The organism is Fibrobacter sp. UWB16 (assembly GCF_900215325.1).
Lineage (GTDB): Bacteria > Fibrobacterota > Fibrobacteria > Fibrobacterales > Fibrobacteraceae > Fibrobacter.
On record NZ_OCMS01000002.1, the window covers coordinates 287,512 to 402,854 of the forward strand.

Here is a 115,343-nt window from a genome sequence, read left to right on the forward strand (position 1 = left end):
CCACGACACCGCCCTGGAATTCGGTCGGGGTCTGGATTTCGACCTTCATGATCGGTTCGAGGATCTGAGCGCCAGCCTTAGCGAAAGCTTCGCGGAAGGCCATACGGGCAGCAACCTGGAACGCCATATCAGAGGAGTCGACCGGGTGGAATGCACCATCCTGGACTTCCATTTCGATACCGACAACCGGGAAGCCGATCAAAGAACCTGCTTCCATGCAGCTCTGGAAACCCTTATCGCAAGACGGGATGTATTCCTTCGGAATACGGCCACCGACGACGGAGTTGACGAAGTTGTAGACCTTTTCCTGGTCGCCTTCGACAGCCATCGGACGCATTTCGCCGACGACCTTAGCGTACTGACCAGAACCACCAGTCTGCTTCTTGTGGGTGTAGTCGAACTTGGCCGGGCGGGTGATGGTTTCGCGGTAAGCAACCTGCGGAGCACCAGTCGTCACGTCGCACTTGTATTCACGGCGCATACGTTCGATATAAACGTCAAGGTGGAGTTCGCCCATACCCTTGATGATGGTCTGACCAGATTCCTTGTCAACTTCGACCTGGAACGTTGGGTCTTCCTTCGTGAAGCGGTTGAGGGCCTTGGACATGTTGTCGAGGTCGTCACGGTTCTTGGCTTCAATAACAAGTTCGATAACCGGGTTAGGAACGTGCATAGAAGTCATGTTGTAGTGGTTCTTGCCATCCGTGAATGTCGTACCGGATGCGCAGTCGATACCGAACAGAGCAACGATGTCGCCTGCACCGGCTTCGGTGATATCCACCATTTCGTCAGCGTGCATACGGACGAGACGGCCAACGGAAACCTTCTTGCCGGTTGCCATGTTGGTGATCATGTCGCCCTTCTTGAGGGTACCCTGGTAAACGCGGACGTAGGTGAGCTGGCCATAGCGGTCGTTCACGAGCTTGAATGCGTAGCAGACGAGCGGTGCGTTGTCTTCGGACTTGAGGATAACTTCAGCTTCGTTGTTGTCGAGGTCGAGAGCCTTGTTTTCAACGTCGGTCGGGCACGGGAGGAAGTCGATAACACCGTCGAGGAGCTTCTGGACACCAATGTTCTTGTGAGCAGAACCCATGAACACCGGAGTGATGTCGAGACGGATGGTAGCTTCGCGGATGACCTTCTTGAGGAGGTTCTTGTCGATCTGGTCGACACCGTATTCGCCTTCCATAGCCTTTTCCATGACTTCGTCGCTGTAGTCAGCGCAGCAGTCAACGAGCTTTTCACGGTATTCGTTAGCCTGGTCGACGAGTTCTGCCGGGATTTCCTTTTCGATCATGTCGTCGCCATTGTCGCCTTCGAAGTAGTATGCCTTCATTTCGAGAAGGTCGACCACGCCCTTAAGATTGGATTCCAAACCTATAGGAATCTGCATGACGCACGGCTTGTGGTTGAGCTTTTCCTTGAGCATGACTGCAACGCGGAGCGGATTTGCACCAGAGCGGTCGCACTTGTTCACGAACACGACGCGCGGCACATGGTAACGGCGCATTTGGCGGTCAACGGTAATAGACTGGGACTGGACGCCTTCAACGCCAGTGAGGACGAGGATAGCACCGTCCAACACGCGGAGAGAACGTTCCACTTCGATCGTGAAGTCCACGTGCCCCGGAGTATCGATGATGTTGATGGAGTCCTTTTCTCCGGTCTTGGTGTGAGTCCAGTTTGCAAACGTAGCAGCAGACTGAATCGTGATGCCGCGTTCGCGTTCAAGTTCCATGGAGTCCATCGTGGCACCGACGCCGTCTTTACCACGAACTTCGTGGATAGCGTGGATACGCTTTGTGAAGTAGAGGATACGTTCGGTAAGGGTAGTCTTACCGGAGTCGATGTGAGCAGAAATACCGATATTTCTGTGCAGCTGAATGTCTTTCATATTTTTATTCCACTAATGGAGTTGATGTTATTGAATGTTGCGCCCAAAAATAGAAAATTTTGGGGGGAACTCAAGGGCGGTTTTTCATTTGATAGTATAAAAGGGGGGTAAAATGGCTAAAATTTGCGTTTTTGCACAATCTGGTAGATTAAAAATCCCGTTACAAGAGATATTCCTGCCCATATGGCAAGGGAGTGGATTGACATCCACGGACCAAAATTCATGAAATAGCGCTGGGATATTCCATAATAATCGTTCTTAACAAGGGAATCTGCAAATCCCTCGACGTTTAGCGGTATGTAAAAATGGCTGAGGGCGATTTGCAAGGCGAGTAACGCTGCGACAGTCTTTGCGCTCAGGTTCGTTTTGTCGAGAGCGTCGCCGAGTGGGACGAGTATCAACGGGAGGAGCGGGATGACATGCCGAGCTTCGCTGTCGATGGCAAAGAAGATGAAGGCGAGGAATGCAAGCGCGTAGCCGGGGCTCCGATTGAAAATGTTTTTTGAAAAATCGCGGAACAAAAAGATCACAAGTAGCGGCAAAATGCCGAAATAGCAGATGTGCGCGACCGGAGTGATGAATGGGTATTTGAGTGGGCGCAAGAAGACTTGGAGGACAAATGCGACTTCGCTGAAATAGAATTCGTCATTCGCGTGTGCACGGAGGTAAAGGTTGATTGCAATGAAGGGGATGGCGATCAACGCCAGTTTTTTCCATGCGGATTGGCGGACAAATTCGTGGGCGTATGTGAACGGGGTGTAGATGTGGCAGTCGCAGTTCCGAAAGATTATGTATAGAAATGCGCTCCAGGCTATGGCACTTACGAAAAGTAGTGGCTTGGATGCAGGGATGAACAGCATGCTTTCGAGAAGCGGTTGCTTGTGTAGCAGGTAGAGTGTGGCGACCGCTCCGATGGATAGTAACGGAAGCGCTACGGTGAGGATTTTCCCGGTGTGGAATTTTACGTAGCGTGCGTTTTCAGAAAAGGGATCCTTGAAAATGTAAAGGAGCCAAATAATGTAGGTGACTGTCGGCCATGTGAGGATGCCCAAAAATGAAATGGCTATCGCCTGCAAAAATTTTTGCCGCTGTAAATAGTAATAGGATACAAGGAAAATGGTATTTGCGAAGGCGTCCGTCTGGAATATTTCGTAGCCGCAGTTCTTGAGTACGAAATGATTGAAGAAGAAACACCCGAAGACTAAAGCCGAGGTCGTCTGTTTCCAGGCATATAGCTTGATTAGCTTGAAAAAGAAAAATAGCTGGATAGCGAGATTGCCAAAATGGAGCACGTACATCGAGTGCATCAGGTTCGCGTGCGAGGGCTCGATGTTAAAGAGGTTGAAAAACAGGTTTATCAGGAAAAACGGGAAAATACGAAAAACACGGAACCGGTCGTAGCCTGTAGTCCAGAAGTCCTCGGTAAAATTTTGCGCGACCTGGTAGTAGAAAGCTCCGTCATAACCGGCACCGTTGTTCAGGGGCGTCTTTTCGCCAACAAAAGATAGTGTAAAAAGAAACAGTAAAACGAGAACAAGGAGCACTAAGGCTCCTTGCGTTTTAGTTGTTTTCGTCAGAGTGCTGTTCGGTCGATTCTGCATTGTTTTCGCCGTTTGCGCTTTGATCTGCACCGGCATCGCTGGATTCAGGCTCCTTGTCGATGGCGTTTTCGACGAGTTCCGGCTTTTCTACACCTTCGAGAGCCTTGAAGTAAGACTTAGCCGTCTTGCCGACTTCGTTCGTGTCGAAGTATGTGTAAGCGCCGTTACCGACGGCACCGATGGCCGGGATAGCTCGGAGAGCAATGCGGCCGAGGAAGTTCGTTGAAATCTTGACGCCGATTCTCTGGAGCAGTTTTTGGAGGGCGGCGAGCGAAAGCTTTTGCATGACAATGCGGCTGCCCGTACGGACGGCGACATCGCGGAGAAGCGAGGCTGCACTGTGGCGGAACAAGCACCAGACCATGGCTTCACGGGAAAGCATGGAGAATTTACCGTAGGTGCAAGCGATATCGGAAACAAGCTGAGCCTGGATGCGCCAGACTGCGGCGATATCCGGGATAGATGTCAAGACGCCGGTGAACCCTGCCGGGATAGAAAGCGAGGTGCTAACGGCTGCTGCCTTGAAGGCTGCCTGCTTAATCAAGATATCGGCACGCGCATCAGGATCCCTGTTGGGGCAGAGGAGCGAGTCCGGAATATCCGTAATCAGGTTGAAGACGACGGAGTTGAACATTTCCTGAATGGAATTGGAATCGTCTTTTTTGAATTCGTTAAAGTTTAACATAGCGGCCTCCTTTTCTCCTATTTCAAGAACATTTTAATAATTCCTGCAAAGTTTTGGGGAATTCTATATTGAAAATTACTCTTTTCTAACCACAATTTCACAATTTCATCGATCCAAAGTCGATCTGAAGCGATTTTTGTGATAAAAATATCGGTATTTTCGCCATTTTCGACAATTTTGTAGTTCAAATGGAACGAAATGGGGGTTGTTTCGCCATGTGGAATGACCGTGAGGTCCATCGTCTGTTTTTCGGCGTTGACGCTGAAGGAGACGTTGTTCAATGCTTTTTGAAGTTGTTCTTCCATGATTACTCCATCTGTGGCGGTTAGAACAAAATTTTTGCGAATAAGCCCGTGCCCTTAGGGAGTGCTTTTTTGATAGAATGGTCTTTGAACCACCAGGCGGCGATTTCATTAATCAACGGACGTGGGCTATCTACTTTGTTTATGACAATCATCGTCCCCTGTTCCGTATCTTCGAAACAGTAGTGCGCACAAAGTGTGGTCGGTGTAAATTCACCATGCAGAAGGATGGTCACATTTGCTTGGTTTTCTAGCGAGTCGATATCGACGTTCTGAATTTCACCAAATCTGTTGATGAAATCGTTGCGCCGGAAGAACATCTCGATGGCTTTGTCTCGTGCGTTAGAAAGGAAGGACATGGTTTTATTATTAGTTGGTAGTTACTAGTTATTGGTTACTAGTTAATTCGTGTACCTGTTTTTTCGGTTGTAATATATATTCTTTTGCGAAAAATGCAAAAAATAACACCTCGTGCTTTGGATGGCGCGAGGCGTTTTATATTGCGTTAAATGCGGCGGGTTAGCGCGGAAGCGTAAGGATGTCGATGCCATCCTTGGTCTTCACGACGGTGTGTTCCCACTGGGCGCTGAGAGAGCCATCGCGGGTGACAGCAGTCCAACCGTCGCTGAGAGTCTTGGTACCCGGGCGGCCGACGTTGAGCATCGGTTCGACCGTGAACACGTTACCGACTTCAATGAACGGGCAACGTTCGTAGTTGCGGAAGTGGTAGACTGTCGGTTCTTCGTGGAAGCCGCGACCGATGCCGTGACCGCAGTAGTCTTCGACAACGCTGAAGCCGTGTTCGTCGGCGATGTCCTGGATGGCGCAGCCGATGTCGTTCCAGTGTGCGCCTCTTTCGCCTGCAGTGCGGATGCCTTCTTCCATGCAGAACTTGGCGGTATCGACAAGTTCGCGAGCGATGTCGGAGACCTTACCAACGCAGAACATGGCGGAGGTATCGCCGTGGTAGCCGGAGAGGATTGTGGTGATGTCGATGTTTACGATGTCGCCATCCTTGAGAATGGTCTGGGCGTTCGGGATGCCGTGGCAGACAACTTCGTTGATGCTGATGCAGGCGTAGCGCGGATAACCGTGATAGCCCATGCAGGCGGAGATGCCCTTGTGCTGGCGTGTGTAGTCGCCGATGAATTCATCGATTTCGAGCGTGGAGACGCCGGGCTTGCACATTTCTCCAGCACGGATCAGCGTTTCGGCAGCGAGAGCGCCGGCGTCGCGGATCAGTTCGATTTCTTTTGCGGATTTTACTTTGATTTTTGCCATTTTTAGGCCTTCTTGTTTTTATTTAAGTTCTTTTATGCGCCTACTTTTTCCATGCGTATCTGTCGAGCAGGTAGGCGAGGAGCATCTGGTCGTCGGTCGTGCCGTTCGCAAGGTCTTTGACGAGCGGGAGCATGCGGCTGATGCGTTCAGTTGCTTTTTGACCGCCGAAGTGCTTGCGGACTTCTTCGAGGCGGACTTTGGTACGTTCGCTCACCTTCTTCGCGATTTCTTCGTTCGTGAGCGGATCCATCTTGATGAAGTTTATGCCGAAGTCAACTGCTGTCTGGCGGAGGTCGATTTCTTCGACCGGCGTGATGAGAGAAATGCAGAGACCACTGCGGCCTGCACGGGCGGTTCGTCCGCTGCGGTGCACATAGACTTCGTGGTCGGCGGGGTGGTCATAGACAATCACGTGCGTCACGTGGTCCACGTCGATACCGCGGGCGGCCACGTCTGTGCAGATGAGAATTTTGAGCTTCTTGTCGCGGAAGGCGTTGAGCGTCTTTTCGCGGAGGCTCTGGGCGACATCGCCACTGAGTGCACCGACTTCAAAGCCGTAACCGGAGAGCACCTGTTCGAGGTAGCTCACGTCGCGCTTGTAGTTGCAGAAAATCATGCAGCTTTCAGGATTGTAGTATTCCAGAACCTTGATGGTCATGGAATCCTTTTCCATCACGTCGCAAGTGTAGTAGCGGTGTTCGAGGTTGTTTGCGATGACTTTGTCGTAGCTGAGCGAAAGGAAATCGGCACCCGGACGCTGGAATTCGCGGGCAAGGCTCTTGACCGTCTGCGGAATTGTGGCGCTGTACATTGTGCAGGAGATGGCCTTCGGCAAGTACTTGCGGATCTTCTGCATGTCGGGGTAGAAACCCATCGAGAGCATTTCGTCGGCTTCGTCGAGGACGAGGTCGCGGATAGAAAGTAAGTCTACATTACCGCGCTGGATGTGGTCCATGAGGCGGCCCGGAGTAGCGACAATGACATGTACGCCGGAACGGAGTGCCTTGATTTGCGGTTCGTAGCTTACGCCACCAAAAATAGCGACAGACTTGATACCCGTACCCTTCGAGAGCTTTTCAAATTCTTCTTGCACCTGGATGCAGAGTTCACGCGTCGGCACGAGGATAAGAGCCTGCGGATACGGATGGTCACGGACAATGACCTGCAAAAGCGGGAGGGCGTATGCGCCCGTCTTGCCCGAACCCGTCTTCGATTGCACGAGCATATCGCGGGCGGCGAGCATGTAAGGGATGGACTTGCGCTGGACTGGCATCAGTTCGGTCCAGCCGTGTTCCCGGAGAATAGCCTTCTGTTCTTCGGGGAGCATATCAAACGTATAATCGGGGAGCTTGTTCTTGGGCTCGATAATTTTGACAGGCGTTAAAAACGGATTTACTCTTTCTTTCGTTTCTTCTTTAATTTCGTCACTCATAGTGAGCGCAAATTTAGCAAAAGGCGAGCGCCGCGGCAAAACAACTTGTTGTTTTGACATGGTCGAGCCGAGCTAAATGCGCCCAAGGGGCGCAAATTTAGAAAATAGACGAGAGACGTGAGACGAAAGATGAGAAAAAGCAGGGGTTATAGAGTCCAGTGGTATTCAAACCCGAGGCTTACAAAGCAATCGATGGTAGATTTTCCGATGGTTGTGGGGGCGGCGCCAGCATCGGGTGACGGTGCCACGTAAAGATCCCTGCCACGGCTCGAAACACCAGTACGCAAATCGATACCGTAATGCTTCTTAAATACGAATTGTCCGCCTATGCCAATTAAAGCCCCTTTATAAAGGTCTTCGAATTTAATGCGATACTTGTAGGCTCTGGAGGGTTCTTGTTTTTCGTTCTTTAGTCCGATATCTTCGACGTAGAAGGTGTATTGGAACCCAAGGAAAAATAGCGGAGTAATGTCTAGCCATGGCGTGATGGGGTATGTCATGGAAAGGAGTGCGTTGAGCCCGATATCATGTTGCCCGAAATTCCAATGGTCGAGTTCACGATAGACCGTATCGGACTTGTCTGTTTTCATGTCCCGGTTGGAATAGCGGTACATGAATTCAACACCGATGAACCCGTGCCAAGTCAGGCCCGCATAAAGGCTCAGGAAAGCATCGCTGTCTTCGATAAAGTTCCAAAGGCTAACGGAGTCCTTGGTGACGCGGTAATTTTTGACACGGCTTTTGGTGTGGCTGCTTGTCCAGTTGTCCGGAGTGAGCGGGAAATGGGCCTGGGAATAACCGATGCCTACGCCTGCCCAGACTTTGAGATTCGGGACTTCTTTATAGAGGTCGTCGGGCTCGGTCTGTTTTTTGAGACGTTCTTCCTTGGTGAGGCGGCGCTTGGTGCGCTTGTCAAAAAATGTGGCTGCAATGTCGTCGCTGAGGGCGACTTTGTCATTGTTTGCCTTGACGATGCCTGCGGCTTTGGGTTCCTGGGCTGTTTCGTCAAAAATGGCGACCTGGATGAACTTTCCTTGCGGAATGAGCAAAAGAACGATGTTGTCTTCGAGGGCCTGAATTTTGGCGGCCATGCCGGGGTGTCTTGCGCGCAGGTAACTTGAGGGTAATCCTTTTTCAAGGTTGTTCGAGAGCCAGGAACCGTAACGTGTGGCGACGGTGTCTCGTTCCCATTCACCGAGTTCGCGACACTTGGGTTCTCCAATACCCGTGTTGTTTCGGCGGAGCGAAAGGCAAAATTCATTGGCGTTGACCGGAGAATTGCCATCAAGCGTCCAAATGTAAACGGCTGCGTCTTTCCAGAGCGTAAAACGGGAATCGAAATACACCTCAGATGCGCTTGCCCAGGCGACCAAAATCATCAAGATAACGAGGAGCTTTTTCATTTGACGACTCCTTCGTAAAGGTTCTTGCGAATCTTTTGGATGGCAATTTGAATGAGGTTTGTCAGGTCTTTTAACTTATACGTCGTGATGGGCTGCTGGATTTCGTCAACGGCGCTGAATAGCGGGCGCTGCTTCAGGTTGTCCCAGAGCGTGTAAGAGAATATGGCGCTGACGTTATCTGGCTTGCGGATGCTGCCGCTTTCGTTATGGATAAGAGCGTAGTCAAAGAAATTTTCGCGCTTCAGGTCTGTGCCGATGATGAATTCGTGCAGAATGAGGACTATGGGAGGGACGTTTCCTGCCGAGTCCTTGAGCGTGACGCCTTGTTCCGGAATGTGCCCCTTGATGAATATGCGTTCATCAAGTTTTAGGCTTTCTTCGGGAAATTTGCTGTTGGCCGTATCGGCGAGGACGATGAGGTTCCCATAGGCCTTGCGCAATTCAGTTTCGAATGTTTTGCGGCAGTGCTCGGTTCCTTTGATCTGGATGCTGTCGGTACTGATTTCGAGACGCTTGGCAAACCAATTGGAACGCGTAATGACAAAAGCGTTTTCGATACCTGTTACCGCAATACCGCCATAAGGAGCCTTATGGTACGAGGGGTGGCTTGCGGTCCAATGATAAGAATCTGCACACCCCATGAGCATGCAGATTGCAAATCCGATGGAAAGTATCGACTTCTTGAACGCCATTAGCTTTTAGACGGCGCCCCACTTTTCGCGGTAAGCGTAAACGCGGTCAAGGATTCCTTCGGGAGCATTAATTGCCTTGCGGTTTTCTTCGCTTTCGAGGAATGCAATGATGTCGTTGATGTCTACGATGGAGTGGGCTTCAATGCCGTACTGTTCCTGAACAGTCTGCAATGCGGACTTGCCGTTTTCGAGCTTTTCCTTGCGGTCCACAGAGATGAGAAGGCCGATGACGTTGGCGTTTTCGATCTGGGAAAGTGCCTGCATGGTTTCGTTGACAGAAGTACCTGCGGTAATCACGTCTTCGATAATGACGACGTTTGTCTTTTCGGCGTACTTGTAACCGACGAGGGAACCGCCTTCACCGTGATCCTTGACTTCTTTTCTGTTGTACGTGAACGTAAGGTTCTGGGCGTACAAGTCAGAGAGCTTCATGGCTGTAGCAGCGCAGAGTGGAATGCCCTTGTAGGCCGGTCCGTAAAGGTTCTGAGCCTTGCCGTCGAAATGAACCATAAATGCAGCTGCATAGAATTCAGCGAGCTTCGAAAGGGAGGCGCCCGTACGGAACTCTCCAGTATTGATAAAGTAAGGCGTCTCGCGACCGCTCTTGGTGACGAAGTTGCCGAACTTGAGGGCTCCAGATTCTACGAGGAAGTGTACAAAGTTGTCTTTATTCATTGCTAATTCCTAGGCTTTAGCTCCGACGAGGAGCGCAATAACTTCAGAGATGATGTTGTAGTCGGTAATAAACTGGATCGCGAACATGGCGACCAAGCATATGACGCAAAGTACTAAATAGCTGTGGAAGGATTTTTCAAAACCCTTGATTTTCATCTTGAAAATGAGCCAGACGCCAAAACTCAAGATGGAACTGAAGACCCAAGCTGCAGAAGTGTTCAGGTCAACGAGACGGCTTACAGCAAACGTGATGGTAATGCCCGGCAAAAAGAAGAATGCAAAGCTCAAAACCACGAGAAGGGCAAAGCCGACGTAGTAGGCGAGTCCGCGGTCTTTCTTGACGATGACCTGGGAGCCAATCGATGTCTGTTCTTCTTCGCCCGTCATCGGATTCACGAATGTTTCCGGCTTGAACTGCTTGTACGGAGAGTTCGATGACTTTTCCTTGGGCTTCTTCGGAGAGATGACTTCGCCTGTCAGCGGATTGACGAGTTCTTCTGTGGAAGAAGTTTCGATACGAGTCTGGTTGACTTCGGTTGTAGCTTCGGTCTTGACTTCGTTGTCTGCGGAAGTAATCGGCTCTTGAGCGGGGGCTTCATTCTTGATTTCTTCGGACATGAGTAACTCCTAGAGAATAAATGTTCTGCCGGCGTGAACGAACACGCGATGTTCAAGCCACAGCTTAAGCGCCTGTGAAAGCGTGCGCTTTTCGATGTCCTTGCCTAGTTCGACGAGTTCATCGATGCTTGCGGTTTCAGGAACGCGCTGGATGTCTTGGCAAATAATCGGCCCCTGGTCGAGGTCTTCAGTGGCAAAATGCGCTGTTGCACCGATAATCTTTACACCCTTGTGCCATGCCTGGTGGTAGGGCTTTGCTCCCTTGAATGCCGGGAGGAACCCATGGTGGATGTTGATGATGCGGTACTTGAATTCTTCTGTGAACTGCGCAGTCAAAATCTGCATGTAGCGGGCAAGAACGATGGTATCCGTCTTGGTTTCTTCGATAATTTCGCGGAAACGGTTTTCGGGAATCGACTTGTCCGGGTTGGACGGCACATAGTAGAACGGCACGCCAAAGGAACCGCCCACGGGGCCTAAATCCGGGTGGTTACCCACGATGCAGCTGAATTCGCAGGGAAGGTCGCCATCGCGGCGCTTGAGGAGCAAGTCGTAAAGGCAGTGGTCCGTCTTGGAAACAAAAATGGCAACGCGTTCGGTCTTGGAGGTGTCGAACAATTTCCAGTTCAACTGGAGGTGCGGGGCAATTGTTTCGAGGTGTCTTTTGACTTCGGGAATGCCATCCGCTTCAATGTCGAAAACGGCGCGCAAGAAAAAGGTTTCGATATCCTTGGCTGTGTGTTGCTGGAGGTCGATAATGTTTGCTCCGGCTTTAGCAAGGACTTGCGTGGTGCCGGCGATAAGCCCTTTTTGGTCAGGGCAAAGGATCTGGAGAATATAACGAGTCATAGACATACTATAATATTAAAAAATTTAGGCCATGTTACCAAATATTTTATTTCCAAGTAGATGAAAAATAACTAACATTACACCAAGAAATAAAAAGTATTGAAAAATGGAGAGAATTAAATTGTTCAGACTGGGAATTTACTCCGTGCTCGCTTTGTCTGTCGCTCAGGTGTTTGCAGCACCTCCTAAGACATGGGATGCCATTTTTAACGCTGAAGGTCAGGGCGAATATGCCGCGGCCAAGATTGATGGAAATATCCGTTTTGGCGAATACACCCATTATAAGAATATCCAGCCGGTTTCCTTCCGCGTTTTGGATGACAAGTTTGACTTTTCTGTTGCTGGTAACATGACTGTTCCGGCAAAGTTGGTCGAAGATCCGAACTTCTACGAGAATTGCCGCAATACCATGGAAGCGTGGATTTCTTATTTCGATAAGCCGCGCCATTTTGGTAGCGAAGACCTTATCATCAACATTGCCGGTGTGGACTTTGCTTGCGGTAACGACTTGTTCAACGTCCATGACTTGCGTATAAAGTTTACCAATCCGCAGGCTCAGAAAGCTTGGGTGAACGAACTTGAAGGACGTCAGAAGTACAAGCGCGAACAGCTCTCTGAATTCCGCATTGCCGAACAGGAACACCGCGCTGAAATTCGCGACAAGTCCACTTCGTTTACGGACCCGCGCGATGGTCAAGTTTATCGAATCATCAAGGTCGAAGGCCGTGAATGGTTTGCCCAGAACGTGAACTACAATGTCGAAGGCCACTCCTGGTGCTACGAAGACAAGGACTCTTACTGCGCACGTAGCGGTCGTCTGTACGACCTCGAAGGTGCTCGCAAGGCTTGCCCGGAAGGTTGGCACTTGCCGCGTGACCGCGAATGGTCCGACATGCTCAAGGGCCTCACGGGCTGCTACGATGGCGTTGACAAGTGCGGTAACTTTGCTACAAAGATGAAGGCTACGACTGGCTGGCAGGGCGGTGGCGGTACCGACGAATACGGTTTCACCATCTTCTCTTCGGGCTATCGCAAGCTTCTCGGCAAGTCTACGGTTCGCTATGAAGACATGGGCGAATACGCTGGCTTCTGGTCTGCACAGAATGGCCGTAACGAAACGATTTGGCTTTGGGCTATGGGCCGCATGAGCGACCAGATGGTTCGCCAGCTCGTGCCTGCAACGGCTAGGAATAACGGTTATTCTGTGAGATGCATTAACGGTAACTAAGGATTGGCGCTGAGCGCAAAAAAAGAGAGCTTAAAAAGCTCTCTTTTTTTATATGCATAAAAAATGCGTCGCGCCGAGGGCGCGGCGTATTTTACATCTGGCGGATTGGGAAGAGGCCGAGCAAGTCGAGGACGTTTTCGAGCACAATCTGTGTAGACTGCACGAGGAAGAGTCTGGACTTTTCTTCGGCGGATCCGAGCACGCGGTCTTCGTGGATGAACTTGTGTGCGGCTTCGGCAATTTCGAGTGCATATTGTGCGAGCACGCTCGGTTCATCGTCCTTGACTGCGGCGAGAATCTTTTCACCCTTCTTGGCGAGAATGTTGATGAGGCTGTAGGCGGCGTCATCGGTAAGCTGAGCGTAATCCACGTCAGCCACCGGAACGGTGTAGCCGGCCTTGCGCATAATGCTGCAAAGACGGACGTGTGCGTTCTGCACGTACGGACCCGTGTCGCCTTCGAAACTCATGACGGCATCCCAGTCAAAGCGGACATCCTTCAAGCGGCTGTTCTTGAGGTCGTTGAAGGTAAGAGCGCTGATACCGATCTGGCGTGCAATGAGTTCCTTGTTTTCGAGGCCCGGATTCTTTTCGTCGATGAATTCGAGAATCTTCTTTTGGGCGGCTTCAATCACATCGCGGAGGAGGCTTGCCGTACCGGTACGTGTCTTGCCCTTTTCCCACTTGCCGTCGACCATCTGGAGGATCACGCCGAACGGAATGTGGTACATGTCCTTGTACCATTCGCGGCCCATCTTCTTGAGCACGTGGAACACCTGCTTGAAGTGGAGAGCTTGTCCCAAGTCCACCACATAAAGGCACTTGTCGAAGTTGTATTCCTTTTTGCGGTAAATTGCGGCAGCGAGGTCGCGGGTTGCGTACAACGTGGAACCATCACTCTTGCGGATAAGGCACGGGTTCAGGTCGAATTCATCGAGCATCACCACGTCGCGTTCCTGGCTGTTCACCAACAAGTTCTTTTCGCGGAGTTCGTCGAGCACGGCCGGAATCTTGTCTTCAAAGAAGGATTCACCGGTGTAGTGGTCAAAGCCAACGCCCATCATGTCGTAAATGCGCATGAGTTCCTTGAGCGTTGCGGCGCGGAATGCGGTCCAAAGCTTGCGGTAGAATTCGTCGCCCTGTTCGAGCTTTGTGAATGCGGCGCGAGCTTCGTCTTCGAGGCCGGGTTCTTCCTTGGAGGCCTTGGAGAAGCTAGCGTAAAGGATGTTGAGTTCCTTCACGGTGAGTGCGTTCAAAGTTGCTTCGTCGGTCGGGAGCTTTTCGCGGAGGTACATCACGATGAGCTTACCGAATGCAGTGCCCCAGTCACCGAGGTGGTTGATGCGTTCGACCTTGTAACCGGCAGCCTTGTAGATGCGGGCAAGCGAGTTACCGATCATTGTAGAACGCAAGTGGTGGAAGGCGAGTTCCTTACCGATGTTCGGGGAGCTGTAGTCGATGCAGACAACCTTGCCATTCGATGCGGCATGGCCGTATTCCAAACCCTTGGCGGCGATTTCGTCGAGCGTAGACTTGGCGAGGAATCCGCGGTCGATGAAGAAGTTGAGGTAACCGTTCACGGCTTCAACTTTAGAAAGCCCAGCCGGGAGCTGAACCTTTGCTGCTAAATCTTCGGCAATGAGCTTCGGTGCCTTGCGGAGGGTCTTTGCAAGAGAAAAGCAAGGAATGGTGTAGTTGCCGTGACTTGTATCAGGCGGTACGGAAATAAGTTTCAATGCGGCTTCTTCGTCAAAAGCTCCAGTTGCTGCAAGTGCCTTTGCGATTTCTGCATTAAATGAGTTCATTATCGTCTCCAGACTTCTTAGCGTCTTCGCGGATGAAGTCATGTTCATCGAGGTTCATGAGTTTGCCGTCTGCATAGAGGCGGTCGAAGGAAATTTCGTTTCTCTTTTCTTCTTCGAAGAGGTGAACCATCAGGTCAAGACCAGCATCGAAGATGGCCCAGCGTACGCCTTCCTTGTATTCAACGCCGACATAGTGGAGCTTGCGAGCCTTAAATTCCTTGGTAAGTTCATTCAGAATGGCCTGCATCTGGGCTTCACTTTCGCAAGTGGCGATGAGGAAATAATCCGCTTCGTTTTTGACGCCGCGGAGGTCGATGAGCTGCACGTTTTGGGCGCGGAGTTCAAAAAGGATACCTGCACCAAGCTTAACGGTTTCAGAAAAATCTTGGTTATTTGTTGCTGTCATGTTGTTCTCCCTGATCGGGTTCTATTATTTGTTGAAAATCTCTACCAGTGTGTACGACGGCATCGACTGTGGCGTTTTTGTCGAGTAGCACAAGAACGTTCTTTGTTTTTAGGGTGGCGGCGAGAGCCTGTGCGCCTTCCCATTCCGGGTTCCTAAGCACGATGACTGTTTCTTCGTAGTTCTGGAGGCGTTCGTTGTCAATGTAGACTACGTCAAATCCTTTTTTGCGCAAGAAAGCACGCATCTTAGTTGCGGCTCCCTTCATGCTGCAGCTGTTCAGAACTTCCACATCACCTTTGATGGGACGGACTTTGCGAACGACGGCAGGGGCAGGCTTTTCTTCTTTACAGCCTGTAAAGAGGCATGCGGCAAAAACAGCCGAAGAAACTCCTACGGCAAATTTTAGGCGGAGCGCTTTAGAATAGTTGTAGAACATTCTTTGATACAAATCTAGCAAAAATAAAAAAGCCCTCGGAATAAATCCGGGGGGACTATATAGAATAGAAGAGCTTACTGGCAGAGGATGGAACTGCGACTAAGACATTCGTTGTGGAAGAAACTGCGTGGACCGTAGGCCTTCAGTGCGTCGCGTTCATTGACGTAGGAAATTCTTATTAATGTGTTTTCGCTAGGTTTGTATTCCAGCGAAACATCTGGAATCAACACATTGACATTGCCCTGGCGTAGGTCCTCTCTTGCAATGCGGGAACCATTGCTAATGTTTGCGTAGATTGGCATCCAGAGACCGACATTTGCGTACAAGTGAAGATTCGGTGTGAACTCGTAGGCGAAATGCCCCATAAAGCTTTGGTTTGCGAACGACCCGAAACTACCTGCAACGAAATTGAGTGAATAGGAGTATGCGACTTTTAAGGCCGGGTCGAATGTCTGATGACGGACCATACGGTCTGAATCAAATTCGCGGTTCCAGGGAATTCCATCGTTTCTAAATTCGTAATTGGCTTCGGCCTCATTGCTTTTGGATACTGACGTTTTGGTAATGACTTGAGAGGCCATTTCGGATGATTCGATGTTTGTTGTTACGTTTGCAAATGCAAACGTTGATATGCAAAGAGCAGATAAAATAATTTGTTTCATGAAACCGAATATACAAAAGTGTGCAAGGCGAGAGTAGTAAAATTGAACTTGTTCAATTTTATTACCGAGCCGCCGCCACGGACGCCGTCGATTACCAGCAATAATGCGGGTTTCGCCAAGGACAATCGTCGTAGAAGTAACGATGCGGTCCATAGGCTCTGAATGCGTCTCTTTCGTTGATGTACATGACCCTCAAAGTCATCTTGTCACTTGGCTTGTATTCGAGCGTAATATCTGGAATCAATACGCCTACGTTCCCTTGTTTCACATCTTCTCTTGCAATACGGTTCCCGAAATGGATGCTCGAATAGAGTGGCATCCATAAGCCTACATTGGCATACAAGTGAAGGTCTGGGGTGAACTCGTAAGCGAAATGAGCCATAAAGCTTTGTTGTGCAAAAGACCCCAAAGAGCCGCCGATAAAGCTTACAGAGTAGGTGTAGGCCACCTTGAGCGCCGGGTCAAAAGTGTCGTGGCGAATGAGGCGTTCTGGGTCAAAGTGCTCGCGGTTCCACGGGATTCCGCTTTCCTGGATGACGTAAATAGTATCGACAACTGTGTCTTGGGCTGCGACCAATGTTTCCGAGAGCGCGCTAGAATCTTCCTTCGCGGGGGAGGCCGCAAAGGCAAGCGCTGCTAGGAATAACACTGTAAGACTCATGAATCGCATATAATGAATATATAAAAAAAGAAGGCTTCATGATAAAATGAAGCCTCCCGGTCGAGATGAATTTCTCAGGAATTATTTGTTATTGTTGTCGTTTTTTGGATCGTCGCTTTTGGTGACTCCGGCGAGTTTTGCCCCGAACATGGAGCCAAGAACTGTACGGAGGTCAATGCCGAGCGAGTCCGTAAGGCCGTTCGTGACCTGCGTGAGCGTCTTGGTGATGTCTCCAGTGAGCTTTGCTGTATTGCCTTCGCCGTACATCGTGATGTTTCCGATCTTTTCCATCGGCTTTGCAATGGCGGCTGCAATTTGCGGCATCTGTTCGAAGTACTTTTCAATCGTCTTGAGCTGCATTTCCTGACGGGCGGCGTCTCCATAAAGCTTCATGGCTTCGGCCTTCTTGTTGAGTGCTTCGGCTTCGGCAAGGCCTTGGGCCTTGATGGCTTCTGCTTCTGCTAAACCCTTTGCCTTGGTCGCTTCGGCTTCGGCGAGGGCTTTGGCTTTCGTAGCTTCGGCTTCTGCGAACGCCTTTTCCTTTTCGGCTTCTGCAATCTGCTTGATGGCCTTGGCGCGCTGTTCTTCCTTGTAGCGGACGGCTTCTGCGTCTTTCTGCTGTTGGAAAAGCTCGGCTTCGGAACGCTGGATTTGTGCCTGGCGTTCGGCTTCGGCTTTCTTTTCGATTTCCGCTTTAAGTTCCTTTTCGGTCACCATGACCATGCGTTCGCGAATTTCAATTTCCTTTTCTTGCTTGGCGACTTCGGCTTCAGCCTGGGCAACGTTGATTTCCTTTTGCTGAGTCTGCTTCTGGATTTCGTAAGCGGCGTCTGCGATTGCCTTTTCTGTATCGGAAATCTTCTGCAAGTTGGCCTTTTTCACGGCGAGGTCGTTTTGCTTCTGGGCGATTTCGAGTTCTGCGGCAACGGCTGCATCGTTAGCTTCTTTCTTGGCCTGCGATTGGGCAACGCTGATATCGCGTTCGGCGTTGGCCTTGGAAATGGCCGCTGCCTTGCGGATGGCGGAAGTCTTATCGACACCGAGGTTTTCAATCACGCCGTTGGCATCTTCAAAGTTCTGGATGTTGAACGTCTGCACCACGATACCGAGTTTTTCAAGGTCCGGGATGGCGTTTTCGAGCACGAGTTCAGAGACCTGCTTGCGGTCGCCCACGAGGTCCACGAGCTGCATACGGCCGACAATTTCACGCATGTTACCTTCGAGAATGTCGACGATCATGGCGCGAATGTCTTCGGGTTTCTTGTTCAAGAAGTTCTGTGCAGAAGATTTAAGACGGTCCGGATTGTCCGAAATCTTGGCGGTCACGACGGCGTCGACGGATACGTTGATGTAGTCTTTGGTGGGGACCGGGCTTCCTGTCTTCACGTCAATCTGAATCAATTGCAGGGAAAGGTGGTCAGCGCGTTCGAAGAACGGGATGCGCAACCCTGCGCGACCGATGATGACTCTTGGAACCTTACGGATACCGGAAACGATAATCGCTTCGTCCGGAGCTGCCTTGATGTAGGACATCACGAAAACGATAATCAGTAAAAGTATAGCCGCTGCAATAGCGATGTAGTGGATGTTTTCTGGCATTAAAAACCTCATTATTTTAGTTTACATTTAATATACAACATTTACATTGTCATAAACCGCCAAATCGTAAAAAAATTGGTGTTACGTACAAAAAAAAGCCCGGCAAATGCCGGGACCATTAAACGCGAGTTGTTTGCGCTTTTAGATTTTTTCGATGATTTCGTTTTTGCCGTTGACGCGGATGACGGTCGGTTTCCAGGTCTTGGCTTCTTCCGGGGACATCGTTGCATAAGCTACGATAATTACGAGGTCACCAGGCTGTACCAAGCGGGCTGCTGCACCGTTCAGGCAGATGACACCAGATTTTGCCGGGCCTTCGATGACATACGTATCAAGGCGGGAACCATTATTGACGTCAAGAACGCCGACTTTTTCGAAGGGGAGGATGCCTGCTGCATCCATTAAATCGCGTGCGATAGTGATGGAACCTTCATAGTTGAGATTCGCATCGGTAACTGTAGCACGATGAATTTTGGCTTTAAGTAATTCTAGCTGCATTTTTGCTGCTTAGAACTTGACATTAAGGAAGCTTGCTACGCCCTGGTCTGGTGTCGGAATAATACCGAAGCTAAAGCGGTTTGCATCCGGATTGCTATCCCACTGGGTGCTGATGAATGCATCTGCAAAAGACCAAAGGTGTGCGGCGGCGATTCCAAGGAATCCGTACCACCAATAGCTCTTATCCTGAACGGCAAGTACTACGGTGACTGTGATACTACCAATTTCAAGGACATCCATGAAGGTTGCCTTGGCGGTTTGTTTTGTCTTCCACTGATAATAGGATGGAATCAAAAGAGAAATATAAGCGCTGGATTGATCACCATTGCGATAGCGGTAAGAACGGTCGATGTCTGCATCTTCCATACCTTCGGCACGCTGGCTAAGCCAATCTTCTTCGCTCACGCCGAGTCTGTTCCAGGGCTTTTGGAGATATTCTGTCGGGCGAATGCCAAGCTCAACAAGCTTTGTCAATTTTTCGCGAGAAACGCCTTGTTCTTTAGCCTGCTGATATTCCCACTGGGTAAGGCCCATATCTTCGTACTTGAAACCTTCCCACTGGCCACCAACAGCCTGAGCGTTACCAATGTTTGCTTGAGTCGTTGCTTCGGCGTTTGCCTGAGCGATAGAGTCTGCAGTTGCAGCATCCTGGAAATCGTCAGAGAAGAGGTCATCAGACTGAGCAAACGCTAGTGAGCCCGCGAAAAGAACAGCAGAAAGCACTTTGAACATGTTACTCATTTTGATCTCTTTCTTAAACGTTTAATGCCGGGGGAGGGAATCGAACCCTCACACTCTCGCGAGTACTGGATTTTGAGTCCAGCGCGTCTACCAATTTCACCACCCCGGCGGGGGAGCACAACAAATATAGCACTATTTTTGCTTTTTTTGTAGGTATAATGCAAAAAAACGCATGTTTTAGGCGTTAAAATCTGTAAAAAATTTTTTCGAGTATAATTTTATTTGCTTAAAGGGCTTGTTTTACAAGCATTGGCCTGAATTCCACATTGAGCGGGGCGAGTTTTTTAGCTCCGTAATCCACAGCACTTTCCTTTGTATCAAATGGACCTGTGCGTACGATATAGAGGACTTTCCCGCTTTCAAGCGTGTTCTGGCTGATGGTGCAGGCGATGTTGCGCTTTTTAAGATTGTCTACGAGCAAGTCGGCGTTGGACTTGACTCCAAATGCCCCTAGTTGTAGCTGCCATGCGGATTTGTCTTCGGCTGGCTTTGTTTCGGGCGCCTTTGTTGGCGCGGGTTCGGCCTTGGTGTCTGCTACTTTGGCAACGTCATTGTTTGCAGCTGGGGTGCTGCTTGCGGGCTGATTGGTGCTGGCGAGTTGTTCCGCTTTTGCTTGTTCCCTCTTGGCGACGGCTTGCTTGATGGCTTCGGGATTGCCGAGGTTTTTGCAGGCTTCGTTCAAATCTTCGCTATGGGCGCGGTCTTGGACGGCGACGCAGACTTTCTGCAGCACGGTCATTTGATGCGGTTGCGAAGTTTCGATTGCGTGTACGAGGGATTCGGCGGCCTTGTTGTAGCGGCCAAGGTACATCTGGAACTGGGCCTTGGTCATCATAAGGTCCGCATAAATGGCTTGTTGCGGGTTCGTCTTGTCGATGAGACTGTCGAGACGCTTGCCAGCCTTGCTGAAATCAGCGGCAATGCCCGTTTGAGAAAGGGCAAGTACATTCCATAAATAGCATTCAGTACGAGTTGCTTCGGGCTCGTTCGGGCAAACCTGCTCATATGCGGCTGCGGCGACTTTCCAGTTGCCGTTTACGTAAGCTTTTTGGGCGGTGGCGAGAGTTGGTGCGGCCTCAGCGAAGGATGCTGTGGTGGCAAACGCGCACAGTGCGCCTGTAATAACCAAATTGTGAATAAAATATTTAGCCATATTACCCTCTAGTTACCCTCAAGAGTAAAGATATAAATATTTTTACAAAATGGCTTGCGCAGAACGCGTAACTCGTTGATATTCCGTAAGTTACGTAAACTCGACTAGGGAGTGCGGTCTGTGTTTTTGAGGTGCGTTACACTAGGGTGCCGCGGAGCGTCCAGCCTCGGATGTCGTCAATTTTCACCTTGACGTAATCGCCCGGCTTGATGATGCGGCCTTCCTCCGGCTTGAAAATGACCTTCTTGAAGTTGTCCGTCTTGCCGACGAGTTCCGTCTTGTCGCGGGTGGAGCCGTGTTCGACGAGGATTTCTTCGGTGCGGCCAATCATCATCTGGTTGCGCTTGAGCGTGATGGCGTTCTGGAGTTCCACGAGGCGCGAATGGCGGGCCGACTTTTCTTCGGGCGTGAGAATTTCGGCTTCGTTGAACGATTCGGTGCCTTTGCGCGGGCTGTAGATGAACATGTATGCCGTGTCGAACTGGCAGGCTTCAAATGCCTTGATCGTCTGTTCAAAATCTTCGTCAGTTTCGCCCACGAATCCGCAGATGACGTCTGTCGAAATGGCGTAGTACGGATCCTTGCTGCGCAACTGCTCAATGACGGTCATGTACTGTTCCATGTTGTGCTGGCGGCGCATTTTCTTGAGGATTGCGTCGGAGCCGCTCTGGAGCGGAATGTGCGCGTAATGGCAGACCTTCGGGTTGTTTAAGAGAACGTCAATGAGTTCGTTCGTATAATGGCGCGGGTGCGGGCTTGTAAAGCGGATGCGCTTGATACCACCGATTTCGGAAACTTTTGTCAGTAATGTCGTGAAGTCTGCGTTTGGCGTCTTGTATGCATTCACCGTCTGGCCGAGCAACATCACTTCGGTGATGCCCTTGTCGGCGGCTCGCTTGACTTCCGTCAGCACGTCGTCCATGTCGCGGTATTTCTCGGGACCGCGGAGGTACGGCACGATGCAGTAGCTGCAGCGCTTGTTGCAACCGCGCTGGATTGCGACGAATGCGCTCACGTCATTCTGGAGTTTGGCGTATTCGCCGAGGTAGTTCTCGTCGCGGTCTTCGTCGATGAACATCTTGTGGTGCGTCTTGTGCAGCGGGCTCTGGGCTTCTCCGAACAGAAGTTCTGGAATTTTGCGGTACTGGTCCGGGCCTACGATGTAGTTCACGTTCTTGAGGCGCTTGAGCAGTTCCGGCCCGCGATTCTTGGCCATGCAACCGCACACGACGACTTTCACGTCGGGATTCTTCTTGCGCAAGTACTTGAGCTTGCTGATGTTGACGATGGCTGTTTCCTCGGCCTTTTCACGCACGCTGCAGGTGTTCACGATGATGATGTCGGCGTCTTCCTGGTTGTTCGTCTCGACGCAACCGCACATGTCCAGCTCCTGCGCAATCATCGCGGAGTCGTATTCGTTCATCTGGCAGCCGTATGTGGCCAAGTGGTATTTTTTCATGCGGCCAAAGATAGTTTTTTAGACGAGAGATGAGTGACGAGAGACGAGGATAAATGGCGCAAATGGCGGATGTTGCTGCTCGAATATGCGGAAAATGCGAAAATGTGCTACAAAATTGCCAAAATACCTGATTTAGTAGCATGAAATTTGAATAAAATAACTAAAATTAATGCATGATTTCATGATTGAGCTCTTTTGTATGCTACAGGATTGCGTAAATGCCCGTTTTAGTAGCATAATTGCGGCTGCCTAGTCTTTAAATGTTGAATATAAAGTAAAATTTGTGCTACTAAATTGTTAAAAAGTTCATTTTCGTAGCATGTTTTTTCAAAAATTTCTCATTGAATGTGAAATATGCTTCTCCACTTGTTTTTTCGCGACTATTTTTGCATATTTCAAATGTCGGGTTATGCAACCTGACCTATCTTATTATATGTAGGATGCGTTCGCTCCTCGGTTTGCTATATCGTTTATTATATGAACTATTACAAGAGGGTGCGATGCAATCATTTGAATGTTTGTCTCCCGACATTTTATTGCTATCGTTACAAAATCGTGCGGAGGAACTTCTCCGTGCTGTTGAAAGAACGAAAAAATCTTTGAAGCGTGCTCCGCAGGGGCATTTGAGGCTCGCAAAACGCGGAAATCAATTTTACGGTTATCATTTGACTGATGCCAAATCGCTAAAGGGCGAATATATTCCCAAAGACAATGTTTCGCAAATGTCAAAACTTGCGCAGAAGGATTATGACGAAAAAGCACTTCGGGAAATGGAACATGAACTTTCGTTAATTGATGGTTTTATTGCAAAATACAGTCCCGAAGAATTGACAAACATTTACAATCGGATGAATGAAGTCCGCAAGTCTTTGGTTGAACCAATCCTGCTTTCGGATGAAGAATATGCGAGGCGATGGTTTGCTGTGCCGTATAAGGGGAAAGGTTTTGAAGCTGGAGCTCCAGATTTGCGGACAGCAAAGGGCGAACGAGTCCGTTCAAAGTCCGAAGTGATTATTGCTGATTCGCTTGGACGATTGGGAATCCCTTATAAATACGAATGTCCTTTGAAACTCGTTGATGGAGGTAAAATGGTTTATCCTGATTTTACTTGCCTTGATTTGCGTACACGTAAAGAACTATTATGGGAACATTTGGGAATGATGGATGATCCTGAATATGCTTCGCTAGCTGTCAAAAAGTTATCATCTTATCTCAAAAGTGGCTATGTCTTTGGAAAAAATCTTATAATTTCAATGGAAAGTTCTGAAAAACCATTGAATCAAACAGAAGTAAGATTAATTATACAAGGTGTTTTTAGGGTGAATGAAACGTAGCTCTGAAATATTGCATGTCGATGAAAATTTGTATTATTCCTACCATGAATAATATTACAAAATCTCATTTGTTCTTGCTTGGCTTAGTTCTCCTGACAACGCTTTGGTCTGTTGTCGGAGTTGAGGATACTTACCTCACGTGGATTCTTGAAGCGGCTCCCGCGATTGTCGGGCTGTTGGTCCTTGTATTTACCTACAAAAAGTTCAGGATGCCCACGTATCTTTACGTGGTAATGGCGCTCCACATGGCGGTGCTTTTGGTGGGGGCGCATTATTCGTATGCGAAGGTTCCTCTTGGATTCTGGATGCAGGATTGGTTCGGCTTTGCGCGCAACAACTACGATAAAATTGGGCACTTAATGCAGGGCGTTACACCTGCACTTGTGATGATTGAACTTTTGCGCCGCACGACTCCTATCAAGACGGCTGGCTGGACGGGATTTTTGTCGGTGTGCGTGGCCGAGGCAATTTCTGCGCTTTATGAAATTATTGAGTGGCTGGCATCACTCAGCAATCCGACGGATACGGAAGCCTTCTTGGGAACTCAGGGCTACATTTGGGATACGCAGACAGATATGTTCATGTGCCTTATCGGGGCGACAATTTCTGTTTTAATTTGTTTAAATGTTAAAAAGTTCCGCAAATTAGAAACTTAAGAAATATATTTAAGTCATGGTTGGATTTTGGGTTAAAGCTTTAGATAAAAAAATGTTGGCGTTTTGGGCGCTGGCTTTTGCGCTGCTTTTTGCTGCTTGTAGCAACGACGATAATGGTACGATCTTAGTGAATCCTATAGGTGGCGAAAGTTGCGCTGCCATTGAAGAATCAAGTTCTTCGGATTACGCGTTGTCCTCGTCTGTTGTTGCATCGAGCTCTTCCGCAGATGGGTTAGTTTCGATTTCAACGACTGTTATGGAGGATACGCTTGAAATATTTGCATTCGGGGGTGTGAAACTTGACGTTGTTGCGGATTCGTTCCTGACAAAGTTTGATTATGGCGATGTCGTGATGGTGATGATTGCGGGGTACGATACGGTGGATGTTCCTGTAGTTGCGGGTTACGGATATGTTTTCCCCGGTGAATTCTTTTTGTATGTCTCTGAGGGATTGAATTATATCAAGCTTGAGGCTCGTTACGGCCAAATGGCTGAGGTCGTTGGTCTCGGGCGCGATTTGAAATTCCCGATAGATGTTGTTGTGCAGATGAAGGAAAAGGGTGGCTATGTGGACCATCTTGAAAATTTGAAGTCGCTTTCAATTGCGAATTATCCGGGGGCTTATCCTGATTTGTCTATTGAGGAGTTTGCGAATTTTAGAATGGTGCATACAACCGGAATGGGCGAGGGTGTGCTTTATCGATCTTCAAGTCCGATTGATCCAGCGATTTATCGCAATGCAATTGCGGATTCATTGGCGGCGGTGGCTGGCGTTAGGACTTTTGTGAACCTTGCAGATGAATTACAATATGCCGAAGAATACAAAGGCTTTGCAGATTCTTATTATGCAACGCAGAATGTGGTCTATCTTAATGTGGAACCTGCTTTTGCGAATACGCCGTTCAAGGAAGGGCTTGTCAAAGGCTTGCGCTATATGATAGAGCATGAAGGCCCGTATCTAGTGCATTGCACGTATGGCATGGACCGAACCGGATTTACGATTGCCGTGCTCGAAGCGCTGATGGGGGCGACCGCTGGTGAAATCAAGGCGGATTACGCCACGACTCACAAGAATTTTTACAACGTGGTTAATGGCCAACATGTTGCTTTGACAGCAAAGCAAGTGGCGTTGCTACAGGCGATTATTGTAAGACTTATGCAGAATTCGTTCAAAACGGCTGGTGTTGATATCTCTGATTTCGAAAATGCAGATTTAGCGTCCGCTACAGAAAAGTATTTGCTGGCGCTTGGCATGGAACAATCAGAAATCGAAGCGCTGAAATCGCGACTGAAGTAGATAATTTTGTTATTTATGATGTATGGCAAAAACTTTAGCAAATTTCTTGGCAAAATCGCTTTGATGACCGCAGCTGCGTTGTGGGCGGCTTGTAACAATTCTGATAAAAAGGAATCCTCTAAATTTGATACACCTAAAGCGGAGAAGGCCAATGAACAGCAGTCTGATACTCTCAAAGAAAGGGCTATAGTTTATCCGTTAAAATAAAAAAAGGTTGATGTTCCTAAAGTTAATATCGATACTTTCTCGGAACGGATTTCAAAGGGATTGGACGGTCTTTTGCAGAATGTAGCTCTTTATGGTGTCCTTCCGGATGTTGTTCACAAAGGGGGTGATGGCAAGGTGGTCCCTAGATGCCGTATTAAGCCTTTGTCTGCAAAACATGTTGTCATTGAAGGTCGTGATATTGATGTTCAGACTTTTTTAAAGGTTTATCGCCAACGAGTTCATGGTTTACGCTTTATCTGCGATAAGAATGTAAGGCGAAGTGAATTTGAAGGAAGAGTAGTTTTGACTTTGAAAATTGCTTCAAGCGGCGAAGTTGAAAATGTTCAAATTAAATCGACTACAATTGCCGAAAATAGCCCCTTTAGCGCTATTAATGAAGATGTCAAGGAATCTGTCAGCCATTGGAAATTCCCGAAAACGAAAAACGGGGCGACATTCTCGTTCCCGATTTCATTTTACGGGGAGCTTCCGCAACCATCGATGTTTGATGATTCGTCTTCAATAAAGAACAAGTAGCTTGTCGCTATGTTCTATCCTTTTTGCGGTTCGCGATTTTCGTAGTCTTCCAAGAACGAATGCAGCTCGCCGCCGGCCTTGAATCCGGGGAAAGTCTCGATGCAGACGGAGTGCAGGCTGTTGAAAATGCTCTTTTCGATGTTCGGGTTTTCGCGTTTGAGGCGTTTGATGAGCGCCTTGATTTCTTGGCGCTTGCTGCCGCCACCGCCGTTGTCGCAGACGGTGCAGCTTTCGGTAAAGCGGCAGGCGCACTGGATAAACTGCAGCCCGTTGTAATTTTTCCAGTTGATGATGTCCTGCTCGTTGATGCAATACATGGGGCGGATGAGTTCCATGCCGCCGAAATTCAGGCTGTGGAGCTTGGGCATCATGCCTTGCAGTTGCGAGCCGTAGAACATCGCCATGACGGTGGTCTCGATGACGTCGGAGAGGTGGTGACCCAGCGCAATCTTGTTGCAGCCTAGGTCTTTTGCCTTGTGGTAGAGGTGGCCGCGGCGCATCTTGGCGCAAACGTAGCAGGGGGAACGTTCGGTGTTGTTTGCCACGTCGAAAATGTTCGTCTCGAAAACGGTGATGGGAATTTCAAGGAGCTTCGCGTTGCTTTCGATTTTCTGACGGTTGATTTCGTTGTAACCGGGGTCCATCACCAGGTATTCCACGTCGAATTTCACGTCGCTGTGGCGGTGAAGCATCTGGATGAGCTTCGCCATGAGCATGGAATCCTTGCCGCCAGAGATGCAGACGGCGATTTTGTCGCCTTCTTCGATGAGCTTGTAGTTCTTTATGGCGGTAATGAACGGCGTCCAGAGCCTTTCGCGGTATGTTTTCGAAATGCTCCGTTCTACGCTTTGGACAAATGAAAGTTCTCTTGCCATTTTCATTACCTTTTTTGCGTTTATTTGCAAAGTTCCTTGTAGCAGCTGTCGAATGCGGCCATGAATTCGTCGATTTCTTTTTCGGTGGTGAGGTGCGAAAGGCTTATGCGCCAGGAGTTCAAAGCATTTTTGCGGTCGCGGCTGACGGCAAAAACGGCGCGGGAGGGGAGCGCATCCACGCTGCAGGCGGACTTGACCGACACGTAAATTCCTTTGTCCGAAAGTGCCTTTTGGAAAACGCTTCCGCGGACTCCCGCGACACTCAGGTTCAAAATGTGCGGAACAGCGTCTGCGGGCGAATTGATGCGGACTTTCGGATAGCCGCAGAGTTTTTCTTGCAAAATTGTTCGCAGTTCCTTGACGCGGGCAAATCGCTCTTCGAAATGTTCCATGGCAAGCGACAGCGCTGTTTCAAGGGATGCGTCCAGCGCGAGCGTCGGGGTTCCGCTGCGGTAAATGGTGGTACTGGCACCGCCGTAAATGAGCGGCTCCATGGCGATTCCGCTTTTTTTGTACAAAAGCCCGCTGCCCGAAAGTCCGTAGAACTTGTGCGCGCCGATGCTTGCCGTGTCTGCCAAATTCAGGTTTATGGGCGTTTTCCCGATGGCCTGCGTCGCATCCACGTGAAGGCTGCAGTTCGGGAATTCGTGGACAATCTTGCTGATGGATTCTAGCGGCTGCACGGTCCCGAGTTCGCTATCCACCGCGTTTACCGTCACAAGCACCGTATCTTTGCGTAGCAGGCCGCGCAAGTCTTCCAGGTCAATTTTCCCGTCGGTGCCGATCTTTACCATCTCAATTTCGTAGCCCGCTTCTTGCAGGGCCGTGAGCGTGGCGCTTACCGAAGAATGTTCCAGCGGGTTCGTGATGATGTGCTTGCCCACATGGCGCTTGGCCTGGACGATGCCGCGGATGGCGGTGTTGTTGCTTTCGCTTGCGCCCGAGGTGTAAATGATTTCGTCGGGGTTTACGCCCAAAAGTTTCGCGATGGAATCGGTCACTTGGGCGAGGAAAGCTTTTGCTGCATGCCCTGCTTCGTGATTCGAATTGGCGTTGCCGATAAACCTGCGTTCAACTTCGCAGAATCGTTGCAAGGCTTCTTCGCATGCCGGGGTGTTTGCCGTGTAGTCGAAATAGGACATAACTATCAAAAAGATAGAAAATTGGGAGGTGCCTTCTGCGGTTAAATGAACTCGGCAAAGTCCTTGATGTGGCCGGCAGTGTAACGCGGCTCTAGTGGGAGCAAGTTTTCCGCTTTGCCGAAGCCTTCAAAAAGCGTGATACAGTCAATGCCTGCGTTCTTTGCGGCTAGAACATCGGGCGTGTCATCTCCAATCATGATTGCTTTTTCGGGGGCGATTCCTGTCTGGCGGAGAATCTCGTTAATGCCGGCGGGGCTTGGCTTGCGTTCGGGGGTGGTGTCGCCGCAGAGGTATGTGGCGAAAGAATTTTCAAGACCGAATTTTTTGAGAATCTTTTGTGCGGGGGCGACCGGCTTGTTCGTAAGCATCGCCGCGCATCTCGTCCCGGCGTGGTTCTCGTCACGATTGAAGACCGCGCGGTTCCCATTACTTGTCGCGCAATCCCCATCACGGTTTTCATCGGCGATTCGTTGCACGAGTTCTATAATGCCTTCGTACGGTTCCGTGTTTTCGGTGCAATGTTCCCAGTAGTATTCCGAATAAACTTTATGGATTTCCTTGATTTTCTCTTCACTGTAGTTTTCGCGGGCGAGCGTTTCGGCGACTTTTGCCATGTCGCGGGTGCTTACGACGGGAATGAAATTGGCAGCGACAGCTCGGCGGATCAAGTTCATGGAACCGTTTCCGATGAATGTGCGCACGTCGTCGTTTGAATGCGTGTGCAGGCCGAATTGCGTCATCGCGTAGTTTACGGCTGGCGCTAAATCGCCGAGAGTATTGAAGAGCGTGCCGTCCAGGTCGAAAATGAACAGTTCTTTTTGCGCGATGAGAGCCTTGATTTCGTCGAGTGGAGTCATGGCGCCAAAGCTAGAAATTTTGTATATTCACACCATGATGTCTAAAATTTTTAAATCTGTTTTTGCGACGGCACTCGCTTTTTCGGCGACGGTCATGGCTGAAGATATTATCCGTTTTGTGCCGGACCCGTACCCGATTGGCTATGCGGACCAGGGCGATGTGCGCCATATCGTCATCAAGGGTGCCAATATTACGAATAAAGAAATTGTTCTTGAAACTGTGATGGGCCAGGGCATTGGCATGTCGAACTTCAAGTATCCGACGAAAATTGCGCCGAATGCTCCGGTGACGATTGAATTCGATATGGATTTTGCAGGCATGGACGGCCAAATCAACCCGGTCGTGGTGATGGTCGATAATCAGGGCAAGTCGTATGCAGCACAGCTCGACGGTTATGTGAAAAATCCGATTTTCTTTGGCGAAAAGCTTTTTGATACGGGCTATTATGCCGCCAATGAAAAGCGTGAATGGACGTTCTACGTCTGGGGAACGGACAAGAAGACGCGCCCGGATTTGGCGCTTGACGAAAATGCCCAGAAGGAATTTAAGCTCAAGACTAAGAACGTGATGCTCAATGTTGATGACATGGGCAAGATCAAGGAAGGCGGCAAGGTGCCTGGCATCAAGGTCACGCTTTCGACTTCTGGGCTTACGCGCACGGGCTGGGAACTCAAGCAGAAGAGCATCCGCAAGATTGTGGGCTTCAAGAGTAAAAAATTCCCGAAGGCAACGCCCGAAGTGCTGATTGTTGGTTACTGGAAGGACTAGCGCTATTCTAGAAAGGACTGGAACTGCCGGAATGGGCTAATTAATGCTTTTTTCGGGAGCTTGCCTTGAAAAAATACCGTGGTTTAACTAACTTTGGCATACTCTTGTAAGAGACCTCGGGATGTAGCTCAGCCTGGTAGAGCGCTTGAATGGGGTTCAAGAGGTCGCTGATTCGAATTCAGTCATCCCGACTAAAAAGACTCGTCATTGACGAGTCTTTTTTGCGTTAAGGTCTGCGGGCTTGGGGTGCGCATCTTGCAAAACATTTGCCGTTTGAATTGCGCGCGCCTTGTGCGCGGGCATTTCGTGGATTATAGCCCGTGTTCGAGCGAGTAATCCGAAATCTTGATGAGCGTGTCGAGCAGGTTCAGATTCTCAAGCTTGATGGCTTCATCGCTTTTGTTTTCGGCAAGATTGTTTTTTTGGTGTGTATCCCCTTCGTCGAATAGTCCCTGGATTTCTCCTGTAATAGGATATTTGGCGATGAGTCGCTTGCCCTTGTAGCCGATGTCGGCATAGCCGGTGTAGGTCCCGAGGGAGAGGCCTTCTCCGTAACCCCTCAGAAGATTGTGCCCCATGAAAATGTTTGGTGCTGCAATCCCGGCGAGTTCCAAAATCGTTGGTGCGACATCGATTTGTGCTGCGGTCGTTGTGTCGCTAAAGGCGTCAATGCCTTTGCCATGTATGAGGAACGGAATCCAGGTGGCGTTGGAGTAGGCTCCGCCGTTCATTGTGGAAACCCCGTTTTCGCCGAGGGGGAAGCCGTGGTCTGCAATGACAATCAAATAAGTGTTCTTGTACCAGTCTTTATCTTCGAATGTTCGTATAAAGCGTGCAAGTTGCCTGTCGGCGTAGCGCATGGTAATATTGATGCGTTCGGTGAGCGGTTTTTGCTTGTCTTCATCGGACATGCCGGCGGCAAAGTTAAACGGATAATGGTTAGAGCGCGTTGCGAACGTGGCGAGGAACGGCTTGCCTGTTTTCGCGAGCGTGTCGTTGACGTAAATTGCTGCATGGTCAAAGAAGGTGGAGTCGTCTTCGCGATTGCGGTCGTAATGGACTCCGTTGTACCATTTGGACATCCAGACACCGAGATTATCCCAGGCTGGGTCTGCAGCCGAGAAGTAGTGTGTCACATAGCCGGAGTCTGTCATGATGGATGCAAAACTCGGGAGGGTGACATGTGTGAGTTCTGTTGCCTGCGCCAGTCTGGAGTGGTGTGGAATACCGATAAGTGTTGAAAGAACGCCGCCAGTTGTGGGGACGCTGCTGGCATGCATTCGGGTCCATGTTCTGGAGTGCGCTGCGAGAGAATCGAGGAATGGTGTGGGCGAAGGCTGAATTTGCGGATTCATGTAGCCCGTGTTGAGCCCGCGGTGGGATTCCATGAACACGAAAATGAAGTTTGGCTGTTCAGCGCGTTTGGCTTTCAAGGTTTCATTTTGGCGGAGCTGTTCAGTCGGAATGCGGTAGAAGGGTATCTTGGATTCTGGACTTGCCTTAACAAATTCCCAAAGACTATCACCTTCGATTTTCTGCCATAAAGCTTGGTAGGCCTTCCCGTATTTTTCCGCATCCTCATCGGATAAGCTTGCGTTCTGGCTTGCATTGAAGAGCTCGTTATACACATTGGAAACGAACGGTCGTAGCTTTTTCATTCGTCCGTTACCGGTCCATATGAAGTTGATGAACAGGTACGAGGCTACGTAGAAAATCGCCATAGCAATAATTGTTTTGGTCACAGGTGCATTTGCATTAGCGTAAGTCCGCTTGCGCATGAAAAGCTTAAATACAAAGTATGTCAAAGGCAGGATAAGGACGAGTACAAAGAACTGCAAATAGGGAACGGAAAGGTCATTTGCCACGTAGTCATAGAACATGGCAATGGACGATACGTCTTTGTATGTATTTGTAAGTCCTAGCGTGAGGTGGCTTCCGAGGAATCGCTGGACCTCGTTATCTAGGAGCGTAAATAGCAAAACAACGGAATGGAATGCGACATAGAATTTGCTAATAAAGGATTTGAATGAAGCCTTGGTGGAAATGAGCGAAATGAGCGCAAATACGATAAGTGCATTGCAAATCCACAGAAAGTCGATACAAACGGCATGGAAAATGTACCAGTCCGGTTTCGAAACAAATGGGAATCCGTAAGGGTTGTTACGGAATAGCAAAAGAATTCGCAAAACAATATGCGAAACCCAGAAGGCAAGAGAAATAAAGATTAAGTTTTTAGAAGGTTCTAATCGTGAGACGATTTTCCGTATAAAATCTTTCATTTTTTTAGTCCAGAAATTTCTTTGTACAAAGCTAGCTGGCGCTTGAAACAATCGTTCCAGCTGAATTTTTCGGCGTACTTTCGTGCTTTAATCTTCTTGTCGGTGAGGTCGGAATGGTAGAGCTCGACAATGGCTTCTGCCAAGGCTTCGGGCGTGCGTTCTTTGAGAATCGTGCCTGCGCCAGAGGTCGTGACATGCTCGAATGCAGCTCCGGCGGCAGCTCCGACGAGTGCGTTTCCGCTTGCCATGCTTTCCAGAATCGAAAGACCAAAAGTTTCCCAGCCAGAAAGTGCAAGTCCCATGTCGACGCTAGCGTAATAGCGAGCCATCTCGTCGATGGAATTCACAAAGCCGATATAGCTGACGTGCTTGTATTTTGCGGCTGCTTCTTGCACGAGCGGGAGGCTTGGGCCAGTGCCAGCAAAGACAATGGCGGGTTCGTGCCCGAGCTTTTGCGTCAAGATGTCGTAAGCGCCGAGAACGAGGTCAATGCCTTTTTCATTGCAATGCCTGTGCGGGAAAAATATCGTGAGGCGGTTTGGGTCGCCATCCTTGAGCTCGTTGACGAGCGCTTCGTCGCGGCGGCTTGGCGAGAACGTGTCGATGTCGCAACCGAGCGGTATCCAACGCGGGTCGGGGAGTCCGTTTTTCTTGAGGCGAGCCATCGCTTCTTTCGATGACGCTTGTACGCAATCGTAACCTTTGAATTCTTGTTTCGCGTACCAGAATGCAATTTTTCGGGTGAATACGCCTGCGTTTGCACCGAATTTTTTGGCAACGGGGCGGCCCACGTATGTCACGGGGAAGTCTGCATGCCAAAAGCTGAACAGTGCGGCTTTGGGGACAACCTTTTTTGCAATGCGGCGTACGGCCGAGGGCAAAATGTAGGGAGAGCCCACTTCGATCACGTCCGGTTTGTACTTCTCGAGAATCGGGCGAATTTGTTTGGACTTCCACATAAAGCGGTATTCCCAGTTGCCGGGGAATCGGAATGCTTCCACGTGCTCGATAATCAAACCGTCGCTTCGCGTTTCTGTATAAGTGCTTGCTGATGGCATCACGAAGACGGAACGGACTTCATTTTGACGTTCGTAAAACGCCATCTTTTGCAAATGATAACGGCGGACTCCGCCGCCTGACGGACTCCAGAAGTTGTTAAAATCGACAATGGTAAACATTAAGCTTCTTTCATGCGGCTAGATTGTGAGTCAATCAAAATCTTGTCTTCATAGACGCGGCTTGTGCCCATGCGCTTGGAATCCACTGAGAGGTTTAGGGCGCCTTCCTTTTCGGTAAGCCAGTAGATGGCGTCAGAGTCGCGGAGGTATGCGCGCGGTCCCAAAAGTCCCATGTTCGAATCAATGAGTTCGCCACCGAGGAATATCGGAATATCGAGCGCCTTGTACAAGTCAAGCATGATGGACGAACGCTTCTCGTGGATGTCCGGGAGTTCCGGGCGGTCGGTGATCTTCATGTGGTCGATACCGTCAATCACGAGAATCAAGTCCGGATGGTCCTTGAGTTCTTGGCTAAACGTCTTGAGCAAGTCGTTAAAGTCAAGCGAAGGCATGTCGTCCCAAATTTCAAGACGGTTGTTGCGAACATAAGCCATTAGGTCGCGTGTAGCGTCTGTAATTTTCTTGTTGATTTGGTTGTCTGCATTCTGTTTGCGGACGTTCAAAATCGATTCGCCGATGAGCATGGAAACGAAGCGGTCAAAGATTTGACGGCGCGGCGTTTCGTAAGCCACGTAAATGACCTTGAGGTTCGGGTTGCTCTCGATAAGGTCGAGTGTGAAACTCGAAAGCAAGAACGTCTTGAGGCCGAATGGCTGAGACGATACAAAGAAGCATCCCGACTGAACGCCGTCGATTTCCTTGGTGAGCTTGGGGAATGTGCTGAGCTTGTAGCCCACGCTCTGGTCTGGCGGACAAGCCATCGCGGTATCGAAGTTTTCCTTGATGTCCTGCAACAGCATGGAGCGGCGGTGCGAATGAATGGTATCGACTTCGGTATTGGCAATGAGGTCGATGAGCTGGTCGGCGCCGTTCTTGCGGACAAAAGTATCGACAGTTTCGTCCTTCGGCAGTACAATGGACTTGAGGCTCATGTGCATCTGTTCGGCGAGCTTCAAGTACTTCTGGATCTTGAGTTCCTGATTGCGGCGGTCTTCTTCGCGGCGTAAAATGACTGTGAATGATTCGGCTCCGCAGGCCTTGAGTTTGTACAGGTGGTTGACGTTCAGTTCCTGGAACATCGTGGAAACGACGCCCGGGATGCCGGCGAGGTCCGCCGTGAGCGCATCAAAGAAACCTTGTACGATAATGGGATTCTCGCTATCCGCCTGGATGTTGAACGGAATAACGGTCGGGCCTGAAGCATACGTGATGTAGGTATGGCTCTTTTCGTTGTCGTCGATGAGTCTACCGTAAACGGAATGGATAAATCCCTTGGAATTGCGGGCCGGAATGGTAATTCGCGGTTCGTGGTATGCTTCGAGGTTGTCGAGGTAAAAACTGATCTGGTGGCGTTCGATGCCGGAGAGCATGCAGTAGCTGATGAACGGTTCGGGGTCGCCGCTGTAGTAGCCGAGACCGTAAAGTTGGGCTTGGCCAATGCTCCAGCCGCGGGCTTCGAGAAACTTTGCCGAAGATGGGCTCTTGCAGGCGGCCCAGTGGCAGTAACGCACAAAGCATTCGAGCACTTTGGATTTTTCGCCACCGACTTCCTTGACCCACGGGTGTTCGCTATCCTGATTGTTTGCGAGGTCCTTGTCGAGTGCGCCGAGGAATTCAAAGGCTTCGGAACGGGCACTCTGTTCATCCATGCCGTTAAAGCGGCTCTTCATCAAAAAATCGACCAGGTCGCCTTCGGCTCCGCATTGGAGACAGCGGTAGCGCCAATAACCTAGCGCATCGTAGAAAAACAGCGATGTTTCTTCTGGAGCGTGGAACGGACAGCAGGCGATAAGGTTACGCCCCCAACGGCTCAGGGGAATTCCCAGTTGCCTCGGATGAGCTTTAGTTCTCATATACTCTGCATGTTCTTGATCAATCAGCATTGCGGCCTCCTATAAGAGAAATCTAATAAAGTACGCTCCCGTAAATGCGTTTTTTTTGAAAAAAAGGCAATTTTATCTATTTTTTGAAATATGGTTATTCTTGGTATTGACCCGGGCTCGATTACGACCGGATATGCGTTCTTGAAAAAGACTGGCAACCAGATTCAGGTGCTGGAATATGGCACGTTCCATGCGAATGCGACTAAAAATCTCGAAGACAGGCTTGTGCATATCGTGACGGAGCTCGAAAAGCGCCTGGACCATTACCACCCGGATGCGCTTGCGATGGAAGGCGTGTTCTTTGCGAAGAACGTGAAAAGTGCCTTGGTGCTCGGGCATATCCGCGGGGCGATACTTGTGGCGTGCCACCGTCGAGGATTGACGTACGAGGAATACCCGCCGAAAGTTGTAAAGCAGGCTGTAACGGGCAATGGTGCTGCCTCGAAGGAACATGTGGCGAACATGATTTTTGCACATTTGGGAATCGCTGGCGGGGATCTCCCGCTCGATGCTTCGGATGCGCTTGCTATTGCATGGACTCATGCGAACCCAGCCCCGTTGGCGCAGTCGCTTTTGGGTAAAAAGTCGAAGCCCAAAAAGAAAACGACGGTGCAGCAATGGAAAGACTTGATTGAAAAAATGGGAGGGACGATTCAATGACGGACTTGTCTCAGGATTTGTTGCCCTACGGCCTTGGAACGCCAGACTTGGTGGAATTCCAGCCAGGATACTTTGTAGACCGCGAGATTGTGGATGATTTGTGCGCGTTGTCAAACGAAGCCAAGGCGAACGGTTTTGAACTGCGCATTGAATCGGCGTACCGCTCGTTTGAAAAGCAACTCTCGATTTGGAACCGCAAGGCTCGTGGCGAACTCAAGCTTTTGAATGAAAAGGGCGAGCCGATGGAACGCGCGAAAGACGAAGAAGAGCTGATGTATGCGATTCTCACATGGTCGGCATTGCCGGGGGCGAGCCGTCACCATTTGGGGACGGACATCGACGTGGTCGATGGAGCTGCATGCCCGGAGGGCTACGAGGTGCAGCTTACGCCCGCGGAGTGCAGTGGCATGTTTGCGAAGTTCCATGCTTTTTTGACGTCTCGGATGGAAGCTGATACATCGTTTGGCTTTAGCCGTGTGTTTATTCCCGGGCGCGGGAAAATCAAGCCTGAAGGCTGGCACATTGCGCACTTGCCGACATCGCGTAAGCGCTTGGAACATTTCTCACTAGACACGCTGCGAAGCATTTATGAATGCTCGGATATGGAATGCAAACGTGTTGTGCTTGCCCGCTTGCCCAAGCTCGCGGAGGATTACATTTATCCTTACTTTATTTGAAACTTAGATGGCGGCGGCATTCCGCTACGTCATACTGAGAAATGCACTACGTCATACTGAGCCCAAAGGGCGAAGTATCCAGTTAAACTTTACAGTCTTCTAGTCCTATGAATTTTTCTCCAGATTCTCGCGGTATTATCCAGTTGCCTTCTCTTGAATATGGGCGCTCTGTGCTGGGCGCTCCGCTGTTGTACTACCCGTGCAAGAGCGAATGCAAGTTGCTTGTAATGGCGGGAATTCACGGCGAAGAGCCGGAGACAACGTTCCTCCTGAGTCGTGTGCTCCGTGCTTTTGACGAGCCTTTTGAATCTATCGCATTTATTCTGTGCGCCAATCCGGACGGAGTCTCTCTTGGAACACGCGGGAACGCAGGTGGCGTGGACTTGAACCGCAATTTCAAGACGCAGAACTTTTCGACGGAAAAGGTCGGCTCGCGCTCGATTCTCGAAGCGACACGCGATACGCTTTTATCGCCGGGAGCATTTGCGGGGAGCGAACCGGAAACGCAAGCGCTTGTTGCGTTAATTGAAAAACTGAAGCCTGCGAGCGTGCTTGCGATGCACGCCCCGATGGGCTGTGTCGATGCACCGCAAAAGACAACGCTTGTCGAAGGCGTGATGGAGACGTTCAATTTGCCTTGGCTGCCGGACATTGGGTACAAGACGCCGGGGAGCTTCGGAACGTGGTGCGGTGATCGCGGCCTCGAATGCGTGACGCTTGAACTCCCGCGCATGTCGCTTGAACATTTGTTCGACCGTTATGGCCGTGTGTTTGCGGAATTCTTGGAACGCATGTCGTTGCGCTAGAACGCAAAAAGAAATGCCCGCTCGCGGCGGGCATTTCTCATAAAATTTACTGGATCCTTCGACTTCGTGCTGCGCACTTCGCTCAGGATGACGTGGCACTACTTTTTGGCTGCTTTAGCTTCTTCGATAATCTGCTTGCGATAGGCGAGACCCACACCGAAACCGATCAGCATATAGCTTGCTCCGAGAATGAGCAGGTATTCAAGAATGAACGGCACCTTCGGGTTGTAGAAGAGGAGACCGGCAACGTAGGTGAGCAAAATCAGGACAATCTGGAAAATGTTGAAAGCCTTGTTCTTGCGCGGCTGGAGCTTCGGGAGGAACAGCGGGCTCACCATCAAGAAACCCGTGGCGACAAACACGATGATCGGGAGCCAGAAGAGGAACGTGCTCGAGTCTGCGAAAACGCCCTTGGTCATGAGGAATACGATGAGTGTTGCATTGACCATGCCTGCGAAAGTAGAGGGGAGGCCGGAGAAATGGTGATGATACGTGTCTGAATCGCAAGCATTATACTTGGCGAGACGCATAGCGGCGCAGAGCACATAAACGGTAAGTGCAACCGTCATCAGAAGCCCGTGGTTCTGGAACCATTCCGGTGCGTAAATCTTGTAGGTGAAGAAAAAGCAGAATGCCGGTGCGAGACCGAAAGCAACCAAGTCGGCGAGGCTGTCGAACTGGGCGCCGAATTCGGAGCTGGCGTTTACGAGGCGTGCGGCAAAGCCGTCAAGCTTGTCGAAAAGAGCGCTCAGCATTACAAAGTATGCACCCATGCGGATTTGGTCTGCCGTACTAAACGAACCAAAAGCTCCGGTTGTCCAGCAAATGGAAAATACACCGAGCAAAAAGTTCAGGCTTGTGAAAGTATTAGGCAAAACAAAACGTAATTTTCCCACGATATACTCCTTGAATTGGTTTGCTAAAGATAATTTTTTTACGGAGAAAAAGAAACTTTTTTATTGATTATCCGCTTGATCGACGGGTACAATCTCCCAAAGAGCGCTTACTCCTGCGGCAACAATAAGGTTGCTTGGGGGGGCATACGGGTTTTCTGCCGTAGGGAAGTTCGTCCAGTGCTTGGTCGAGAACTGGTAGAATGTCGATGGCCTGTACATGAGGGGGAGTACAGGGACCGTTTCCATGAACAGTTTGTTGAGTTCCCGGTATGCCTGTACAAGGCTATCTTCATTGGTTATAGTGGGGATTTCTTTTAGGAGAATGTTTATGTCTTCATTCTGGAAACGCCCCTGGTTTACAAAAGTCTCTTCACCGACTGGTTTATAAGATATGGTGCTTAGCATCTGGTAGAACCTGTTCCATGGATTGGCGACGGAGTGTTCTGTCGGCGGAGTCTTCATGGCGAGGTCGAATGTTCCTCGGCGTAGATCCGAATCCCATATTGCGTAGTCGACAATCTTAGGTGTTGCTGTAATCCCTATCTCTGCAAACGATTCCACGACGACATTGATGGTTTCAACCCAGTCGTTCCAACCTTGCGTACACTCGATGGTGATATCCCGGATAGGCTTTTTCTTCTTGTCGAGGAGTTTCCCGTCGGCGTTCCAGGAATAGCCTGCTTCCGAGAGTATTTCTCTAGCTTTTTCGGTATTGTAGCTGTAGCCGAACTCGTCGGCATCTTCTTTGTTGAAATACTTCTTTTCTAGGCCAAATGGGAGGATGAACCCGGGCTGCATGGCGGGGGTGTAGTTCGAAAGTGCGCGAGCCTTGATTTTATCGAAGTCAATCGAGTGGGCTAGGGCTCGTCTAAAGCTTACGTTGTTGAACGGTTCCTTGGTGACCGCAACGACCAAGGCCGTAATGGTTGCAGGAAGCTGGTACGGTTCTTCGCGACTCCAGGCGCGGATGCTGTCTTTGGCCTTTTCCCAGATTCTAGGCAAGTAGATGGAAGAAACGTCCAGGTTTCCTCGGGTCATGGCATTGTTGAAGTTGTCATTCTTGTCGTAAATGGGGTGAATGATATACTTGGGTGCCGGTTTTCTGCCACCGTATTTGCTGGATCTCCAGTAGTTTTCGCTGCGCTTGAGCACAATTTGGTCCGGAGAATAATTGGCTAAGGTATAGGGCCCCGATGCGACCGGTTGAACGTCGTTCTTGAATTCGAGAATCTTCTCCATGTTGTAGCTCTTGCCGGTCTTGGCGGACTTGAGCAAAGGCTCGAATACGGACTTGGGGAGGATCGATGTCTCGGCAATGGCATTCAGAACCATGAGCGGATTCTTGTTTTCCGTCAGGTGGAACGAAATATGATTGTCGCCATCGTCTGTAACGGTCTTGATGTATTTCCAGTTGTTGTGGTGGGCTGTTGGCAGGATAGAATCCATCTTGAAGGTGTAAATAACATCTTCAGTCGTGATTTTTTCGCCATTGTTCCACTTGGCTTGCGAATTTAAGTGGACCGTAATGCAGGAATCCGTTTGACTATAGGAATCGGCTAGCATTGGATCCAGCTTGCCTGTCAGTTGGTTAAAGGCAAGCAAGGATTCGTACATCAGCCGGATGTTTCCATCCGATGGAAAGTTTGGGTCGGGGTCGAGCGGATTGAAAGTCGCTGGAGGGGACCAGTCGAAACCGCCTACGTAAAGAGTTTCGTTTCGCGGGTATTCAGATGTTTTTGTCTTGATGTTTTTGGTGTTATCGTCCTTGCAACCTGTTGCCAGGAGTGCTACCGCTATGGAGAGGTAGCAAAGAGGGGCAACTTTTTTGAAATGGACGCTCATTCTTTTCCTGCAAAACTTAATGCAGAAAATGTAGTGAGATTTTCTTAAAATGACTACTAAATTTTAGTTTACTATAGTCCAAGTTAGAGCGGAAATGCGTAAAGGACCCGCTTGGGGGAAGCGCTATATAAGGTATGGTTTAAAATAAATGGTGTGCCGGCTCCACCGGGGGTGTTGAATGTCTTTACGACCTTTCCGTCTTTGAGCGAAAGAGCGATGATTTCGTTTCCTTGGTCAATCCAGGCCTTGCCATCGTAAATAAACGGCTTGGAGAAAACGGATTTTTTCCCTTGATATTTCCAAAGCGGCGTTCCGATGTTAGAATAAAGAAGAATGGACTGGTCGGCAAGCGAGATAATGATCTTGTTCTCGTTTTGATCGCGGAGCAACTGCATGGAAATGATGGGGTATTCCATGAGGACCTGTGTCGGGCTAAAATCCTTTCGCTTTGTATTTTGAAGAAATAGCTTGTTTGTGCTGGAAACGAGTACGATTGTCGAGTCGATTCCATCCATGGCGGTGATGTTGACTTGAACTTTGTTCGTTGAATTGTCTATGGTAAGTCCGTTGTCGTCATTGAGCCGCATCAGTTCTCCGTCGAGGTTGCAGAGCTGTAGGTTGCGGGAAAGCTTTACGACATGGAACGGCATGGAATAGACTTTGCGCGACCAGACGATGCTGTTGTTGGAGCGTGATATCTTGAGTAAAAATCCATTCCAGGTTGAAGCGTATATGTAGTCCCCGCTAATCGTGAAGTTGAAAGCCTTGCCTGGCAATTGAATGGGCTTGTTGAACAAGTCCTTGTTCATGTCGTAGATGTGCATCTGGTACCCAGTCGAAATGACGATGGTATTCTCGTCAGACTGGATGACAGGGGCGTTCCCGATTTTTCCGATATACTTGCTCCAGCGCTGTTCTCCGTTTTCTGTATTGATACAGATGAGCTGTTCTGTAGCAGGGTCAACAGTATAGAGGTTCTTTTTGGAACCGAGGAGCTGCGGGTAAACTGTTTTGGGAGATACATTTAGCTGGCTTGCAAAGTTTGCACCAACGGCTTTGCTGTAATACCTCAAAACGATGCGTGCAATTTGCGGACTGCCAGTAGAGAGTCGAACGGCTTCGGCCCATGCCTTTTGGCGATCCTTTTCAGACGCCTTTTCGCGTTCTAGATTGAATGCCTTTAAAAAATGGGCTTCGGCATTGCCTGGTTCTTGCTGAATAATCGAATCCAGGAGTGGCGTGATGTTATCCCAGAGCTTTCGCTGGGCTCTATGGACGGCTTGGGACGCAAGCTTGCTGGAATAAAGCGGGCGTTGTCCATAGTAATGGGCGTCAATGGCGTAAATTCGCTTGTTGTCGAACGGTACGTATATGAATCGCCTTTTGGCAATTGGGCTTGTCATTGGAGCTTTGGCAAGGTTAAAGCCCCATAAGGGACTGAGTAACGTATCGACGGTGATGACGGAACCTTCGTTAGAGAATAGTCCGAGTGTTCCCTGAGCGAGAGGGTAGATGTTTGAAGCGTTTGCACGGACGGCAGAACGGATTGAACCTGTTGCTTGGCTGTAGAGGGTGATTTTTCCGGAGGCTTCGAGCGTGACGATGTTGTTTTCGAAAGCCTGAATGCTTTCAATGTTTCCAACGGAGACCTTCCACAGAGGTTTCTTGGTATCTTGTAACGTATAGCAGAAAAGTTCGTTTCCAGAAACTAGATAAATGTAGTTCTTATGGACATATGTTTTCTGGATATTGTCGTATTGAGCAATTGTGAAAGCTTCGGTTGCAGAACTTGCCGAAATGAAATGGAGGGCGTTATCCGAGCAGTTCAAGATAAAGTTGTCATTGATGAATTGCTCGCTTTGCAATTGGCACGACGTGTAGTCGGCTGTCCCTTTGTTGAGGGCTCCTTTGCGGTCAAGAATGTAGAACTCTTTTTCTGTGATGGCTATGGCTGTTCCATTTACGGCGGTGAACTGTGAAATATTCTTGATTTCAAAGGAGGTTATCTGATTGGGCGCGTTGTGGGGCTTGTAAAAGAGGGAATCGCGTGTGGCGTTTTGGTACCACATTCCTTCAGAATTGATATACAGCAGGTGGTCGTTTTCATTGAGCTTCGTGCCGATTTCAATAATCATGCCACTTTCAATTTTGGCAATGTGGCCGTTTTCAAATAGAATGTTGGCGTTCTTGCCTTCAAAAAAATGACGGATGGGGCTGCGGAGCGGAATGGTCTTTTGCAAAAGCCTTTCCGGGGCATAGCTTGTGGCCGCATCGCGCTTGGCAAGCCAGTAGGCCTTGCTTGTCGTCTTTGTATATGCTTGGCTTCGGCTGTAAAAGTGGTTTGCCTGAGCTTTGTTGTTTGCCAAGTCGTAAATTTTTCCGAGGTAGAAAAATGCAGATTCCTTATCGTCGTTGTCACCTTGACGGGAAATTTTTTCGAGCAATCGGATGGACTCGTCTACTTCACCCTTCATTTCGAAGAGGTAAATGGCTTCTTGGAGTTGCGAAGCCATCTTGTTTGCCATCGCTTGACTAGAAAACAAAGTGCAGAGGGCGAGGATTGTCAGAACCCACGCCTTGCTAAAGATGTTTCCTTTTTGCAAGTGATTACGCATCGAACTTGTAGCCTGCTCCACGGATAGAAAGGATGATTTTCGGATTTGCCTGGTCGTCTTCGAGTTTACGCCTCAAGTTCACGATATGGTTGTCAATCGTGCGTGTTGAAGGCATATTCTCGGGAGTGTAGCCCCAGAGATCCTGCAACAAATCTTCGCGCAAGACGACTTCGCCACGACGCTGCCAGAAATATTTGAGGATCTGGAATTCTCGTGTGGATAGCTCCAGCGGAACGCCTGCCTTTGTAGCGACGAATTTCTTGAAGTCCAAGTGGATGTCGGCAAAATCGACGGCATCGACAGATGCGAGCTGCTTTGTCGGGGTTGCTTGTGCCTGCAAGTCGATACGGCGGAGGAACGCCTTCACGCGAGCCAAAAGTTCTAGAATTGAGAACGGCTTTGTCACGTAGTCATCGGCGCCCATGTCGAGCCCTGCGACTTTGCTCGTTTCTTCGGTCTTTGCGGTAAGCATGATGATGATGCATTCCGGGTGCTTCTTGCGAATGATGCGGCAGACTTCAAAACCGCTCTTCTTGGGGAGCATCACGTCCAGCAAAATGAGGTGCGGCTGGAACGAGTCTGTCTTTGCTATGGCTTCTTCGCCGTCGCATGCCGTTTCGACTTCATAGTTTTCGAGCTCGAAGTTATCCTGGAGCCCAAGCCGGATGATTTCTTCGTCTTCAACAATGAGGATTCTGTGTTGCTGCATAATCATTCTGCCTTTTTGAATCTTACGGTGAAAGTGGAGCCCTTGCCGGGTTTGCTGGTGAGTGAGATGGTTGCCTTGTGCGTTTCTGCCACGCGTTTGACGATGGCAAGCCCAAGTCCGGAACCTTTTGTGCTGCGGGTCATCTCATCGCCGACTCTATAAAAATCATTAAATATATTTTTTTGCTCCGAAGACGGGATGCCTATGCCGGTATCTGCTACGGAGAAAACGACTCTGTCTTCGTCAGGGGCGACCGTTATGGTGATGTCGCCTGGAGCATTTGTGTATTTAATGGCATTTTCGATAAGGTTCTGTACCAAGCTGTAAAGAGCTGTGTAATCGCCAATGACAAATAAGCTTGGTTCAATTTTGGTATGGAACAAAAGTCCTTTTTCGACGCCAATGTCTTCTACGTTATCGAAAACCTTCTGGACACATGCAGAAAAGTCTAGCTTTTCCCAATGGAAACCGCCCTTGCCATGTTCCATGCGCGTGTAGTTCAAAATGGCGCCTATCAAGTTTTCCAGACGTGTCGCTTCCTTGCCGATAAGGCCGGAATATTCCTGCACTTTTTCGACTTTTTGCACACGGCCGCGAGCCATCATTTCGGCAAACATCTTGATGGATGTCAGCGGCGTCTTGAGTTCGTGCGACACGCTCGAAAGGAAGTTCGCCTTCATGGCTAAAAGCTTATGTTCTTGCGTGAGGAAGCGGAACATTACGATGGAGCCAAGAAGCACGGTAATGAGCGAGAATGACAAAAGCCCGTACATGAGGAACATGCGCTTGCGCGTGTCGCGCTTGATTTCGCTTAATCCCTTTTCGTACAAGGTCAAATTCCATGATATGACTTTATCTAGAGTAACTTGCGTGAGGACGGCCGAACTGTCCGAGACGTGTCCGAGTATAAGCGTCTTGTCGGAACCTTCAGTGATGGAGTAGGGAATGCCCTTCCAGCCCTGGGCCGAAGTCTTGAGCTTGGAACGCATGCGTTCGCGGTATTCGTCGATGTTCACCTTGGCGAGAACCACCTGGTCACCAGAGAGGATCGGGTAGCTCATCTTGATGAACGTCGACTTGTTGTCGCTCATGATGTCGATGCCGTTTTTGGACGTCGTTTCTTTGTTTAATAGCGACTGGACAATATCTTTGTTGCTAAAGAATATGTCCATATAGCCGAGCTGGCGGTTGAAGTTCTCTCTCAAGTTCCAAAACGCTTCGCGTTTTTCCTGGCTCAGGTTCTCGAAAGAAAGAATTTGCGTAAAGGCGGTTTCAAAGAAAAATTTTGCCGAAGGGAGGTTCTCGATGTTTTCGCTTTGCAAAAACTGGTTTAAGACCGCGATTGTGTAGTCTTCAGCTTCTTTGTGCTTCTTTTGCGCAACGAGAATTTCAAAGTGCAGCAAGTTGACGGAGCGAGTTAAGTCCGAGTGGAGGTAGCCTTGCTGGTGCGGGTGCTCCTCGAGAATGTTCAAGAGGCGGAGCGCTTCGTCGTAGTCCTTGGTCTTGTATGCGATACGCACAAGTCCAAGAATGTTCTGGATCTGGTCGTCCAGGTTTTCGAATGAAAAACGAAGCTGGCGTGCCGAACGCGAAAGGTTTGCCGGTTGCGGCATGGCCGAAGTGACTTCTTCGCGGAACAGCATCTTTTCGAAATGGCTTGCAATACTGTTCGAAAAGTCCGAAGTCTTTGAAAAATGCTTGGACGAAATGTCGGGGTAGATGAGCGTCCCGTTGTTGTACAGGAACATCGCTTCAATGCCGTTCACCGTCTTGAACTGAGTGGCATTTCCGAAGTCGAGCAAGCTATGGGGCTGTTCGTAAAGGTACAGTGAGGCCGACTTGACTTCCTGGAATATCTTGCTCTGTTCTTTGCTGATGGTCGATTCGCATTGTTCTCGGAATGTAGCAACGCTCTCGCTGAAGTTCTTTTGTGCAAGGTAAGCTTCGTTCTGGATGTTTCTCACACTCAAGAACGAGAGGATTGCCGTTGGTAAGACAATTCCCCCTGCAAAAAAGGAGAGAAAGAGAAGATTGCTACGTGATATCCGCATTGGCGTCCATTTCCTTAAAATGGAATATGCGCCGACAATTCAGGAAAAATCAGTATAAGGACACTTCCTGCCATGAGAATGGCTAGAAGTGAAATCGCAACGCCGATGATAATCAATAAGTTCTTTGTCACTGCGCCAAGTTCGCCTGATGGGTTACAGAAACCTTGTGTCCTACTTCAATGCGACGACTGTTCGAATAGACTTCGCGGACGAGTACTGTCGATTCGTTGTTGGTGGCTCTTGCGATTACACCGCGGCCAAGAAGTCTCGGCGGGAGTCCTGCATCGGATTTGTCTTCTTCCCAGATGGCAATGGCATCACCCGTGTTGAAGCCTTGCTTTGCACCCTTGTCGACCAGGATGTAGGCATAGGCGCCAATGATGAGCATCGGGTCCATGGTGTAACGGATCATAGCCATATCTTCGATTTTGGCTTCTGGAATGGCTGTATAACCCGTAACGTTCAAGATATTGAGCGGCTGTTTGAGACGGGCCTTGGAGTGGTCCATCTTGATTTCTCTAAAGCTCTGGACAATCTTTGCTCTCGAAAGGGAATCGCCAATATCGGTAATTTTTGCATAGCCAGTGAGTCGGACCAGTGCAAAATTGTCATAGCTCTTGCCCTTGTGAGCCGGAACTTCGATTGCGCGGGCATCCAGAATTTCAATAAGGTCGCCCTTCTTGAGACTTGCATTTGTCTTGCGGCCGATCTTTACGACAACTTCAGATTCCGGGATATGGATAATCGGTTCTTTCTTTTCGCCAGAGCGGATAGCAAAGAATCGCTCATCCTTTTTAATAGAATCAAGCGTGTAGATTTCGGGAGCGAGAATCTGGTAGTAGCCGTTGAAAATCTTCGGAGCCGGACGCTTCTTGTAAAGGTAGGTGTCCGCAGCTTTTTTCTTCTTGTGCTTCTTGTCCTTGTCGCGGAGGTTTCCAAGCATGTTTTCGAAGTCACCATTGCGGGCGTCACTTTCGTCGCAACCGACGGAGGTGATTCCCTTCGGCAAGTTGGAATCGGCGACAGCTGCTTCGCAGGGTCTCGTTTTGGGGAGACGGTAACTGTCATCCTTGATGCCTTCGCCTAAATAAATGGAGTCGCCCGGATAAATCCAGTGCGGGTCTTCAATGTGCCTGTTATTTTCCCAGAGGTCCGGCCATGCGAACGGATCGTTTAAAAATTCGGCACTGATGTCCCAGAGGGTGTCGCCTTTTTTAACCACATAGGCGGATGCAATCAGAGCCGAAAGACCAAGACAGATCGAAGCACATTTTAAAAATCGCATACGTTTCCCTAAGCAAAAATTTGGTATTTGTTAAATAATTTAATCTTTTCTTTGCTTAAAAGATGGCGTTTTTTGCACAAAATGCGGAATATCCGACGAATTTGAGCGCATGGGGCGTTCTTTCGGGCGCTGGATATTGCGGGAACGGTGTGCAAGGGCGGGGTTTTGGCCCAAAATGCCAACTCTATCCGGCACGAACAAGAAGAGAATTTCGAAAGTTCCGCGACCCGGTTCCATGTAGAGCGGGATGTTCTTGCGGAGCATGTAGCCTTCGTTACGGAAAGCCTTGATCGCTTTGGTGGCGGTTTCGAGGTTCCCGGTCTGCAAAAGAATGCGTTCGGGGCGCGATCCAGCAAGCGTCTGCACCATTTCGGAATTGATGGTGTCGTTCATGCCCAGGTTGAGGTAGAACGTCCAGCGGCCTTCGGCGTTATCGCTCTTCGAGAAGAATTTCGAGACGAAATTGGCGTCCAAATGGCTGCGGTGGAAGCGCATGTTCTGCGTGGCAAGGTTACGGATATTCAGCTTGGACGACTGCATGGCGGATTCGCGGCAATCAAGCGCTTCGACCTGCTTGAAGAACGGGGCGAGCGATGCCGAAACGTAAGACGGACCGGAGCAGAATTCGAAGAAACGGTCTTCACGGTTCGGGTGGATGGCGTCTTTGATGCGAACTGGTAGGTTAAGCCATGCATCCTTGATGCGCGGTGTCCAGTCGAGAACGTGCATGCTAAAGCCGGTCGAGGCAATCGGCATAAAGCTGCTGCCGAAGGAGCACTTGGATTCGACCTTCATGCCCTGAGCATCGGCGGGATCAAACAGACGGTCCGGCAAGCATTGGATCTGGTGGCAGCTGATGACTTCGGGGCAGCTGCGTTCGATAAAGTCTACGAATGTCTTGTAGCCGTGTGCCGAAATTTTACCCTTGACGTTCACTTGTACGAGGAGCGCAAAGCGGCCGTCGCCTGTGGCGCGGAACCAGATTTGGCGCAAAGCCTTTTTGAAGATGCGCAAATGTTCCTTGTGGAGCTGTTCCAAGACGCGCTTCACGAGCTCGAGCGGCTTCATCTCACGGGACGGAGCGTCAATGACCAGGTTTTCCTGGGCGCCGTGGTATTCCTTGACGATTCTCCAGTCGGAATTCTCAGGAGTTGCATCAGCGGTGAACCATGCTTGCAACTTTCCCGGAATGCGATCGTTTTCCATCCAAGCGGCTACTTGGGTCTTGATGTCGTCAAACGAAAGAATCTTGCGGACAACAGGTTTTTCGACCTTTGCCTTCTTTTCGTTGAGTTCTTCGTCCTTGCGGACATCGGATTTTCTGGAAGCGTGGAATTTGCCTCCGGCGAGGGGTTTGCCGATTCTGTTGCCCATGGTGTTACGGGCAATGCTCCCTTCGGAGCGGCGTGAAAAACGATTGTTCTGTTTGTACATCTTTATAATCGTGTTGAATGTTTAAACTATAAATCTAGGATAAATCCAGGAGCATTCGCGGGCGAGAGTCTTCGGGAATTCACGGAACGAGCCTTTAATCTGGTAAGTGTTCAGGCTTCCTTCTACCGGCGTGAGCGAAATGACGCTGTCGGCGCGGGATTCGAGATAGGGGTATTCGCCTATGTTCGTGGAAGTCACGACGGCGCAACCCGTGAGGGCTATAATTGAATCGACCATCTGCATCAAAATCTGATGCGGGGAGCCGCTGAGTCTTGAAGACTTCGGGTTGTGCAAAACGGCAGATATCGGGTCAATCACGACGACCTTGTAATCGTGATTTTCGAGCTTCTTGGCGCCTTGAATGCGCTTTGCGATGAGCTGTGCGATTTCAAGCGGTGTAAGCGCTGTGCCGCGGAGGTTCAAGAAACCGAATTTGGGCGTGTTGGGTTGAAGATTGCGCTTTTCGCCAAGCAAAAAGAGACGGTTCAGGAACACGGACTTGGTGAGTTCCAAGTTGATGTACAGAACGTCGTTTGCATTTGTCGTGTTGCCGAGCCAGTCTTCGCCGTGGCAAATGGAAAGCGCCATGTCCATGAGCGCAAGCGACTTTCCGCTTTTCGGCGGGGCTGTGAACAAGAAAAATTCACCAGCGCGGAGTACGTTCTCGATAATGGTAACGTCTTTTTTCGGGGCTTCTTCGCTATCGCTTGCGAGTTCCACGAGCGGCTTTCCGTCGAGCGAGTATTCCGCCCATTCGCGCCAATCCGTGAAGTTCTTGGCACCTTGTTCCAAAGCGATGAGGTACTGCTGCTTGCCGTTGCGGAGCACGCCTGGCATGCGGACCATCTGGTTCGGGTTGCGGTTGCCGTCATCGACTTTAAAGCCTTGCGATTCAAGCGTCTGGAAAAGGAAGTCTACGCGTTCCTTGTATTCTTCCTGGTCATGCGCTTCAATCTTGATCCAAGCCTGCACGGAGTTTGCGCCCGTGTTCACAAGGGCGGCGCAGGGGAGGTTCAATGCTTTGTAGTAAGCGAGCTGTTTGGCGAGCGTCATCTTCGGGTTGTCTACGACAACGTAACGATAATGCCAACTTTCGTCGGTGGCATCGGCTCCGCCTTTCACAGCGTTAATTGTGAGGAGCGCTCCGTCCGGACCGTCGAGTTGCTTCATGATTTTCTTGAGCGCTTCGTCTTGCGCGATAATCTTCGAGACGATTTCGCGAGAACCCGATGGCGTGTTCGAAATCTTGAATTCAACTGTTTCGTCGGGCTTGAACGTTGCCGCCAGGAGCTTTGCAAAGTCTTTGCGCCAGTCTGGAGCGGGCCATGGAATCGAGAGCGCTTCGGGGTCGATCTTGAAGTTCTGCAACAGCTCAAGAGACTGGTTGTCGAGACCGAGCGCAATCATCTGCTGCATCATCGTTGCCGAAAGTGGCGAGATGACGGTTGGGCCCATGGCTGCGTAGCCCGGAGCCATTCCGGGAGCCATGCCAGGTTGTGCTTGGGCTGACTGAGCTTGCGGCGCTTGTGTAGGCTGCGGAGCGGCTTGTGCGGCCGCTTTTTGTTCGACTTCGCGTTCGGTACGGCGCTTTTCTTCGGAGAAGGCGTTGCGCAAAATCTTCTCGACATCGTCTGCCGAGAGCCCCTCGTCGCGAGCCTTGCCGCCGAGCTGGAATGTGGCGTCCATGAACGTCCAGCCTTCGTCAAGCGCGGCAACGCCGGCTTGGAACAAAGCCTTCTTTAGTTCATTCTGGTCGGCGAATTTGCTCTTTACGAAGTCGTTAAGAATTTTCTTTCCGTTTTCCATGGACACCTCCAATTCTCTCGAATGGTTTGGCTAGTTTCAGTTTACTTCAGCGGGTCGCTATTCGGATCGAGTCTGCCGGTTTTTACGTATTCCTGAATGTCTTTAGAAATGCGCATCGAGCAGAACTTCGGACCGCACATCGAGCAGAAGTGCGAGGACTTTGCGTTGTTGCCCGGGAGCGTTTCGTCGTGGAATTCTACGGCGCGTTCCGGGTCGAGCGAAAGCGCGAACTGGTCGTTCCAGCGGAAGCTGAAACGGGCGCGCGAAAGCGCGTCATCGCGGAAATGCGCTGCAAAGTGGCCCTTGGCAAGGTCTGCGGCATGGGCGGCGAGTTTGTACGTCACCACGCCTTCACGCACATCGTTCTTGTCCGGGAGGCCCAAGTGTTCCTTCGGCGTCACGTAGCAGAGCATGGCGGTACCGAACCAACCAATCATGGCTGCGCCGATAGCGGATGTGATGTGGTCGTAACCCGGAGCGATATCCGTGGTGAGAGGGCCAAGTGTGTAGAACGGCGCGTTGTGGCACATTTCAATCTGGCGGTCCATGTTTTCGCGAATCTTGTGCATCGGCACGTGACCCGGACCTTCAATGATGACCTGAACGCCCTTCTTCCATGCGATTTCGGTGAGTTCGCCGAGCGTATCAAGTTCGGAGAACTGTGCCATGTCGTTGGCATCTGCAATGGAACCCGGACGGAGTCCATCGCCCAAAGAAACGCAAACGTCGTACTTAGCGAGAATGTCGCAGATTTCGTCGAAGTGCGTGTAGAGGAAGTTCTCTTGCTTGTGGACCATGCACCAGCGGGCGATGATAGAACCGCCACGGCTTACGATGCCCGTTGTGCGTTCGAGTGCAAACGGAATGTACTTGAGCAAAAGACCTGCGTGGATCGTAAAGTAGTCGACGCCCTGTTCGGCCTGTTCAATAAGCGTATCGCGGAATACTTCCCACGTGAGGTCGTCAGCGATGCCGTTTACCTTTTCGAGTGCCTGGTACATCGGCACCGTTCCTATAGGCACGGGGCTGTTGCGCAAAATCCATTCGCGCGTTTCGTGGATATCCTTGCCGGTCGAGAGGTCCATCACCGTATCTGCCCCCCAGCGCACGGACCAGACCATCTTTTCGACTTCCTGTTCAATAGAAGAAGCGACAGAAGAGTTACCGATGTTGGAGTTGATTTTCGTGAGGAAGTTGCGGCCGATAATCATCGGTTCGCATTCCGGGTGGTTCACGTTGGCAGGGATGATGGCGCGGCCTTCGGCGAGTTCCTTGCGCACGAATTCCGGCGTGATGGCGTCACCGCTACTGCCAAAAATTTCGTCCATCTTTTGGTTTTCGCGGATGGCAACATATTCCATTTCGCGAGTAATCACGCCTTCGCGGGCGTACTGCATCTGAGTCTTGTGGGCACCGTCTTTTTCCAAGCGTTCACGAATCCATGGTTCACGGATACGTTCAAGGCCTTTCTTTACATCAATTGTCTTGTCGGGGTCGCCATAAGCGCCACTCGTATCGTAAACAGGGAGCACTGGGCATTTCGGGTCGTCGAGCGAAATTTCGCGCATGGCGACTTTCAAATCCGGGAAAATCTTACCGGGGACATAAATCTTGCGAGACTGCGGAAAAGGCTTGAAAAAGCCGTTGGATTCAGACATATTCGTTCCTTTTGTTCAATTACGAACCAAGTTCAAGGGGTATAATCTCAGCCTGCGTATTGAGTGCAGGCACCCCGCTTATAATATAGATATATAGTCGCCGGCATAAAAAAAGCACCTCGACTGAGGTGCCTATTTTGCAAGTTTTGGGGATTACTTTTGCTTTTGAGCGCCGTAACCTTCCATCAGTCCAAAGAGGTTTAGTGCTTCTTCCATCGGGTACTTGTTCATGAACATAGATACCTTAGACTTGATGGAACCCTGTTTGTTGAGGCCCATGGCGGCTCTGAAAAGGTTTGCCGGGGAATTTTCGTTATACGAAGCCTGTTCTGTGTAAGTGGCGTTTAAGAAGCCTTCCAGATAAGCCTGGTTGATTTTTCCCTTGAAAATGCTAGGATCGCTAATGGAGATGTTTCCATTGAGGCTTTGGATGCTCGGTGCGTCTTCCAAGTCTTCGAATGCGCCGTCGGCAACGTTAAGCCAAAGAATGTTCGGGCTCACGGTAACAGTGACGTCACCCTTCTTGTTCAAGATGAAGGCGTTCTTGTCGAGATAGACCTTCTTTGATTTGGGGTCACCCTTGGTGTTGTCGAATCCGGCCATCATATTGAGGGCCAAAATGTTGTTGTGAACTCGGGTAATGCAGTTCGTGTTGGCTCGAACACCGTAACCCATGTCTTCGAACAGCTTGGTGCGTGTCCAGGTGAACATCACGGTATTATAGGCAAATTCATAATCGACGGCGTCGACTTTATTTTGCTTGGCTTGCACGTTTGCACCAACAATTCTATTGGCAATAAAAATGTTGTTCAAAACCTTGACCTTGCCTGCGACATGGTTTAAGTTCAATGCGATATTACCGGCATTTACAAAGACGCAGTTCTGGATGGTAAGGTCGCCTTCAGAGTTTTCACCGTAGAGGCTGTAGTTGTTAAGGGAAGGGAAGGTGGTGTTTCCCTTGGATGGCGGTTCAAGCCACATACCTGTTTCGACGCCTTCTGGCTTACCTTCAACCGGGTGGTAACTGTTGGCTTCGCCTTGGTCAAAAATGAATCCATCGATGACGACCTTCGAATTGGCACCCTTATAATTGAGGTGCAGAATACCTTGGCCCTTGGTGCCGTTCATTTCGTTGGTGGGCTGGAATAAGGTCTTGTTTTTAACGACATCGCGACTGGAAAAATCGTTCGAGTAGCCACCTATGATGGATACTGGCTTGTCGAGCTTGATCCACCCCTGTTTCATCTGACCGTTGTAATTACCGGCTGCCACGCGGATGACATCTCCGTCAGAAGCGAGTTCTATGGCTTTCCAGATGTTTTTGAGCGGGGCGGATGTTGATTTTCCCTCGTTCTTGTTTTTGCCGTTAGGGCTTACGTACCAGTCTGTTGCGAACGATTGACCTACGAAACAAAACGCTGCGGCTGCAGCTAAAATTTTAATGGATTTCATTTTTTCTCCTTGATAGGTGTTCGAAATATAGTAATGAATCTTAAAAATGGAGTATCATATGGGTTTTGTAGCTTGAATTTGCAAAATAATATTTAGATTATTTAAGCTATTTTTTAAAAGAATGCAAAGGAGATTTTTATGTCGGAAAAAGTGATGAACAACCAGAGGGCTATTTATGCGCTTTCTGACTTGAGAATGTATGCTAGTTCGCATTCTTTGGATGCGATTGATTATGCAATTGAAGTCCTGCAAAAATTGGAAAATGCAGGGATAAAAAATCCGCTTGAATCCTTAAAACCTGAGGAAAAGTAATTTATGGAACAGGCCACAAATACAATAATGGCTTATGGAACCTTCTGGGCTCTTGTGCCGGCTCTTGTCGCAATTATTCTTGCCCTTGTGAGTAAAGAAGTTTACTCGTCGCTTTTTTTAGGCATCATTGTCGGTGGACTTCTTCTTTGTCAGGGGACTGGTTCGGGATTTTTTGATGCCATTTTCAAAAACGGCTTGATTGCAAAGGTCGCAGACCCTTATAACGTGGGCATTCTCGTGTTCCTTGTTATGTTGGGTGCTATGGTCGCGCTCATGAACAGAGCCGGTGGTTCTGCCGCTTTTGGCAACTGGGCCAAAACGCATATCAAGTCAAAGGTCGGTGCGCAGATTGCGACGATTTGCTTTGGTATCTTGATTTTTATTGATGACTATTTCAATTGCCTTACGGTCGGTAGCGTGATGCGTCCGGTGACGGACCGCTTCAAGGTGAGTCACGAAAAACTTGCATACCTGATTGACTCTACCGCAGCTCCGATTTGCATTATTGCACCGATTAGCTCCTGGGCTGCTGCTGTTTCGGGATTCGTGGAAGGCGAGGATGGCCTCACGCTCTTTATCAAGGCGATTCCGTTTAATTTTTATGCTCTCTTGACGATTCTTACGTTGTTCTTGGTTGTCATCTGGAATGTGAATATTGGTCCGATGAAAAAGCATGAACAGCATACAAGCGCAGTTGGCCTTGGTCCTGAAGAATTGACTGTAATGGAAACCAAAGGTAAGGTTTTGGATCTTGTCATGCCGATTGCATCGTTGATTGTATTCTGCGTGCTTGGCATGATTTATACGGGCGGTTATTTTGCGTCGGGCGATGCGGCAAAGGGCTTTGTCGATGCGTTTGCATCTAGCGATGCGTCTGTCGGTCTTGCGATTGGTTCGTTTGGCGCGTTCATCTTTACCGTTTGTTTTTACATGAGTCGCCGCGTGTTGCGTTTCAGCCATAGCATGGCTTGCTTGCCGGATGGCTTTAAGGCTATGGTTCCTGCAATTTTGATTCTTGCTTTGGCATGGACGCTTAAGGGCACGACGGATGCTCTTGGCGCAAAGGAATTTGTAGCAGGCCTTGTGAAGGGCGGTGCAGCTGGATTCATGAACTTTATGCCGGCGATTATCTTTGTGATTGCTGCGTTCCTTGCTTTTGCAACGGGAACATCCTGGGGCACGTTCGGCATCCTCATCCCGATTGTCGTCGCGGCGTTTGGCGGTGTGGATTACAGCCTCATGGTCATCTCGATTTCGGCTTGCATGGCGGGTGCCGTTTGCGGAGACCACAGCTCTCCGATTTCGGATACGACGATTATGGCAAGTGCGGGTGCAGAATGCAATCACGTGAATCACGTCAATACGCAAATCCCGTATGTGCTTATTGTGGCTGCGATTTCATTTGTCACCTACATTATCGCAGGCTTCACTCGTAGCGCAGTACTTTCGCTCTTGTTCGGCTTTGTACTGACCTTCGGTACGCTCGTGATGATTAAAAAGCGTGCCAAGAAAAAAGGCGAGTAATTTGTCATTCCCGCCACTGAGCGGGAATCTCCCTCTGGTTGTTTAAGTATGCTTCTATCGGCGTCTGATTTTGACTTGCGCAAGGATGACGGCGGTAAACATTAGCACGCAACCGATTGCTTCTTGAAGGGTGAATCGCTCGCCGAGCATTACCCATCCAGAAATCACGGAAAATACAGATTCAAGGCTCATCAATAGCGATGCTATGGTGGGCCTTAATTTATTTTGCGCAACAATTTGCAACGTGAAAGCTACACCGCTCGAAAGGATGGCGGCGTATAAAAGTGGAATCCATGGCTTGAAATGCGAATAGACGTCTATCACCGTGCCAAACCCCGCAAAATTTCCTTTCAAGTCCACGAAAAACATCGGGAAAATGGAAAGCGATGCCACCACTAGAAACTGTATTGCCGAAAGTCTCACATTGTCCATGTAAGGGCCGTACTTCCCGACGATGAGAATGTGTGCTGCAAAGGCGAGCGCGCAAAGCAACAGAATAATATCAGATGGCTGGATGGTAAAATCTTCTTTGATGCAGAGCAGGTAAAGCCCTTCAAGCGTGATGGCTACGCAGAGCCAAATTTTCGGGGAAATCTTCTTGCCAAAAAATGTGCTTAGAATCGGTACGAAAATGATGTAGCACGCGGTCAGGAACCCAGCCTTCCCGGCGGAACATCCGAGAAAAAGCCCTGTCTGTTGCAAGTTCATTGCAAAGAAAAGCGTAAGCCCGCAAAAAAGTCCTGCTTTCCAGAGAGTCTTGTTTTCTTCTTTTGTTTTCGGCTTTCTAGGACTTTTGTTGAATTTGTCCAATACCTTCGCCAGTCCGAAAAGGACACCTGTGGCAATGAAATTTCGCATGCACACGAAAGCGAACGGGCCGACGTCGTTCCCTTCGATTTGGGCGACAAATGTGGAACCCCATAGAAATGCCGCCAGTACCATTAAAAAACTATATCCAATATTTGCCATCTCGGGTGAGAAAGTTAGAAATTCTTATATTTGGATTGAAAAAATTTTAAAAGGACCCTGTTATGGAAATCCCCGAATCTTCGAATTTTATTCAGGACATTATCGTTAACGACCTCCAAACCGGCAAGCGCGATCACGTGCTGACGCGTTTCCCGCCCGAACCGAACGGCTATATTCACATTGGCCACGCCAAGTCCATCTGCTTGAACTTCGGCACTGCTAAAAAGTTCGGCGGCTTTACGAACCTCCGCTTCGACGACACGAACCCGACCAAGGAAGATGTGGAATATGTCGATTCCATCCGCGAAGACGTGAAGTGGCTCGGCTTTGAATGGAAAGAAGAATTTTTCGCAAGCGACTACTACGACCAGATTTACGCCTTTGCCGAAAAGATGATTGAAATGGGCAAGGCTTACGTCGAAGATTTGACTCGCGACGAAATGCAGGAATACCGCGGCAACGATGCTGGCAAGCCCTCCCGCCCGAGCCCCTACCGCGACCGCAGCGTCGAAGAAAACATGAAGCTCTTCCACGAAATGCGCGACGGCAAGTACGCCGACGGTGAAAAGTGCCTCCGTGCCAAGGTCGACCTCGCTAGCCCGAACATGAACATGCGCGATCCGGTCATCTACCGCATCAAGCATTGCACGCACCATCGCACTGGCGACAAGTGGTGCATCTACCCGATGTACGACTTTGCCCACCCGATCAGCGACTGGATCGAAGGCATTACGCACTCCATCTGCACGCTCGAGTTCGAAGCCCACCGTCCGCTTTATGACTGGTTCCTCATTGAACTTGGTTTGCAGAACCGTCCGCAGCAGATTGAATTTGCCCGCTTGAATCTCACGTACACGATGATGAGTAAGAGGAAGCTCCTCGAACTTGTGCAGACAAACGCTGTGCTTGGCTGGAATGACCCGCGTATGCCGACCGTTTGCGGTTTCCGCCGCCGTGGCTTTACCCCGAGCTCCATCCGCGAGTTCTGCAGCCGCATCGGTGTTTCCAAGGCCGACTCCATGGTCGACGTGAACCTCCTTTACTTCTGCATCCGCGAAGAATTGAACCAGACTGCTAACCGCGTGATGGCCGTGATTGATCCGGTCAAGCTCGTGATTGACAACTGGGAAGCAGGCAAGGTCGAAATGATCGAAGTCGAGAACAATCCGAACGACCCGAACGCAGGAACCCGCAAGGTGCCGTTCAGCGGTGAACTCTACATCGAAGCCGACGACTTTATGGAAGAACCGCCGAAGAAGTACTTCCGCTTGAAGCCGGAAGGCGAAGTCCGCCTCAAGGGCGCTTACTTTGTCACTTGCAAGAGCGTCGAAAAGGATGATGACGGTAAAGTCAAGGTGATCCACTGCGTCTATGACCCGCTTAGCAAGGGTGGCGAATCTCCGGATGGCCGCAAGGTCAAGGGCACGATCCACTGGGTTTCTGCAGCACACGCTGTGGATGCCGAAGTGCGCCTCATTGATAACTTGTTCACGCTCGAAGATCCTGCTCAGGTCCCGGAAGGCGAAGACTGGCACGATTACCTGAACCCGAACTCCATGGTCGTTAAGCAGGCCAAGGTGGAACCCGCTCTCGCCGATGCCAAGCTCGAAGACCGCTTCCAGTTCATGCGTCAGGGCTACTTCTGCCTCGATAGCGAAGACTCCAAGCCGGGTCACCTCGTGTTCAACCGTACTGTTGGCTTGAAGGATTCTTTCAACCCGACAAAGTAATATTCGTTCGGTTCTAATCCGAATCTGATTTAAAAGCCCCGGCTATCGAGCCGGGGCGTTTTGTTATAAGGATTCCATTTTCAGCGGTGGCATTTGAAGGCCATCGTGGATTTTTTCAAAAGATCCGTGGTATTTCCCGTCGCTATTACGAGTAAATTCAAAACGAGTAACCATGGCGTAACTGAACATGCCTTCGACAAATATGTTGTCAGGTAGTCCGCAACGAGAGTGCTGCAAAGAGGCGATTACGCCAGCATGTGTAATGCACAGAAATTCACCATCGTCTGGGAGCGTGTCTATGAACGATCCTGCGCGTTTGTCTATATCGTAAAAGTTTTCTCCGTTAGGGAACCTATAGCCGCGGAGGTCGCTAGTCCAGGCGTGCATCTCAGAACGGGGAACTGCCGTGAGCTTTTGACCTTCCCATGAGCCGAAGTTAAGCTCAATGATGGCGGGCTCTTTTTCGACGGGCAATCCCAAAAGCTGTGATGCTTTGTCGGCGAACTTGACGCAGCGGATGAGCGGGCTTGAAAACAAACGAGTTGGCTTGGCTCCTTTGTTTGTGAGAGCCTTGAGTGCTTTGTCTGATTCTTCTTCGAACGTGGGGGAGACGTCAAAGTCCAGTCTTCCGTAACAAACATCATTTGGGTTGTAAGGCTTGGTATGTCGAATTGTCCAAAGAATCATATTTATCCATAAAAAAAACGCCCTTGGCGGGCGAAAAAAAGTCCTAGGCTACCTGAGCACATAAAGATCCGCAAGTCCGTTGCTGCTTTCGCCCTGGCGAGTTGCCCGCAAATAATCATTGCGCAGGGCCTAGGACCTACAAATATAGAAACAAACTATATTTTTTTCAAGGGTTAATTTTATAGCCCTGAACGGGCCAAAATGTTCCATATAATACGGAATTGTTATTGTTCCTTACAAAAAGTGGTCGAAAATGCCCCATTTTTCGTACATTTTACCGTAACGAATGTTTTACAGTTAAAAAAATGTTACTATATTCAGTAATAGGTGTTTGAGGTTGTAGATCTTAATTGTTGGGGTCTGTTATGAAAAAAGGAAATCTGTTTTTGAGAACTGTATTGAGTACATTGGCGGCCGCACTAGGGCTGGCGGTTCCCGCTATGGCACAAGAAAATGTGCCGGAGGTTGAACGCATTGTTGTCAAATTGGATCCGTTACAATTTTCCGGAGTGACGGACGAGGATCAAGGGCAGAAGCTCTGGAACGACCTCATGAAGTACAAACTATGGGGTACTCAAACCATAATTTTCAATAAGCATGATTTTAAAATTGCCGAAACTAGTGGGTACACGGGAACGGCTGTTGGTGATGTTGTCTTCAATGATTATGGGCATACACTTGGTGGTCCGATTGTTTCGGGCCGTGATCTTGTTTTTGCAAAAGGTGCGGCTACGGAAGATTCTCTAATAGGAGGATCAATATATGCCAGAAAACTTTATTTGCCAGATAACTATAAAGTCGAAAATTCTCGGTATGATGGGAATATTTGTTTTGAAGACGATATCGTTTTTTCTGCGCCTGACAAAAATGGAGCTGAATGGGAATATTATGAGTGGATTAATACTTTAAATCGTTTTATCGAAAATGCTCACAAAGCAATTCTTAATGACGACCGTAGAAAAGAAGGCAAGGTTTATGCTAACTGGGCTAAGGATCTTTCTAATCCGTCTGCTGTGAATCTTGATGGTGTCTTTAGTGATGATGAAGGTGCTGTTAAATGTCCTTCGGATGTTCCGAGACCAGATGTGGGACTGACCGTACCTGTGCTTGATGAGTCTGGTATTAATTGGGAACCCTCCGTTAGTTTGAGCTCAAGCTTTTATGGCGAAGTCCAGTATATTCACGTTCCGCCCATTTCTGAAGATGATATCAAGAACGAACATACTTGGTTCGATAAGTATGTCGAGAATATTGAATTTTTCGGAAATTACGGAAAGAAGCTTTATATCTTGATGCCGTCCAGTCAGCAGAACGCTGATAAAAAGACGACTGGTCGCTTGACGCGTATCTTTACACAACAAGGTATTAATATTCAAAGTTCTGCAAATGATACAAAGATTCAGGTGGCTTATGTCGGTAGTGATGCTACGTGGGACTCCGAAAATAAACGATGGAATTTTGACGAAAACGAAATAACCGTAGTCCATGATACCGCTTATGCTGGTAATCTTTTGTTCTATACGAACGCGGACATCAATTGGCCTGCAATGAATAGTAATAGGGAATCTGATTATCAGGGAACCTTTATTACTACGGGCGATTTTACAATCAACGATCATTTAAGTGTTGCTGGTCAGCTGATTGCTGGTGGAACTCTTTGGTTTGAATCTGAATTTAATGGGGAATTCCACTATGTTCCATTCAATACTCCTGAAATTAAGACAAATGTTTTTGCGGGTGATAAGTTCAAGGAAGATGACAATACATGGTATGACATGCAGTTCTACTTGACGGATACCGCACATACCGAAGTATCTTTCGATTATTGCTTTGCTTTCTTTGATGAAATTGAAGATGCTGATACGAAATTTGCCGCTTATAAAAGTAAGGAATACGGCAACCTTTCGGGTGAGTTTGCTAAACGTGAAGATTTAGGTGTAAATGATGATAACCATAAAATGCCGTTCTGCAAGGATGGTGAATCAAGACATATAGTCATTAGAAAGGGAAAACGTCATCCAGATGTTCCTGAATATTCAGCATGGCTCAAAGTCATTGATGATGATAAGATCGAAGGCGATGAATACATGTTATTCAAGATTATGAACTTGAATGGTGCTGCTATCTCGGGCAACAAGTTCGGTGGTGGTCTCGTGGTTAAACTTGTGGATTCCAATAATAAGCCGCCACACTTTGTTGATTTGGATAAAGTTAATCTTGCTGTTCCTGAAAATGCCACAAAGGCTTTGGCGGGTACGCTTGTTGCCGAAGATGACGAAGGTGATGAATATGCATATGAAATAGTGGGTGGCTCTGCTGAAGAATTATTCCAAATTAATTCTAAAGGCGAAGTTTCTATGAAAAATGGTGTTGATCCGTTTGATTATGAAGCTTGGAAGGCCGCCGGTACAAAGCTAACCCTTGATATAGAAGTTTGCGATACAAAGGATACGCAACATAGTACATTCCTTTGTGATAGCCGCACGTTCACGGTTAGCATTATTGACGTTAACGAAAAGCCATACTTCGACTACGCCGCAGATGCGAAAAAGGAAATCAAGATTGCCGAAAATTCAATGAATGCTGATGAAGCGGTGAAAACGGCGGATCTTGATACCTATATTGATAAATTGGGTATTGTTGTTAAAAATTCGAAGTTTACGAATAACGAAGTCGTAGTAATTGGTGGTGATGTCGATGACTTTGGCGTTTCCAAGGCTGGTGTTATCTACGCAAAGCATAATCTTGATTATGAACTGAAGAGCACGTATAAGATTACCTTGCGAGTCCGTGATGTGGATACGGAAAATTATCCGGATCTTTATGACGATATGGAATTTACCATTACCGTAACGGATATCGATGACGGTCCGAAGTTTGAATTTGCAGCCTACAATGGAACCGTTGATGAAAACTCCGTCGCTGGCACTGTAGTCGATTTAGACCACGCTATCGTGGCAAAATCAACTCTTGAAGATGCTACGATTACTTACAAGTTGCTTGATGAAACCAAGTCGTTTGTAATCGACCCGGTTACGGGTGTCATCACGGTGGCTGAAGGTGCTGTCCTCGATTTCGAAACGAAGGATACTTACGAGATGAAGGTTGTCGCTTCTGATGAATCTGGTGTTGAAGGTCAAATAGTGCAGACCGATACAGCCGATGTTATCATCAAGCTTAACGACTTGAAGCATTACCTGAAGGAAACTGTATTCGAAATTGCGGAAGATGCGGCTAAGGAATCTAAAATCAAGCCGTCGCTTGAAACCACTGAACCTGGCATTGTTGATGATGCCAAGTATACCTACTATATCCTCGACGGTTCCAAGGAAGTTTCTTCGAATAAGATCTTTGAACTCGATCCGGAGACTGGTACGTTCTCCGTTGTAGCCGGTCTGGATTATGAGACGAAGGACTCCTATTCCATCAAGGTCCGTGTGAAGAATGCTATTGGCAATTCTTCTGATACAACAGTGACGATCAATATTATCGATGTGAATGAAGCTCCGTCTATCCTTGTGGATACAATCTATGTGAAGGAAAATCATCCTGTCGATGAACCGTTCAGCACTGTCAAGACGGATAAGGACGATCCGGATACAAAGAATCCTGATTTCCGCAACAACGTTTATACCAATACTGATGGTAGCAAAATCTTCAAGGTGGATTCGAATGGCGATGTCATTCTCCTGAAGCCTCTCGATTACGAAGCTGATTCAGTCTATACGATTGATGTACGCGTAAGCGATAAGGAAGACAATACGCTGACTTCGACCAAGAAGGTTGTTGTTAAGGTTGTGGATGTCTATGAAAGGTCCGAAGTCGAAATTACACGTGTCGAAGATAGGGATTCTATCTATCTCAAGCCGGATTCCGTCTTTGTGAACGATTCTGTCGTGGGCATTGAATGGACTCGTGACGGTAAGATCGATTCTAGTGTCGATTCGCTTAAAGAAGGTTGCAATGTCATTATCAAGAAATTCCATGACAAGACTAAGAATGATCCGGGTGCCGATACGGTTGTCGTTTGCTTCAGCTCTGCCGCTCCGATTGTGACGGTCTCTGCCAATGGTGATGATGTTACTGCAGATAACATTTATACAGTCGTTGAAAAGGCGACAAAGAACGATACTGCTGTTTACGTGAATGAAAAGAAGAATGATATCAAGGTGACTGTCAATGACACTGCGTCTCATGTTACTAAGTCGTTCACGGTAAAGCTGGAACTGGATACGGTTGCAGTCTCTTCGAAGAATTTCAAGAGTCTCAAGAGTGTAGCGGACTCCGAAATTACTCGTAAGAAGAATCCTGATTCTGGAATTACATCTGTTCCTGAAAATGGAACGACCTATAAGAATTCTTATACGGATGAAGTAAACGGCGTCAAGGTGACTGTTTCTTACTACACCGATAAGAATGGTAAGGATGTCAAACGTTCTGTTATCACTTCTTCTGGCAAGACAAAAGATCTCGCTGTAATCGAAGTCTCGTACACGACAAAGGTCAATGGCAAGGAAGTTACGATTTCGTACTTCGCCGCTGCATCAACGGGTGAACGTGTCACGCTGAATACTGGCCTTACCGATAGCGAGTCTGTGCTCTCTGCAGATGGCGAATACGTGACGGCTTCGTACAAAGTGTACTATGACTATGTTGACAAGAACGGCAACACCGTCGAAGTCTCTTACTATCTGGATGACAAGGGCAATATCGCGAAGAACAACGAAGGAAACATTGGTTACAATGTCGCTTATACTTATGTGAACAAGTATGGCAACTCTTCGAAGAAGGACGTGTTTATCGTTCTTGACCAGAAGGGACCTGTTGTAAAGATCGTTTCTCCGCGTGAAGATGACGTTCTTACCGCAAACTTTGCTGTGGTCAAGTGGACTGTCAATGGTGAAGAACAGGATACGCTCCGCGTTCAAGGCCTTGACAATGGCGTGCAGACGATTGTCCGTGTGTTCCGCGACAAGGCCGGCAACGAATCCCGCGATTCTGTGCATGTCTTGGTCAAGAAGGCAAAGGACATCAGTATTGATGTTGAAAAGCCTGTAACGAAGGTCGATCGCGACTCTGTCGAAAAGTACTACAAGGACAGCAAGCCGAGTGATGACCAGACTTATAGCGTGACATTCTTCAACTATGAAAAGGACGCCGAAACCGAAGCCATTGTTGGAATTAAGGGCAAGGCCAAGAAGGGCTCTGGCGAAGAACCGTATTCTGGCTTGAAGGGCCACCTCGGACCGACACTCAAGGTCGACGCTCGCGTTCCTGTGGTAAGTGCTGTGGGTGGACTGGCAACGCTGGACGACATCATGAGCAGTGATGGCCTTGTGGCCGTGGAAGGCGTTGATGCCGCTAACGGTAAGAAGATGGCTGTGGACGAATACGTTGAAAAGCACTGTACCGAAGAGTTCAGAAAAGCTTTGAAGAAGTCCAAGGATTACAGCCACATGAACCTTTACTGGACGACGCTCAAGGTTAAAGTCTGGGTGTACTCGAATACGGGTGTGTTTACGGACTACTATAGCTTTGACTACGACCTTGATGATCCTGAATATGTGAATGAAGCTGGTCTTTTGAAGTTCTACTTCGAACTCAAGCCTGATGAAAACGGTGACGTGAGAACTAAAGATGGACGTCTCTATGGCACCGGGGCTTACCTCTTCAAGACCGAAGTCAGGATGAGTTCTAAGCTTCGCTGCGACCTTCCGCCGATATCCGACGAAGGCAAGAAGAAGAACTCCGTTGTTAAGACGAGCGACGACTTGCTCAAGTCGTTCGGCTACAGACGTCCCGTTAACAAATAGGTGCATCGCCTGTTGATAAATTGTAGGGTGAAACTTCGGTTCCGCCCTTTTTTCTTATCCACGCCTCATGCTAAGCTCATCGACAACACTGAACGTTGCTTTTTCATCCTGTCGTTCGCATATTCGACATCCTGAATGCCTCGCCTCTCGTCATCCTGACGCCACGTTTCTCGTCATCCTGACGCCATGTTTCTCGTCATCCTGACGCCACGTTTCTCGTCATCCTGACGCCGAAGGCGGAAGGATCCAGTGACCTTCCATAGCTCATATAATACGCATGATACAGATTCCGTAAATCAACTCCTGAAAATCGGCGAAAATGATACTTAAATCTTACAATTTTACAAGATTTCACATTTCTTTAGATTGAGCCGTTACTATATTTCATTAGAAAAGTGTTTGGATGATTTGGGAAGGAAACTGTGACAAATTTCTGGAGTGAAATTTGTCGTAGCAAAAGGAGCATAAGGTTATTATGTGGTTTGGCAAATTAAGTCTTAAAGCTGCAGCTTTAGTTCTGTTTGGCGCTGTTTCGTCAATGGCTGCAGAAACAGCTGTTGCCCCAATGACATTTGGGGACACAAAAACGGATGTCAACAACTGGAACTACCTGACTCAGTATAAGCTTTGGGGTACCAATGGTATCGAACTGGGCAATAGACCTGGTTTCTATAATCCAAATTACTTTAACAAAGAAACTGGAGTCATGACTTATCCAGCTAACTTTCCTTTGTTAGACTCCCTTGGTGCTGTGGGTACTAATAAAACCCTTTCCTCAGTTGGTGATGGCGGTTGGCTTGATGGCCCTGTTGTTGTCGGTGGAAACATTACTAATAAAGGACAGAACTTTGAAATTTTGACAGGCCCGATTCGTACAAACGGCTCTAATGCTGCTATTGTTCGTGATGGCGTTCTAAGCTGTCGTTTAGACAATACGACTGGAAATTGTAGTCCAGCTAAGGTTCCTGATTATCGTTCTGCAATCAAGGTGCCGACCTTGACGGGTAGTATTACATGGCGTTCCGCCATTACCGTGCCCAATAGTAAAAGGTACACAATCGATGTCAATTCGATGTGCTCGGGAACAGGAACGTGTGATATCTACTATGAAGCCATTAATTTTGAAAATGATGGCCGTCTTGTTGTTTCCATGCCAGATGATGGACGCACGACTCGTATTTTTACGAAAAGCTTGAACATGAATACTCATCCCCAGATTGTTGTTCGTTATCCGAGCAAGGGTGATCTTAAGGCTAATGAGTACGAAGGTAATTTGCTGATTTATGTTAATGGCGATATTACTTTTGTGAATACGGATAATGCGGACATGATGGGTACCTTGGTCAGTAATGGTACCATTGAAATGCGCTGCAATATGACGGTTGCTGGACAGTTTATTGCAAATAAAATCATTATTGGTAATGAAATCGAAGCAAAAAAGTTTACTTTTAAGCCGTTTAACAAAGTTCCGGAACTTGTTGTTGGTAACAATTCAAAGAAGATTACGGAAAATGACAAATGGTATGATCTCGACATTGTGTTGAATGGCGATGAACCGGCTACAGAAAAAGTGACTTTTGATTATTGCTTTGAATTCCAGTCTGCTAGCGGTGTCCAGAACACTTATGCTGGCTATCAGGATGTTGGTGCTGCAGACGCCTCGCACAAGTTCCCGATATGCAATAAGGGTGAAGTCGGAAAGGGCGAAATCCCGGTTGGTGAAACAAAGGCTAAAGGTATTGGAATCAAGCCCTTACTTGATGGTCTCGTAGAAGAAGATGAAGCTCTTTGGTTCCAGCTCAAAAATATCCAGGGTGCCAAAACATCAAGTGATTATGAAGATGGCAAGGGTTACAAAATCTTTATCGTAAGTAAGGATGTTGCTCCTTCTGTTTCTAGTCAACTTGTTATTAAAGTCAATGAAGATAGCAAGTACACGTTCTCGAAGAATGACTCTAAAAATGAATTTAAATTCCAGCATGCAACTCAGTCCTTTGCTGCTGTTATTATTACAAGTCTCCCGACGGCAGGTACTTTGACTTTGGACGGTAAGGCTGTTACAAGAGATCAGAAAATTGCTGTAGGTGATCTTGGCAAACTTGAGTATACGCCAAAAGCTGATGAATTTGGCAATAAGTATGCCACGTTTGGTTATAAAGTTGTTGGCGATGGTACTGGCACTAATACCTCTGGACCTGATCCGTACACGGCTACTATTAATGTTGTTCCTGTTAACGATGCCCCGACAGTTTCGACTAATAACAGCAATGAAGTTGTTTTTACGGTAATGGAAAAGGGCGATCTTGCTAGTGGCAAGATTACCGTCGGCGATGTTAACAATGAAAGAAACGTTGATACGTATACCTACAATTTGGTGAACGTTTCTGGCTCTGATTATGATGCCTTTAAAAAGGCTTTCACCATTGTTAAGGATGGTGACCAGAATGCAACGCTCAAGGTCAATTCTGGTGTTACGTTGAATTATGCGACAAAGAAGAAATATGTCGTTTATGCTAAAATTTCAGATAACGCTGCAACGGAAACGGAAACCGTTACAGGTGGTGGCACAAAGGAATCTAAGCAGTTCATAATTGTAGTCAATATCAAGAACGAAAATGATGCTCCGACGATTTCTGCTCAGACCTTTACGAAACCAGAAAAGAAGTCTGATGGAAGTGATTGGCCGAATGGCGAAAGTGTCGGTAAAGTGACCACCGCTAGTGACCCTGATGGGGATCCTTTGACTTACACAGCCCCAACCAATGTGCCGTTTAAGTTCAAGGATGGAACGAACGAACTTGTTATTACGGATGGTAGTCAGCTTGATTATGAAACAAAGCCGACTTGGACTTTCAAGGTGACTGTCACGGATGGTGAATTTTCTGCATCCGCTAATATCACTGTGAACTTGACCGATGTCAACGAACCGCCTCCGCCGCCAATAGTTGATAAGAACTATTATATTGACGAAAATTCGGACAAGGGTACCACTTTGGGTACATTTAAGGTTACCGATGCCGATAAGATTTCTGGCTCTTATGAAACGCTGACGTATGAGATTTCTGGTGCGTTGACTGGTGCTGCCAATACGAATAAGACTTTGACTAATAAGTCTTTGAAAGATTTGTTTACCCTTACTCAAAAGAGTGTCAATAGCTCCACAGGCGAAAGAACTGTCGCTATTGTGGTAAATAATAAGGCTTTGCTTGATTACGAAGAACTCTATAAAACGAGTACCGGTAATGCAACTTATGTTGCTACCATTAAAGTCACGGATACGAAGGGCCATTCTGTTTCTAAGACAACAAATATTACCATTAGAGACGTCAATGAATCGTTGACAGCTACGGGTGGTACTTTCTACCTGCAGGAACATTCTCCGGGTGCTTCTTATGTGTGTGCAACTGGGTATGATACTGACGGTTCTTGCAAAAATGATAAGTATGGTCAGGTTGTGGGTAACGATAAGGATAAATACAATCCGGCCTTCAGAAAGTTTACCTATAAGATGTCTTCTGCAAATGCCAATAATACGAAAAATGCAAAGGACGCTAAAAAGTTTACTGTTGACAGTCAGGGATTTATCAAGACAGCCAATGATGCTGAATTTGATTACGAAGAAGGTCAGAAATCATATGAATTCTATGTCACGATTTCTGATGGAACCTTCTCCGATGATGCTAAGGTGACTGTTGTAATCGAAGACGTTGAAGAACCTACAATCAACTTGATTGCTGAAGGCGAAGATGGCATTAACGAAAATGATGCGAGCGCTTCTGTTCCGTTCTCCGCTGATAAGATTACAGATCCTGTGATGAAACAACAGTTTAATGATATTGGTGACATTCAATCCTATCAGCTTGCTGATGGTACCAGTGATGATATCAAGGGAATTTTCTTTGTTGATTTTGATGATGGAACGATTTCCATTGATGATGTGACAAAGCTCAATTACGAAGCTTTGAGCTATGAAAAGGATAAAAATAAATTCTTGGTGAAACTGAAGGTTACGGGATCCAAGGGTACACTCGATATTACCAGAACAATTGTTGTGATGGATGTCAATGAAAAGCCTGTTTCAAAAAATCAGACATTTACGGTTCCTGAAACTCTTGAAAGCTTAGGCAAGGTGGGTTCTCTTTGGGCTACTGACCCGGACTCCTGCTCTGTAACAAAGCCTTGCAAAAACGGAACACATCCGTCTGGATTCAATAAGTTGAGTTATTCTATTGTTGATGACGAAGACCTTCCGTTCGATATCAATCCTAATACGGGCGTAATCACTCTCAAGAATGGAGCAAAGCTTCGCTATAAAGAAAAGAAAAAATATCAGTTTGAAGTCAAGATTTCTGACCGTTCCTTGGATAAGAACAATCCGCCTTTGACAACGTATGCTACGGTGACTGTCAATGTCACGGATGAAAACGAACCTTCTGAATTCAGAGTTCTGTCTAGTCTTTATGAAGTCAATGAAATGGTTCCGTTAAAAACTCAGCTCGACGATAAAATCGTGGTCTTTGATGATGACGATGCCGATGTTGATGCCTTGACGATTACTATAGAAGATAATGCTACTGCAGCAAGTCTCTTTGAAGTTGTCCAGGTGGGTAAAACGAAGGATAACGAAAGTACATTTGCTATCCAGGTCAAGAAGGACATCGACTATGAAAAGCTGTATGATGAAGTCGAAAAGAATGCAGACTTTGAAGTCACTTTGACCATAAAAGATAGCAGAGGTAAAAATCCTGTTAGCAAGCAGACTGTGATTCGCGTTAATGACGTGAACGAGGAACCTGCATTTACAGAAGATTCTTACGCATTTGAAATTAGCGAAAGTACTACAAAGCCGACTGCGATTGGTGTAGCCGAAGCTAAAGATCCGGATATTTACAATCCGAAGTTTGGAACGAAGTATTTCTCACTTGAAGGTGATGATGCCGCTCCGTTTGATGTTGATGTAAGCACTGGTGAAATCTCTATTATTAAGACGTCTGAACTTGATCATGAAACAAAGCCGGTCTACAAGTTTACTGTCATTGTTACTGATAAGGAGTATACTGCTTCTGTTCCGGTAACAGTCAATATTTTGGATGCCCCTGAAGGTCCTGTATTCCCTGATCCTCCTCCAGCAATGGATGTAGACGAAAACTCCAAGAAGGGTACGAAGGTCGGTGAAATCGTTGCTAGCGATGACGACTGCAAGAACAAGCGTCCTTGCAAGACTCCGACGTATAAGCTTATTGAAAGTGAAATTGCTCCTGATGATTACACTGCATTTGTCATTGATAATAACGGTGTCATCACGGTGGCTGCAGATAATTCCTTGAACTACGAAAAGCAGAGTGAATATCTTGTTCGTGTTGTTGCTACAGATGGCGCCAATAAGGACTTGACCGATACAGCTGAATTGACCATTTTGATCAATGACGTGAACGATGCTCCGACATATGAACAGAAGGAATATGTCTTTGAAATTCACGAATCTGCTAAAAAAGGTGAGTTTGTTGGCTCTGTTGTTGCCGATGATGAAGACGCCTGGACCAAGCTTTCTTATGCACTTTCTGATTATGTTGATAAATCGGGAGATAAGGCTTCCTTTACGATTGACGGCTCTGGCAAGATTACCCTTACGGCTGGTTCCTTGAATTATGAAAAGAAGAAGCTATACCAGGTTTGGGCTACGGCTACAGATAACGGTGAAGCCTATGGTAAAAAGATTGGTAGAACTGATTTTAAGAATTACGAAGCATCGACTCTCGTGACCATCAACCTCATCAATGATCCGGATCCTCCTGTGATTCACGATGATGACGAAGAAGGCTATGATGTCGAAGAAAATACGATCGACAAGAATTCGCCGACCGGTAAGGAAATTGCATGCTACGATGTCGAGGATGAAGATGAAGGCCAGGTGGCAACTCTCGTTCCTTACGTGACTGACGTTGGTGAAACAGATGCTGATCGTCTTTTCGATGCTAAGCTCAAGAAGGATGGCTCCAAGTATAAGCTTTGCCTCATCGTAAAGAATGGTGATAGACTGAATTACGAAACAATCGCTCATACTCATAAGGTTAAGGTCTTTGTCATGGACGGAGATCAGTTGACGGACTATGTTGCAAAGACCATCAACATTGTTGATGTGAACGAAATGCCGGTTATTTCGAGCACGCCTTCGCTTTCGTTCTACGAAAACAAGGGTGAAAATTATGTTATTGGCAAGCTCCTTTCTGATGACATTGACACATCTAAGGCATTCACAAATAACGTGTTTAAAGCTATTGGCGGCGATACGGATCTGTTTACGATTACCGAAGATGGCAAGATCAAGGCAAAACGCGACTTTGACTATGAAACTGAAAAGCGTCATACGTTCGAATTGGAAATTTCCCTGTCCGATAAGGATTCCAAGAAGTATCCGAAGTTGACTACTTCGACAACGGTTTCTATTACGCTTAAGGATATGCCGGAATTCCCGGAAATCACGAGTACGGAATTTGATGTCGATGAAAATTCTGAAGGTGGAACGCCTATCGGAGTTCTTGAAGCTGTTGACCCGGATGGCGATACTGAATTCCTGTTCGCTCTTGCTGAAGATAATCCGTATGTGTCTGTGTATTCGACCGGTGAAATCAAGGTTCTTCCGGATGCCAAGATTGACTATGAAAAGACTCAGAAGTTTACGATCTTGGTGAGTGTTACGGATATGGATGGCATGTCTTCTGAAAAGGAAATCGTCATCAAAGTCAATGACTTGAATGAAGCTCCGAAGATTAAGCCGCAGGAATTCACGTTCCCGGAAGATTCCAAGCCTGGAACCAAGAAGGGCCCGGTCAAGGCTGACGATCCGGATACGAAGAATCCGAAGTTCAATGACTTGAAGTTCTATCCTGTTGAAGAAAATGATAAGTTCGAAATCAAGCCGAATGGTGATATTGTCTTGAAGAGCGAACTCGATTATGAAAAAGAAAAGTCCTATGTTGTCAAGGTCTATGTCACTGACGGTGAATTCAATGACACTACGGATGTGACGATTAAGGTTGGCAACGTTGTTGAAAAAGCCGAAGTCGAGATTACTCGTGTTGAAACTGGCAAGTCTGTTTATATCAAGCCGACTCCTAAGGATACAATCTTTACGAATAAGGATCTCGTCTCGGTGGAATGGAAGCAGGAAGGCAAGACGAAGTCTAGTATCGATACTCTGAAGAGTGAAGGCTGCCACGAAATTGTTAAGACATATAAGGACCCGAGTAAGGATCTCGCTGGTTCTGATACGGTTGTCGTGTGCTATAGCACAGCTGCCCCGATTGTCGATATCGGTGCCAAGAAGACGACGGTCGAAGCTGACAATATCTATACGATTGTCGAAAAGGTCGATAAGAAGGACTCTACAATTTATGTGAACAGCAAGTCTAAGGACGTCCAGGTTTCTGTGCAGGATTCTGCATCTGGAATCAAGAACTCCAAGAGCACTGTTGAGGTTAAGCTGGATACGGTTGCCATATCGGATAAGACTATAAAGAATATGGTGGATGTATCCAAGTCCGAAATTGCACTTGAAAAGAATCCGAAGACTGATGTTTATGAAACCCCGATTGGCGATAAGACCAAGATCTCTTACGACAAGGTTGTCGATGGCGATACGGTAACGGTTTCTTACCTCGTTGACGAAGATGGCGATATTGTCAAGACTACTGTTTATGACGAAAATGGTAAGAAGAAGACCATTGAAGTCATTGAAGTGTCTACCGTTATCGAAGTTAAGGGCAAGGAAGTTACTGTTTCTTACAAGGCCGATGCCGAAACAGGCAATATCTTGTACGGTGACTCCGAAGGCAACTTGATGTTTGATACTCCGAAGAGCTCTTCTAGCAAGGATTCTAAGGACAATAGCGCTGTTGACTTGAAAACTGGTGTCGGTGCATTTACCGTGACTTACGATGCTCAGGGTGTCGAAGGCAATAAGACCACTGTCTCTTACGTCGTTGACGAAAAGGGCAAGATTGTTGCTAACGAAGAAGGTGACAGAGGCTATCTCGTGACCTACACCTATACCAACAAGTATGGCAACTCTGCTGAAAAGTCCGTGTTCATGGTGCTCGACAGGATTGCTCCGAAGGTTATTATCAGATCTCCGAAGAAGGATGCTGTGGTTTACGCAAACTACGTCGATGTTGACTGGTGCATTGCCTACGATGGCGACGAAGACAATTGCGTTACTCAGGATACCTTGAATTTCCAGAGCCTTAACAAGGGTATGAATACCATTAAGCGTATTTATCGCGATAAGGCCGGTAATGAAACCGTTACTGAAGTTAGCGTCTTGATGAAGAAGGCTAAGGATGTCGATATCGAACTCGAAAAGCCGATGGTTCTTGTCTCGATTGACTCGGTGAACAAGTACTATGACATTAACCCGCCTGAAAAGGATCAGACATTCGCTGTTAGCATCTTGAATCCGAGTACCCAGAAGGAAATGGAAGTTATTAAGGGCTTTAGCGATGATAACAAGAAGGGCTCGGGTGATGAACCGTATCCTGGTTACGATGGACATCTCGGTCCGACGATCGATATCAAGATGAAGTTGCCGCTTGTCAGCGCTGTTGGTGGTCTCTCCACTTTGGATGATATCATCATCAACGGTAATATGGTGCCTTTGGATGGTGTCGATGCAGACAATAGTCCTAACAAGGTCTCTGTAGAAAAGTATGTTGAAAAGTACTGCTCTACGGAATTCCAGACGGAATTGGAAAAGAACCACAATGACTATAGCAAGGCTAACCTCTACTCCACAAAGGCTCACGTCACGCTGTGGTTCTACACGACTGGCGGTCAGTTCGTTGACAAGTACAGCTTCGATTACAAGATCAATGACCCTGATTATGTGGACAAGTCTGGTCTCGTGAAGTTCTTCTTCGAAATGAAGCCGGATATGAATGGCGAATTGAGGGATGCTGATGGACGTCTCTACGGTACGGGTCCGTACATCGTAAAGACTGAAGTTGAACTTCGTTCCAAGCTTCGCTGCGTAGTTCCGCCGGTGGATGGAAATGCCAAGATTGGCGATGTGCTGAAGTCTAGCGACGAAATGATGAAGCGCTTCGGTTACAGACGCCCGGTGGTTCGCGGAAACGAAAAGTCCTCTTCTTCTAAGAAGGATTCTAAAAAAGGATCTTCTTCAAAGAAGAAAAAGTAAGGCGTAAAGCTTAGATTCAAATCCCGGTCCATCGACCGGGATTTCTATTTTTGTACAAAAAAGAGGTTATTACATGGGTATCGAAGAACGTTCTACTTTAGTATTTGCTAGTGGCGTCGGCCGGATTAAAGAAGAAAAGCCCAAGGCGAGCCGACCGCAGGGCGATGGAATCGTACGAATAACCCTGAAACGACTTGGGGGCGGTAAGATGGCGAGTGTTGTTTCTGGCATCCCCGTAGACGAAGATGAACTTAAGGATTTGGCCCGTGCGTTGAAGCAAAAGTGCGGTGTTGGCGGTTCCGTCAAGGATTTCAATATTGAAATCCAGGGCGATAAGCGAAATGTGTTAAAGGCTGAACTAGAAAAAAAAGGCTATACCGTCAAGCTTGCTGGCGGGTAATGTGTTTTGTGTCATCTTCTATAAAACTTCTTCACAAATTTTTTGCAAAAAAAGTAAATTTCTTGTAAGAAAAATAAATAGAGAGGTCTTATGTTTAAGCATCTGTCTTTGTCTTGTTTGCTACTTGCAATGGTTGTTCCGGTGAGTGTTTCTGCTGCAAAGGTTGGGACCACTCGAACTGTTATACCGGTTGCAGAAAAGAGTAAAGGTAGCTGTGATGACGATGCCAAGTGGAAGTCGGCTAGTGGCAAAATTGATAGCAAAGATTGCTTTAGAACGAGTAATGAGGGCTCCATTGAATTGCAGTTGAATGGTGACAAGAGCATTCTCACGATTGAGGAAAATTCCACTGTCCGTATCGATACCCTTGTGGAGCAAGATGAAGATGGCTTTTTCAAGATTAAAACCAATATCCAAAAGGGATATATGGGTTTTAATGTCGAAAAGAAAAACAGGGTACATTTCTCTACTGGAACGGCAGCCGCTTCGATTCGTGGTACGAATGGAGCTATTGGCGGTAACCAGACGACTATGTTTGCCGGTCTTAAGAATGGTTTTTTGTGGGTGAGTGACACGCTTACAGGGGATTCTCTTGTTATCAGCGATGGTGAAACTGTAATTGGCAAAGGGCAGTTTGCTGTATTGAAACTCAAGTCCTCGGGAGATATTAATTTTGCAAAAATCCTGAATGAACTTATTGCGGATTCGACGTTGTCTTTGGAAGATCTGAAGGCCGCCGCTATTTCTGCCGATTCTGCTTATCAGGAATTGCTTGCGGCAAAGGCTTCTGCTCAGACTCCTGCTACAGAGGTCGAGGACGCTGCGTTGAAGGTGCCGCAAATAAAGTATTCCTCTTATGATTCTTTGCGCTGTGTAGCAAACGTTACGGTATCAGACGTTCAGAAAGGGACTGAAGTCCGTGTGTCTGCCGTGATGGACGGAACTCCGATTTCTGAGGTCAGCGTAAAGCGCAACATGCCGAAGCGCCTTGCACTTCGTAGCGGAGTTCATGAATATGAATTTGTTGTAGAAAACGATGCCGGCCGCAATAGCGTGAAAAAGACTTTGGGCTGCTATCCTATGAAGCCTTTCTCTGTCAAGGTTTTTGGCAAAAAGTATGAGTTTTTGCCGATCCCGCCAGCACCTCCGGGAGCAGAAGACGTCATTATGCAGACTTTGCATTTCCAGATTCGAGTGCCGGAATACGATCCGAGTTTCTTGAATAAAGTTACTGTCCGTCAGGATGGCAAGGTTATTTTGCAGGAACGTTTATCGCAAATCCAGAACCTGGATTACCAGATTCCGGTGGAATTGAAGCGTAATCACAAGAACCGCTTTGATATTGAAGTCATCCATAAGAGTGGTTTTGCTGTCAAGACGACCAAGGTCTATGAGGTGGGCAAATGATTTTTAGGGGACTTGCTCTAGCTACTGTTGCTGTAATTCCTGCTTTGGCTCAGGATTCGTCGTGGACTGTAAATGGTTCTGTCGGTGCTGAGTTTGGTTTTCATTCCGTCGTGACGGAAAAGAATGATTCCAATGAAGTTTTTGTGAATGGCAAGGATTCTATTTTGCCAGGCAAGAAGTACAAAAACTATTTCCAGGTGCCCGGTGTTTTTGGAGCCTGGAATGCGTTTGTGCAGATGGAATCCCCGATGGGGCAGAAGATTGAATTTACGATGGATGTATCCCATGACAAGTGGAATTACTTTGATCCAAAGTTTGTTCAAATTTCGTATGAAGATCGCTTGCAAAAGTTGATTTTGGGCGACTTTTATGTTTCCAAAGGTGATTTGTATTTAGCTGGCGTTGATGTCTTTGGCGCTAGCTATGATTTTAATTTGAATTTGAACAAGTCCGTTGATCCGTTACTTGTCTTTAGCGTTTTTGGTGGCGAAAATCGCGCTCCAAAATTGCCTGGAGAAAAAGACCCGGACCAGTACAACAGGTACATTGGTCTTGATGAAGTCGAAGCTCAAAAGATGCTGATTGGCGGTAAGGTTCTTTGGAATGCTTCCGAAAATTTTGATGCTACTGTAGGTTTTATCGGCAGTAAGGATTATCTGGAAGAGCCGTATTTTCGAGATGGAATTTCGAGAAACGTCAATCTCTCGAATCCCATGTTCTCATCGAAGACGTTCTTTGGCGAAGTGAATGGCAAGGTCCTTGGTGGTCGTGGCACGTATAATGTGCAGCTCGGCTTTGGTGGTGCAGATACGGTGAATGTTGTTGCTCACCGTGCTGTGAATTCCGTTTTTGAGGAGGCTGGACTTGACGTGTCTCGCTTTGCGCAGTTGCGCCGCCTGATGAACAATTCTTCACTTGTAAACTATATGAGTCGCGATGAACTGGAACTCATCTTTGGCGACAATATGGATATGAGTGTAGATGATATGCGAAGTGAACTCAAGCGCGTGTTGAAAGATGCTCAGAGCGCCCTTAAAAAATATCGCGATGAAAAGAGTGATGATCCGACGGAATGGTCTGCGCAGAATCTTGCGTTGTCCGGCTCTTACAACTGGAAGCATAAATCGACGAATGTTGATGCTTATTTCCGCTTTGTCGGTCGTGATTATTACAGCGCTGGTTCTCCGGACCTTTTGCAGAATTCTCGTCAGTTTGGCGCTAAAATAGAACGGGATATTCAAGATTTCTGGAAGTTGAATTTTGGGTATGAATTGAATATCGAAAATGCATCGGGTGAAGACGATACATATAACGTATTTGGTTTTGCCGAAGGTTCTGAACTTGGGCTTTTGCCGGGCGCCGATGAGGACTGGTTGAAAAAGCATGAACAGGATGCTTCGAGAACGCTTTATATTCACGACTTTAATTTGAAGAATACGTTTAAGGTACGTGATTCTATCGAGGTTGTTGCCCGCTATGCTCTCAACTACCGCACTCGCAGTACACCTCAGAGATTGCATGGCAATTATTTTGCATCCTCGGGAATTTATTCTGATTCCTGGTTTGATGTGCAAAAAGGAAAGCCGACGGTTGATGTGATATCCGATGACGATACGATCAAGATTGACTCTGCGCGATGGGCTAAGTATGCAGCCCTGCAAGACAAACCGTATCTCGCAACTCAGTTCGAAGAACGTTTGCTGAAGCACACCATTGAACTTGCGGCTACGTTTAGATTCCCCAAGAATGTACTGAAGGTCGGAGGTGTATGGACGTACCGTACGGATTTGTCCAAGTTCAATCAGGATGACCTGTTGGATGGTTTTGATTTCTCTGATGAAACTTATGGGATCCTTGGATATTATTTCCACGGTGGCGATTACTTTGATGCCCGCTATCCGATTTCCTTGACGACAACGCTTGACCGTGTGCGCAATACGGTTTCTGTGACGCCGAGATTCCGAATTTATAATCGCAATGAAATGAGCGAATTTGAATGGAATCTCATGGACAATGCAACGATTAAGTTGAAGCCAGGTTTCCTTGACTTGATGTTGCATGGTAGCATCCGTCAGAACTTCATGAGTCGTGAAGAAAATGGTCAGGATGTGGACGAAATGGAAATGGATTTGGATCTCTCGGCGGGAGCAAAATTCCAGTTGACCGAAAAGCTTAGCACGGAATGCACGCTTGGTGCTTTCTTTAACTATCGTCCGGATAATGCTTCTGAAGATTACAGAGACATTTACGGCAGTGTTTCCGTCAATTACGATTTCTAGTTATGCATATCGGTTGTCATTTGTCCTCTTCGGGTGGCTTCTTGGCGATGGGCGAGACCGCCCTTTCCATTGGTGCTGATACATTCCAGTTCTTTACGCGTAATCCGCGTGGCGGTACCGCAAAGCCTTTTGACAAGGCCGATGCCGAAGCTTTGAATACGTTTATGGATGCGCATGACTTTGCCCCGATTTTGGCTCATGCGCCTTACACGCTCAATGCTTGTGCTGCGGATCCGTCGTTGAGGCAATATGCACAGGACGTGATGAAAGATGACTTGTTCCGCATGGACCATTTTCCTCGTGCGATGTATAACTTTCATCCGGGCAGTCACGTAAAGCAAGGTGTTGAGGTCGGAATTGAACTCATTGCGCAGCATCTGAACTGCATTTTGCATAAGGATCTCAAGACGAAGGTGCTGTTGGAGACGATGGCGGGGAAGGGTAGCGAAGTTGGCCGTACTTTTGAGGAATTGCGTGCGATTATAGACTGCGTAGAACTCGCTGAAAAGCTTGGCGTCTGCTTGGATACATGCCACGTTTTCGATGGCGGTTACGATATCGTGAATCACCTGGATGATGTGCTTGAAGAATTTGACAAGGTGATAGGGCTGAAGCGCTTATGCGCGATTCACTTGAACGACAGCAAGAATCCGATGGGTAGCCATAAGGACCGTCATGAAGTCATTGGTGGCGGAAATATCGGGCTTGAAGCGCTTGTGAATGTCGTGAATCATCCGGCGTTGAAGGGGCTTCCGTTCTATTTGGAGACTCCGAACGAGCTGCCTGGCTATGCCGCAGAAATTGCTTTGATGCGTAGCCGGGAACGCTAATAATGGTTCAACGTCTATCGCAAAAAAAAGAAAATTTTTAGCCTTAATGCCTTGACAAAAGAATAAAAAACATCTATATTTGGACCCGTCGATGCTTCATAGCTCAGTTGGTAGAGCCCGCGACTGTTAATCGCGTTGTCCTTGGTTCGAGTCCAAGTGAAGCAGCTCAAAACCCTCGATCGAAAGATCGGGGGTTTTGTGTTTTTGTGCAAGATAACGAAAAATGAATAAAAGCGAAAAATGCGCGCAATCCCCTTGACAAAAGAATAGAAAACGTCTATATTTGGACCCGTCGATGCTTCATAGCTCAGTTGGTAGAGCCCGCGACTGTTAATCGCGTTGTCCTTGGTTCGAGTCCAAGTGAAGCAGCTCAAAACCCTCGATCGGAAGATCGGGGGTTTTGTGTTTTTTGTTTAAAAACATCATGGCGGACTCCTGTGCTGAGCATCGTCGAAGCATGGTCCGCCATCTCCCGCATTAGTTGCAAAAATCCCGGGCGGTGGAACCGTCCGGGATGAATTTTAAGATTTGGGCTGATTGCGCGTTTAGCAGATTGCGCATTGGCAAATCGCGCGAATTACCTGCTTAGGGCTGTCCAGCGCTTTTTGAAGCGGGGCTCATCGATAATCTTGCCCCAGATGAATCCGCGTCGGACACTTTCCCTGCTTATCGAGCGCACAACAGTGCGCTTGTTGATCGGGTCTGCAATCTCGCTAGGATCAACTGAATAGCCGTTTTCGATGTCGCTTCGGCGTGCAGCTTCTGCAGCCTCTTCACGGGCCTTGCGGGCGCGTTCCTCGAGGATTTTCAGCTGGTTCTGCTTATCGCTTGCTGCCGTTGATGCGCTTGGCTTGGGTGTGGTTGTTGATGCTTGGGCAAAAACTTCCGCTTTCTGCTCGTGCGCTAGCAAGTTGTTGAGTTCGTCGATGTCTTGCACGAGAACGTCGTATGCGCCATCTCCCATATCGTGGCCGATAATGCGGTGTTGCTGAAGCTCGTGGATGAGCTCGATAGCGCGAGCTTCGGACACTTCGAATTCGATCTTGAGGTAGTCGATATCGACGATGCCTTGCTGTACGATATCCTCGGCGACTTCACGCATGGTCACCTGGTCGCCCAGGCGATGGTAGTTCTCGGGAATGGGCGGCGGCATGGGCGATTCCATCGTCCCTTGTGCGGCTTCGCGCTGTGCTTCTTCGAACTGCTTGATGTACTCTTGCAGTTTTCGATTTGCAGAAGGCGACTGCTCAAGAGAGGGTTCCTCGCTTTCGTCGAATTCCTCGTTTTCGGTTTCATCGGAATCTTCGTGGAGTTGCTTCTCTTCAAGGGCTTTTTTCTTAGCATTAGCTCTTTTGATAAGCGCGTCGATGACGAAAATCGCAATGAATATGAGTAATGATTCCATGGGCTAGACCCTTCTGGTCAAATTACTTGCTTGCTTCCGGTGCAGAACCGATTTCTTTACGCATCTGCGTGTCGGCTTCGATGTTCTTGAGGTTGTAGTAGTCCATCACGCCGAGCTTTCCGTCGCGGAGGGCGGTTGCCATAGCCATCGGGATCTGGGCTTCGGCTTCGACGAGCTTTGCCTTCATTTCCATCACCTTTGCCTTCATTTCTTGTTCGGCGGCGAATGCCATGGCGCGGCGTTCTTCGGCCTTTGCCTGAGCAATCTTCTTGTCGGCTTCGGCACGGTCGGTTTCAAGGATAGCACCGATGTTCTGGCCCACGTCCACATCAGCAATGTCGATGGAGAGGATTTCGAATGCTGTACCTGCGTCAAGGCCGGAGGCGAGCACCTTCTTGGAAATCATGTTTGGGTTTTCGAGCACTTCCTTGTGGCTTTGTGCAGAACCGATGGAGGACACGATGCCTTCGCCAACGCGGGCGACGACCGTTTCTTCGCCGGCACCACCGACGAGCTTCTGGATGCTGGCGCGCACGGTGATACGGGTAATGGCGTGGAGCTGGATACCATCGAGAGCAACTGCGGAAACCTTCGGAGTTTCAATGACCTTCGGGTTCACGGACATCTGCACGGCTTCGAGCACGTTACGGCCGGCAAGGTCGATTGCGGCTGCTTCCTTGAAGTCGAGCTTGATGTTTGCCTTGTTGGCGGCGATGAGTGCCTGGATCACGCGGAGCACGTTACCGCGGGAAAGGTAGTGGGCTTCGAGCAAGTTTGTATCGACCGGAAGACCTGCCTTGCAGCTGAGGATTCGGGCTTCCACGATGACCTGCGGCGGCACTTTACGGAGGCGCATACCGATGAGCTGGAAGATGCTCACGTTTGCCTTGGAGAACAAGGCCTGGAGCCAGAGGCTAAAGAACTTGCCGATAAAGGCGAGAACGATGATGACGACGATGGCGGCAATGATAATGCCAACGGTAAGAAGTGTATCCATTTGTTTTTCTCCAAGTTAGTTGTTTTTGTTTTAAATTTTTTGTCATGCCTGTTTTTTCTTGTCATGCCCGCCACCGAGCGGGGATGACACGAGAAACCCATATATGACCTTCCTGTATTGCTTCTATCTTGACGTTTTCGCCGGCCTCGATGATTTCTCCGTGAGTCTGCACGTCAAAAAGCTTGGTGCTTCCGTCCGGCATGGTAAAGCTTGCTTGGCCTACAGGGCGAAGGAACGTTTTGGCGGTTCCGACAGTGCCGATGGCGACTTCTTGCACAGCTTCGGTCGGGGAAACGGCTGTTTCCATGTCGGTCTTGAGCATCGGAGTCCAGCCTTCGGGTAAAAGCGGAATCAGGTACTTGCTTGCGGCAATCGGGATGATGAGTGCAATTGCTGCACTCCCGAGAACAAAGAATAGCCCAAATAGCCATGGGGTTGCATCGAATGTCGTTTCGACGGCTTCAGGGACGTATTCCGGGATGTTTGCTGTGTCAAAGCTCATGATAAGTGCGATAATCATGCAGGCGATGCCGCCAATGCCAAACAGGAACGTGCCCGGCATGACGAATATCTCGACTAAGAACAGGATCACGCCCGCGACAAGCAGGATGGCCGGGATGTAGCCGTCGAGCTGCGGTGCGAACTGTCCGAAGAATACGATGCCGATAAGGATAATGCCGATAATGCCGAACATCCCGAATCCAGGCGTCTTGAATTCAATATAGAGGGCTCCGAATCCGAGAATCAGGAGAATGCCAGAGATGGCGGCGATGGCGCTTGCAATTTTCTCGCCGGTGTTCGTCTCGACTTCGCTTTTGCGTTCGATAGCAAGCTTTGTTTCAAAGTCTTCGCGGCTCTTGAATGTGCCTCTAGAAAAGCCGAATTCTTCGGCTTCCTTGTCGGTCATGGTCAAGAGTTCGCCTTCTTTCACGAGAATCTTGGGCGAGCCCCAGAACTTCTTTTCGGTGCTGTCCATGACGGCGAATTTTTTGCCTTCGATAATGAGAGTCGTGTCGCGCTGTGTCGGCAAGTCCTTATCGAGTGTGGCGGTGAGTTCGAGTACCTCGAGTTCCGGCGTCACAAACGAGGAGGCGAGGAGCTCTGGGTAGTTGTTGCGCTGGGCGAGGTTTCTGAACTTCGCGCGGAGCGGGGACTGGATCTTTTCACCGACGATTTGCGGAGTGCCGTCGCCACCTTGCACAATCGGGGCGCAGTCGCCAATGGTTGTGGCTTCGAGCATGTAGAGGCGTTTGCAGGCTAGAGCAATGAGCGAGCCTGCGCTTATAGCCTTCTTTTTCACAAGAGCAATCGTTTCGGGGCCCTTGACCGCCATGATGGTATCGACGAGGTCGAATGCGGCATCGAGGCGACCGCCAAACGTATTGATTTCAAAGACGATGTAGTCCGGTTTCTTTTCGAGAGCTTCACCAATAGCTCGGGCGCAGAATTCGTACATGGCGGGGTCGACGTCGCCTTCCAGTTTTATCCAAACGGCCTGCTTTTTAGGGGCTTTAATCTCGGCTTTTGCGGTATCGACCACAGTTGTTGTGTCGGCAAACGTAAATGAGGCTAAAAATGCTAAAAGGAGAATTAATTTCGGTAATATTTTCATATCGTCAATGTATAAAGATTTGTTTTCGTATGGACACATTTTTGTGAAAAAAAGCACGTTTTTGCAGAAAACTAGTACAAAAGCATTTATTTTTTTGAAATTTCCCGTCAAAACGTGTTTTCAAAATGTATAATATACTTGGAAATGTTACAAAAAACTTATGAACAATAATTTTTTTAAAAGAAATCTAATTGTATCGCTGCTACTTGTTGCGTTTTTGTTTATTGTAACAAACGTTTCTTTTTTGTACATAAACAGGCAGGCGATTGACGATAGCTGGGACTCCCTTGACGAAGTTGCCTATGCTTCTGAAGCGAAAATTGGATTTTTGGGACGTTCTCTGTTGAGCGCCTTGTCCAATATTTCGACTGTGGTGGGGATGGAAGAGAATCTCCTGTCTGAAAACATGATTCGATTGATTCGCGGATCCCGTATTGGTCCTCTGGTTTCTGTGGTTCGCTTGTATTTGCCCGATGGTCATATTATTGCAGACCATGCGGTCGTTTTTGATTCCTCGTACATAGAGAACTATCAAAAAATCGTATCTCCAAAGCCGTATATTTCGAAAGTCGGCCGCGATGTTGTTCATTCCGAAAATATTGTGTTTGAACAGATGGTGCCTGTCCGCCGTAGGGGTCAGGTGGTGGCTATGCTTTCTGCGGTTTCCGAAATCAAGCCGTTATATGGCTATGTTGCATCAAATGCGTTCAAGGGTAAGGTTTCCCTGATTGTGGTTGACCGTCGAGATGGTTCCTTTGTTGTCGAAAAAACGGGAAAATGGAAGAATTTTAACGAGTTTGTTAGGACGATTAAGTCTAAGAAAGGGTATTCTGTAGATGAGTGGGCGGCAACCGTGATGAAGGGGGAATCTGCGCATTTGGCGTATGAGGAAACTTCCTCGGATGATGCTAAGCTTTTGGTTGCGCTCCCTTTGTTTGGCGGTAGCTGGACTCAACTTTTGTATGTCAATGAAAATATCGCCTTTGCGCGCGTGGATAAAATCCGCAAGTTCTATATCGGAATTTCGGCAATTGAACTTCTCGTGATTCTTTTGTACTTGCTGCGCACGGTGTGGAATGCTCGCCGCATGGCCGAGGCCGAAAGTAACGAGTATTCCGAAATTGCCGATGCCTTGAGCGGAACTTACGAATGCATTTTCTACGTGAACGTTCTGGACGATACATTTGACACGTTCCATTCCGACAGGCTTATGGATAAGCTACACGAAGAGGTTCACGGAAAGGACTTCTTCTTTGAATCGATATCGAGCTTGCGTCATAATCTTTATGAAGATGATCTTGAAGTTGTCATGCACTTTATGGAAAAGGGTTCCTTCTTAAAACGTCTTGAAGAAAATCCAAGTGCATCTGTAGAATATAGACTTGTCATTGATGGAAATCCACAGTTCTATCGAATGAAGGCGATTAAGTCCAGCAAAGATGAAAACCATGTCATTGTTGCTGTGGAAAATATCAATTCCGAAGTCAACAAGGCTATTGCCCAGCGTCAGGAAATGGACCGCAACAACAGGGTGATTGAATCCCTGGCTTCGGACTTTGATTTTGTGAACTACGTAACGCTTGGCGAAGATTCTTCTTCGGACTTTGTTGTGACGTACCGCGCCAGTTCTGTGCTCTTGAAAGCGATTCCGGGCTGGTCTTCGGAAAAGAGCTTTGCCAAGAGAATGAATTTGTTGCTCAAGTATCTTGTCTGTGATTCTGACAAAAATCAGTTCCAGAAGCAGACGAGTCGCGATCGCCTTGTTTCAACCTTGAAGAACGAATCGGTGATTCATGTCAACTTCAAGATCAAGCTTGAAGGCAAGGAAGTTTGTTACCAGATGAAGATTATTGCCGACAAGGATGAAATCGGCAATCTCAAGGGTATCGTTTTTGGTCTGCACAGTGTCGATGAAGAAATCAAGAAGCAGATGGAAATCCAGTCGAACCTGAAGCAGAACCTTGAAATTATCGACATTCTTTCGGAAGATTATTCATCACTCTTCTACTTCAATCTTGTCGATAACACAAGCGGTGTCCTTGCTGTTCGTGAAGATATTAGGGCTGCTTTAAAGGATCCTTTTGCCAACTGCGAAAGGCTGGAAGATGTCTTTAAGGCGTTTGTCCTGGATATGGCGCACCCGGATGACCGTGAAAAGCTTATCGGGCTTGCTTCTAGAGAGTATGTGGCAGGACAGCTTATGCACCAGAAGCGCTTGACCATTGTATTTAGACACCTCTACGGTACTGAATACAAGTACACGCGTCTCGTGTTTGCCAAGGCTGAACCGATTGATGTCCCGCCGAAGCTTATCGCTGTTGGCTTTGTCGAAGTGGATGCCCAGTACCGTGCAGAAACGGAACACCAGGAAAATATTGAACGCATTATGAGCCTTTCGGATCAGTACGAAGTCGTGTTCGATGTCAATATCGATACGGGCTTGTTTAGCGTTTCGTTGACGGGCGGAAAGTTCAAAGATGTCATAAATGAAGAGACTGGAGAAGGCGTTGACTTCTTTAAGGACAGGGTGAAGGATGTCCGCAAGATTGTCTATAAGGACGATGTTGATTCCGTGCTCTCTTCGCTTAATCGCGATACCGTAATTGCTCGCTTGCAACACGATAACTCCTTCTTCCTGGATTATCGTCGAGTGACTAATGAAGGGCTCAAGTGGTACCGTATGAAGGTGACCAAGATGGGCGACTGGTCTAAGTCTCGTCGAGTGCTTGTGGGACTTTTCAATAACGATGTCGTTTACCGCAAGGAAATGGCGCAGCAGGCAGCTCTTGAACAGGCGCTTGAAATGGCTAAGTCTGCATCGCGTGCAAAGACGATGTTCCTCAACAACATGAGCCATGATATCCGCACTCCGATGAATGCTATTATCGGCTATACGGAACTTGCGACCATGCACATTGGCAACAAGGAACAGGTCAAGGGATTCCTTGGAAAGATTGAACTTTCGTCGAATCACTTGCTGTCGCTTATTAACGATGTGCTTGACATGAGTCGTATTGAATCGGGCAAGCTTAACTTGAACGCAAAGCCTGAACGCCTGCCCGATATTGTTCATACGCTCAAGGATATTGTACAGGCGGATATCAATGCCAAGAAGTTGCAGTTCTTTGCCAATAGCATAGGCATTCACAATGAAGACGTTGTCTGTGATAGGCTCCGTTTGAACCAGGTTCTTCTGAACGTGATTTCGAATGCTATCAAGTACACACCTGCAGGTGGCTCTATCTGGTTCTCCGTGGAGCAGAAGGAATCTCCGGAACCGGGCTTTGGGGCTTATGAATTTAGGATCAAAGACTCGGGCATTGGCATGAGTGAAGATTTCTTGCCGAAGATTTATGATGCCTTTACGCGTGTGAACTCCTCGACGGTTTCTGGTATTCAGGGAACGGGTCTTGGCATGGCGATTACAAAGAACATCGTCGATATGATGAAGGGTTCCATTGATATCAAGAGCAAGGTGGATGAAGGGACTGATGTTGTTATCGACTTTAAGTTCAAGCTTGCTGGGACTAAGCAGGAATCGTCTCGCATCAAGGAACTGGAAGGCAAGAGAGTTCTTGTCATTGATGATGATGTGGACTGCGCTAAGAGCATTCCGCAGATCTTTAAGGAGCTTGGTATCGAAGCGGATTGTTGCTATTCTGGCGCTGACGCTTTGGAACATGTAAAAGCTGAAAAAGCTAATGGTCGTTTGTATGATGCGTTCCTCGTGGACTGGCGCATGCCGAACATGGATGGCATGAAGACGACACAGATGCTTCGCGAATTGTTGGGGAATGATATCCTCGTGATTGTGATGTCGGCTTATGAATGGTCGGATATAGAGGACAAGGCAACGGAAGTCGGAATCCACAACTTTGTAAGTAAACCGGTGTTCCCGTCGGATGCCCGAGATTCGTTGATGCGTTGCTTTGGGCTTCTGCAGGCGGAAACTCCAGTTTCGGATAAGAAGTTCTCTTTCAACGGCAAAAAAGTGCTGCTTGTCGATGATAACGAACTGAACCGTGAAATTGCTCAGGAAATCTTGGAAGACTGTGGCATTCAGGTGGCTACGGCTTGCGATGGCGAAAAGGCTGTGGAGTACATGAAGAATGTGCAGCCGGGCGCCTGCGACTTGATCTTGATGGATGTCCAGATGCCGATTATGGATGGTTACGAGGCGACAAAGCTTATCCGCAAGCTCGATAACAAGATTGCGGCGGAGATTCCGATTATCGCCATGACGGCAAATGCCTTTGCTGATGACCAGCAGGCGGCTTTGGATGCCGGCATGAACGAGCATGTGGCAAAACCCGTGAACGTCAACAAACTGAAGGAAGTTCTGTCAAGATTCTTGTAGAGCTGTAAGACAAGGGCTTGGAAAATTGACTGGATCCTTCACTATCGTTCAGGATGACGATTGTGTTGACGTCATTCTGACCCTGAAAGGGGAAGAATCCAGTTAAAAAGACCCTTTTTCCTGCATTTTCTAATAACTAATAACTATTAACTAATAACTAATTTTCTATATATGAGCTCAAATTGCATTTTTGCCTGGGTCCTGTGACCAGATTCGCCAATTCCACTGGTGCTAGAGCAGTAAACTCGGACAAAAACATGTAATGAAACAAACAATCAAAAAAAAGGAATGGCTACAATGGCTACTATCACTAAAGAAAAGGCTGCAGAACTCACCGCTAAGTTTGGTGCTAACGAAAAGGACACCGGTAACGTCCGCGTTCAGATCGCTATCCTCACGGAAAAGATCAAGAACCTCACCGAACACATCAAGACCAACAAGAAGGACTTCCACTCTCTCCGCGGTCTGTCCATGATGGTTGCAAAGCGCAAGAACCTTCTCAAGTACTACGGCGAAAAGGACATTATCGCTCAGCGTGCATTGATCAAGGATCTCGGTCTCCGCGGCTAATTCTCTGACTGGAGATTTTTATGTCAACAGAAGCTTATCAAGCTAAATACGGCAAGATGCTCGACCCGAAGGAAGTGTCTGTAAACCTTCCGGATGGCCGTGTCATTACGTTTGAAACTGGCCGTATCGCAAAGCAGGCACGTGGTTCTGCTGTCGCCAAGATGGGGGACGCGTTTGTCCTTTCTACCGTTTGCTACGGTGAAGAAAAGGATGGTGACTTCTTCCCTCTGACAGTTGAATACCGCGAAAAGTCTTACGCTGCCGGACGCCTGCCTGGTGGCTATAGCAAGCGCGAACCGGGTCGTCCGAGCGATGAAGAAATTCTTTCTGCTCGTATCATCGACCGTCCGATTCGTCCGATGTTCCCGGAAAACTTCACTCGTGAAGTCCAGGTCATCGTTCAGGTTCTTTCTTCCGACAAGAAGTTCGCTCCGGACGTTCTTGGTGTAAGTGCTGCATCTCTCTCTATCGGTCTTTCAGAACTCCCGTTCGAACAGCAGGTCGCTGCCGTTCGCGTGGCTGTCGTCGATGGCCAGAACATTGTGATGCCGACTTATGACCAGGTTGCCGTGGCCGATCTAGACCTCGTGGTCGCCGGTACGGAAGACTCTGTGTGCATGGTCGAAGGTGGTGCTTACGAAGTGTCCGAAGACACGATGATTGGCGCTATCCTCGCTGGTCACGAAGTCATCAAGCAGATGTGCAAGGCCCAACAGGAACTGGTGGACCGCTGTGCTAAGCCGAAGATGGAACTCAAGCCGAAGTTTGTTGGTGAAGAACACGACAAGCTCGTTGCTACGGTCAAGGAAGTTGTCTGGGACGAACTGAACAAGGACGTCCACTCCAACATGGTGAAGACGGACTTCTATCCGGCTATGGCAGACCTCTGCGCTCGTATGCTCGAAGATCCGCGTATCCTCGCTATCATCGGTGAAGGCGAAGCACAGAATGCTCAGCTCGCTGCTGATGCAAAGGGCATCTTCAGTGACCTCGAACGCACGGCTATGCGCGAAATGATTTTGAACGAAGGCGTTCGTCTTGACGGCCGTACCACGACCGAAGTCCGCCCGATCGAAATCGAAATGGGCGTGCTCCCGCGTGCTCACGGTTCTGCAATCTTCCAGCGTGGCGAAACCCAGGGTCTCGTCATTTGTACGCTTGGAACAAAGGCTGACGAACAACGTTTCGAAAGCTTGCAGGGCGAAGGCGCAAAGAGCTACATGCTCCATTACAACTTCCCGCCGTTCTCCGTCGGTGAATGCAAGAAGCTCGGTCTCTCTCGCCGTGAAATTGGTCACGGTCACTTGGCCGAACGCTCCCTCGCAGCAGTTCTTCCGCTCCCGGAAGACTTCCCGTACACGATCCGCGTGGTTTCCGAAATCATGGAATCCAACGGTTCTTCTTCCATGGCCTCTGTTTGCGGTGGCTGCCTCAGCTTGATGGACGCTGGTGTTCCTATCAAGGCTCCGGTTGCAGGTATCGCCATGGGCCTCATCTCCGAAAAGGGCTCCGTCAAGGAAGGCGGCAAGATCAAGATCTTGTCCGACATTACTGGTACGGAAGACCACCTCGGCGATATGGACTTCAAGGTAACGGGTACTGCTGAAGGTATCACTGCATTCCAGATGGACATCAAGATCCGCGGTATCACCCCGGAACTTATGCGTGAAGCTTTGGAACAGGCTCGTCAGGGCCGTATCCATATTCTCGGCAAGATGGCTGAACTTGGCCTTCCGGCACCGCGTCCGCACGTTTCTGAAAAGGCTCCGACGATGCTCAAGATGCGCATCCCGACCACGAAGATTCGTGACGTTATCGGTTCTGGTGGCTCTGTCATCAAGGGTATGCAGGCTCAGACGGGCTGCACCATCAACATTGACGACAACGGCAATATCGACATCGCCGCCCCGACGGGTAAGGCTGGTGAAGTTTGCCGCCGCATGATCGAAGAACTCACTGCAGAACCGGAACCGGGCCGCAAGTACAAGGGCAAGGTCAAGACGATCCAGCCGTTTGGCGCATTCGTCGAAATTCTCCCGGGTCGCGATGGTCTCGTTCACATCTCCGAACTTGCCGACCACCGTGTCGAAAAGGTCGAAGACGTTGTTCACGTTGGTGACGAAGTCGAAGTGCTCTGCCTCGGTGTTGACCCGAAGGGCAAGGTGAAGCTCTCTATGAAGGCTTTGCTCCCTCCGAAGGCTGCCCCGGCTGCTGAAGCTGCTCCGGAAGCACCTGCTGCCGAAGCTCCGACTGAAGCATAGTCTTGGATTAGTCCAAATAGACTCTATTAAGGAAGCGCATGGTTTTGGCCGTGCGTTTCCTTTTTTATATTTAAAATTGTCCTTTTGCAAAATGAACATTTTAGGAGGTGGCTTGTTCATTTTTTGCAAAAATAGATTAGCTTTATAAACGGTAGAATACCGGATGTGGATATGGGTTACATCTATTTAACATTGATGTTTGTTTTGTCCGCTGTCAATTTGGCAGTGCTGTCCCTCCGTTTTCAAAATCAGCGGAACAATTACGTTTATTACGTCTTCTACGCAATACTTGTAGCTAATTTTGGCCATTGGCTGTTGGGCTTTTCGGAATCTGTTGAAGGAGCCATTATCGCTAACAAGGTGAACTACCTTGGCGGGTCCTTCCTCCCGATGTTCATGTTCTTTGCGCTTTTGCAGATCTGCAAGATGAGTATTCCTAAATGGTTGCACTTGTCTTTGATTGTCATGAGTTTTACAATTTGCGCACTGGCTATGACGGTCGGATATTTCCCGGCGTATTACAAGACTGTGGAATATGTGGTCCAGGCTGGTGTCGGTAACTATGTGGCGACTTATGGATGGGCTCATGGCTTGTTCAATGCCTTCTTGATTGGATTTGTTATCCTGGACATCTGGATTATTGTAAAGGCTCTCCTCAGTCAGAAAATGGTGTCGCTGAAGAATATCATTGCGATGATTGTCGGCGAAATTGCAACCATCCTCTCGTTCTTCCTGGCGCGCTATTTGGGGAGTGACATGCTCATTATGCCACTACTGTATGTGTTTGACCAAATTCTTTTGCTCTACATTTGCAGTAACGTCAAATGGTACGATATTACGGAATGTGTGATTGAATCCATTGAAACGGAAAGTTCCTGTGCGTATATGTCATTCTCGATTGATGGCGCGTATCTTGGTGCCAACCGTATCGCAATGGACTTTTTCCCGGAACTTGCCAAGATGAGAGTGGACGCTCATCTGAAGGGCGAAACCGAGTTGCAGCAACTCATCATGTCCTGGATTGAAAAGTACAGAAAGTCCAAGATACTGACGGATTACTGCCAAATGACTGAATTCAATCATTCGGGCCGCCATTACAAGTGCGAGGTCAAGGTCTTGAGGCAGGTGCATGGCCGCAATGTTTTCTTGTTCAGAATTGAAGACGATACGCAGGAACAGCAGTACATTGATGCCCTTGGCCGTAGCAATTCCATGTTGCAGAAGAACATGGTGAAAACGGAAAATGAAAAACTCTCGGAACAGGAAAAGCTGATTGTCGGTATGGTGCAGATGGCCGAAAGTCGTGCCGAAAAGGACATGGCTGGTCATATCAAGCGTACAAGTGAAGTCGTAAAGATACTTGTATCGATGATGCGCAAGAAGGGCTTTGAAGACCTGTCCGATAAGTTTCTTGATGTGCTTATCGCAGCTGCGCCGATGTATGACCTTGGCAAGATGGCGATTGACGAAGCCGTTCTCCGTAATGAGGGGCGCTATAATATAGACGATTATGAGATTATGAAAACTCATGCGGAGAAGGGGGCTAACATCATTGAAAAACTCCTTTCCGATGTGAAGGACAATTATTTTGTGCGTGTCGCCAAGAATATGGCGTTATACCATCATGAACGTTGGGATGGCACTGGTTATCCGGAACAGCGTTCTGGGGAAAGCATCCCGATGGAAGCTAGAATCATGGCTTTGGCAGATGTGTACGATGCCTTGGTGAGCAAGCGCTGCTATAAGGAAAGAATGTCGTTTAGGGAAGCTCGCGATGTGATTCTCGCGTCGATGGGGAAGCAGTTTGATCCGCAACTGAAGGATAGTTTCTTGGAATGCCAAGATCAGCTGATGGATTACTATTGTTCCGTAGATCATTGATTGAACTTGTTTGAGAGAGTGGTATGTTTGTTATCTATTACTTGATCGCCATGTGCGTCTTTTCAGGGATAAACGCCTGCCTGCTTTCGTATTTCTATCGCAGGCCGTTAAATACGTATTTTACGGCGTTTTTCTTCTCTATTGTCCTTGCCGATTTTGGGTACCTCTTCTTGGCTCTCTCGACAACGATTGAAGGCGCTATTGTCGCGAACAAAGTGTGCTATCTGGGCGCATGTTTCTTGCCGCTCTTCTTGTTCTTGCTGATTTGCCGTCTTTGCTCGTTCAATTTATCTAGATGGATTAAGCTTGCTTTGTTCCTGTACAGTGCTCTTGTCTTTGCGTTGTCTTGTACTGTAGGCTTTAGCGATGTATTCTATGAATCTGTACGCTATGTTGTCTTGAATGGCTTTGGCAGCTACATGCCGACATATGGCCCTGGACATGTCTTGTGGAATATCCTGCTGTACTTTTATATGGTGGCCAATGTCGTTGTCATTGTTATTGCCGCAAAGAAAAAACGCAATGTCAGCTATAAGACGTTGATTGCTATTGCCGCCTTGGCTTTTGTTTCGATCGGTGCTTTTATCCTTGCTCGCAACATGGAAAACGACACGTTGCTGATGCCGCTTGTCTACTTGATTGATGAGTTTGTATTGCTCTATGTCTGCGCCTTGGTAAAGATGCATGATGTCATGAATAGCGTGCTTGAATCGCTTGAAGCCGAAAATAAGGCGGCTTACTTGGCATTCTCTCCGAAGGGACTTTATTTTGGCTGTAACGATATTGCAACGCGCTATTTCCCGGAACTTTTGGAATGCCGTGTGGATCATTGCTTGCCGCCGGATACTGAGATCGCTAAGATTTTTAAGGAAGGCATGACGCAGCTGAAAGGCGCAAGTGGCGATAAGATTTACCGTTTTATGTATAGGGAAAGCTATTATAAGGCGGTGATGAGGAATGTTCTCCAGAACAAGAAATTGCAGATTTTGCTGTTCCGCATAGAAGACGAAACCACGATCCGACGTTACATCGAGCGTTTGGATGCGAATAATACGGAGCTTGCTGCCCTTATCAAGAATAACAAGGATCAGATTCGCTTGTTCCACAATCAGATGCTTGTGGGCATGGCCGAAGTCGTCAATAACAGGGATGGCTTTACCGGCGCGCATTTGAAGCGGACTAAGGAAGTCGTCCGTATCCTTGTCTCGAAAATGCAGAAAGACCCGAACTTGAGTTACTCGAAAGAATTTTATGATGATATGATTGCCGCGGCTCCGATGCATGATATTGGTAAAATTGCCATTAAGGATAAGGTGCTTTGCAAGCCGGGCAAATTTACGCCTGAAGAATTTGAAGAAATGAAGAAGCATGCCCAGCAGGGCGCTAACATTATTAATAACCTTCTCTCGAATTACAATTTCCAGAGCAAACTGTTTGTGGATATCGCTAAAAACATGGCCGGCTATCATCATGAACGTTGGGATGGCAGTGGTTATCCGGATGGCTTGAAGGGCGAAAATATTCCGCTGGAAGCACGTGTGATGGCTGTTGCGGACGTGTATGATGCTCTCGTGAGTAAGCGGTGCTACAAGGAAGCGTTCTCTTTTGAAGATGCCTATAATATCATCGATCAGTCGATGGGTAAGCATTTTGATCCGAGTCTCAAGAAGTATTTTGATCAGAGCCGTGAAGAGCTTGAAGAATATTACCGAAAGGAATGTGCAGAAGAAAGGGTTGAAGAGAAAAACACTGCTCCGGACAATGCTGCTGCCGAGATTGAGAAAAATTGATGCTTTTGCGCTTGTGACTAAGGCTTGAAAATGCGAAAATATTTTTTTCGCGCTTTGCTCACGTTATGTAAAATTTCTAGATTTTCGGCATGCTAGATTTTACTACACTTCCGTATGTTGATGACCGTTTTAAGGCGGTTCGCAGGGAAACTGTTCAGGTCCGCGTAGGCGAGGCCTTGATAGGGGGCAACGCCCCCATTTTAGTTCAATCCATGACGACGACCAAGCCGAAGGACGTGGACGAAACCGTTCGCCAGACGCTTGCTCTTGCTAAGGCAGGATGTGGCTTGGTTCGCATCACGACTCCGACTTTTGCCGATGCTGCAGGGCTTGAAGATGTCATGAAGCGCGTGCGCGCAGCTGGTTGCACGGTGCCTGTTTCTGCAGACATCCACTTCCAGCCGAAAGCTGCATTTGAAGCGCTCAAGTGGGTTGAAAAGGTCCGCATCAATCCGGGTAACTTTGTGGATACCGGTATTTTGACGCTCGACCAGCAGACGGACAAGTTGTTTGACGAAGGCAAGGAAAAGGTTGCCGAAGCATTTACGCCGTTTGTGCAGGAGGCTAAGCGCCTCGGCCGTGCGATTCGCATTGGCGTGAATCACGGCTCGCTTTCGGCACGTATGATTTACCGCTATGGCGACACCGTGGAAGGCATGGTGGAAAGCGCCTTGGAATATTTGGCAGTTTGCGAAGCTGAACATTTTGACCAGGTGGTCTTGAGCCTCAAGTCGAGCAATCCGCGTGTGGCTATTGCCGCTTATCGTTTGCTCGCTGCACGCTTGAAGCAGGAAAACTTCAAGCCGTATCCGTTCCACGTGGGTGTGACGGAAGCGGGTGCCGGTGCAGATGGTCGTTTGAAGTCTGCTGCTGGCATTGGCGCTTTGTTGCTCGACGGCCTTGCCGATACGATTCGCGTTTCGCTTACCGAAGATCCGGTGGCCGAAGTTCCTGTTGCCCAGGACTTGATTGAAGCTTGCGAACTCAAGGCTGATGCTCCGAAGTTTGAAGTGCCGGTGTTCAAGAAGGACCCGTATCATTATGAACGTCGCGAATCTTCTGTGGTGAAGATTGCTGGCGTGGAAATTGGCGGTAGCCTTCCGGTGAAGGTGGGCGTGAAGTCTGATGCTGCAAGCCTTACGGGTGAACGCCGTGGTCCTGAATTTGCTTTGGCTGGCTTCGATGCTTCTGCAGGTGCTAACATCGTGACGTTCAAGGACGCTATGGATGTGGCTGGCTTTGCTGCAAATTCGGCAAGCGTTCCGGCAGGCTCGATTTTCTGCTACACGGGTAGCGACATGGTCTATGGCGTGCGTGCGCTTGCTTCTGCTTTGGCAGCCGCTGACCGCAAGGACCCGATTCTGCTTTATGCAAAGATTGGTAGCTCGGACAAGGATATGCTCCGCGTTTCCGCTGACTTTGGAAGCCTCTTGACGGATGGCCTTGGCGATGCAGTCGTGATTGACGGCTACAAGGGCGCTAAGGAATCTGTTGCACTCGCATTTGATATTTTGCAGGCGGCCGCGTGCCGCCGCAGCAAGACGAACTTTATCAGCTGCCCGGGCTGCGGCCGCACGCTGTACGACATTCGCACGGTGCTTGGCAAGATTAAGGAACGCTTTGGTCACTTGCAGGATATTTCCATCGCCGTGATGGGCTGCATTGTGAACGGCCCGGGCGAAATGGCGGACGCCGACTTCGGCTACGTCGGAGGTGGCCCCGGCCGCATTACGCTTTTTGAAGGCAAGACCGCAGTGAAGAAGAACATCCCTGAAGAGAACGCGATTGAAGAACTCGTGAATCTTCTCAAGGAAAAAGGTCGCTGGGTGGAACCGTAAAAGTTTTAACTTAAAACAAAGGAATGAAAAATGGCAACTATTAAGACAATGAACAACATTTCCAAGAAAGGCTTGGGCTTGTTTGGCCCGTTCTACCAGATTTCCGATTCTATCGAAAATCCGGATGCTATCTTGGTGCGTTCTGCTCAGGTCGATACGGATAATTACGATGGCCTTTTGGCAGTCGCTCGCGCCGGTGCTGGCGTGAACAACATCACGATTGACAAAGCTTCTGCAAAGGGCATTTGCGTGTTCAACACTCCGGGTGCAAACGCAAACGCTGTTGCTGAACTCGTGATGACCGTGCTCGGCATGGCTGTCCGTAACGCTGACAAGGCTGCTGCTTGGGTCAAGAATCTCGATGTGAACGATCCGGATCTCGCCAAGACTGTTGAAAGCGGCAAGAAGAAGTTTGCTGGTATGGAACTTGCCGGCAAGACTCTCGGTGTTGTTGGCCTCGGCAAGATCGGTGTGCTCGTTGCTAACTATGCCCGTTGGAAGAACATGCGCGTGATCGCTTACGAACCGTATCCGAACGCAAACAACATGCATGAACTTTCTAACAAGGTCGAAATTGCTGACCTCGACACCGTGATTGCAAATTCTGACTTCCTCACGGTTCACGTCCCGTTCATCAAGGGCGTTACCGAAAATCTCCTCAACAAGAAGAACCTCGCTCAGTTCAAGGGTTCTTACATCATGAACTTTGCTCGTGGCGGCATTGTTGAAATGGATCCGGTGAACGAAATGCTCGCTTCTGGTTCCCTCCAGGGCTACCTCTGCGACTTCCCGACTGCAGAACTCATCAAGAACGACAAGGTCACTTGCTTCCCGCACCTCGGCGCTTCTACTGAAGAAGCTGAAGAAAACTGCGCAGTCATGGCTGTTGAAGAATTGAAGGACTACATCGAATACGGTTGCGTCCGCAATTCCGTGAACTTCCCGGCACTTGTCGATCATCCGCATGCAGGCATCAAGAGCCGCGTGGTCGTGATCAACCAGGACGTTCCGAACATGATTTCTGAAATCACGAAGGTGTTCGGTGCTGAAGGTATCAACATTGCTTCTTTCAGCAACAAGAGCAATGGCAAGATCGGTTACAACCTCGTTGACGTTGAAAGCAAGGTCGATGATTCCATCGTCGAAAAGCTCTCCAAGCTCGACAAGGTCATCAAGGTCCGCGTGATCCACTTCTAATAGGATTACTCGTACATTTTCTCGATTTGTTCGGCGTACCGTTTTTCAGCAACGGTGCGCCGAATTTTTAATGTGGGCGTCAAAAGCCCGGATTCAATTGTGAGCTCATCGCCAACCAGAGTCCATTTGCGAATTTGTTCCCAATGGTTCAGCTTTTTGTTGATGTGCTCGATATGGCGATTGATGGAATTTAAAATTAGCGGCGACTTTAGCGCGTTTTCGACATCGTAATCTTCGTTTTGCGGTTTGAGCATACGGCGGGCGCCTACAGGGTTTAGCCAGATTATGGCCGATGCAAACTTGCGGTCATTGGCAATGACGAGCGCCTGTTCTACGAGCGGATGACGTGTGATTTCAAGCTCGATGGGGTTTGGGCTTACGTATTTACCAGTGCTTGTTTTTAGCAGTTCCTTGATGCGTCCAGTAAAATAAAGGAATCCATCTTTGTCAAAGTAGCCTTGATCCCCTGTGTGGTAAAATCCATCGGGCGTGAAAATGTTGCTATTCAAGTCGGGGCGATTGTGGTAGCCCTTAAAAACGCTTTCTCCACGAACTAGGATTTCGCTGCAATTACCGATTTTTACATCGAGATGGGCTAGCGGCTTGCCGATGGATCCTGGCTTTATGGCTTGTTTGCAATTTGCAGAAACAACGGGGGAACATTCCGTCATGCCGTAGCCTTCGAAAACGGGCAGGCCGATGTTCAAAAGGAATCGCAAAATAGACTTGTTCAAGGCGCTGCTGCCCGAGATGATCATTCGGAAATTGCCACCGACAGCATTCCTCATTTTTTTGTAGACAAGTCGATTGAATACCCAATGGAGTGGTTCGAATCGCCTATTTGGGTCTTTGATCTTTGCAATTTTAATGGCTTGCTTGATCAGGAAACGCTTGATGCCTTTGGCGCGGTCTGAGGATGTCGTCATGCTTTCGTAAAGACGCTCGAGAATGCGCGGGACGACAATCATGATGGAGGGGCGGACTTCGCGCAGAATGTGCGAAAGATTTTTGGGATTGTCACCAAAGTAAATGGCAACTCCGCTTAGTGTGTAAAAATAGACCGCCATGCGTTCGAGAACATGTGCTACCGGTAGGATTGTGAGACATGTGTCTTTTTTGATGTCGAATCGGAACATCGGCTTGATGTTCTGAATTTGTACCAACATGTTCCGGTGCGTTAGCTCAACGCCTTTGGGGCGTCCTGTAGAACCGCTTGTATAAATGATGCTGAAAATGTCATCAGGATTTGTGGTTGCAAGCTGGTTGTCTATCCATTTGGCACGAAATGGATCAGCGAGTGCATCAAGCCCTCGTCTAAGGAGTTCATCCCAGTAAATTCCGTTGTCAGGGAGGAATGATTCACTGTCGATGCAAATGATTTTTGAAAAAAGGGGTATTAAATCGTAAAGAGGTTCATCAAGTTCTTCGAAAGAATTGATGATGAGTATCTTGATATTGCTATCGATGCTCTGGTACGCAAAGTTTTCCGATGAAATGTTTGGAAAAAGCGGTACAACGCGTGCGTGGTTCAGTTGAACGGCGATGTCTGCGATAATCCAGTTTGGAGAACTTGGCGCGATAATGCCGACGCTTTCTTTTTCTTTTAGCCCGAGCGAATTTAAGGCGAGTGCAAGTGCCTTGGTGTTGCGTTTGAGTGTTTCTTTGGAATAGTGAATCCACTCGCCGTTCTTACGGTGATGCCATCCTTTAAAATCGGCTCTGTCGCAGTTCGCAAAGAACATGGACGGCAGAGATGTAAATTCCAACGACTCCATACTTTTAAAATAACATTCTATTTTGCAATAGCTCATTTTTTTTGAAAAATTTCAGTATATTAAGTATATGCTGAAAAAGTTGAGCGATTACGAAAATGAACTTTTGAAAATGGTTGCGGCAGGGGCGCCTTTGACGGCGGAACAGCTCTTGTCGGTGCGGACGCACATCGGCTTTTTTCAGCATGAGCGTTTGGTGCATGAGCTCGTGATGATTTTGTTTGCGCTTTTGACCGTTGGCGGGATTCTTTTCTTGGTGGTTGTGCCGGAAATACCGGTGCTTGCGCTTGACGTGCTTTTCTTTGCGCTCTTGGTGCCGTACGTGAAGCATTACTACGGGCTTGAGAATGGGGTGCAAAGGCTGTATGACGCTTATGAAAAACTGGAAAAGTTATAGATGAAAAAAGCAAGTCCGTGGGGACTTGCTTTTTGAAATTTAAAGGGGTTCCTTACTTCTTCGGGGTGATGAACTCAAGCCCACCCATGTACGGACGCAGCACTTCAGGAATCTTGAGCGAGCCGTCTTTCTGCTGGTAGTTGTCGCAGATGCCGACCATCACGCGCGGAGTGGCGAGGCCAGAGCCGTTAAGTGTGTGGAGGTAGACGTTCTTGCCGTTGACCTTCGTCTTGATGTTGGCGCGGCGTGCCTGGTAGTCTTCGAAGTTCGAGCAGGAGCTGACTTCGAGCCACTTCTTTTCGACCGGAGCGTAAACTTCGAGGTCGTAGCACTTGGCTGCACCGAAACCGAGGTCGCCCTTGCAGAGTGCAAGGCGGTGGTACGGGAGGCCGAGCTTTTCGAGGAGCTTTTCGCCGAAGCGGGTGAGTTCTTCGTGGTCTTCGTAGCTGTGTTCCGGATGAGCGAAGTAGACCATTTCAACCTTGTTGAACTGGTGCAAGCGGAGGAGACCGCGGGTGTCCTTGCCGTAGCTACCAGCTTCACGGCGGAAGCAAGCAGAGTAGGCGCAGATGCGCTTCGGAAGTTCAGATTCCGGAATCACTTCGCCAGAGTAGAGGTTCGTGAGCGGAACTTCTGCAGTCGGGATGAGGAACAGGTCGTCGTCCTTGTCGCAGCGGTACATGTCTTCTTCGAACTTCGGAAGCTGACCCGTGCCGCGCATGGTGTTGCGGGTAACGAGGTACGGCGGAGTGAATTCTTCGAAGCCTGCCTTCTGGTGTTCGTCGAGGAAGAACTGGATGAGGGCGCGTTCGAGACGAGAGCCGAGACCGCGGTAGACCGGGAAACCGGAACCGGATATCTTGGCGCCACGTTCAAAGTCAAAAATGCCAAGGCGTTCGCCGAGAGTCTTGTGGTCGACGCGGGCGAAGTCATCGTTCTTGGTGTAGTAGTCAAACGGGATCGGGCCGTCTTTTTCGACAACGTTATCGCTGGAGTCCTTGCCTTCCGGAGAACGCGGAGCGATGTTCGGAACGTGCATGAGCATTTCGGTCTGCTTGTAGTCAAGTTCCTTGAGCTTCTTGTCGAGTTCGTCAATCTTGTTGCCGAGTTCGCGTGTTGCGGCCTGGGCTTCGTCTGCGTTTTCGCCCTTCTTCTTGAGTTCGCCAATGCGCTTGGACTGGGCGTTGCGTTCGCTCTTGAGGCGTTCGACTTCGGTGAGGAGCGGGCGGCGTTCGTTATCGACAGCGAGCACGTCACGAAGGCTTACTGTCGTATATTTCTTTTCGGTTTCAGCAATATAATATTCCGGATTTTCACGGATCTTTTTAATATCAAGCATTTTATGCCTCTGTTGAAAATTTTACGAGGGGAAATTTAGCAAAAGGCGAGTGCCGCGGCAAAACAATTTTTTGTTTTGACATGGCTGAGCCGAGCTAAACGCGCTCAGAATGAGCGCCAATTTAGCAACTTTTGCGTAAGGCGAGTGCCGCGGCAAAAGTGAGCAAGGCGAGAAAGCGTAAAAAACTTGTTTTTGCGTTTTCAATAACTAACGACTATAGACTAATGACCAATGACTTTTTATTTAGTTCTTCTGTTGTTTGTGTTTACATCGGTAATTAAGCGGGACGTGTTGTCCCGAAATTTTTTGAATATACATTATAACTTGGGAAAGGAAGAGAACAATGGGTAAACAAGGAAGGAATCTAGAGGAGTACAAACATGAAATTTCCTTTACTGCTTTTAGTAGCCGCATCGTTCTCTTTTGCCCAGTGGGGCGGCGGTGGCGGAAAATCGCTAAACGACTATAAAAAAGAATCGGTGTCGGGGAGAGATATCCACGTGTATGCGCCGAGCAATCTTGCACCCAAGAGCCCATTGCTCATTTCGTGCCATGGCATGGACCAAGACCCCAATTACCAGCAGTCCAATACGCATTGGGAAGCGGTTGCCGATACGGCGGGATTTGTCGTCGTGTATCCTAGAGGTGGGACAGGGATGAGTACCTGGGATATTAGCGGTGACAAGGATACAAAATGGGTGGTGCAAATTATCGAACAGATGGTCAAGGAATATGACATTGACCAAAAGCGTGTTTACCTTTCGGGATTCTCAATGGGGGGCATGTTCACTTACCATGCAATGAGCAAGATTGCAGATAAAATAGCGGCGTTTGCGCCAACATCTGGTACAAATGTGATGGGTGCGTCAAAGGCGATGCGTCCTGTGCCTATCATTCACCCGCATGGAACAAGTGACGATGTCTTGAATTACAGCCAGGTTGAAGGCTTTATCAAGAATTACCGTGATCAGTTCCATTGCCCGTCTCAGGCCGAAGTTCAAAATAATTACCCCAATAGTGAAAACAGGGCGACGATGTATACTTGGGGCCCTTGCGATGAAGGCGTTTATATTAAACACCTTAAGCTTGAAGGCCGTGGCCATAGCCCTTCCAAGGCCGATGTTTCTGACATCTGGAATTTCGTGAAACAGTATTCTTTGGATGGTGCCTCGATTACGCCGTCGATTGAAGTTCCTACAAACAGGGATTCCGTGTTTAACGGCTCTTTCTCGGATTCGCTTAAGCTTGCTGGCTGGATTTTGCAGCAACATAGCGGCGAAGGATCCTTGAAGTTGACTGAAGGCAAGGCCGAAATCAACGTGACCAAGACGGGTACGAATGCTTATGATGTACAAATGATTCAGAATGGCGTGCATTACGAAAAAGGTAAAAGTTACAAGGTGACTTTTGATGCCTATGCATCTGCGGTGAGAACGCTTGAAGTGAATATCGAAAAGGATACCAATCCGTGGACGAGTTATTTGGGCGATGCCAAAACATTTGATCTCGGTACCGAGAAAAAGAACTTTGAAATTGTGTTCACGATGAATGAGGCTACGGATGAAAATGGTCGTGTTTCCTTTAATGCAGGGCTTGCTACGGGCAGCGTGTTCATTGACAACGTTGTGCTTAGCAAAGTTGATGGCACGATTGGTATTGCAAACGATGTCCGCGTGCTCTCTGGCGAAAGAACGCTTGATGTCTACAATATGAAGGGTGGCTTTGTATGTCGGCTGAAGGGAACCCGTTTGGGCGATGTCCAGTCGAAATTGAATTCGATGAAGCTTGAAAAGGGCTTGTATGTTGTAAAGAAAGGCTCTTTCAACAAGATTTTCTCTGTGAAATAGCAGAAACCGGTTAAAACGTATTATGTGAAGTCCATGGCAATTTTGTTGTCATGGATTTTTTTTGTCCCATTTATTACATTTTGTAACATGAATTTTTGCAAGAATATTTCTCGCCTGTTTTGTGCTTTGATCGTGGCGATGGCTGCGTGCATGCTTTCTGGTTGCTATAGCTTTACTGCGAGTACGCTCCCAAGCCATATCAAGACGGTTAACATCCATGAGGTTGATGATAAAACTCTAGATCCGGTGCTTGCCAATAACATTCATACCGCAGTTGTTGATATGTTCAAGCGTAATGCTGGCGGTGTGCGCCTCGTCAATGATAATGCCAATGCCGATTTTGAAATAACTCTGTTAAGCTATTCGAACAAGCCCGAAAACTACAACAGCAATAGTGATGTCGAAACGTACCGCGTCACGATTCGTGTTGAAGTTAAGTTTTACGATAACGTAAAAGAAAGAATCATCTACGAGAGCAAGTCCCTTTCGGCAGATGGTGTTTATGACGTCCAAGCGAACGAGACCGAAGACCGCCATGGTCAGACGCGTGCCGTTGAAAAGCTCCAGGACTTGATTGTCTCGAACGCCCTTGCCAAGTGGTAATAAAAAAAGCGACTCGGCAATATCGTAGGAATACGCATCTTGCCGAGTCTGGGGTTGGTTTGGAGTATTACAAATATGCTTAATTTTGTCGCTTTTGTTAAGCCCTGCTTTGAATAATACCCCCAAAAAGTTGCGAATAATCACATTTGCTATAGAAAATCTTGTAGCGTAACGGGCTTTTCGTTGAGCAGAGCTTCGGTGAGTGTGCTGCCCTTGTAGGTGAGCTTTAGCGAAAAGAACGGTTCGCCGCGTTCCAGGAGGGCTAGGAATATCAGGTCGCCGTCCCAATGGGGGAGTTCCTTCACTTTTTGCTTGTCCACCCATTCCAGTACGCCTTCGTCGCACTCCTTGATGGAGCCTGTAAATTCGGTTGCGGTAAAGAGGTGCATGAATTCGGTCTGGTCCATGCCGTCGCTGATGAACGTGACTATGCCGCGGTACTTGGGGCGGATGAGTGTGAGCCCTGTTTCTTCGAGTGCTTCGCGGTGGATGCAATCTTCGGGCGATTCCCATTCTTCGAACTTTCCGCCAATGCCGATCCACTTGTCCTTGTTGATGTCGTTTTTCTTTTTGATGCGGTGGAGCAGCAGATACTTGCCGTCTTGTTCGATATAGCATAGGGTTGTATTGATCATGTACAGAAATATAGAATTGTTTGCATTTAAGCACATTTTTTGAGGCTTTTTGCAGAAATGTTGGCAAATTCCGCAATATAAATGTATAATTATCGTATGATTTACGAAACTTTTGGCTGGTACTATGCAGAATTGGGTTAAAGAAATCGTCGTAGATTCAAAATTTGAAAATGTTAGAACTTTGACTGATTTTGTTGAAAGCTCCTTGGAGCCGCTGAATCCGTCGCCTAAGGCTATCATGCAAATTGGCGTAGCCATTGATGAACTGTTCAGTAACGTTGTTCGCTATTCTGGTTCGTCGAATATGAAACTTATCCTGAATGTCAATGAAGATGTGCTGACTGCAAAGCTGACCTTTATTGACGAGGGGGTGGAATACGATCCGCTGAAGAAAACGGATCCGGACGTTTCGCTCTCGGCGGAAGACCGTGAAATTGGCGGGCTCGGAATATTCCTCGTGAAGAAAATCATGGATGGCGTTGAGTACAAACGTGATGGTCAGAAGAATGTTTTAACTGTTGTTAAAAAACTGGGTTAATTTATTACAGATTTTATAAATACAAAGAGAGGCTGATAATGAAAATCGAAAAAAATGTGGATGGTTCCAATACCTCTTTCGCTTTGGAAGGGCGCTTGGATACGATGACGGCTCCTTTGCTCGAAGCTGAAATTCAGGGCAAATTGGATGGTGTCTCGGACCTGGAATTTGACTTTGCCAAGCTGACGTATATTTCTTCGGCAGGTTTGCGCGTGTTGCTTTCCGCCCAGAAGATTATGAATAAGCAGGGCAAGATGACCATCAAGAATGTCTGCGATGAAATCAAGGAAATTTTTGAGGTGACGGGATTCTCGGACATTCTGACTGTCGTGTAGTTTGGTTAAGAATTTGTATAGATGAAAAAACGGCACCTGCGCGGTGCCGTTTTTGTATAATGTATTCTTTAAAAGTTACTTCTGACTCAGGATTGCGCGGAGTTCGTCAGCGGCTTTCTGAAGATCATCGTTCACGATGGTGTATTCGTACTTGCCCTTCGTCTTTGCAAATTCGATTTCTTTCTTCGCGTTTGCAAGGCGGAGTTGGATGACTTCTTCGCTATCGGTGCCACGGCCACGGAGGCGGCGTTCGAGTTCTTCGTCGCTTGGCGGCAAAATGAAAATGCCTGTTGCGTCAGGGTAGACCTTGTCGAAGTTCACCTTGCCGAAAACGTCAAGGTCAAACAGCACGCGGTTTCCTTCGGCGAGAGTCTTCTCGACAAAGCTCTTGGGCGTTCCGTAGTAGTTCCCGTGAACCAGGTTGTATTCGACTAGGGCGTCGTCCTTGATCATCTGCTCGAATTCTTCCTTGGTCTTGAAGAAGTAGTGGACTCCGTCGATTTCGCCTTCGCGCGGTTTGCGCGTTGTAGCCGAAATGGAATACTTGATGTCCGGGAAATCCTTGATGACAAGATCCTTGAGGGTGGTCTTGCCTGCGCCACTGGCGGCACTCATAACGAAAAGCTTGTTTTTCATTTTTTAGTCAATGGTCAATAGTTGTTAGTCAATAGCCATTAGCTTTAACTAGGCTCTATATGCGCCAAATATAACTAATAACCAATGACTAACAACTCGCTCGTCTATTTCTTGTCTTCGATGTACAGCGGACGCTGCTTGACTTCGTCGTAGATTCGGCCGATGTATTCGCCGAGAATGCCGATGGTCAAAAGCTGCACGCCTGCGAAGAACACGATGGCGGTCATGAGCGATGCCCAGCCCGGAACCGTTGTTGCAGGGGAGAGGAACTTTTCGAGAATCGACCAGACGAGAAGCACAAAGCCAACGATGGTTGCAATGAAGCCCATGTAGAAGCTGAGCTTGAGCGGAGCCGAGCTGAAACCCGTGATGCCGTCGAACGCGAGGCGAAGCATCTTCTTGAGCGGATACTTCGAAGTGCCTGCGGTGCGTTCGGCGCGGTCGTACTTGACGCCAATCTTCTTGAAGCCGACCCAGCATACGAGCCCGCGCAAGAAGCGGCTGCGTTCCGGGAGGTTCTTGAGCTGGTCCACCACGCAGCGGTCCATGAGTCTGAAGTCGCCCGTGTCAGGCGGAATGTCGATACTCGTGAGCTTGCCAATCAAGCGGTAGAAGCAAAATGCCGTAAAGCGCTTGAAGAGTGTCTCGCCTTTGCGCTTGTTGCGCTGGGCGTAAACGACTTGATAGCCTTCGCGCCATTTTTCAAGCATTTCGTGAATCAGGCTTGGCGGGTCTTGCAAGTCACCGTCAATGATTACCACGGCATCGCCAATGCAATGGTCGAGGCCTGCGCTAAATGCAGCCTGGTGGCCGAAGTTGCGGCTGAAGTTGATAATCTTGTTGTTCGGGTTCCCAGGGAGGAGACCTTCCACGATTTCTCGGGTGCGGTCCTTGGAACCGTCGTTTACGAAAATGAGTTCGTGTTCGATATCCTTGAGCTCTTCCTCCAAGACGCGGTAGGTTTCGGCAACGATCTCTTCTTCATTAAAAACAGGTATAATTACGGATAAAAGCATAGTGCAATTATAGCAATTTTATGATAAAGTTTTTAGAAGTTGGTCATTAGTCATTAGCTAAATAATCGCGGCTTTGCCGCCATACGTAAAACTAATGACTTGTGACTATTGACTAAGGTATAAATACCGGGTTAATGATGTCTACGTGGCTGCAATTGATGCCCTCTTTGGGGAAGGATCTAATCGTGAGCTTTTGGACTCCTGCAATATTTGCCTCGACTTTGTGCAATTCGCCATTCCTAAAGAATGGTGTCTTTGCAAGTGACTTGCCATCACCGAGAACTTCAACACCAACGCCTTCGCTGCAGAGCGATTCGTCATCGAGGCCGACCGAGAATTTGACCGTTGCAAATTTCTTGGCGACGTCAAAAATCGTTGTGGAAGAGGCGTGCGTACCAATACCGTTTATAAAGCTTTGACCGTTCACACTGAGCTTGTTTCCTTCAATGCTTTCGTTCCTGTGCAGATTACCCCATTCCTGCTTGTGGTTTTCGATGGGGTAGTCCGTGAGAGCAATCGCTCCATTTGCAGCTTCGAAATAGAATTTTGAGACATCGGCAAGTTTGCTCTTTGTTGAGAGGTCCTGTATGACAAAACGTACCTGGTTGAAGCCAGGCTGCAAAAGTGCAAGGTTCACTTCTTTGTCATAAGAGCCGAACTTGTAATCGCCTTGTTCGATTATTTTGTCGTTGATTAGGAGTGCGAACTTCCATTTGGCAGCGGCCTGTCCCTGTTCCTTGAGCTCGTAATGAACTTTGAGCATGGCGGGCTTTGTGGCGATAGAATCGGCGGGAGCGACTTCCAATTCGTTTATGGAGATAATTTTTTCGGGGTTGTAGTTCTTACGTCCGTTGAATTTTGCAATCTGGACCCAGTAGTTGTTCGTAATCAAGATGTTCTTGACGCCTGTTAAGTCCATCTCACGTTCGAATACGTCGCAGGTCGTGGCGATGCGGTGTTCCACAGCTTTTCTGTGGTAAGTGTGGCTGTCCCAGCAGTCCAAGCCGCGAATGTAATAGACTTCGCCTTTGTACTTCTCGATTAATTCCTTCATCTCGCTGTTCGTCATTCTGCGAGCGTTGTCGTAATGAATGGACGACATGCCGTAACCCACGAAGTGCCAGGGACGACCGTAAATAAAGAATCGGTCCGCTTGCGGCTGTTCCTTGAGCCAACCGAGAATTTCGTGCTCTTCGATGGTCAAGTGGTTGCGGTTGTACATGATATTATCGTTGAAGTTCTTCTTGTAATGGATTGTCCAGCCGGTGAAAAGCAAGGCGGCAATGAGCATGCCGACAAAGGCTGTCTTGCTGTTCAGCTTGCCGCCGGTAGGCGTTGCGAAGTACTGGATCATGTGGGTGACCGGGAGGGCCGCCACAAAAGCCATGGTCGGCAACATCACAAGGCTATAGCGCTGGTTGATTTCGATGCTGAAGTCGCCAGAGACGTTTTCGAGAATCACATACGTTTGCAGGTGGTAGAGAAGCAAAAAAGCGAGAATCTTGAGGTAAGTAAAGTTCCTCTTTCTTGCGCCGTTAATCGCGCGGAAGGTAAGATAGATGCCGCCAATGGCAAAGAGATAGTTGAAGTAACTCAGGAACGGATTCGTGAGATTGCCATTCTTATCGAGCTTTGTGGTCATCACTTCCCAGTTCTTGGCGAGATCTTCGAAGAAGTGTCCGTGGGCTTCAAATTCGCCTCCCTGGAAGCCGAATCCTTGGAAGTAGCTAATTGTAAGGAGTGCCGGTATGGAGAAAAGCGAAAGCGTCACAAAGAAGACAGGTGCTTTATAATCTTTCTTGTTGAGAAGTTTCGGGAGCGCAAAAAGGACGAATGCGAAGATGCAGAAGATTGTTTCTTGGCGGGTCTGGGCGAAGAAGGCCAGAATGAGGGCGAGGAGAGTCCAGTGCCAAACGGTGTTTCTGTCATAAGCCCACTTGAATACGAACAGTGCAAGAGCCGAGAGGAATATATAGAGCGGTTCAACGGACATGGCGCGGAACTGGAAAAGTACCGTCGGTTGGAGTGCCATGAGTAGCGAGGCGAGGAAGGCAAGGAGGGGTTGTTTGGTCCAGGCGACAATCGCAAGGAACATGAGGAGGAACGCAAGCGGCAGCATCAGGAGTTCTGCGGTGAAAATCCAGTGGAGGTCGCTACCAAATAGCGGCATGCCGAGGTAGTAAAGGAAAGAGAGCCCTTTAGTTTTAAAGCTGTTGGATGTGGATTTGCAGCTCAGTGAGCCGTTGTCGAATTCGCCCTGGTTGCAGGTGCCAGATTCGTGGTTGTAGTACATGTTCTGGGCAACAGCCATGAAGACGCTTTCGTCACTTTGGACGCGGTGGCGGGCTTCTATTTGCGTGCCTGCGAAAATGGAAATGGCGACAGCAAATACGAGAGTCATGATGCTCACGGACTTTGCGGGGAGGATTCCCTTGAGCCATTCTCTAAAATCCTTATTCAAAAAACAGAAAATAACGATTCCAAGAATGAACTGTACCCCAAAAAGCGGGAGCGGCCAGTTCAAATCCATCTGTCGGATGGTTTCCCTGTGCTTGATGTTCGGGGCGAGGTAAATAAGGAAGGGTATGGCTATAGCAACGAGTGTGCCGAAAATGCCTGCGGGGTGAGCTAAGTTCTTGAATAGTCTCAAGATAGCGTCTTTGATATTCATTGGGTTCCTTCTCGATAACACGTAAAAGCGCTCCAGGAATTGCTTCTTTTGGGGCGTTTGTGGATTATTTTAGGTTATTGCGAAAATATAACTTTTTATTGCTTTGGGCTTTTCATTTGACAATATACCTTGAGAGTTTCGCAAGAAAAAACTAAATTTGCCGCGTAAAAACAAAACTCTAAAGGGGTTAGACCGTGCAAGATTCATTAGTTACAAAAGCAGCTGACAACGTCCGTATCCTTTCTGCCGCGATGGTGCAGAAGGCCAAGTCCGGACATCCGGGTGGAGCCATGGGCGCCGCAGACGCCATCACGCTTTTGTTTGCTGAATTCTTGCGTTACGATCCGGACGATGCCAACTGGATGGCTCGCGACCGCTTCTTCATGGACCCGGGCCACATGAGCCCGCTCCTCTACTCCGAACTCGTCCTCACGAACCGCCTCACGCTCGAAGACGTGAAGAACTTCCGCCAGCTTGGCAGCCGCACTCCGGGCCATCCGGAAGTCGACGTTGCCCTCGGTATTGAAAACTCCTCGGGCCCGCTCGGTATCGGTCACGGCATTGCTCTCGGTGGTGCTATCGCCGAACGCTTCATGGTCGAACGCTTTGGCTCCATCCTCGAACACAAGACCGTCTGCCTCGTTTCTGACGGCGGTCTCGAAGAAGAAATCGCATACGGCGTGGGCCGCATTGCTGGTCACCTCAAGCTTTCGAACCTCATTTTCTTCTACGATGCAAACCAGGTCCAGCTCAGCTGCAAGACTGAAGACGTGATGGACCACGACTTCGTTGGTCAGTACGAATCCTGGGGCTTTCGCGTGATTGAATGCGACGGTTCCAACATTGCAGAACTCCGCAAGGCTTTCAAGGCCGCTTGGGCAGAAACCGAAAAGCCGGTTCTCGTCTACGGTCACACTACGATGGCTAAGGGCGCTATCGCCGAAGACGGCAAGAGCTACGAAGGCGCTGTCTCTACGCACGGTCAGCCGCTTAATGCTGCAGGTGCTTCTACCTCTGCTACGGTCAAGAATCTCGGTGGCAATCCGGACGATCCGTTCCAGGTCTTTGACGATGTGAAGGCTGGCTTTGAAGCCCGCGCTAACGAACTCCGCAAGCAGGTCGCCGAATGGAAGAAGGCTAAGGCTGCTTGGGACAAGGCTAACGCCGAAAAGTCCGCAACCCTCAATGAATGGCTCTCGGGCAAGGGTCTCAAGATCGACCTCTCCAAGCTCAACATCAAGGAAGGTGTTGCAACTCGCGTCACTAGCGGTACGGTTCTTGGCTACCTCGCCGAAAATTATCACAACATCATCTGCAGCTCTGCAGACCTTTCGAACTCCGACAACACGCAGGCATTCCTCGACAAGACGGGCATCTTCCGTGCTAACGACTTCAAGGGTGCATTTGTCCAGGTTGGCGTTGCAGAACTCACGATGGGTGCTATTGCAAATGGTATCGCTCTCCACGGCGGTCTCTATCCGATTTGCGCAACGTTCTTTGTCTTCAGTGACTTCATGAAGCCGGCAATCCGTATGGCTGCTCTCATGGGCCTCCCGGTCAAGTACGTGTTCACGCACGACAGCTTCCGCGTGGGCGAAGACGGCCCGACGCACCAGCCGATTGAACACGAAACGCAGATTCGTTTGCTCGAAAGCCTCACGAAGGCTAGCGGCAAGGCCGAAATGCTCGTGCTCCGCCCGGCAGACGCTTACGAAACTCTCGCCGCATGGGAAATGGCTTTCGAAAACAACGACAGCCCGACGGCTCTCATCCTCACTCGTCAGGTCGTGAACACGCTTCCGGGTGAAAACCGCTACGAAGCTGCCAAGGCTTGCCGTAAGGGCGCTTACATTGTCAGCGACAACACTGCCGCAGGCAAGAAGCCGGATCTTACTTTGGTTGCAAACGGCAGTGACGTTCTCCTCGAACACCAGGCTGCTGAACTCCTCCGCGACGAAGGCAAGTCTGTGCGCGTAGTTTCCATGATCAGCCCGGCTCTCTTCCTCAAGCAGCCGAAATCCTACCGCGATAGCATCATCGCTCCGTGGACTCCGGTGTTTGCAAAGTCCAGTGGTCTTCCGCTCTTGTTCGCCCAGGTCGTGGGTGGCTTCGGTAAGGTCTCCGGTCTCGAACGCTTCGGTGCTTCTGCTCCGGCAGGCGTCCTCGAAAAGGAATTCGGTTATGTTCCGGAAGCTGTTGCTGCAGCCGCTAAGGAATACCTCGCTGAATACGCCAAGAACGTCGAAGACTTCAAGAAAGCTAACGCTTAAAAAATCGGGGCCGCAAGGCCCCTTTTTCTTTTGTAATTTTATTGTGATTTTGCGCACTTTCCCCTTAAAAAGTGCTATATTCAAAGCATGATTTGCCCGTTTTGCAAGAATGATAACGACAAGGTTGTCGATAGTCGCGTGAGTGGCTCTTCGATTCGTCGTCGTCGTGAATGTTGTGCTTGTGGCCGTCGCTTTACGACCCGTGAATATATCGAAGTCCAGCCGTTGACCGTTATCAAGCGCAGTGGCGAACGCGAACCTTTCCAGCGTGAAAAATTGCAACGTGGCATTATGAACTCCTGCAAAAAACGCCCGGTGTCCATGGACGATATCGAACAGCTTGTGACGCGCGTGGAAAATTCGTTGCAGATGTCGGAAGGCTTTGAAGTGAGCTACGACCAGATTGGCAACCTTGTGATGCAGGAATTAAAAAAGCTTGACGCTGTGGCGTATGTGCGTTTCGCCTCCATCTACCGCGAATTCAAGGAAGTGGGCGAGTTCGTCGACCAGATCAAGACTCTTGATAAGTAGAGCGGCGCAGAGCGCCTTTGAGGTTTGGGCTCGCTACGCTTTGGGGTATGAGCGATATTATTTCTGCAATAAAAAGCTATCTTTGAATTAAATCTTATACCTCAGAGGGAGCCGGAGGCGACCGTGCTCATACCTCATAGCTGCAGTTTCTTATGAATTATAAATACTCCGATCTTTTAAAGTCTGCATTATCCAAGCGCGCTCCGTTATTTGATGTAACGGATGCTTTGCGCATTGTGAATGGCGCTGCCGACGGTTTCCCGGGACTTACGATAGACAAGTTCGGCGACCGTTACCAGATGCAGTTTTTTGGACCGGAGCTTTTGACGAGCAAAACTGAAATTGTCGAGGCTTTGGCCTCCCTTTTCAATCCCGTTTGCGTAGTCTCTAAGGAACGCCTTTCGAGCTCTGGAAAATCGCTTGAGAACGCTCCGATGGATGTCGTGATTGGCACGCGTGAAGATGCTGTGGGAACAGTTCGCGAGGGCAATGCCAATTTTCATGTGGACTTGCTCGATACAATCAATCCGGGACTTTTCCTCGACATGCGTCACGTGCGCCTCGAAGTCGAAGAACGTTTCCGCGCTATGTCCGGCGCATCTCCGGCGAATTTCGAAGCCTCGGCGCATCTCGCTGACTTGGCGAATCTCGAAAATTCCGCGCAAACCGGCCTCCGTTTTTTGAACCTATTCAGCTATACGTGCAGTTTCTCCGTACACGCCCGTCTAGGCGGTGCTGCGGTCGCTACAAATGCCGATATCAGCGGCAAGATTCTCGACAAAGGCCGTGAAAATTACGCCTTAAACGGCCTTGATTTGCGCCCAGGAGAGTTCTTCCGCGGTAACGCTATCGAATACGTGCATTGGGCCCAAAAGAAGGGCTTACGTTTTGATGGTATTGTACTTGATCCGCCGAGCTTTGCTCGTTTCAAGGGCTTTAACTTTAACGTGCGCGAACACTTGATGCCGCTCGTTGCCGACTGCGCGACGCTTTTAAATCCCGGCGGATTTTTCATGGTGAGTTCCAACTACAGCGAATTCAACCTGTCCGCATTTGCCCGCGATGTGCTTGCCGCCGTTTCTTCCGTGCACCCGAATGCAAAAACGTCTTGGAAAAAATCCCAAGACGTAGACTTTGTCGGTAGCGGTTCTACGAAAGATTCTTGCTTAGTCGCGACTCTTGTAGAGGTGTAGGAGCCTGCGCGATTCTTGACAGCGCTAGTCTTCGCCGCCGTCCATTTCGATTTTGAGCTCTTTGAGCTTGCGCCAAAGTGTGGCACGGCTGATGCCGAGCTTCTTGCAGACTTCAGTCTTGTTGCCTTTGCAAATGCTGAGCGCATGCAAGATGTGTCTGCGTTCCATCTCGTCGAGCGAAAGAATTTCTTCTTCTTCGGGCGCAGGATTATGTGTGATGAACTTCGTCGGGTTGTGCGTCAAAAGTCCTGCTCTATCCGTCTTGCCCGAGATCGGTTCAAAATGAATCGGCTTTCCGAGAGGATTCTCGACAGACTTTTCATTCTCTTCCGCATCTTCGGCGTTGTCGAAAACAGGCTCGCTAGCGCTTTCTTTAAGACTAGCAGCATCCTTGATATGCGGAATCGCAACAGTCTTTTCGCGGGCTTCCACTTGCACGTATTCGGGCAAGTCTTCGAGCTTGATGATTCCACCTTCCGAAAGCACAATCGCATGCTCCATGATGTTTTCGAGCTCGCGGATGTTGCCGGGGTAGGGGTACTTTGTCAAAGCGTAAAGAGCCGCGGGTTCAATGTCATGGATTTCCTTGCCTTGCGCTTCCTTGTTCTTTAAGATAAAGTAACGGATTAAGTTCGGAATGACGGGCTTCCTGTCGCGGAGCGGCGGGAGCTGCAAGTGGAACGTGTTTAAACGGTAATAAAGGTCTTCGCGGAAACGACCTTCGTGCATCGCTTGTTGCAAATTGCGGTTGGTAGCTGCAATAATGCGAATGTCCAAGTAACGGGCTTCAGTTTCGCCCACGCGACGAATCTCGTGGCTTTGCAGAAAACGTAAAAGCTTGACTTGTGTTGCCAGAGAAAGCTCACCGACTTCATCGAGGAACAGCGTACCGCCATTGGCGGATTCGAACAAGCCCTTCTTGTCGGCGGTAGAACCTGTATACGATCCCTTCTTGCTTCCGAAGAGTTCACTTTCCACGAGGTTCTCGGGAATGGCTCCGCAGTTGACTGGCACAAACGGTTCGTTCGCGCGTTTGCTGTAGCGGTGGACGACGTTTGCCAAAAATTCCTTGCCCGAACCGGACTCGCCGGTTATAAGCAAGGTACTGTTGGTCGGTGCGACCTTATAAACTGTTTTTAGAATTTTGCGCATCTCGGGCGTGTCGCCGAGAAGGCTGTCCAACACCTGGGATTCCATGAGCTGCGTGTTGGACTTGTTTTGTTGCTGAGCCTGGATCTTGCTTGTCGTGCTCTCAAGGAGCGATAGCGTGACCGGCTTCTTCAAGAAGCTGCTTGCTCCACGAGTAATGGCGCTAGCGGCCCCCTGCCAGTTGCGGTCATCGCACAGCACGAAGATTTCAATACCAGGCTGGCGTTCCTTCAAATAGCTGATCAAATCCATATTGTCGAGCATCAAAAAAGGAACCTCGATAAACGCAAGGTCTATCGACGTCTTCTTAATTAGCGGCATCAGAGTCTTATCGTCGGAGCAGACCAGTAGGTTCGTTCCGGCTACAGACCAGTTCCGCTGTAGCTCCTCGACAAATTTCCGATCAAAATCAGCGATCAGGATATTCATCATTTATGCTATTACGAATGTGCCTTGATAATCTCGTCAACTTTGTTGCGGAGCTGCTGGAGATCCAGCGGCTTGCTGAAAATTGCGGCTACATCGAAGTGCTGAGCCGTTGCAAGATAGTCTTCAGCAGACGTACGTCCACCACCGCTAATCGCGATCGTGCGGTCGCTCATGCCCATACGGCGAAGGTCAAGGACAACTTCAAATCCGTCACCTTCCGGCATGATGATGTCGGTGATGATTACATCGTACGTGTTCTTCTGATAAAGAGTCTTTGCTTTCTTACCGTTGCTAGCAGTATCGACAGTATAACCTTTCAATTCCAGAGCAGACTTCAACATGAGGTTGAGCTGAGCGTCATCGTCAATGATGAGTATTGTAGACATTAAGCCTCCATTTTCTCGTTTCTTATAGACCAATATAGATTAAAAATAGTTCCTTCGCCCAAGGTTGTTTGTACTGTGTAGCCCGCATTGCCTTCTTTTAGCAGTCTAAGTGCCGAAGAAAGGCCCAATCCGAGGCCTTCACCCGGTGCCTTGGTCGTAAAGAACGGTGAAAAGATGCGTTCGAGGGTCGCCGTGTCCATGCCGGTGCCTGTATCTTCGACGGTAATCTTGGCATAGGTGCCCGCATCGATCTGCGGGGCGTACGGCGTAATGAGCGGTTCCGGGAGCACTTCGCGCTTGAGGGCGATGGTGAGGGTTCCGCCGTTTTCTTTCATGGCAAAGATGGCGTTGTTCGCAAGGTTACTGATAATGCGGTCGAGTGCCGAGACGTTTCCGACAATGCGGATGTTCTTGTCGAGGTTGTCTGCCTTGACCTTTACGTTCGGCGGGAGCGTAATCCAGAGCTTCTTTACCACGTCGTCGATAATCATGTACGGCGCAAATTCCGTGAGCTTGTCCTTTTCGGAGGTCTTGCCGCGGATGGTGTTCAAAAGCTCTTCGAGGGATTCCTTGCCGCGTGTGGCTGCCTTGCGTGCTTCCTGGATGAACATGTAGGCCTGGTTATCTTTGTCGAGCACTTCAAGCGCCAGATCGCAGAACCCAATCTGAGAGCCAAGGATGTTGTTGTAGTCGTGTGCAAAGCCACCGCAGATGGTGCCCAGTTCTTCGAGCCTCGAGTGGATGTGCTTTTGTTCTTGCAACATGTCGCGTTCTTTTTCGAGACGCATTTCCTTGGTAATATCGATCTTGATGCCGATAATCTTGTACGGCTTGCGCGGGGCCATAATGGGGATGAACATGTTGTTGAAAATCATGATATCCTTGGCGATCCCTTTACGGACGGCCATGTTGTAGTCGTCCTGCTTCAAAATCTCGATATCGTCTTCTTCTTCGTTATTCTCGTTGAAAGTCTTCTTAATTCGTTCGTAAGAAATGAAACTTTGCGGTTCGCCTTCGTTACGAGCTAAAAGTTCTTGAGGCAAAATCTTGCTGTCCGGTTCAGAGGTCTGCAACAGGTTTCCGCGACTCTTGATATCGGTCTGGTTCTGCGTCATGAACACGCCCTGTTCGTTCTTGGACCAAAAGCGGAATGGGAGTGTACTGATAAGCGTATCCAGGAAGTATTTACTTTCATCGACCTTCTTTTTCCAGATGTTCAATCGTTCCTGGTAGCGGATCTGGTCAAGCTGGTATTCCTTGAACTGCTCGTCGCGGGTCTTGATAATCTGCTGGTAATGCAGCGTGTTCGAAACATCGCTAAAGAAAGCTACGTTGTAGTTTGTTGTCAATGATTGACGAATCTGGAAAATGGAAACGTTGAAAATATGGTCTTCGTTGTCAATCTTGATTCTTATTTTGTTGTAAGTCGCTTCACGTGTAGGGTCTTGAATCTGCGGAAATACTGACGTGATTTTCTTGTCGTGGAGTGCTTCTTGTGTGGTGTGCAAAATTCCAAGAGCTGCCGGGTTGGCAAGCTGGATTTCGCCTTTATAATTGTAG

The 115,343-nt window shown here is 48.4% G+C and carries 86 protein-coding genes, 4 tRNA genes and 1 other RNA gene (2 of these 91 only partly in view); 37 read left to right on the forward strand and 54 right to left on the reverse strand.

Features of this window, described 5'->3' with window-relative positions; genetic code table 11:
* The 12 genes from fusA to purU all read right to left on the reverse strand — a co-directional run.
* On the reverse strand, nt 1-1,894 hold the 5' portion of the coding sequence (fusA, locus tag CRN95_RS06625) for an elongation factor G (protein ID WP_012820317.1). It extends 236 nt beyond the left edge of the window; 1,894 of the gene's 2,130 nt are visible here — the first part of the coding sequence; the start codon lies at nt 1,892-1,894; its stop codon lies off the left edge, out of view.
* Between the two features lie 116 nt (nt 1,895-2,010).
* Nucleotides 2,011-3,438 carry a hypothetical protein gene (locus CRN95_RS06630; RefSeq protein ID WP_097020432.1) on the reverse strand — a complete coding sequence of 476 codons (1,428 nt, stop codon included), beginning with the start codon at nt 3,436-3,438 and terminating at the stop codon, nt 2,011-2,013.
* 16 nt (nt 3,439-3,454) lie between these two features.
* Nucleotides 3,455-4,180 (reverse strand): EcsC family protein, encoded by a 726-nt coding sequence (locus CRN95_RS06635; protein ID WP_088629375.1) that lies wholly within the window; start codon nt 4,178-4,180, stop codon nt 3,455-3,457.
* A gap of 17 nt (nt 4,181-4,197) precedes the next feature.
* Entirely contained in the window at nt 4,198-4,485 is a 288-nt protein-coding gene (locus tag CRN95_RS06640) for a hypothetical protein (protein WP_097020433.1), read from the reverse strand.
* A 20-nt stretch (nt 4,486-4,505) separates the two neighbouring features.
* Complete coding sequence (locus tag CRN95_RS06645) at nt 4,506-4,841, reverse strand: hypothetical protein (protein WP_141099823.1); 336 nt, start codon at nt 4,839-4,841, stop codon at nt 4,506-4,508.
* Nucleotides 4,842-5,001: 160 nt separating this feature from the next.
* Nucleotides 5,002-5,763: a type I methionyl aminopeptidase gene (map, locus tag CRN95_RS06650; RefSeq protein ID WP_097020434.1), complete on the reverse strand. Its 762-nt coding sequence runs from the start codon at nt 5,761-5,763 to the stop codon at nt 5,002-5,004.
* 40 nt (nt 5,764-5,803) lie between these two features.
* On the reverse strand, nt 5,804-7,195 hold the full coding sequence (locus CRN95_RS06655) for a DEAD/DEAH box helicase (RefSeq protein WP_088660410.1): 1,392 nt from the start codon (nt 7,193-7,195) through the stop codon (nt 5,804-5,806).
* Between the two features lie 146 nt (nt 7,196-7,341).
* Nucleotides 7,342-8,598 carry a hypothetical protein gene (locus CRN95_RS06660; RefSeq protein ID WP_097020436.1) on the reverse strand — a complete coding sequence of 419 codons (1,257 nt, stop codon included), beginning with the start codon at nt 8,596-8,598 and terminating at the stop codon, nt 7,342-7,344.
* Entirely contained in the window at nt 8,595-9,290 is a 696-nt protein-coding gene (locus CRN95_RS06665) for a hypothetical protein (RefSeq protein ID WP_088629370.1), read from the reverse strand. The genes CRN95_RS06660 and CRN95_RS06665 overlap by 4 nt, the downstream gene beginning before the upstream one ends.
* A 6-nt stretch (nt 9,291-9,296) precedes the next feature.
* Nucleotides 9,297-9,965: an orotate phosphoribosyltransferase gene (gene pyrE, locus CRN95_RS06670; protein WP_088629369.1), complete on the reverse strand. Its 669-nt coding sequence runs from the start codon at nt 9,963-9,965 to the stop codon at nt 9,297-9,299.
* 9 nt (nt 9,966-9,974) lie between these two features.
* Entirely contained in the window at nt 9,975-10,583 is a 609-nt protein-coding gene (locus tag CRN95_RS06675; RefSeq protein ID WP_088629368.1) for a hypothetical protein, read from the reverse strand.
* 9 nt (nt 10,584-10,592) lie between these two features.
* Nucleotides 10,593-11,432, reverse strand: coding sequence for a formyltetrahydrofolate deformylase (gene purU, locus CRN95_RS06680; protein ID WP_235002919.1), 840 nt, complete (start codon nt 11,430-11,432; stop codon nt 10,593-10,595).
* A gap of 106 nt (nt 11,433-11,538) precedes the next feature.
* Here purU and CRN95_RS06685 point away from each other — a divergent pair, with 106 nt between their 5' ends.
* Nucleotides 11,539-12,660 (forward strand): fibrobacter succinogenes major paralogous domain-containing protein, encoded by a 1,122-nt coding sequence (locus tag CRN95_RS06685; protein WP_097020437.1) that lies wholly within the window; start codon nt 11,539-11,541, stop codon nt 12,658-12,660.
* A 91-nt stretch (nt 12,661-12,751) separates the two neighbouring features.
* Here CRN95_RS06685 and argS read toward each other — a convergent pair whose 3' ends face one another.
* From argS to miaB, 11 genes are all read right to left on the reverse strand, one after another.
* Nucleotides 12,752-14,464 carry an arginine--tRNA ligase gene (gene argS / locus CRN95_RS06690; protein ID WP_088629365.1) on the reverse strand — a complete coding sequence of 571 codons (1,713 nt, stop codon included), beginning with the start codon at nt 14,462-14,464 and terminating at the stop codon, nt 12,752-12,754.
* Complete coding sequence (gene rsfS, locus CRN95_RS06695) at nt 14,451-14,870, reverse strand: ribosome silencing factor (protein WP_012820303.1); 420 nt, start codon at nt 14,868-14,870, stop codon at nt 14,451-14,453. The genes argS and rsfS overlap by 14 nt, the downstream gene beginning before the upstream one ends.
* A complete protein-coding gene (locus CRN95_RS06700; protein ID WP_097020438.1) occupies nt 14,854-15,306 on the reverse strand; it encodes a LytR C-terminal domain-containing protein in 453 nt (150 codons plus the stop codon). The genes rsfS and CRN95_RS06700 overlap by 17 nt, the downstream gene beginning before the upstream one ends.
* A 74-nt stretch (nt 15,307-15,380) precedes the next feature.
* Nucleotides 15,381-15,968 (reverse strand): hypothetical protein, encoded by a 588-nt coding sequence (locus CRN95_RS06705; protein WP_097020439.1) that lies wholly within the window; start codon nt 15,966-15,968, stop codon nt 15,381-15,383.
* A 91-nt stretch (nt 15,969-16,059) separates the two neighbouring features.
* Nucleotides 16,060-16,629: a hypothetical protein gene (locus CRN95_RS06710; RefSeq protein ID WP_235002920.1), complete on the reverse strand. Its 570-nt coding sequence runs from the start codon at nt 16,627-16,629 to the stop codon at nt 16,060-16,062.
* Nucleotides 16,630-16,710: 81 nt separating this feature from the next.
* Nucleotides 16,711-18,228 (reverse strand): flotillin family protein, encoded by a 1,518-nt coding sequence (locus tag CRN95_RS06715; protein ID WP_088629361.1) that lies wholly within the window; start codon nt 18,226-18,228, stop codon nt 16,711-16,713.
* A 141-nt stretch (nt 18,229-18,369) separates the two neighbouring features.
* The gene (gene panD, locus CRN95_RS06720) at nt 18,370-18,726 is read right to left on the reverse strand and encodes an aspartate 1-decarboxylase (protein WP_088629360.1); all 357 of its coding nucleotides are present in this window, start codon (nt 18,724-18,726) and stop codon (nt 18,370-18,372) included.
* 9 nt (nt 18,727-18,735) lie between these two features.
* Entirely contained in the window at nt 18,736-19,467 is a 732-nt protein-coding gene (locus CRN95_RS06725) for a hypothetical protein (protein WP_088629359.1), read from the reverse strand.
* A 25-nt stretch (nt 19,468-19,492) separates the two neighbouring features.
* Nucleotides 19,493-19,576: transfer RNA gene (locus CRN95_RS06730), tRNA-Leu, on the reverse strand.
* Between the two features lie 117 nt (nt 19,577-19,693).
* Entirely contained in the window at nt 19,694-20,620 is a 927-nt protein-coding gene (locus CRN95_RS06735; RefSeq protein ID WP_097020441.1) for an SPOR domain-containing protein, read from the reverse strand.
* A 136-nt stretch (nt 20,621-20,756) separates the two neighbouring features.
* Nucleotides 20,757-22,079 (reverse strand): tRNA (N6-isopentenyl adenosine(37)-C2)-methylthiotransferase MiaB, encoded by a 1,323-nt coding sequence (gene miaB / locus CRN95_RS06740; RefSeq protein ID WP_097020442.1) that lies wholly within the window; start codon nt 22,077-22,079, stop codon nt 20,757-20,759.
* Between the two features lie 500 nt (nt 22,080-22,579).
* On the opposite strand from miaB, the gene CRN95_RS06745 reads away from it, so the two are divergent.
* The 5 genes from CRN95_RS06745 (at nt 22,580) to CRN95_RS06765 (ending at nt 26,110) form a co-directional block, all read left to right on the forward strand.
* Nucleotides 22,580-23,413, forward strand: a complete 834-nt coding sequence (locus CRN95_RS06745) for a hypothetical protein (RefSeq protein WP_097020443.1) — start codon at nt 22,580-22,582, stop codon at nt 23,411-23,413.
* 44 nt (nt 23,414-23,457) lie between these two features.
* A complete protein-coding gene (locus CRN95_RS06750) occupies nt 23,458-24,069 on the forward strand; it encodes a DUF2238 domain-containing protein (protein WP_235002921.1) in 612 nt (203 codons plus the stop codon).
* Nucleotides 24,070-24,121: 52 nt separating this feature from the next.
* Nucleotides 24,122-25,366 (forward strand): tyrosine-protein phosphatase, encoded by a 1,245-nt coding sequence (locus tag CRN95_RS06755; protein WP_097020759.1) that lies wholly within the window; start codon nt 24,122-24,124, stop codon nt 25,364-25,366.
* Nucleotides 25,367-25,381: 15 nt separating this feature from the next.
* Nucleotides 25,382-25,573 carry a hypothetical protein gene (locus CRN95_RS06760; RefSeq protein WP_097020445.1) on the forward strand — a complete coding sequence of 64 codons (192 nt, stop codon included), beginning with the start codon at nt 25,382-25,384 and terminating at the stop codon, nt 25,571-25,573.
* Nucleotides 25,574-25,645: 72 nt separating this feature from the next.
* Nucleotides 25,646-26,110, forward strand: a complete 465-nt coding sequence (locus tag CRN95_RS06765; RefSeq protein WP_159462287.1) for an AgmX/PglI C-terminal domain-containing protein — start codon at nt 25,646-25,648, stop codon at nt 26,108-26,110.
* Between the two features lie 14 nt (nt 26,111-26,124).
* On the opposite strand, the gene CRN95_RS06770 is transcribed toward CRN95_RS06765, so the two are convergent.
* From CRN95_RS06770 to CRN95_RS06780, 3 genes are read right to left on the reverse strand one after another with little or no spacing between them, the layout of a single operon-like run.
* A complete protein-coding gene (locus CRN95_RS06770) occupies nt 26,125-26,985 on the reverse strand; it encodes an ATP-binding protein (protein WP_073423897.1) in 861 nt (286 codons plus the stop codon).
* Between the two features lie 20 nt (nt 26,986-27,005).
* Nucleotides 27,006-28,127, reverse strand: coding sequence for a cysteine desulfurase family protein (locus CRN95_RS06775; RefSeq protein ID WP_097020447.1), 1,122 nt, complete (start codon nt 28,125-28,127; stop codon nt 27,006-27,008).
* A gap of 41 nt (nt 28,128-28,168) precedes the next feature.
* Nucleotides 28,169-28,984 (reverse strand): HAD family hydrolase, encoded by an 816-nt coding sequence (locus CRN95_RS06780; protein WP_097020448.1) that lies wholly within the window; start codon nt 28,982-28,984, stop codon nt 28,169-28,171.
* Nucleotides 28,985-29,018: 34 nt separating this feature from the next.
* Between CRN95_RS06780 and CRN95_RS06785 the strand changes: the two genes are divergently transcribed.
* A complete protein-coding gene (locus CRN95_RS06785) occupies nt 29,019-29,753 on the forward strand; it encodes a hypothetical protein (protein WP_145993971.1) in 735 nt (244 codons plus the stop codon).
* A gap of 117 nt (nt 29,754-29,870) precedes the next feature.
* Nucleotides 29,871-29,944, forward strand: a tRNA-Pro gene (locus tag CRN95_RS06790).
* A gap of 120 nt (nt 29,945-30,064) precedes the next feature.
* Here CRN95_RS06790 and CRN95_RS06795 read toward each other — a convergent pair.
* The 3 genes from CRN95_RS06795 to CRN95_RS06805 form a co-directional block, all read right to left on the reverse strand.
* On the reverse strand, nt 30,065-31,927 hold the full coding sequence (locus CRN95_RS06795) for an LTA synthase family protein (protein ID WP_159462288.1): 1,863 nt from the start codon (nt 31,925-31,927) through the stop codon (nt 30,065-30,067).
* A 101-nt stretch (nt 31,928-32,028) separates the two neighbouring features.
* Complete coding sequence (locus CRN95_RS06800; protein ID WP_097020451.1) at nt 32,029-33,210, reverse strand: glycosyltransferase; 1,182 nt, start codon at nt 33,208-33,210, stop codon at nt 32,029-32,031.
* The gene (locus CRN95_RS06805) at nt 33,210-35,093 is read right to left on the reverse strand and encodes a CHC2 zinc finger domain-containing protein (protein WP_097020452.1); all 1,884 of its coding nucleotides are present in this window, start codon (nt 35,091-35,093) and stop codon (nt 33,210-33,212) included. Before CRN95_RS06805 ends, CRN95_RS06800 begins: the two co-directional genes overlap by 1 nt.
* Before the next feature lie 90 nt (nt 35,094-35,183).
* Here CRN95_RS06805 and ruvC point away from each other — a divergent pair, with 90 nt between their 5' ends.
* The 3 genes from ruvC to mpaA all read left to right on the forward strand — a co-directional run bounded on the left by ruvC (nt 35,184) and on the right by mpaA (nt 37,236).
* The gene (ruvC, locus tag CRN95_RS06810) at nt 35,184-35,753 is read left to right on the forward strand and encodes a crossover junction endodeoxyribonuclease RuvC (protein ID WP_097020453.1); all 570 of its coding nucleotides are present in this window, start codon (nt 35,184-35,186) and stop codon (nt 35,751-35,753) included.
* Entirely contained in the window at nt 35,750-36,430 is a 681-nt protein-coding gene (locus CRN95_RS06815) for a M15 family metallopeptidase (protein WP_097020454.1), read from the forward strand. The genes ruvC and CRN95_RS06815 overlap by 4 nt, the downstream gene beginning before the upstream one ends.
* A gap of 107 nt (nt 36,431-36,537) precedes the next feature.
* Nucleotides 36,538-37,236 carry a murein tripeptide amidase MpaA gene (mpaA, locus tag CRN95_RS06820; RefSeq protein ID WP_097020455.1) on the forward strand — a complete coding sequence of 233 codons (699 nt, stop codon included), beginning with the start codon at nt 36,538-36,540 and terminating at the stop codon, nt 37,234-37,236.
* Nucleotides 37,237-37,334: 98 nt separating this feature from the next.
* On the opposite strand, the gene CRN95_RS06825 is transcribed toward mpaA, so the two are convergent.
* The 10 genes from CRN95_RS06825 to CRN95_RS06870 form a co-directional block, all read right to left on the reverse strand.
* Nucleotides 37,335-38,132, reverse strand: a complete 798-nt coding sequence (locus CRN95_RS06825) for a phosphatidylcholine/phosphatidylserine synthase (protein ID WP_097020456.1) — start codon at nt 38,130-38,132, stop codon at nt 37,335-37,337.
* Nucleotides 38,133-38,192: 60 nt separating this feature from the next.
* The gene (locus CRN95_RS06830; protein ID WP_097020457.1) at nt 38,193-39,974 is read right to left on the reverse strand and encodes an ABC transporter substrate-binding protein; all 1,782 of its coding nucleotides are present in this window, start codon (nt 39,972-39,974) and stop codon (nt 38,193-38,195) included.
* 83 nt (nt 39,975-40,057) lie between these two features.
* Entirely contained in the window at nt 40,058-42,589 is a 2,532-nt protein-coding gene (locus CRN95_RS06835; protein ID WP_097020458.1) for a hypothetical protein, read from the reverse strand.
* On the reverse strand, nt 42,582-43,298 hold the full coding sequence (locus CRN95_RS06840; protein ID WP_088629458.1) for a response regulator transcription factor: 717 nt from the start codon (nt 43,296-43,298) through the stop codon (nt 42,582-42,584). The genes CRN95_RS06835 and CRN95_RS06840 overlap by 8 nt, the downstream gene beginning before the upstream one ends.
* A gap of 2 nt (nt 43,299-43,300) precedes the next feature.
* On the reverse strand, nt 43,301-45,262 hold the full coding sequence (locus tag CRN95_RS06845; protein WP_235002923.1) for a cell wall metabolism sensor histidine kinase WalK: 1,962 nt from the start codon (nt 45,260-45,262) through the stop codon (nt 43,301-43,303).
* 214 nt (nt 45,263-45,476) lie between these two features.
* Nucleotides 45,477-46,634 (reverse strand): LysM peptidoglycan-binding domain-containing protein, encoded by a 1,158-nt coding sequence (locus tag CRN95_RS06850; protein WP_088629340.1) that lies wholly within the window; start codon nt 46,632-46,634, stop codon nt 45,477-45,479.
* 39 nt (nt 46,635-46,673) lie between these two features.
* Nucleotides 46,674-48,068: a hypothetical protein gene (locus CRN95_RS06855; RefSeq protein WP_097020459.1), complete on the reverse strand. Its 1,395-nt coding sequence runs from the start codon at nt 48,066-48,068 to the stop codon at nt 46,674-46,676.
* Nucleotides 48,069-48,089: 21 nt separating this feature from the next.
* Nucleotides 48,090-49,874, reverse strand: coding sequence for an AAA family ATPase (locus tag CRN95_RS06860; protein ID WP_097020460.1), 1,785 nt, complete (start codon nt 49,872-49,874; stop codon nt 48,090-48,092).
* A gap of 41 nt (nt 49,875-49,915) precedes the next feature.
* The gene (gene thiC, locus CRN95_RS06865) at nt 49,916-51,532 is read right to left on the reverse strand and encodes a phosphomethylpyrimidine synthase ThiC (protein ID WP_088629337.1); all 1,617 of its coding nucleotides are present in this window, start codon (nt 51,530-51,532) and stop codon (nt 49,916-49,918) included.
* Nucleotides 51,533-51,685: 153 nt separating this feature from the next.
* Nucleotides 51,686-52,984 carry a DUF1565 domain-containing protein gene (locus CRN95_RS06870; RefSeq protein WP_088629336.1) on the reverse strand — a complete coding sequence of 433 codons (1,299 nt, stop codon included), beginning with the start codon at nt 52,982-52,984 and terminating at the stop codon, nt 51,686-51,688.
* Between the two features lie 138 nt (nt 52,985-53,122).
* Here CRN95_RS06870 and CRN95_RS14820 point away from each other — a divergent pair, with 138 nt between their 5' ends.
* Complete coding sequence (locus tag CRN95_RS14820; RefSeq protein ID WP_159462289.1) at nt 53,123-53,296, forward strand: hypothetical protein; 174 nt, start codon at nt 53,123-53,125, stop codon at nt 53,294-53,296.
* 3 nt (nt 53,297-53,299) lie between these two features.
* Nucleotides 53,300-54,820 (forward strand): Na+/H+ antiporter NhaC family protein, encoded by a 1,521-nt coding sequence (locus CRN95_RS06875; RefSeq protein WP_088629335.1) that lies wholly within the window; start codon nt 53,300-53,302, stop codon nt 54,818-54,820.
* Between the two features lie 54 nt (nt 54,821-54,874).
* Here CRN95_RS06875 and CRN95_RS06880 read toward each other — a convergent pair whose 3' ends face one another.
* On the reverse strand, nt 54,875-55,762 hold the full coding sequence (locus CRN95_RS06880; RefSeq protein WP_235002924.1) for a DMT family transporter: 888 nt from the start codon (nt 55,760-55,762) through the stop codon (nt 54,875-54,877).
* Nucleotides 55,763-55,851: 89 nt separating this feature from the next.
* On the opposite strand from CRN95_RS06880, the gene CRN95_RS06885 reads away from it, so the two are divergent.
* Entirely contained in the window at nt 55,852-57,519 is a 1,668-nt protein-coding gene (locus tag CRN95_RS06885; RefSeq protein WP_097020462.1) for a glutamine--tRNA ligase/YqeY domain fusion protein, read from the forward strand.
* Between the two features lie 63 nt (nt 57,520-57,582).
* Here CRN95_RS06885 and CRN95_RS06890 read toward each other — a convergent pair whose 3' ends face one another.
* Entirely contained in the window at nt 57,583-58,206 is a 624-nt protein-coding gene (locus CRN95_RS06890; protein WP_097020463.1) for a histidine phosphatase family protein, read from the reverse strand.
* A gap of 38 nt (nt 58,207-58,244) precedes the next feature.
* Nucleotides 58,245-58,341, reverse strand: an RNA gene (ffs, locus tag CRN95_RS06895) — signal recognition particle sRNA small type.
* A gap of 305 nt (nt 58,342-58,646) precedes the next feature.
* Here ffs and CRN95_RS06900 point away from each other — a divergent pair.
* The 8 genes from CRN95_RS06900 (at nt 58,647) to CRN95_RS06935 (ending at nt 78,497) form a co-directional block, all read left to right on the forward strand.
* Entirely contained in the window at nt 58,647-64,019 is a 5,373-nt protein-coding gene (locus tag CRN95_RS06900; protein WP_235002925.1) for a cadherin repeat domain-containing protein, read from the forward strand.
* A 475-nt stretch (nt 64,020-64,494) separates the two neighbouring features.
* Nucleotides 64,495-73,212, forward strand: a complete 8,718-nt coding sequence (locus tag CRN95_RS06905; protein WP_097020465.1) for a cadherin repeat domain-containing protein — start codon at nt 64,495-64,497, stop codon at nt 73,210-73,212.
* Between the two features lie 73 nt (nt 73,213-73,285).
* Nucleotides 73,286-73,612, forward strand: coding sequence for a stress response translation initiation inhibitor YciH (locus CRN95_RS06910; protein WP_088629329.1), 327 nt, complete (start codon nt 73,286-73,288; stop codon nt 73,610-73,612).
* Nucleotides 73,613-73,702: 90 nt separating this feature from the next.
* A complete protein-coding gene (locus CRN95_RS06915; protein WP_097020466.1) occupies nt 73,703-75,019 on the forward strand; it encodes a FecR domain-containing protein in 1,317 nt (438 codons plus the stop codon).
* Complete coding sequence (locus CRN95_RS06920) at nt 75,016-77,298, forward strand: hypothetical protein (RefSeq protein WP_097020467.1); 2,283 nt, start codon at nt 75,016-75,018, stop codon at nt 77,296-77,298. Before CRN95_RS06915 ends, CRN95_RS06920 begins: the two co-directional genes overlap by 4 nt.
* A 2-nt stretch (nt 77,299-77,300) precedes the next feature.
* Nucleotides 77,301-78,128, forward strand: a complete 828-nt coding sequence (locus tag CRN95_RS06925; protein WP_097020468.1) for a deoxyribonuclease IV — start codon at nt 77,301-77,303, stop codon at nt 78,126-78,128.
* Between the two features lie 92 nt (nt 78,129-78,220).
* Nucleotides 78,221-78,293, forward strand: a tRNA-Asn gene (locus CRN95_RS06930).
* 131 nt (nt 78,294-78,424) lie between these two features.
* Nucleotides 78,425-78,497 (forward strand) — tRNA-Asn (locus CRN95_RS06935).
* 208 nt (nt 78,498-78,705) lie between these two features.
* Here the strand turns inward: CRN95_RS06935 and CRN95_RS06940 are convergent.
* From CRN95_RS06940 to CRN95_RS06950, 3 genes are all read right to left on the reverse strand, one after another.
* Nucleotides 78,706-79,533 carry a hypothetical protein gene (locus tag CRN95_RS06940; protein WP_088629325.1) on the reverse strand — a complete coding sequence of 276 codons (828 nt, stop codon included), beginning with the start codon at nt 79,531-79,533 and terminating at the stop codon, nt 78,706-78,708.
* Nucleotides 79,534-79,555: 22 nt separating this feature from the next.
* Nucleotides 79,556-80,530, reverse strand: coding sequence for a flotillin-like protein FloA (floA, locus tag CRN95_RS06945; RefSeq protein WP_088629324.1), 975 nt, complete (start codon nt 80,528-80,530; stop codon nt 79,556-79,558).
* A gap of 61 nt (nt 80,531-80,591) precedes the next feature.
* Nucleotides 80,592-82,142 (reverse strand): nodulation protein NfeD, encoded by a 1,551-nt coding sequence (locus CRN95_RS06950; RefSeq protein WP_097020760.1) that lies wholly within the window; start codon nt 82,140-82,142, stop codon nt 80,592-80,594.
* Nucleotides 82,143-82,386: 244 nt separating this feature from the next.
* Here CRN95_RS06950 and CRN95_RS06955 point away from each other — a divergent pair, with 244 nt between their 5' ends.
* From CRN95_RS06955 to CRN95_RS06985, 7 genes are all read left to right on the forward strand, one after another.
* Entirely contained in the window at nt 82,387-86,499 is a 4,113-nt protein-coding gene (locus CRN95_RS06955) for a response regulator (protein ID WP_235002926.1), read from the forward strand.
* A gap of 297 nt (nt 86,500-86,796) precedes the next feature.
* Nucleotides 86,797-87,069, forward strand: coding sequence for a 30S ribosomal protein S15 (gene rpsO, locus CRN95_RS06960; RefSeq protein ID WP_014547011.1), 273 nt, complete (start codon nt 86,797-86,799; stop codon nt 87,067-87,069).
* 20 nt (nt 87,070-87,089) lie between these two features.
* Entirely contained in the window at nt 87,090-89,330 is a 2,241-nt protein-coding gene (gene pnp, locus CRN95_RS06965; RefSeq protein WP_097020470.1) for a polyribonucleotide nucleotidyltransferase, read from the forward strand.
* 195 nt (nt 89,331-89,525) lie between these two features.
* Nucleotides 89,526-91,211, forward strand: coding sequence for an HD domain-containing phosphohydrolase (locus tag CRN95_RS06970; protein WP_159462290.1), 1,686 nt, complete (start codon nt 89,526-89,528; stop codon nt 91,209-91,211).
* A 23-nt stretch (nt 91,212-91,234) separates the two neighbouring features.
* On the forward strand, nt 91,235-93,001 hold the full coding sequence (locus CRN95_RS06975; RefSeq protein WP_088629320.1) for an HD domain-containing phosphohydrolase: 1,767 nt from the start codon (nt 91,235-91,237) through the stop codon (nt 92,999-93,001).
* Nucleotides 93,002-93,090: 89 nt separating this feature from the next.
* Nucleotides 93,091-94,839, forward strand: coding sequence for a (E)-4-hydroxy-3-methylbut-2-enyl-diphosphate synthase (gene ispG / locus CRN95_RS06980; protein ID WP_097020472.1), 1,749 nt, complete (start codon nt 93,091-93,093; stop codon nt 94,837-94,839).
* A 30-nt stretch (nt 94,840-94,869) separates the two neighbouring features.
* On the forward strand, nt 94,870-96,036 hold the full coding sequence (locus CRN95_RS06985; protein ID WP_097020473.1) for a phosphoglycerate dehydrogenase: 1,167 nt from the start codon (nt 94,870-94,872) through the stop codon (nt 96,034-96,036).
* A 5-nt stretch (nt 96,037-96,041) separates the two neighbouring features.
* On the opposite strand, the gene CRN95_RS06990 is transcribed toward CRN95_RS06985, so the two are convergent.
* The gene (locus CRN95_RS06990; protein WP_235002927.1) at nt 96,042-97,811 is read right to left on the reverse strand and encodes a long-chain fatty acid--CoA ligase; all 1,770 of its coding nucleotides are present in this window, start codon (nt 97,809-97,811) and stop codon (nt 96,042-96,044) included.
* Nucleotides 97,812-97,878: 67 nt separating this feature from the next.
* On the opposite strand from CRN95_RS06990, the gene CRN95_RS06995 reads away from it, so the two are divergent.
* Nucleotides 97,879-98,205: a hypothetical protein gene (locus CRN95_RS06995; RefSeq protein WP_097020474.1), complete on the forward strand. Its 327-nt coding sequence runs from the start codon at nt 97,879-97,881 to the stop codon at nt 98,203-98,205.
* Nucleotides 98,206-98,257: 52 nt separating this feature from the next.
* On the opposite strand, the gene serS is transcribed toward CRN95_RS06995, so the two are convergent.
* Entirely contained in the window at nt 98,258-99,544 is a 1,287-nt protein-coding gene (gene serS, locus CRN95_RS07000; protein WP_073442886.1) for a serine--tRNA ligase, read from the reverse strand.
* A gap of 380 nt (nt 99,545-99,924) precedes the next feature.
* On the opposite strand from serS, the gene CRN95_RS07005 reads away from it, so the two are divergent.
* On the forward strand, nt 99,925-101,391 hold the full coding sequence (locus CRN95_RS07005; protein WP_097020475.1) for a carbohydrate binding domain-containing protein: 1,467 nt from the start codon (nt 99,925-99,927) through the stop codon (nt 101,389-101,391).
* 87 nt (nt 101,392-101,478) lie between these two features.
* Nucleotides 101,479-101,994 (forward strand): LptE family protein, encoded by a 516-nt coding sequence (locus tag CRN95_RS07010; RefSeq protein ID WP_097020761.1) that lies wholly within the window; start codon nt 101,479-101,481, stop codon nt 101,992-101,994.
* 149 nt (nt 101,995-102,143) lie between these two features.
* On the opposite strand, the gene CRN95_RS07015 is transcribed toward CRN95_RS07010, so the two are convergent.
* Nucleotides 102,144-102,629, reverse strand: a complete 486-nt coding sequence (locus CRN95_RS07015; RefSeq protein ID WP_085492312.1) for an 8-oxo-dGTP diphosphatase — start codon at nt 102,627-102,629, stop codon at nt 102,144-102,146.
* A 124-nt stretch (nt 102,630-102,753) separates the two neighbouring features.
* On the opposite strand from CRN95_RS07015, the gene CRN95_RS07020 reads away from it, so the two are divergent.
* Nucleotides 102,754-103,167, forward strand: a complete 414-nt coding sequence (locus CRN95_RS07020; RefSeq protein ID WP_073442878.1) for an ATP-binding protein — start codon at nt 102,754-102,756, stop codon at nt 103,165-103,167.
* Between the two features lie 38 nt (nt 103,168-103,205).
* Nucleotides 103,206-103,502 carry an STAS domain-containing protein gene (locus CRN95_RS07025; RefSeq protein ID WP_088629313.1) on the forward strand — a complete coding sequence of 99 codons (297 nt, stop codon included), beginning with the start codon at nt 103,206-103,208 and terminating at the stop codon, nt 103,500-103,502.
* A 75-nt stretch (nt 103,503-103,577) separates the two neighbouring features.
* Here CRN95_RS07025 and gmk read toward each other — a convergent pair whose 3' ends face one another.
* The 3 genes from gmk to CRN95_RS07040 all read right to left on the reverse strand — a co-directional run bounded on the left by gmk (nt 103,578) and on the right by CRN95_RS07040 (nt 107,825).
* The gene (gene gmk / locus CRN95_RS07030; RefSeq protein WP_012820245.1) at nt 103,578-104,138 is read right to left on the reverse strand and encodes a guanylate kinase; all 561 of its coding nucleotides are present in this window, start codon (nt 104,136-104,138) and stop codon (nt 103,578-103,580) included.
* A gap of 104 nt (nt 104,139-104,242) precedes the next feature.
* Nucleotides 104,243-105,154, reverse strand: a complete 912-nt coding sequence (locus CRN95_RS07035; RefSeq protein ID WP_088629312.1) for a glycosyltransferase family 2 protein — start codon at nt 105,152-105,154, stop codon at nt 104,243-104,245.
* A gap of 112 nt (nt 105,155-105,266) precedes the next feature.
* The gene (locus CRN95_RS07040) at nt 105,267-107,825 is read right to left on the reverse strand and encodes an NPCBM/NEW2 domain-containing protein (RefSeq protein WP_097020476.1); all 2,559 of its coding nucleotides are present in this window, start codon (nt 107,823-107,825) and stop codon (nt 105,267-105,269) included.
* 194 nt (nt 107,826-108,019) lie between these two features.
* Between CRN95_RS07040 and CRN95_RS07045 the strand changes: the two genes are divergently transcribed.
* The 3 genes from CRN95_RS07045 to CRN95_RS07055 all read left to right on the forward strand — a co-directional run bounded on the left by CRN95_RS07045 (nt 108,020) and on the right by CRN95_RS07055 (nt 111,819).
* Entirely contained in the window at nt 108,020-110,095 is a 2,076-nt protein-coding gene (locus CRN95_RS07045; protein ID WP_097020477.1) for a transketolase, read from the forward strand.
* Between the two features lie 87 nt (nt 110,096-110,182).
* Nucleotides 110,183-110,626, forward strand: a complete 444-nt coding sequence (nrdR, locus tag CRN95_RS07050; RefSeq protein ID WP_012820241.1) for a transcriptional regulator NrdR — start codon at nt 110,183-110,185, stop codon at nt 110,624-110,626.
* Between the two features lie 152 nt (nt 110,627-110,778).
* A complete protein-coding gene (locus CRN95_RS07055) occupies nt 110,779-111,819 on the forward strand; it encodes a class I SAM-dependent rRNA methyltransferase (protein ID WP_097020478.1) in 1,041 nt (346 codons plus the stop codon).
* Between the two features lie 24 nt (nt 111,820-111,843).
* On the opposite strand, the gene CRN95_RS07060 is transcribed toward CRN95_RS07055, so the two are convergent.
* The 3 genes in view from CRN95_RS07060 to CRN95_RS07070 are tightly spaced (at most 8 nt apart) and all read right to left on the reverse strand, a layout consistent with a single transcriptional unit that may run on beyond the window.
* The gene (locus tag CRN95_RS07060) at nt 111,844-113,400 is read right to left on the reverse strand and encodes a sigma-54 dependent transcriptional regulator (RefSeq protein WP_097020479.1); all 1,557 of its coding nucleotides are present in this window, start codon (nt 113,398-113,400) and stop codon (nt 111,844-111,846) included.
* 8 nt (nt 113,401-113,408) lie between these two features.
* Nucleotides 113,409-113,783, reverse strand: a complete 375-nt coding sequence (locus CRN95_RS07065) for a response regulator (RefSeq protein WP_012820238.1) — start codon at nt 113,781-113,783, stop codon at nt 113,409-113,411.
* On the reverse strand, nt 113,783-115,343 hold the 3' portion of the coding sequence (locus CRN95_RS07070) for an ATP-binding protein (RefSeq protein WP_159462291.1). 734 nt of this gene lie beyond the right edge of the window; the window shows 1,561 of its 2,295 coding nt (coding positions 735-2,295); the start codon falls outside the window, past its right edge; its stop codon occupies nt 113,783-113,785. Before CRN95_RS07070 ends, CRN95_RS07065 begins: the two co-directional genes overlap by 1 nt.

Coding starts and splice junctions, on each gene's coding strand:
- CRN95_RS06985 (WP_097020473.1), top strand. CDS start 94,870: ATGGCAACTATTAAGACAATGAACAACATTTCCAAGAAAGGCTTGGGC.
- gmk (WP_012820245.1), bottom strand. CDS start 104,138: ATGAAAAACAAGCTTTTCGTTATGAGTGCCGCCAGTGGCGCAGGCAAG.
- CRN95_RS06840 (WP_088629458.1), bottom strand. CDS start 43,298: ATGCAGCAACACAGAATCCTCATTGTTGAAGACGAAGAAATCATCCGG.
- CRN95_RS06660 (WP_097020436.1), bottom strand. CDS start 8,598: ATGAAAAAGCTCCTCGTTATCTTGATGATTTTGGTCGCCTGGGCAAGC.
- CRN95_RS06685 (WP_097020437.1), top strand. CDS start 11,539: ATGGAGAGAATTAAATTGTTCAGACTGGGAATTTACTCCGTGCTCGCT.
- CRN95_RS06995 (WP_097020474.1), top strand. CDS start 97,879: ATGCTGAAAAAGTTGAGCGATTACGAAAATGAACTTTTGAAAATGGTT.
- map (WP_097020434.1), bottom strand. CDS start 5,763: ATGGCAAAAATCAAAGTAAAATCCGCAAAAGAAATCGAACTGATCCGC.
- CRN95_RS06755 (WP_097020759.1), top strand. CDS start 24,122: ATGTTGGCGTTTTGGGCGCTGGCTTTTGCGCTGCTTTTTGCTGCTTGT.
- CRN95_RS07035 (WP_088629312.1), bottom strand. CDS start 105,154: ATGCTTTTATCCGTAATTATACCTGTTTTTAATGAAGAAGAGATCGTT.
- CRN95_RS06885 (WP_097020462.1), top strand. CDS start 55,852: ATGGAAATCCCCGAATCTTCGAATTTTATTCAGGACATTATCGTTAAC.
- CRN95_RS06655 (WP_088660410.1), bottom strand. CDS start 7,195: ATGAGTGACGAAATTAAAGAAGAAACGAAAGAAAGAGTAAATCCGTTT.
- pyrE (WP_088629369.1), bottom strand. CDS start 9,965: ATGAATAAAGACAACTTTGTACACTTCCTCGTAGAATCTGGAGCCCTC.
- rpsO (WP_014547011.1), top strand. CDS start 86,797: ATGGCTACTATCACTAAAGAAAAGGCTGCAGAACTCACCGCTAAGTTT.
- argS (WP_088629365.1), bottom strand. CDS start 14,464: ATGAACTCATTTAATGCAGAAATCGCAAAGGCACTTGCAGCAACTGGA.
- CRN95_RS06805 (WP_097020452.1), bottom strand. CDS start 35,093: ATGCTGATTGATCAAGAACATGCAGAGTATATGAGAACTAAAGCTCAT.
- CRN95_RS06760 (WP_097020445.1), top strand. CDS start 25,382: ATGATGTATGGCAAAAACTTTAGCAAATTTCTTGGCAAAATCGCTTTG.
- CRN95_RS06640 (WP_097020433.1), bottom strand. CDS start 4,485: ATGGAAGAACAACTTCAAAAAGCATTGAACAACGTCTCCTTCAGCGTC.
- thiC (WP_088629337.1), bottom strand. CDS start 51,532: ATGTCTGAATCCAACGGCTTTTTCAAGCCTTTTCCGCAGTCTCGCAAG.
- CRN95_RS06745 (WP_097020443.1), top strand. CDS start 22,580: ATGCAATCATTTGAATGTTTGTCTCCCGACATTTTATTGCTATCGTTA.
- ruvC (WP_097020453.1), top strand. CDS start 35,184: ATGGTTATTCTTGGTATTGACCCGGGCTCGATTACGACCGGATATGCG.
- CRN95_RS06710 (WP_235002920.1), bottom strand. CDS start 16,629: ATGAGTCTTACAGTGTTATTCCTAGCAGCGCTTGCCTTTGCGGCCTCC.
- CRN95_RS06910 (WP_088629329.1), top strand. CDS start 73,286: ATGGGTATCGAAGAACGTTCTACTTTAGTATTTGCTAGTGGCGTCGGC.
- CRN95_RS06990 (WP_235002927.1), bottom strand. CDS start 97,811: ATGGAGTCGTTGGAATTTACATCTCTGCCGTCCATGTTCTTTGCGAAC.
- CRN95_RS07015 (WP_085492312.1), bottom strand. CDS start 102,629: ATGATCAATACAACCCTATGCTATATCGAACAAGACGGCAAGTATCTG.
- CRN95_RS06775 (WP_097020447.1), bottom strand. CDS start 28,127: ATGTCCTATTTCGACTACACGGCAAACACCCCGGCATGCGAAGAAGCC.
- CRN95_RS06940 (WP_088629325.1), bottom strand. CDS start 79,533: ATGGAATCATTACTCATATTCATTGCGATTTTCGTCATCGACGCGCTT.
- CRN95_RS06850 (WP_088629340.1), bottom strand. CDS start 46,634: ATGCGATTTTTAAAATGTGCTTCGATCTGTCTTGGTCTTTCGGCTCTG.
- CRN95_RS07020 (WP_073442878.1), top strand. CDS start 102,754: ATGCAGAATTGGGTTAAAGAAATCGTCGTAGATTCAAAATTTGAAAAT.
- rsfS (WP_012820303.1), bottom strand. CDS start 14,870: ATGACAGCAACAAATAACCAAGATTTTTCTGAAACCGTTAAGCTTGGT.
- CRN95_RS06975 (WP_088629320.1), top strand. CDS start 91,235: ATGTTTGTTATCTATTACTTGATCGCCATGTGCGTCTTTTCAGGGATA.
- CRN95_RS06780 (WP_097020448.1), bottom strand. CDS start 28,984: ATGACTCCACTCGACGAAATCAAGGCTCTCATCGCGCAAAAAGAACTG.
- CRN95_RS06800 (WP_097020451.1), bottom strand. CDS start 33,210: ATGTTTACCATTGTCGATTTTAACAACTTCTGGAGTCCGTCAGGCGGC.
- CRN95_RS06870 (WP_088629336.1), bottom strand. CDS start 52,984: ATGAAATCCATTAAAATTTTAGCTGCAGCCGCAGCGTTTTGTTTCGTA.
- mpaA (WP_097020455.1), top strand. CDS start 36,538: ATGAATTTTTCTCCAGATTCTCGCGGTATTATCCAGTTGCCTTCTCTT.
- serS (WP_073442886.1), bottom strand. CDS start 99,544: ATGCTTGATATTAAAAAGATCCGTGAAAATCCGGAATATTATATTGCT.
- CRN95_RS06750 (WP_235002921.1), top strand. CDS start 23,458: ATGAATAATATTACAAAATCTCATTTGTTCTTGCTTGGCTTAGTTCTC.
- panD (WP_088629360.1), bottom strand. CDS start 18,726: ATGCAGCTAGAATTACTTAAAGCCAAAATTCATCGTGCTACAGTTACC.
- CRN95_RS06875 (WP_088629335.1), top strand. CDS start 53,300: ATGGAACAGGCCACAAATACAATAATGGCTTATGGAACCTTCTGGGCT.
- ispG (WP_097020472.1), top strand. CDS start 93,091: ATGCTAGATTTTACTACACTTCCGTATGTTGATGACCGTTTTAAGGCG.
- CRN95_RS06915 (WP_097020466.1), top strand. CDS start 73,703: ATGTTTAAGCATCTGTCTTTGTCTTGTTTGCTACTTGCAATGGTTGTT.
- CRN95_RS06725 (WP_088629359.1), bottom strand. CDS start 19,467: ATGAGTAACATGTTCAAAGTGCTTTCTGCTGTTCTTTTCGCGGGCTCA.
- CRN95_RS06855 (WP_097020459.1), bottom strand. CDS start 48,068: ATGTACAAACAGAACAATCGTTTTTCACGCCGCTCCGAAGGGAGCATT.
- miaB (WP_097020442.1), bottom strand. CDS start 22,079: ATGAAAAAATACCACTTGGCCACATACGGCTGCCAGATGAACGAATAC.
- CRN95_RS06675 (WP_088629368.1), bottom strand. CDS start 10,583: ATGTCCGAAGAAATCAAGAATGAAGCCCCCGCTCAAGAGCCGATTACT.
- CRN95_RS07040 (WP_097020476.1), bottom strand. CDS start 107,825: ATGAATATCAAAGACGCTATCTTGAGACTATTCAAGAACTTAGCTCAC.
- CRN95_RS06950 (WP_097020760.1), bottom strand. CDS start 82,142: ATGAAAATATTACCGAAATTAATTCTCCTTTTAGCATTTTTAGCCTCA.
- CRN95_RS06635 (WP_088629375.1), bottom strand. CDS start 4,180: ATGTTAAACTTTAACGAATTCAAAAAAGACGATTCCAATTCCATTCAG.
- CRN95_RS06860 (WP_097020460.1), bottom strand. CDS start 49,874: ATGGAAAACGGAAAGAAAATTCTTAACGACTTCGTAAAGAGCAAATTC.
- pnp (WP_097020470.1), top strand. CDS start 87,090: ATGTCAACAGAAGCTTATCAAGCTAAATACGGCAAGATGCTCGACCCG.
- CRN95_RS06890 (WP_097020463.1), bottom strand. CDS start 58,206: ATGATTCTTTGGACAATTCGACATACCAAGCCTTACAACCCAAATGAT.
- CRN95_RS06715 (WP_088629361.1), bottom strand. CDS start 18,228: ATGCCAGAAAACATCCACTACATCGCTATTGCAGCGGCTATACTTTTA.
- CRN95_RS07055 (WP_097020478.1), top strand. CDS start 110,779: ATGAATTATAAATACTCCGATCTTTTAAAGTCTGCATTATCCAAGCGC.
- nrdR (WP_012820241.1), top strand. CDS start 110,183: ATGATTTGCCCGTTTTGCAAGAATGATAACGACAAGGTTGTCGATAGT.
- CRN95_RS06905 (WP_097020465.1), top strand. CDS start 64,495: ATGTGGTTTGGCAAATTAAGTCTTAAAGCTGCAGCTTTAGTTCTGTTT.
- CRN95_RS06880 (WP_235002924.1), bottom strand. CDS start 55,762: ATGGTACTGGCGGCATTTCTATGGGGTTCCACATTTGTCGCCCAAATC.
- CRN95_RS06925 (WP_097020468.1), top strand. CDS start 77,301: ATGCATATCGGTTGTCATTTGTCCTCTTCGGGTGGCTTCTTGGCGATG.
- CRN95_RS07065 (WP_012820238.1), bottom strand. CDS start 113,783: ATGTCTACAATACTCATCATTGACGATGACGCTCAGCTCAACCTCATG.
- CRN95_RS06665 (WP_088629370.1), bottom strand. CDS start 9,290: ATGGCGTTCAAGAAGTCGATACTTTCCATCGGATTTGCAATCTGCATG.
- CRN95_RS07010 (WP_097020761.1), top strand. CDS start 101,479: ATGAATTTTTGCAAGAATATTTCTCGCCTGTTTTGTGCTTTGATCGTG.
- CRN95_RS06705 (WP_097020439.1), bottom strand. CDS start 15,968: ATGAAACAAATTATTTTATCTGCTCTTTGCATATCAACGTTTGCATTT.
- CRN95_RS06970 (WP_159462290.1), top strand. CDS start 89,526: ATGTTTGTTTTGTCCGCTGTCAATTTGGCAGTGCTGTCCCTCCGTTTT.
- CRN95_RS07005 (WP_097020475.1), top strand. CDS start 99,925: ATGAAATTTCCTTTACTGCTTTTAGTAGCCGCATCGTTCTCTTTTGCC.
- CRN95_RS14820 (WP_159462289.1), top strand. CDS start 53,123: ATGTCGGAAAAAGTGATGAACAACCAGAGGGCTATTTATGCGCTTTCT.
- CRN95_RS06830 (WP_097020457.1), bottom strand. CDS start 39,974: ATGAGCGTCCATTTCAAAAAAGTTGCCCCTCTTTGCTACCTCTCCATA.
- CRN95_RS06735 (WP_097020441.1), bottom strand. CDS start 20,620: ATGGCTAAATATTTTATTCACAATTTGGTTATTACAGGCGCACTGTGC.
- CRN95_RS06700 (WP_097020438.1), bottom strand. CDS start 15,306: ATGTTCTACAACTATTCTAAAGCGCTCCGCCTAAAATTTGCCGTAGGA.
- CRN95_RS06835 (WP_097020458.1), bottom strand. CDS start 42,589: ATGCGTAATCACTTGCAAAAAGGAAACATCTTTAGCAAGGCGTGGGTT.
- CRN95_RS06645 (WP_141099823.1), bottom strand. CDS start 4,841: ATGTCCTTCCTTTCTAACGCACGAGACAAAGCCATCGAGATGTTCTTC.
- CRN95_RS07025 (WP_088629313.1), top strand. CDS start 103,206: ATGAAAATCGAAAAAAATGTGGATGGTTCCAATACCTCTTTCGCTTTG.
- CRN95_RS06785 (WP_145993971.1), top strand. CDS start 29,019: ATGATGTCTAAAATTTTTAAATCTGTTTTTGCGACGGCACTCGCTTTT.
- floA (WP_088629324.1), bottom strand. CDS start 80,530: ATGGATACACTTCTTACCGTTGGCATTATCATTGCCGCCATCGTCGTC.
- CRN95_RS06815 (WP_097020454.1), top strand. CDS start 35,750: ATGACGGACTTGTCTCAGGATTTGTTGCCCTACGGCCTTGGAACGCCA.
- CRN95_RS06920 (WP_097020467.1), top strand. CDS start 75,016: ATGATTTTTAGGGGACTTGCTCTAGCTACTGTTGCTGTAATTCCTGCT.
- CRN95_RS06770 (WP_073423897.1), bottom strand. CDS start 26,985: ATGGCAAGAGAACTTTCATTTGTCCAAAGCGTAGAACGGAGCATTTCG.
- CRN95_RS06900 (WP_235002925.1), top strand. CDS start 58,647: ATGGCACAAGAAAATGTGCCGGAGGTTGAACGCATTGTTGTCAAATTG.
- purU (WP_235002919.1), bottom strand. CDS start 11,432: ATGACTCGTTATATTCTCCAGATCCTTTGCCCTGACCAAAAAGGGCTT.
- CRN95_RS07060 (WP_097020479.1), bottom strand. CDS start 113,400: ATGATGAATATCCTGATCGCTGATTTTGATCGGAAATTTGTCGAGGAG.